The sequence below is a fragment of the Oxalobacteraceae bacterium OTU3CAMAD1 genome, from assembly GCA_024123915.1.
Lineage (GTDB): Bacteria > Pseudomonadota > Gammaproteobacteria > Burkholderiales > Burkholderiaceae_D > Rugamonas.
Genome location: CP099650.1, coordinates 2,419,861 through 2,535,203 on the forward strand (window position 1 = coordinate 2,419,861; position 115,343 = coordinate 2,535,203).

Genomic DNA, 115,343 nt, shown 5'->3' on the forward strand with positions numbered 1-115,343 from the left:
GCGAGTTTTATATCGAGAGCGCCGACAAGCTGTATGGCGTGCTGCGCACCCAGGTCGATGTGATCCTGCCAAGCGGCGTGGCGGTGCTCAACGCCGCCGACGAGCAGGTGGTGGACATGGCCCGCCTGTGCGACGGCGAAGTGATTTTCTACGGCGTCGACGAGCACCTGGCGGCCATCGCTGCCCATCGCCAGGACAGCGAGCGCGTGGTGTTCCAAAGGGCAGATTGCATCGTCATGGCCCAGGGCCTCGACGAGGTGGCGAGCCTGCCGCTGTCGCCGCTGGTGCCGCCGGAAGCCGTGCTGGCCGCGATCGCCGCCGGCTGGGCGCTGGGACTGACGCCGGATTTGATCGGCGCCGGCCTGCGCACCTTCGATGCGAATCCGAAGCGCACCCATCACTGATAACTTCACTGAAAGAACACGAAGATTTATGGAAGTTAAACGCACCCGTGCCCTCCGCGGCCCCAATCTCTGGAGCCACCACACGGCGGTCGAAGTCATCGTCTCCTGTCCGCCGGAGGAGCAGTCGATCGCGCTGCTGCCAGGCTTCGAGCAGCGCCTGCACGCGCGCTTCCCGGCCATCGGCGCGCTGCGCACGACCGGCCGCGCCGACGACGTGCCGCTGGCCCGCGTGCTGGAAGTGGCGACCCTGAGCCTGCAGGCGCAAGCCGGCTGCCCGGTCACCTTCAGCCGCACCAGCGCCACGCTGGACGAGGGCATCTACCAGACCGTCGTCGAATACACCGAGGAGGCGGTCGGCCGCCTGGCCGTGACCCTGGCCGAAAATCTGATCAATTCGGCCTTGGCCGACACCCCGTTCGACCTGACCGGCGCGCTGAACGAACTGCGCGACCTCGATGAGGACGTGCGCCTTGGCCCGAGCACCGGCGCCATCGTCAGCGCCGCCGTCGCCCGCGACATCCCGATCCGCCGCCTGACCGAGGGCAGCATGGTGATGTTCGGCTGGGGCTCGAAACAGCGCCGCATCCAGGCCGCCGAGATGGACAGCACCAGCGCCATCGGCGAAGCGATCGCGCAGGACAAGGAACTGACCAAGAAGCTGCTGCACGCGGCCGGCGTGCCGGTGCCCATCGGCCGCTCGGTCGAGGATATCGAGGACGCCTGGGCCGCCGCGCAGGAGATCGGCCTGCCGGTGGTGGTCAAGCCGAAGGACGGCAACCAGGGCAAGGGCGTCACCGTCAACGTGATGACCAAGGAACAGCTGGCGCAGGCCTTCAACACGGCGCGCGAATTCCGCGACGACATCATGGTCGAGCGCTATCTGCCGGGCCACGATTTCCGCCTGCTTGTCATCGGCAACAAGCTGATCGCCGCCGCGCGCCGCGATCCGCCGCAAGTGGTCGGCGACGGCACCCACACCGTGCGTGAGCTGGTCAACATCGTCAACGCCGATCCGCGCCGCGGCAGCGGCCATTCGACCTCGCTGACCAAGATCCGCTTCGACGACATCGCCCTGGCGCGCCTGGCGCTGCAAGACCTGGACGCCGACTCCGTGCCGGCCAAGGGCCAGCGCGTCATCCTGCGCAACAACGCCAACCTGTCGACCGGCGGCACCGCCACCGACGTCACCGACGACGTGCACCCGGAAGTGGCGGCGCGCGCGGTCGAGGCGGCGCAGATGATCGGCCTCGATATCTGCGGCGTCGACGTGGTGTGCGAAGGCGTGCTGCAACCGTTCGACAACCAGCGCGGCGGCGTGGTGGAAGTGAACGCCGCCCCCGGCCTGCGCATGCACATCGCGCCATCGTACGGCAAGGGCCGCGCGGTTGGCGAGGCGATCGTCAACACCATGTTCGCGCCCGGTGAGAACGGCCGCATTCCCGTGGTCGCCGTCACCGGCACCAACGGCAAGACCACCACCGTGCGCTTGATCGCTCACCTGCTCACGGCCAGCGGCCTGCGCACCGGCATGACCAACACCGACGGCGTCTATATCGAAGGCCGCCAGACCGACAGCGGCGATTGCAGCGGTCCGCGCAGCGCGCGCAACGTGCTGCTGCATCCGGATGTCGACGCGGCGGTATTCGAAACCGCGCGTGGCGGCGTGCTGCGCGAAGGCCTGGCCTTCGACCGTTGCCAGGTGGCCGTGGTCACCAATATCGGCAGCGGCGACCACCTCGGTTTGAACTACATCACCACGGTCGAAGACCTGGCGGTGCTCAAGCGCGTGATCGTGCAGAACGTCTCCGAAAGCGGCTTCGCTGTGCTCAACGCGGTCGATCCCATCGTTGCCGGCATGGCCGCAACCTGCCGTGGCAAGGTGATTTTCTTCGGCGCCGATCGCGGTCATCCGGTCATCGCCACCCACCGCGCTCAGGGCAGCCGCACCGTGTACGTCGAAGACGGCCATATCGTCGCGGCGGAGGGCAAGCAGTTGAACAAGATCGCGCTGTCGCAGGTGCCGATCACCCGCAACGGCGCCATCGGCTTCCAGGTCGAAAACGTGATGGCCTCCGTGGCCGCCGCGTGGGGCGTGGGCATCTGCTGGGACGCGATCCGTCTCGGCCTGAAAACCTTCGCCAACGATTCGGACAACGCGCCGGGGCGTTTCAACGTGTTCGATTACAAGGGCGCGACCGTGATCGCCGACTACGGCCACAATCCGGACGCCATCCTGGCGCTGGTGCAGGCGGTGGAAACCATGCCGGCCAAGCGCCGTGGCGTGGTGATCTCGGGCGCCGGCGACCGCCGCGACCAGGACATCACGCAGCAGACCGAGATCCTCGGCCGCGCCTTCGACGATGTGATCCTGTACGAGGACCAGTGCCAGCGCGGGCGGGTCGACGGTGAAGTGGTGGCCCTGCTGCGCTCCGGCCTGGCCGGCGCGCCGCGCACCTCGCACGTGCAGGAGATCTACGGCGAGTTCCTGGCCATCGACACGGCGCTGTCGCGCCTGGGCGAGGGCGACTTGTGCCTGATCCTGATCGACCAGGTGGAAGACGCGCTGGCGCACATCGCCAAGCGCATCGCGGAAGCTGGCTGATTCTAGAGTCACGTAGGGCGGATTAGCGAAGCGTAATCGGCCATGCATGCCAAGTGGCGGCACATGCATGGCCGATTACGGCGTTCCGCCTAATCCGCCCTACGTGGTTCATTGCTCCAAGCTATCAAATTCATAGTTATTTATAGCTATGAACTATCGGACTGCCTCGTTACAATAGGCCCATACTATCAACGAGGAGCCAAAGCATGAGCCAGCCACCTATCACCACGGCATCGGGCATCCCGGTGGCCGACAACCAGAACTCGGTCAGCGCCGGCGGGCGCGGCCCCTTGCTGCTGCAGGACTTCCACCTGATCGAGAAGCTGCAGCACTTCAACCGCGAGCGCATTCCAGAGCGCGTGGTCCACGCCAAGGGCTCGGGCGCCTACGGCACCTTCACCGTCACCCACGACATCACCAAATTCACCAAGGCCAAGCTGTTCTCGGCCATCGGCAAGCAAACCGAAACCTTCGTGCGCTTCTCCACCGTCGGCGGCGAGAGAGGGAGCGCCGACACCGAACGCGATCCGCGCGGCTTCGCCATGCGCTTCTACACGGAAGAGGGCAACTGGGACCTGGTCGGCAACAACACGCCGATGTTCTTCATCAAGGACGGCATCAAGTTCCCGGATTTCATCCACACGCAAAAGCGCGACCCGCAGACCAACCTGAAGTCGCCGACGATGATGTTCGACTTCTGGAGCAAAACCCCTGAAAGCCTGCACCAGGTGACGATGCTGTTCTCGGACCGTGGCACGCCGGACGGCTACCGCCACATGGACGGTTTTGGCAGCCACACCTTCAGCCTGATCAACGACGCCGGCCAGCGTGTGTACTGCAAATGGCACCTGAAGACCAGGCAAGGCATCAAGAACCTGCCGGCCGCCGAAGCGAGCCGTATCGCCGGTGAAGATCCGGACTACGCGCAGCGCGACCTGTTCGGCGCCATCGCCGCCGGCGACTTCCCGCAGTGGGAAGTGAAGCTGCAAGTGGCCACCGAGGCCGAACTGGCCGCGTGGGAAGCGCGCACCGGCTGGAATCCGTTCGACCTCACCAAAGTCTGGCCGCACAAGGACTTCCCGCTGATTCCCGTGGGCCTGTTCGAGTTGAACCGCAATCCGCTGAACTACCACGCGGAAGTGGAGCAGGCGGCGTTGTCGCCGTCGAACGTGGTGCCTGGCCTGGGCTACTCGCCGGACAAGATGCTGCAGGCGCGTTTGTTCGCCTACCACGACGCCCAGTTGTATCGCGTCGGCACCAACCACCAGCACCTGCCGGTGAACGCGCCGCGCTGCCCGGTGCACAACCAGCAGCGTGACGGCGCGATGGCCATCGCCAACGGCGGTACGGCGCAGAACTACCAGCCGGTCGAATCGAACGGCAGCAATCCGCAAGGCCTGGGCCACGGCGAACCGGCGCTGGCGCTGGACGGCGGCGCGGCGCGCTATGACGGTCGCGGCAAAGAGGACGATTACACGCAGGCCGGTAATCTCTTCCGCCTGCTGCCGGCGGAGGAGAAGCTCAATCTGTTCAACAACATCGCGGGGCCGTTGAGCCAGGTGAACGCCGAGATTATCGCCCGTCAGTTGGGTCACTTCGACAAGGCCGATCCGGCGTACGGTGCGGGCGTGCGCGCGGCGCTCAAGGCCAAGGGCGTGAACGCCGACTGACCGGGCGCGCCGGCCTTCAACCCGCACGGCCAACCTGGGGTCGTACCCCAAGGGGTACGACCCCGCCCGGCCCTGCGGGTTTGGCTGCGTGGCTGGTAAAATAGCGTCATCGGTATTCACTTATATTGGATCGACATGACCATCAAAATCAGCCAGAACTTCGACTCCGGCGCCATCGAGGTGCTGCGCGCCGACAGCGCCGCCACCATCGAATTGAATCTGCGCAAGGACTCGCACGCGGACATCCACCAGTGGTTCCACTTCCGCCTGCAGGGCGCGCGCGGCCAGCAGGTCACGATGCGCTTCCTCAACGCCGGCCAGGCGACCTACGCCAAGGGCTACGAGAACTACCAGGCCGTGGCCAGCTACGACAGCGAGAACTGGTTCCGCGTGCCGACCACCTTCGACGGCGCCGTCATGACGATCCGCCACACGCCGGACCTCGACAGCGTCTACTACGCCTACTTCGAGCCGTATTCGTTCGAGCGCCATCTGCGCCTGCTGGGCGAGGTCGCGGAGAATCCGTTGGCGCGCGTGCTCGATCTGGGCAGCACGGTCGACGGTCGCGACATGAACCTGGTCGTCATCGGCAAGCCGGAAGCGGAGAAGAAAATCTGGTTCATCGCGCGCCAGCATCCGGGTGAGTCGATGGCCGAATGGTTCATCGAGGGCCTGATCGATACGCTGCTCGACGACTCGAATCCGATCGCGCGCAAGCTGCTGCAGCGCTGCGTGTTCTACATCGTGCCGAATATGAATCCGGACGGCTCGGTGCGCGGCAACCTGCGCACCAACGCCGCCGGCGCCAACCTCAATCGCGAGTGGATGACGCCATCGGCCGAGCGCAGCCCGGAAGTCCTGTATGTGAAGCAGAAGATGCACGAGACGGGCATCGACATGTTCTTCGATATCCACGGCGACGAGGCGCTGCCGTACAACTTCGTGGCCGGTAACGAGATGCTGGAGAACTTCAGCGACGAGCGCCGCGTCAAGCAGCAGGCATTCATCGACCGCTACAAAAACGCCAGCCCGGACTTCCAGGACAAGGTCGGCTACGCGGCCAGCAAGTACAAGGAAGACATGCTGACGTTGGCGTCCAAGTATGTCGGGCACCACTTCGGCTGCCTGGCGCTGACGTTGGAGATGCCGTTCAAGGACAACGCCGATCTGCCGGATCCGCATGTGGGCTGGAACGGTTCGCGCAGCGCGGCGCTGGGCGCGGCGATCCTGCAGCCGATCCTGCTGTCGCTGGACGACTACTGATCGTGGGCGTCGAGATCGAACGCAAGTTCCTGGTGCGCGGCGACGCGTGGAAGACCCTCGGCGAGCCGGTGTTTTTTCGCCAGGGCTACCTGTCGTCGCACAAGGATCGGGTGGTGCGCGTGCGCATCGAGGGCGACCGGGCGGTAATGACGATCAAGGGCCGCAACGTCGGCGCCACGCGCGGCGAGTGGGAGTATGAGATCCCCATGGCGGACGCGGTCGAGCTGCTCGACGGTTTGTGCGAGCAGCCGCTGATCGAAAAATACCGCCGCCGCATCGACTTCGCCGGCAATGTGTGGGAGGTCGATGAGTTCCTTGGTGCCAATGCCGGGCTGGTGGTGGCCGAGATCGAATTGGGCTCGGAAGACCAGGTGTTCGACAAGCCGGACTGGGCGGCGGAGGAGGTCACGGCTGACCTGCGCTACCTTAATTCGAGCCTGATTAAACACCCGTTTTCGGCTTGGTAGCCGGCGGAATTTGGTCTAAGCTGGTGGGATGGACAGCGAAGTTTCAGCGCTCAAGGCGCACATCGATGCAATCGTGCCGACGTTAGCGACGAAGGCCGATATCGAGGTGTTGCGCGCTGAAATGCACAAGATGTCAGCCGAAGGTTACCGATGGATGGTCGCGTCGATGATCGGCATGTTCATCGGTTTCGGCGGTTTGTATTTTGCCGCCAACAGGTCGTTCGATGCGAGGCCGGCGGCGCAAGCGGCTACCCCAACAGTGGTGCAAGCGCAGCCTCAGCCGCCGGTTGTCATTTATCTCCCGCAGCCGCAAACACAACCGCAGCCCACAAAATAAAAAAAGCCCCGAAGGGCTTTTTTTATTAATGGAAATGCTCCGTGCCGCTGGGCGCGTCTTCCGGCATTTCGGCATGCGCCAATTCGCCGACCGGGTCGGCGAACAACGGCGCGCCGCAATCGTCGCAGAACTCGGCCACATAGCGCTCGGCGTGTTTCTTGACCTGCGTGATGCCGGCCGCGTTCAGGTGCGCGACGATCTCTTCCACCGGCGTCACCGGCTTCTGCACCACACCGCCCGGACCGCCTTGCAGCGGACCTTCCGGCGGCGTGCCTTCCTCGTCTTCCTGTCCGTACAACGGCCACACCACGCCGTAGATCACATCCGGCGTCGAGCGCTGCGTGAACGCCACGCGGTACTCGTCGATCTGGCCGTCGGCGTTTTCCTCGCCGAAGCCGGCGATGACCGCGCGCAACTCCGACGGTTCGACCGCCAGGGTATGCGTCAGATAGTGCACGGCGGCGCGGATCGACACCGGACGGATGAGCTTGTCCGCCTCGCGGCAAGCCATGTAGTAGGCCTCCGGCAGCAGCAGCTCGATGCCGCAGCCCGGCAGCAGACGGGTGACCGTCGGCGTGACCTGCTCGCGCCATTGCTCCAGCGCGGTGGCGCGCTCGTTGGCGAAGTTGCTTTGATTCGAAGGCATCTGCCAGCGGAACAGCGGGGCGCCGGCCGGTGCCACCACTGCCACCAGCAGGTAGCGCGTGTCGGCCAGGAACGGCGCCGTCTCCGGCACCTTGGTGTCGGCTTTGAGCACCGTGCCCTTGATGGCGGCCTGGGCCAGCTTGTGCACCTTGCCGTAGGTCTCGACATGGCTGCGCGGCAGCTGGTCGATCGAGAACAGGGTCGGCGACATTGCCATGCGCGTGCCGTCGGCCAGCAGGTGGGCGCTGAAATGCGCCGACAGGGTTTGCAGGATGTCGGCCGGAATCGCGCCCGAGGCGATCGAGAAGCGGGTCCACGCCAGGATGGGCGCGGCCACCAGCAGCACATCGTATTGCTTGGCCACGCCGTCGGCGGTGTCGATGGTGATGCTGCTCGATTCGCTGACCGCTTCGACGCCATCCATCAGCACGTCGTAGGCGTTCAAGTCTTCCTTGAACAGCGCGTTGAGCGTGGCGTCGATGGTGTCCTGGTGACCGGTCTTGAGGAGTTTCTGGAGCTGTGCATCGAGGTTGTGTTCCCACGACCGCTCTTCAAGCCGGCTGGCCGCCTGACCGACCGCCTGGGCGTAGGTGACGAGGCGCTGGCTTTCGACAGACAATTTATGGGATGAATCTTTAGATGGACGACGCATAGCGCAATAAGAGTCTTATAAAATTAGTGAAAAAAGCGGATCAGTCATGCAGATGATAACCCTTATGACACGTATTGTAGTTGATTCGCTCAGCTAACTCTTATTAGTTCGGGACAGGGTGGGGGAAATCAAGTGCGGGACCGGTCGCCGGCGATACGGATGGCAACGACCGCTGCGGTTCTGATAACATGTGCCCGGCCCGGTTCGTGGTCGATTCGTGGAGAAAGCATGTTTAAGCGCACCGTACTGATCATCTGCGTGCTCGCTGCGGCAACGGCAAGCGCCGCGCCCAAGTATATTAAATCCGATGATGGCGCGACCGCGCAGATTCGACATTTGATCGTCGCCGGACGCTGCCAGGAAGCCGTCGACGCGCTCAAGGTTGGCGTGAAAGCGAAACAGCGGGACGTGCTCCTGTTGGCCGGCACCATGTACGACGAGGGCTTGTGCTTGGCGTCCAACTGGGACAAGGCCGCGCGGCTGTACTTGCTTGCAGACGAGGCCGGCAACGGCTCGGGTATCCCGCGTCTGATCACCGGCTACGCCAAGGCCGGGCGCGACAACGGAATGGCGCTGTGGTGGCTCGCCAAGAGCAACGCCAGGAATTACTTTCCGCAGCAGTGCATTCCGCGCTCCGACCCCGACGCCGATCTGGACGGTTTCAATGGTGAGCTGGAACGCATGCCGGCCGCCCTGTTTCAAGGGTGCGTTTATCTTGTCGGTGTCGCCACCGAGGTGTTCACACACGCGCAATATCCACCGGCGGCCTTACGTTACCGGTTATGGGGAACGTACGTGATGAAGTTCAGCGCAGCGAACGCGACGATCAAGTGGCGGCAGGATGGGGTGAAAATGGATACTGGTAATCCACGCGGCGGGCTGGACATGCGCAATATGGACTATCTGCTCGCTTATCTCAAAGAGAAGGGGGAGTTCGCGCTTGCGCAATACAAGCGCCCCGATGGCCCCCTCGATCCCGGCTTGGTGGTCGAGAGAAGCTTCGTCTTCGAGGTCAGATGAGGATAGCGGGTGACCAGTGTTGGCCTGGGGCGGTTCCGGTGTCCCGGAAATCCGCCCCACGGGAAGGTTATGCGGCCGCCAGCGCGGCCACCTGTTCCGCCGTCATGGCGCCGTTGTAGATGCGGAAGTCGTCCACCTTGCCGTTGAAGTAGGGATCAGCCGGATACTGCGAGCGGCCGAGCCAGTTGCTCTCGGTGCTATCGAGGCGGAACGGGGCGCGCGTCATGGCGGTGTTGGTGCCGACCGCGCCGCCGTTGACGTACAAGGTGGCGGTCGAGCCCGACAACGTCACCGCCACATGCACCCACCGTCCCGTCGCCAGCGGCGTTGGCGTCGACACCGTCTGGCTGCCGTAGCCGCCGTTGTTGGAGATCGTGAACGACAAGCCGCCGCGTGCCGCGCGCGGCGTCAGGAACAGGTACTGCCGCATGCCGTTGCCGAAGTCGAACACCCGTTCCCAGTCGCGCGCCGCGTTCCAGTACACCTTGACGGCGATGGTGAAGTCGGCCAGGCCGGAGGCGATGCCGACCGGCAGGACGAGGTACTCGTCGACGCCGTTGAAGCTGAACGCCCCCACCCGGGTCAGCAGGGTCAGCGCCGTGTCCGCTTTTGCCTCGTTGGACGGCGCGCTTTCGCCGCTCGGCGTGGCCGCCGTGACCACATAATAATAGGCGCCGGGGGCCATGCCGCTGTCGGTGAACGTCAGCAGGTCGTTGATGCCGCTGGCCACGGTGGTGTAAGGTCCGCCGACCGTGGTGGCGCGCTTGACCGTGTAGCCGGTGGCGTAGGCCGAACCCCACCACGACAGCTCGACCTTGCCGCCGACCAGGCGCGCGGTCAGCCCGCTTGGCGCGGCGCCGGCGGCGATCGGATCGCGCGAGAAGGTCAAGGTGCCGAGGCCGAGCTGGTCGCCGTTGCCGCCATCGCCCTCGGGTCCGATCTTTTTCGTCATCATCGTGACGTAGGGCGCGGCCAAGCCGAGCCGGTTGACGTAGTGGTTGCGCACCATTTCCCACACCACCCGCGTGGCCGGCAGGCCGGCGGGGGAGATCCCCAGGCCGGTGCCATGCTTGTTGGTGTAGGGATCGAACGGCATGGCGGTGTAGTACAGGTCATTGTTGGCGTCGGCGAGGTTGGACTTGGCCACGTACTCGGCGCCGGCCAGGAAGCGGTTGTTGTCGTAGCCGTACAGGTCGTCGCCCTGGTTCCACGCCATCTCGCAAAAGACGCCGGCCAGGCCGATGCCCAGGGTGGTGTGGCCCTGGTCGCGCGCGCTTTCCTGCCATTGGCCCAGATAGCCCGGATGGATGAAGCGCACCGCCTGGTTGGAGGCGCCGTTGCCCGCGCCGGTCTTGTAGTAGCTGATGGCCTCGTCGTACAGGTCCTGGCGGTCGCACAGCACGCCGATGGCCAGGATAGAAGCCATATTGCATTGATCCCAGTTGGCCCAGTAGTTGGTGATGTCGGCGCCGTTGTGAACCGTCAGGAAATGGTGGTTCATCGGATAGAACACCGTCAGCATCATGTTCTGGAAGCGGGCCAGGTCGGCCGGCGCCCAGCCCTCGTAGGTGCGCATGATCTCGGCGGCGTTGGCGAACTGGTAGCCGTAGATGCCAGCCGCCAGGAAGCGGTCGGCATTGCCGGTGATGCTCGTCAGCGCGGCCGACCATTCGTTCAGGTACTGGATCGCCTTGTTGGCGTAGGCGACGTCGTTGGTGACTTTCCACCGTACCGCGATCTGATAGGCGCGGGCGGTGTCGATGTACAGCTGGGCGAAGTTCTGGCCGTCGCCGCCGCGCACCACGGTCGTCAGCGGACGCGGATTGTTGCCCAGATGCGAGCGGCCGGTGGTGAGCAGCTTGTTCCAGCCGTCGATCCAAGGTTGCGCGCCAGCGGCAACCTTGGCGCGCATGCGGTCGAAGTCGGCCTCGGTGTGCAGCAGGCCGGGATGCTTGAAGACGCGGGCGGCCTGGGTGCCGACAACCGTGCCGCCGGACAGCAGGCGGGGCGCGCCGGCGGCTGGTTCGGCGGTGTCGGCCGAGCCGCCGCCGCAACCGGCCAGCGCCAGGGGGCCAAGGGCGGCCAAGCTGAGCGAGCCTGCACAAAAAGTTCTACGTTCCAAGGCAATTTCCGGCTTCTTCGACATGTTTACCTTTCGGCTCAGTGAGCTTAAATGTTAAAAATCATCCATCGGGAAGCCGATTATGCGACAAGTAATTTCAATAGGGAAATGTTTTCAATTGTGCGGGACGAAAAAAAAACACCCTGCCGCCGAAGCGGACAGGGTGTTCTTGATGAACGCTAGTGTATGAAACTAGTTTAAGTGCTTGATTACGCAGCCAGCAATTGACGCAGCACGAATGGCAGAATACCGCCGTGCTTGTAGTAATCGACTTCGATTGGAGTGTCGATACGCAACAACACTTTGACTTCCTGGCTCGAACCGTCGGCGCGGTGGATGACCAGCGTTGCGAGCTGTTGCGGCTTGATCTCGCCTTCCAGGCCCTTCAGGTCGTAGGTTTCCTTGCCCGTGATGCCCAAGGATTCGACGCTGTCGGTGCCGATGAATTGCAGCGGCAGCACGCCCATGCCGACCAGGTTGGAGCGGTGGATACGTTCGAACGAACGCACGATCACGGCCTTCACGCCCAGCAGCTGGGTGCCTTTGGCCGCCCAGTCGCGCGACGAGCCGGTGCCGTACTCTTCGCCGCCGAACACCATGGTCGGGGTGCCTTCGGCGACATACTTCATCGCCGCGTCGTAGATCGACAGCTGTTCGCCCGATGGCTGGTGGATCGTGATGCCGCCTTCGACCGCCGAACCGTCCGCTTTTGGCGGGATCATCTTGTTCTTGATACGCACGTTGGCGAAGGTGCCGCGCATCATGATCTCGTGGTTGCCGCGACGCGAGCCGTAGGAGTTGAAGTCCGCCTTCAGCACGCCGTTGGCCAGCAGCCATTTACCCGCTGGACCGTCTTCCTTGATGGAGCCGGCAGGGGAGATGTGGTCGGTGGTGATCGAGTCGCCGAACACGCCCAGGGCGCGCGCGCCTTCGATGCCGGTGGCGACCGCCTTCGGGGTCATCTCGAAGCCTTCGAAGAACGGTGGCTCGGCGATGTAGGTCGACGCCGGCCAGTTGTACACCTGGCCTTCGGTGGTCGACACGTGCTCCCACAGCTTGCCCGGGTTGCCCTTGACGTCGGCGTAGTTGGTCTTGAACACTTTCGAGTTCATCGCGAACTTCATCAGCTTGGCGATCTCTTTCGAAGTCGGCCAGATGTCGCCCAGGTACACGTCCTTGCCGTTGGTGCCCTTGCCGACTGGCTGGGTCATCAGGTCGACGGTCATGTTGCCGGCGATGGCGTAGGCCACGACCAACGGTGGCGAGGCCAGGAAGTTCGAACGGATGTTCGGGTGGATCCGCGCTTCGAAGTTACGGTTACCGGACAGCACGGCCGACGCGACGATGTCGTTCGAGGTGATGGCGGCGTTCAGCTCCGGGGTCAGGTCGCCGGCGTTACCGATGCAGGTGGTGCAGCCGTAGGCGGTCACGCCGAAGCCCAGTTGCTCCAGGTATGGCAGCAGGCCGGCGGCGGTCAGGTACTCGGTGACCACGCGCGAGCCAGGGGCCAGCGACGACTTGATGTGCGGCGCGACCGTCAGGCCGGCTTCGACGGCCTTCTTGGCCAGCAGGCCGGCGGCCAGCAGCACGCTCGGGTTCGAGGTGTTGGTGCACGAGGTGATCGCGGCGATCAGCACGTCGCCGTTCTTCACGTCCACGCCGTTGGTGGTGGTGTAGGTCTTGGTCAGGTCTTCCGGCTTTTTGTTGAAGCCGTTTTCGGTGGTCGGTTTCGAGAACAGTTCGGTGAAGTTGTTTTTCACGTTGCCGATTTCGATACGGTCCTGTGGACGCTTAGGGCCGGCCAGCGATGGCGTGACGGTCGTCAGGTTCAGTTCTACCACGCGGGTGTAGTCGATGTCGCCGGCTTTCGATACGCCGTACATGCCCTGCGCCTTGAAGTAGGCGGCGAAGGCGTCGATTTCCGCCTTGGTGCGGCCGGTGCCTTCGAAGTATTCGATGGTGGCGTCGTCGACCGGGAAGAAGCCCATCGTCGCGCCGTATTCAGGCGCCATGTTGGCGATGGTGGCGCGGTCGGTGACCGACAGCGTCTCGGTGCCTTCGCCGAAGAACTCGACGAACTTGCCGACGACTTTTTCCTTGCGCAGCAGTTCGGTGATGGTCAGCACCAGATCGGTCGCGGTGCAGCCTTCGCGCAGCACGCCGGTCAGGTTGACGCCGATGACGTCCGGGGTCAGGAAGTAGACCGGCTGGCCCAGCATGCCGGCTTCCGCCTCGATGCCGCCCACGCCCCAGCCGACCACGCCGATGCCGTTGATCATGGTGGTGTGCGAGTCGGTGCCGACCAGCGAATCAGGGTAGTACACGCCGGCCGCGTCTTTGTGCACGCCGCGCGCCAGGTATTCCAGGTTGACCTGGTGGACGATGCCGAAGCCCGGCGGCACCACGCCGAAGGTGTCGAACGCTTGCATGCCCCATTTCATGAACTGGTAGCGCTCGTTGTTACGCGAGAATTCCAGCTTCATGTTCAGGTCCAGCGCGCCAGGCTCGCGGAAGTGGTCGATGGTGACCGAGTGGTCGACCACCAGGTCGACAGGGACCAGTGGTTCGATTTTCTTGGCGTTGATACCCATTTTGTAGGCGACGTTGCGCATCGCGGCCAGGTCGGCCAGCAGCGGCACGCCGGTGAAGTCCTGCAGCACCACGCGGGCGACGACGAACGGGATCTCGTCGGTGCGCTCGCCGGTCGGGCTCCAGTTGGCCAGCTGCTTGATGTGCTCTTCGGTGACTTTCTTACCGTCGCAGTTGCGCAGCACGGATTCCAGCACAACACGGATCGATACCGGCAGGCGGGAGATTTTGGCGCCCAGGCTCTTCTCCAGTGCAGGCAGCGAATAGAACTTCGCCTTCTTGCCCGAAATGTTGAAATCCTTAAGCGTGTTCAGAGTGTTGCGGGACATGACCTCTCCTTCAGTGGGTATCGTCTATTTGTTGAAGTACTACGTTGTGCAAGCGCCCGTGGCGGCGCGCCCGTTTTGGAACCGTGCGTGTTACTAGATGCGTGTTACTGGATCGTGGTCTTGACGCTGGTCGGCTCCGCGTCGGAGGTGACGACCGGCTTCAATTGCTCGGCGTTGCGGCATTCGTTGGCCAGCTGGCGGTTCAGTTTGGAATCGAGCAGCATGCCCTTGGCTGGAATGCCGATCCAGATCAGGCCGTACAATTTGTTTTCGAAGCGCTGGGCGCCGGTGGTCGTGCCCACGCGCGTCAGGCGGTGCAGGCGCTTCTTCCAGCGCAGCGCGATGTGCGCCTCGTCGGTGGTGTTGGCGTAGATCGTGATCTTGTTGCCCAGTTCGCAGTCGAATTCGGTAACGGCCGAATCGGTGACGACCGGCTCGTCGGCTTCCTCGTCGGGCGCCTTCGGCACGGCTTCTTCCACCGGCTTGGCGGCCTTTTTGGTGGATTTTTTCACGGTCTTCTTGACCGGGGTTTTGGTGGTTTCCGCTGCGGCGTGGGCGCCGGCGGCGAGGGACAGCGAGGCCAGCGCGAGGCTGCAGGCCATGAATAGTTTGGAGATCGACATCAGTTTGTTTCCAGTGGGTGGTCGGCGGGGTTCATCAGCGCGGCCACCGACTCGGGCAAGGTCAGCCCGGCCAGTTTGGCGCGCTGTAAAACGGTCCAATAATATCGGTAGCTGGCGCGGTCGTGCAAGCGCCCGTTCTGGGCGATCGGCCCCCACTGCACGGCCGCCGCCTCCAGCAGGATGGCGGCCGCCTCGTTGACTTCCGAGAGGCGCGGCGTGAAGGTCTTGATGATCGGCTTGATCTGGTTCGGGTGGATGCTCCACATGCGCGTGTAGCCGAATTCGGCGGCGGCGCGCTGGGCGTCGTTGGCGGCGACGGCCGTGTCCTTGATCTCGGTGGTGACGTTATGCGACGGCACCTTGCCGTGCGCGTGGCAGGCGGCCGAGATTTCCAGTTTGGCGCGCACCACCAGCGGGTGCGTGAACTGGCCCGGCGTGCGCATGGCCGCGCCGGGAATGGCGCCGTAGTGCGACGAAATGAAGTCCATGATGCCGAACGACAGGCACTGCACCTGTGGAATGGCGGCGATGTCGTAGGCCTGGCGCAGCGCGCCGTGGGTTTCGATCAGCACGTGGATCGGCAAATCTGTGCGGCCGGCCTTGGCGGCGTGCTGGTTGATCAGCGCGATGGCGGCTATCACTTCCTGCGCGCCGTTAACCTTCGGCAGCACCAGGTAGGCCAGGTGCTGGGCGGCGGCGCAGATGATCTCGACGTCCTGGGCGAAGAACGGGCTGCCGACATCGTGCACGCGGGCGCCGATGCGGTTGAATTTGTTGTCGTCGGAGCTCAGCAGCTCGGCCACCAGGCGCGCGTGGGCGGCCTCGTTGCCGGCGCTGGCGCCGTCCTCGCAGTCGAGCGTGATATCGAACAGCGGGCCAAGTTCTTGTTGCAGAGCGATCGATTTACGCATCAGCTTTTCGGAGCCGGCGTAGTGGTCGCAGGCCGGCAGCAGCAGCGGCTGGCGATTGCCCTGGAATAAAACCTCGGATGGGTGCATGCGGGTGTGGTCTGGAATGGCGGTTGGCTGAATGGCTGGTGCCTTGGGTAGGGCGGGTATGTCTGACAAGGGCGGAACAGACGCCGCGCTGCTCTCGGCAGCGCGGCGGGTGCGGCGGATCGGTGGTTTAACCGGTTCCACTTAATGCACGAAGAAGATTACGGCAGCAGGTGCTTGACGCCTTCGCGCTCTTCGGTCAGTTCTTTCAGGGTCAGGTTGATGCGCTCTTGCGAGAAGGCGTCGATTTCCAGGCCCTGGACGATTTTGTATTCGCCGTTTTCGGTGGTGACAGGGAAGCCGAACATGGTGCCTTCAGGGATGCCGTACGAACCATCCGAAGGAACGCCCATGGTGGTCCACTTGCCGTTGGTGCCCAGCATCCAGTCGTGCACGTGGTCGATGGCGGCGTTGGCGGCCGATGCGGCCGACGACAGGCCGCGCGCTTCGATGATGGCGGCGCCGCGCTTGCCGACGGTTGGCAGGAACACGTTGGCGTTCCATTCCTGGTCGTTGATCAGGTCCTTGACGGCCTTGCCGTTGACGGTGGCGAAACGGTAGTCGGCGTACATCGTTGGCGAGTGGTTGCCCCACACGGTCAGCTTCTCGATGTCTTTCACGGCGGTGCCGGTCTTGGCGGCCACTTGCGACAGGGCGCGGTTGTGGTCCAGGCGCAGCATGGCGGTGAAGTTCTTGGCCGGCAGCGACGGCGCCGATTTCATGGCGATGTAGGCGTTGGTGTTGGCAGGGTTGCCGACGACCAGCACTTTAACGTTGCGCGAAGCGACGGCGTCCAGCGCCTTGCCTTGCACGGTGAAGATCTGGGCGTTCGCTTCCAGCAGGTCTTTGCGTTCCATGCCCGGGCCGCGTGGACGGGCGCCGACCAGCACGGCGACGTCGACATCCTTGAAGGCGGTCATCGGGTCGGAGTGGGCGGTCATCTCGGTCAGCAGCGGGAAAGCGCAATCGTCGATTTCCATCATGACGCCCTTGAGGGCTTTCTGTGCCTTTTCGTCGGCGATTTCCAGCAGTTGCAGGATGACCGGCTGGTCTTTGCCGAGCATGTCGCCATTGGCGATGCGGAACAGCAGAGCGTAACCGATTTGACCGGCGGCGCCGGTGACAGCAACACGCATTGGGGTTTTAGCCATGATGAATCTCCAAAGTGGGAATGAAAGTGTTCTAGACCGCGTTCTTAAGTCCGGCCCGTGCCGGCCCGGGAAAACCTTAATGATACTGCAAATCCACAGCATATAAGCGCATGGCTGCGGAGTGTAGGCGTGTAACTAGCTTCTGTCAATCCTATCTTATGTCTTATATAAGACAGATAAGTTGTTGCCGGTTTTGCTGGACGGAAGTGGTCATTTGTGGTGAAATCTCGGTCTATGAATTCCGTCCCGCCCAATCCGAACAGCAGCAGCCCAGCCTCAAGTGCCGGTGGCGCAGCGGGATCGTCGGCGGGTTCGGCGACATCGTCGCCGGCCGCTTCCACGACAGGGGCGGCCGGTGCGCCAGGCCTGCCGGCCGGCAGTTCGCCGACATTCTCCCCACTTTACCAGCAAATCAAGGCGCTGATAACACAGAGCCTGCAATCGGGGGAATGGAAGCCGGGCGAGTTGATCCCCAGCGAGGTCGAGCTGGCCAACCGCTTCAAGGTCAGCCAGGGCACGGTGCGCAAGGCCATTGACGAGCTGGCCGCCGAGAACCTGGTCATGCGCAAGCAGGGCAAGGGCACCTTCGTCGCCACCCACCACGAGGCGCGCGCCCATTTCCGCTTCCTCAAGCTGCTGCCCGACGAGGGCGTCCCGCACTATCCTGAAAGTAAGTTCATCGAAGTCAAGCGCATGCGCGCCCCCGCCGACGTGGCGCGCCTGCTCGACCTGAAGTCCGGCGACGCCGTCATCTTCATCAAGCGGGTGCAATCGTTCGACAGCGTGCCCACCATCGTCGAGGAAATGTGGCTGCCCGGCGTGACGTTCAAGGGATTGACCGCCGAGCGGCTGGTCGAATACAAGGGCCCGATGTACGGGCTGTTCGAGTCCGAATTCGGCACCCGCATGATCCGGGCGACCGAAAAGATCCGCGCCGTGTGCGCCGACGCCGGCGTGGCCGCGCTGCTGCACATCGCCATCGACACGCCGCTGCTGGCGTCGGAGCGGGTGTCGTTCACCTATGGCGACAAGCCGGTGGAGTTGCGCCGGGGACAGTATCTGACTGAACGCCACCACTATCATAACGAACTCAACTGAGTGAATTGAACTGATTCAAACCGAACCCATCGGGTGGAGAAGGAGACCCTGGGGCGCGAAAAGCGTGTCAGGTAGCGTACAACAAACCGTGCGTCACACCACGGTAGCATTGTTGCGCTGATAATACGTTGAGCTGCGGAAAGCGGCCGCCGGACTGTGTTGCAAAACACTATTTTAGTTATATGTAACAATAGATATTGGTTATCGGCGCGGAAATCGGCGAAAATCGCGGTCTAACCAATTTTTGTTTAAGCCTGAGGAGGTCTTGTTATGTCAGAAGCCGTAAGGGAAGTCCCTAAAAAAGAACGGCGGGAATTCCGTAATATCCATGTTACAGAATTGCTCAACTATCGCCAGCCCCTGGCCGCCATCGTCTCCATCCTGCACCGCATCAGCGGCGCGTTGATGTGCTTGCTGCTGCCATTCACGCTGTATTTGTTGCAAGAAAGCCTGCGTTCCGAGATTTCCTTCGCGCACTATCAAGGCTTCATCACCTATCCGCTGGTCAAGCTGGTCATCCTGGCGCTGTGCTGGGGCTACTTCCACCACTTCTGCGCTGGCGTACGCCACCTGGTGATGGACACCCACATCGGCCTGGACAAGGATTCGGCGCGTAATTCGTCGGCCGCCGTGCTGGTCATCAGCCTGGTCCTGACCGCGCTGGTCGCCCTGAAACTGTTTGGAGTGTTCTGAAATGGCTAACAATAACATCGGACCGAAGCGCATGGTCGTGGGCGCGCACTACGGCATGAAAGACTGGCTGGCGCAGCGCGTGACCGCCGTCGTCATGGTGCTCTACACCGCCATCCTGCTGATCGCCTTCCTGACCGGCCAGAACTTCACCTATGAAGGCTGGGCCGCGTTGTTCGCCCAGCAATGGTTCAAATTGATTTCCGCCGTGACCCTGCTCGGCATGTTCTATCACGCCTGGGTCGGCATGCGCGACATCTGGATGGACTACGTTAAACACGTTGGCATCCGCCTGACCCTGCAAATGGCCACCGTACTGTGGTTGATCGCATGTGCCGTATGGTCGGTACAGATACTCTGGAGTGTGTAATCGTGGCAGCTATTAAAACTGGAATTCCAACCCGCCGCTTTGACGCGGTAATCGTCGGCGCCGGCGGCTCCGGCATGCGCGCATCGCTGCAACTGGCCGAAGCCGGCCTGAACGTCGCCGTGCTGTCCAAAGTCTTCCCGACCCGCTCGCACACCGTGGCGGCGCAGGGCGGCATCGGCGCCTCGCTGGGCAACATGGCCGAGGACAACTGGTTCTGGCACATGTTCGACACCGTCAAGGGCGGCGACTACCTGGGCGACCAGGACGCCATCGAATTCATGTGCCGCGAAGCACCGAAGGTCGTCTACGAGCTGGAACACTTCGGCATGCCGTTCGACCGCAATCCCGACGGCACCATCTACCAGCGTCCGTTCGGCGGCCACACCGCCAACTTCGGTGAAAAAGCCGTGCAGCGCGCCTGCGCCGCGGCCGACCGCACCGGCCACGCGCTGCTGCACACCCTGTACCAGCGCAACGTCCGCGCCCGCACCCACTTCTTCGTCGAATGGATGGCGCTCGACATCATCCGTGACGCCGAAGGCGACGTCGTCGGCGTGGTGGCACTGGAAATGGAAACCGGCGAAACGATGATCCTGGAAGCGAAGACCACCATCTTCGCCACCGGCGGCGCAGGCCGCATCTTCGCAGCTTCCACCAACGCCTTCATCAACACCGGCGACGGCATGGGCATGGCCGCACGCGCCGGCCTGCCGCTGCAGGACATGGAGTTCTGGCAGTTCCACCCGACCGGCGTGGCCGGCGCGGGCGTCCTCATCACCGAGGGTGTGCGCGGCGAGGGCGGTATCCTGATCAACTCCGAAGGCGAGCGTTTCATGGAGCGTTACGCTCCGACCTTGAAGGATCTGGCGCCGCGCGACTTCGTGTCGCGCTCGATGGACCAGGAGATCAAGGAAGGCCGCGGCTGCGGTCCGAACAAGGATCACGTCATGCTGGACCTGCGCCACATCGGCGCCGAGACCATCGCCAAGCGCCTGCCGTCGATTCTGGAAATCGGCCACAAGTTCGCCAACGTCGACGCGACCAAGGAACCGATTCCTGTCGTGCCGACCATCCACTACCAGATGGGCGGTATTCCAACCAACATCCACGGCCAGGTTGTCACCCCTAACGGCGACGGCACGCAGAAGATCGTCAACGGCCTGTACGCGATCGGCGAATGCGCCTGCGTCTCGGTGCACGGCGCCAACCGCCTGGGCACCAACTCGCTGCTCGACCTGGTGGTGTTCGGCCGCGCAGCCGGCAACCACGTGGTCGCGTCGAACCTGAAGCAGAAGGAAAACAAGCCGCTGCCGAAGGACGCCTCCGACTACGCGATGGACCGCCTGAACAAGCTGGAAACGTCGACCGGCGCGGAAAAAGTGCAGAGCGTCGCCAACGACATCCGCGCCACGATGCAGAAATACTGCGGCGTGTTCCGTACCGAAGAGATGATGACCCAGGGCGCCAAGGAAATCATGGTGCTCGACGAGCGCCGCAAGCACGTCTCGTTCAAGGACAAATCCAAGGTCTTCAACACCGCGCGCGTCGAAGCGCTCGAGCTGGACAACCTGATCGAAACGGCCAAGGCGACGATCACGTCGGCAGTGGCCCGCAAGGAATCGCGCGGCGCCCATGCCCACAACGATTTCCCGAACCGCGACGACGACAACTGGATGAAGCACACCCTGTGGTACTCGGAAGGCAACCGCCTGGATTACAAGGCGGTCGTGACCAAGCCATTGACGGTTGATACCTTCAAACCGAAACCACGTACTTTCTAAGGCTAGACCATGGCACGCACTCTCAAACTGAAAATTTACCGTTACGATCCGGACCAGGACGCCAAGCCGTACATGCAGGACGTGACGGTCGAGCTGAAAGACACCGACAAGATGCTGCTCGACGCCCTGCAGCGCATCAAGTCCGACGTCGACGATTCGCTGGCCCTGCGCCGCTCGTGCCGCGAAGGCGTGTGCGGTTCGGACGCGATGAACATCAACGGCAAGAACGGTCTGGCCTGCACCACCAACCTGAACGAGCTGACCGAGCCTATCGTGCTGCGTCCGTTGCCAGGCCTGCCGGTGATCCGCGACCTGATCGTCGACATGACCCAGTTCTTCAAGCAATACGATTCGATCAAGCCTTACCTGATCAACGACTCCATCCGTCCTGAAAAGGAACGCCTGCAGTCGCCGACCGAACGCGAAGAACTCGATGGCCTGTACGAGTGCATCCTGTGCGCGTGCTGCTCGACGTCTTGCCCGTCGTTCTGGTGGAATCCGGACAAGTTCGTCGGCCCGGCCGGCCTGCTGCAAGCCTACCGCTTCATCGCCGACTCGCGCGACGAAGCGACCGGCCAGCGCCTGGACAACCTGGAAGACCCGTACCGCCTGTTCCGCTGCCACTCGATCATGAATTGCGTCGATGTTTGCCCTAAGGGTTTGAACCCGAACAAGGCCATCGGCAAGATCAAAGAGTTGATGGTACGCCGGGCGATCTAAGCGCTATCGCGGGCGGCCTCAGCGCCGCCCGTTTCACGTGTCCGTTCCTGTTTAGTAGTGGCGCTCCAGCACGATTGGCGCGCGCAGTGTAAAGTAGTGACCCATGACTGAACCGAACCAATCTGCACATCAGTCGGACCCAGCCAATAGAGCGCGCCTGCGCTGGCGCTCACGCCGGGGTCTGCTGGAAAACGACATCATCCTCACGCGTTTTCTCGATGCGCATGAAACCGAATTGACCGACGAAGAAGTGGACGCGTTCACGCGGCTCCTCGATTTGTCGGACAATGCCCTGATGGATCTGGTACTGGCCCGTAAAGAGCCGGAAGGCGAAGTCGATCTGCCGCACGTGCATGCATTGCTGCAACGACTAAGACTGGCCTGAGACTAGCGAAGGCAACCAGAATTTTCGCGTTTTATTTACCTTCATCTCCCTAAAAAAGGAAGAGTCCATGAATATTTCTGACAACAAAGCCACCCTGTCGTTCTCCGATGGCAGCCCTGCGGTGGAATTCCCGATCTACAAAGGTACCGTCGGTCCCGACGTGATCGACATCCGCAAGCTGTACGCGGGCACCGGCAAGTTCACCTACGATCCAGGCTTCATGTCGACCGCCGCGTGCAACTCGACGATCACCTACATCGACGGCGACAAGGGCGAGCTGCTGTATCGCGGCTACCCGATCGAACAGCTGGCCGTGAACGCCGACTTCATGGAATCTTGCTACCTGCTGCTGAACGGCGAACTGCCGAACACCGTGCAGAAGGCCGAATTCGTTGAAACCGTGACCAAGCACACGATGGTTCACGAGCAGATGCAATTTTTCTTCCGCGGCTTCCGCCGCGACGCGCACCCGATGTCGGTGCTGGTCGGCACCGTCGGCGCGCTGGCGTCGTTCTACCACGACTCGCTCGACATCAACGACGCCAAGCAGCGTGAAATCTCGGCCATCCGCCTGATCGCCAAAATGCCGACCCTGGTCGCCATGGCGTACAAGTACTCGATGGGCCAGCCGTTCATGTATCCGCGCAACGACCTGTCGTACAGCGCCAACTTCATGCGCATGATGTTCGGCAACCCGTGCGAAGAATACAAAGTCAACGACGTGCTGGTGCGCGCCCTCGACCGTATCCTGATCCTGCACGCCGATCACGAGCAGAACGCATCGACCTCGACCGTCCGTCTGGCCGGTTCGTCGGGCGCCAACCCGTTCGCGTGTATCGCCGCCGGTATCGCCTGCCTGTGGGGCCCTGCCCACGGCGGCGCCAACGAAGCTGCGCTGACCATGCTGAAGGAAATCGGCTCGGTCGAGAACATTCCTGCGTTCATCGAGCAGGTTAAGGACAAGAACTCCGGCGTCAAGCTGATGGGCTTCGGTCACCGCGTGTACAAGAACTTCGACCCGCGCGCCAAGCTGATGCGCGAGACCTGCTATGAAGTGCTGGAAGAGCTGGGCCTGCAGGACGACCCGCTGTTCAAGCTGGCGATGGAACTGGAAAAGATCGCGCTGAACGACGAATACTTCGTCTCGCGCAAGCTGTATCCGAACGTCGACTTCTACTCGGGCATCGTGCAATCGGCGCTGGGCATTCCAGTGTCGCTGTTCACCGGTATCTTCGCCATGGCCCGCACCATCGGCTGGATCGCCCAGTGGAACGAAATGATCGCCGATCCAGAACAGAAAATCGGCCGTCCACGTCAATTGTTCGTCGGTTCGACCACCCGCGACGTCAAGCCGCTGGACCAGCGTTAATCTTCGCGTTTTGCAGCGAACAAAAAAACGGGCTTCGGCCCGTTTTTTTCGTCCGCATCACGGCGTGAAGATGGTTTCGATCGTTTTGTCGAACAGCTTGGCGATGGCGAAGGCCAGCGGCAGGCTGGGGTCGTAGCGCCCCGTTTCGATGGCGTTGACGGTTTGGCGCGAGACGGCCAACTGGTCGGCCAGGTAGGCCTGGCTCCATCCGCGTTCGGCGCGCAGTTCTCGGATCGTATTGTTCATCGCCACGTCTTCCAGCAGCGTAACAGGCCGATGACCAGCCAGGAAAAGCCCATCACGCCCCATACGTAGAACATGCTCAGGCGTGGATAGCCGGCGTTCTCCATGAAGCCGTAGGTGAAAGTCACTGCGGCCGTCAGCGCGGCCGCCAGCGCGAACGTCTCCAGCATGATGATGCGCTGGTACTCGTCCATCCGGCCCACGTGGCGCGCGATCGCCCAGATCATCAGCGCAAAGCCGATCATCGGACACATCAGGACGATGGTCTTGAGCGGGCCGGCTTCCATCGTCTGGCCATAGATGATCGAGGGGGCCAGCAGGGCGGCGTAGACGGCTATGCTGCCGAGCAGCTCGCGTATGTAGGCGGCTCCGGCCTTGCGCTCGGCTGCGGAAAACTTCGGTTCGGTTTGAGTACGCATCGCTTCCTCCATGTGTAAAGTATGCTTTACATCTTAGGGCGAGAGGAATTCGATGTCAAGCAAACTTTACATCGTGGATTACGCGGCGGTTAGGCGGGCTCTTGGAGCAACTGGCGGATGACGTCGACGCTGCCGTGGTCGAGTCGCAGGAATTGGACGCCGGTCTTGTAGCCCAACTCGGCGTCGGGGTCGCTGTAGACCACTTGCCCCATTGCCAGTACCTTATGGGCGCCGTCGCCCAGTTGCACCTGGAACGACACCGCGCAGTATTGCGCCAGCCGGATCTGACTGGCCGTCTGCAGGCTGACGCCGCCTTGCGACAGGTCCAGCGTGTGGGCCGGAAGGGTGGTTTCGTCCGTCATCGTCAGCGTGGCCGCATGACGGACTTGATGGCGGCGCGTGACTCGTGCTTTCTGACTCATGGCGCGTACCTCGAATAGTGTAATGTCAACAAGACTATCAGAACTGCGTCCTGGACAGCAAGTTCTTATCGGCAACTGTGCGTTGCGGGGTGAGATCTGTGCGGAATTCCCCGGAGTGGTTCTTATTTCAACCGGCGCCGGTCGGGCCGGACCACCAGCAGCCACCAGCACAGCACGCCCAACGTCAATTGCGGCAGGTTGAACAGGAACTTGCCGAGGGTAGCGTCGCGCCGCTGCGGCCATGCCGCGTCGGCGGTCTCGACAATGATATTGGTGTGATACAGGCACAGCCCCAGCAGGATCAGCGCGGCCACGCCCCACAACACTGGCAGGCTTGTGACGCGATGGCGCAGCACGGCGGCGACCGGGTAGGCCAGCACACACGCGAACACATACGCGAACACGTTGGGCATCAGGTTCGCCAGGTTGGCGTGCGGCAGCACGACTGGAACGGCGCAGATCGCCACGGCGAGCATGACGGCGATGACGGGGTGCGGATGTTCGGGCCAAGAGTCGAAGCGGCTGATCATGGACGAGGGCGTGAAGGAAAAGGGCTCCATTGTAGGGCAAATGAAGAGGGGTGGTGCCGCAACCGCCTCGGCCACTACGCTAAATGCGAAGCGCCTTTGCTCGGCGTGCCGGTTGAGTACCCGTACTTGTTTGGGTTTGCCAACGACGCTGGAGCCTGAAGGCGCATTTGCTTCCAGTTGAACCTACAGCGCCTTGTGGAGTCCAACCAGTACAGGGAGGGGCCATGGATACAATGCTCAAATCAATCGTTCGGAAGTGCGGAATCCCCGAGATGCTTCGTGTTAAGTGGGCTGCGTGGCGCGCAGCTATGCGATCGCATGGCTTACGTAAGCGCTCGGACTCAGCATCGGTGCTTCGCGGCCTGACTCCTGAGGAATCTGATCTGTTAATGGTTCGTATGCTGCAGGAGCTCTCATTGAGATATGACATCTACTTTGATGACGCCGAAATTCCAGGTCTCGCTGGCTCGCCGCAGCTGGATGAGCTTCTAGACAAGATCATTAGCCAAGATGCTGCGCTTCTGTTGCGCGACGAGGTCAGTCGGCTTCGATCAAAGGAGGTGGTGAGCTACCAGCGAGTTTAAGTATGCGCATGCTTTCGCTGGGCATTGTCAGGAAGACGCTGGTCGCGTTCGGGCAAGTCCGAGCCATATTTAGATTAATGATTCGGGGCTTTTTCTGGATAGTTTTGTTTGAGGAGCGACGCGAAACCGAGCGACTTAAAAACGACTTGTTGCGCGCCGAAGTTATGAGGTTAGATTTTGCTCTCGATGAGGACATTTTGCGGTTGATGGAATCATATGGGGCTTCTCGAACGGCGTTGAGACGGATGGTTAAGGAACTGGCGGTGGCGAACACGCGCAAACACGCGTCTGTCCAAACAGGACGCCTATGCGCTGTCGCGGGCGGTAAAACAGGTATGCGACGATCCGGGCGTCGGGCCGTGGCGGACCGACGCATGCAGATTTTAGCAGCTGATAGTAAGTATTCCAGGCGGATTGATGACGCTAAAGCGTAGCGGCAAAGTATGCTGCGCGAAACACATTTATTCTTCCTGATCCAAGAGCGCCTGGATTTCCGCGCGCTCTTTCTTGCTGACGTGGCCGCCGCGCAGGGCGGCCAGCACCAGCGCCTTGCCGGAGCCGGAGAACGCTTTCTGGATCAGGTCTTTGAGCAGGTTGGTCTGGATCGAGTCTTGCTCTTGTGCGGGGGCGTAGATGTGGGCGCGCTGGCTTTCGTCGCGCGTCAGCAGGCCTTTGGTGTGCATCACTTGCAGCAGGCGCAGCACAGTGGCGTAGTTCATGTCCGGCCGCGTTTCGAGCGCGGCGGCGTGCACCTGCTTGGCGGTGGCCGGGCCGAGCGCGAACAGCAGGCGCAACATCTCCAGCTCGGAGGCGGTCGGTTTGGGTGGGGCTACGGTGGTCATGGATGTAGAATAAAATATCTAGAACGTCTTGTCTAGTCTTGTTTGAGTGTGCGTACTTGCGTTTCGATGTCGGCGAACAGTGGGCGCGCCGCGCTGTCCGCGTGCAGGCAGGCGTCGCGCAGCTGATGAACGCGCGCCAACGCCGACGGGCTCCCCGCCGGGGCTTCGCAGCGCTCGGCGAGCTCTTCCAGCAGGAAGCCGAAGGCCCGAACTTCGAGTCGTTGCAGCGGCAGGGCTTCAGGCGACGCTGGATCGTAGAACGAGGCCGCGCCGAAGTCGCCCAGCAAGGTCCGGCCTCGTCCGCAATGCATGATGTTGTGGCCGTACAGGTCGCCGTGCATAATGCCGCGCTCATGCAGGCGGGCGGCGGCGGAGGCGATGCCGTGGGCGATTTCCAGCGTGGACGCGAGGTCGAAGCGCTTGCCAGCATCGTAGATGTCGCGCGTGCAGCTCTCCAAGCTTGGCGGGCCGGCTAGGTTAATGAATTCCGGATCGATCAGCGACATGACGAGACCATGCGCGCCATCCGGATGGCGCTCCAGGTGGCCTAGCACGGGGATCAGGTTCGGATGCGCGCCGGCGCCGATGCACGCGGCCATTTCGCACAGCGGCGAACCGTCGCTGGTCATTGCGCCTTTGAAGAGTTTGACGGCGACGTCTTCCGTCGCGCCGTCGTGCAAGTAGTCCGCGCGGTGGATCACGCCAGATGCGCCTTCGCCCAGCTTCTGTTTGAACGCCAGCTGTTCCCAGCCGATGGCGGCTGACGGCGTGCCTGTCATCGCCGATTCACGCTCCGCGCAAAACGGATTGCCGGCGTAAGCCAGCCAGGTCAAGCGGGGCAGGGCGGGCAGCCATGCGGGAAACTCAGTCAACCGGTTGGCGGCGATGCGCAGCAGTTCAAGCCGGTGCAGTTGCTCCATGGTGGCCGGCAGGGTACGCAGACGGTTCCCGGCCAGCATCAGCTTTTGCAGCGCCGGACGTTGTCCCAGCTCGGCGGGCAGTTCCTCGATCAGATTGTCGGTCAGCACCAGCCAGCGCAGTTGCGGCGGCAGCGATGCCGGCGGGACCTTACTTATGCGGTTGGCCTTGAAGCCGACCATCGTCAGCGCCGGACAAGCGCCCAGCACCGCCGGCAGTTCGGTGAACTGGTTGTCGGAACAGAAGATGATGCGCAGCTTGTGCAGGCGGGGCAGATCGTCCGGCAGCGACGAGAGCGCGTTGCCGGACAGGTCGAGGATTTCCAGCGAGTCAGCCAGATCGAAGATTTCGCGCGGGAATTCGGTGAGGCCGCCGCGCATTTGCAGGCGTTGAACGCCGGCCAGGGCGCCAGAGCGCAACTGCTCTAAGGTATGCATGTCAGGTGGCGGTGAAGGTCAATGTTGAAGTTTATCACTTCACCGCCGCCCGCCGAGGGTGGTTAGTCCCGGCTTACCACTTCATTTCGCCCTTGGCGACTTTGGAGCCGGTCTCGAGCGCAGCGTTCAGGCCGGCGTCCGGATACAGTTCCTTCATGCGGGCGATCAGCGCGGCCGAGTTGGCGGCTTTGGCCGTTTCGGCTTCGAAGCGGACCAGGTAGTCGCGGGTAAAGGCGACGCTGTCCGGTGTCAGCGGCGCGCCTACCTTGAAGTGGCCTGGCACAACAATCGCCGGTTTGAGCGAGGCGATGTGGTCCAGCGTGGCCAGCCAGTTCTTGCGCGACTCGGCGCTTTGGGTGTCGGCGGTCCACACGTGCAGGCCGTTGAACACGACCACGCCGCCGGCGATCGCCTTGATCGATGGAATCCAGACGTAGCTGCGGTCTGGCGTCGCGCCATTCAGGCCTTCGATCTTCAGCGTTTCGCCTTCCAGCGTGATGGTGTCGCCTTGCAGCGGCTGCGGCACGATGATGCTCTTGGGCGCGTTGTCTTTCAAAATAGGCGACCAGTAGGCGACTTTGGCGTCCTTTTTCTTTTCGATACCGGCGATGGTTTGCGGCGTGGCGACGATCTTGGCGTCCGGGAAGGCGGCGTGGATCACGTCCAGGCCGAAGTAGAAGTCCGGGTCGCTATGGCTGACGTAGACGGTGGTCAGGCGCTTGCCGCTGGCGCGGATCTTTTCGACCAGTTTGACGGCTTCGCCGCGCGAGAACTGGGCGTCGATCAGCACCGCGTCCTTGGCGCCGGTCACCAGCACCGACGCGACCGGGAAAATGGCGGCTTCGCCGGGATTGAAAACGTCGAGCTTCAGCGGCGCGGCGGCGGCGCCACCGACGGTTGCCGCCAAGGCTGCGGACATCAAAGTTTGCTGGATATTGAAGGTGCGCATGGTCGTCTTTCGTTGTGGTTAGAAGTGGACCCATCATAAATTTCTTTAACTGGCAGAAAAACAGGGTAATCTGCGCTTGTTAATTGCATAGATCGAACTAATATGGATCGCATCACCGCCGCCAAGGTATTCGTCGCCATCACCGAACGGGGCAGCATGATTGCCGCCGCCGACGTGCTGGACATGTCGCGCGCGATGGTCACGCGCTATCTGGCCGAGATGGAAGAATGGGCCGGCGCCCGGCTGCTGCACCGGAGCACGCGCCGGCTGAGTCTGACCGATGCCGGCGACGTCACCCTGGCGCGCTGCCGCAAGTTGCTTGAGCTGGCCGACGCGATGGAAGTGGCGGTCGACGAGGACGACACGCCAAAAGGGCTGCTGCGCATCACCTGCTCGCCGTCGCTGGCGCACGCCGAGCTGGCCAGCGCCGTGACGGCTTTCCTCAAACGCTATCCGCGTACCTCGGTTGATCTGCAGGGTGGCAACCGGGCGGTGAATCTGGTCGAGCAGCGCATCGACCTGGCATTGCGCATCACCAATGCGTTGGAGCCGAACCTGATCGCCCGGCAACTGGGGCATTGCGATTCGGTGGTGTGCGCGGCGCCGTCTTATCTGGCCGAGCGCGGCGCGCCGCAGCGGGTCGAGGATCTGGTGACCCACAACTGCCTGGCGTACACGTACTTCGGGCAGAGCCTGTGGCAGTTCACGCGCAAGGATGGGGAAGAGGTGACGGTGCCCGTTAGCGGCAACTTGTCGGCCAATGACGACCATATACTGTTAAAAGCGGCGGTGGAGGGCGCGGGCATCGCCTTGCAACCGCTGTATAGCGCCGGCCCGCTGATCGCTGAGGGTAGATTAGTGGCGTTGCTGCAGGACTACAAAACGCAGCAAATGGGAATTTACGGGATTTACACGTCGCGCCAGCACATGTCGCCGGCGCTGCGGGCGATGCTGGATTTCCTGCTCGATTGGTTCTCCCACACAAGCCTTGCTGGCGCGTAACTCTCGGGTTGGAAATATGTAAATATTGCCGGCGGCGCGGCTTGCCGTGCGACTTAGGTGAAAATTAATACTGACGGTATCGGTACATAAATGGTTGTTGCGATACAATACCGGTGCTATCCTGAATGACCGTTTTTTGAACCACTGAAGAACTTTAGCCCTTCCCCACAACTTGATGTGCAATCCGCTAACCGGTCAGGCCGTGTCGCGGAAGGTTAGACTAACCCGCTAATTCCTCGCGAAGCGCGAAGAAAGGTGAGCAGCAAATGCAACAATATACGTCCAACTCCTACCTGTTTGGTGGGAACGCTCCGTACGTCGAAGAACTGTACGAGGCGTATCTCAACAATCCAGGTTCCGTGCCAGATAACTGGCGCTCGTACTTCGATGCCATGCAGCACGTGCCGGCCGTCGATGGCACCAACAAGCCAGACGTCGCTCACGCCTCCGTCATCGCCTCCTTCGCGGAACGCGCCAAATCCGGTCCTATCCGTACCGTCGTGGCCTCGGCCGACGCCGAAATGGGCCGCAAGCGTGTTGCAGCTACGCAACTGATCGCCGCTTACCGCTATCTGGGTTCCCGCTGGGCCAATCTGGACCCGCTGCAACGCCAGGAACGTCCGGCCATCAACGAGCTGGAGCCTAGCTTCTACGGCTTCACCGATGCGGACATGGATACCGTCTTCAACATCAGCAACACCTATTTCGGCCCAGAGACCGCGACCCTGCGCGACCTGCTGAACTACCTGCGCGACACCTATACCCGTTCGATCGGCGCAGAGTATATGTACATCTCCGACCCAACCGAAAAGCGCTGGCTGCAAGAGCGCCTGGAGTCGATCCGTTCGACCCCGAATTTCACGGCGGAAAAGAAAAAGCACATCCTGGAGCGTCTGACCGCGGCCGAAGGCCTGGAACGCTACCTGCACACCAAGTACGTCGGCCAGAAGCGTTTCTCGCTCGAAGGCGGCGAGACCTTCATCGCGTCGATCGATGAGATCATCCAGCGCGCCGGCGAAAAAGGCGTGCAAGAGATCGTTATCGGCATGGCCCACCGTGGCCGTTTGAACGTGCTGGTCAACACCCTGGGCAAAGCGCCTAAGGAACTGTTCGAAGAATTCGAAGGCAAGCACGGCGACGACCTGCCGGCCGGCGACGTCAAATACCACCAAGGTTTCTCGTCCGACATCTCGACCCAAGGCGGTCCGGTTCACCTGTCGCTGGCGTTCAACCCGTCGCACCTGGAAATCGTCAACCCGGTCGTCGAAGGTTCGGTCAAGGCCCGCATGGATCGCCGTGGCGACCACCTGGGCAAGCAAGTGCTGCCAATCCTGGTCCACGGCGACGCCGCCTTCGCAGGCCAGGGCGTTGTCATGGAAACGCTGAATCTGGCGCAGACCCGTGGCTACGGCACGGGCGGCACGGTGCACATCGTCATCAACAACCAGATCGGTTTCACCACCTCCGACCCGCGCGACGCGCGTTCGACCATCTACTGCTCGGACGTCGTCAAGATGATCGAAGCGCCGGTGCTGCACGTGAACGCGGACGATCCTGAAGCCGTCGTTCTGGCTTCGCAGATCGCGATGGACTACCGTCTCGAGTTCCAGAAAGACATCGTTGTCGACATCATTTGCTACCGCAAACTGGGCCACAACGAGCAAGACACGCCAGCGCTGACCCAGCCGCTGATGTACAAGAAGATCGGCCAGCACCCAGGCACCCGCAAGCTGTACGCGGACAAGCTGGTTGCCCAGACCGTGATCCCAGCCGACGGCGGCGAACAGATGCAAGCCGCCTACCGCGATGCGATGGACGCCGGCAAGCACACCGTCGATCCGGTCATCTCGAATTTCAAGAACAAGTACGCCGTCGATTGGCTGCCGTTCCTGAACCGCAAGTGGACCGACTCGGCCGACACCGCCGTGCCGATGACCGAACTGAAACGCCTGGCCACCCGCATCACCACGGTGCCGGACGGCTTCAAAGTGCACTCGCTGGTCGAGAAAGTACTGGGCGACCGCGCCACCATGGGTCGCGGCGAACTGAACCTGGACTGGGGCATGGGCGAACACCTGGCCTACGCGTCGCTGGTCGCTTCGGGCTACGCAGTGCGCCTGACCGGTCAGGATGCCGGCCGCGGCACCTTCGTGCACCGCCACGCCGTGCTGCACGACCAGAACCGCGAGCGTTGGGACGCGGGCACCTATGTGCCGCTGCAAAACATCGCCGAAGGCCAGGCGCCGTTCACCGTCATCGACTCCGTGCTGTCCGAAGAAGCGGTACTGGGCTTCGAATACGGTTACTCGACCGCCGAGCCAAACACCTTGACGATCTGGGAAGCCCAGTTCGGCGACTTCGTCAACGGCGCGCAAGTGGTCATCGACCAGTTCATCAGCTCCGGCGAAGTGAAGTGGGGCCGCGCTTCGGGCCTGGTCATGATGCTGCCGCACGGTTACGAAGGCCAGGGTCCTGAGCACTCGTCCGCGCGTCCGGAGCGTTTCCTGCAGCTGTGCGCAGACAACAACATGCAAGTCGTGCAGCCGACCACCGCCGCGCAGATTTTCCACGTGCTGCGTCGCCAGATGGTGCGCCAGTTCCGCAAGCCGCTGGTCATCCTGACCCCGAAATCGCTGCTGCGTAACAAGGAAGCAGGCTCCTCGCTGAACGAACTGGCCAAGGGCGCCTTCCAGACCGTCATCGGCGAAGTCGACGAGAAAATCGATGCCAAGAAGGTCAAGCGCGTTGTCGCTTGCTCGGGCAAGGTCTACTACGATCTGGTCAACGCACGCAAAACGCGCGGCCAGACCGACACCGCCATCATCCGTGTCGAACAGCTGTATCCGTTCCCGCACAAGTCGTTCGCTGCCGAACTGAAGAAGTTCCCGAACCTGACCGAAGTGGTGTGGGCGCAGGACGAGCCGCAGAATCAGGGCCCATGGTTCCAGATTCAGCACAACATCTTCGAGAGCATGGACGCAGGTCAGCGCCTGGCATACGCCGGTCGCCCAGCGTCGGCATCGCCGGCCGTCGGTTACTACGACAAGCACTACGCCCAGCAAAAAGACCTGCTGGAAACGGCGTTCTCGAAGCTCAAAGGTTTCATCCTGACGAAGTAAGCGCTAAGGGGCCGCGCGCTGGGTGCGGCTTCTCCTTTCCTCACATAACTTACGGAGCGCCGCCTTGCTACGCGGGGCGGCGCCGCAATAACAAATATACGGAGTTTTACAATGGCACAAATCGAAGTCAAAGTTCCTCAATTGTCGGAATCGGTCGCTGAAGCAACCATGCTGACGTGGCATAAAAAAGTCGGCGACGCAGTCGCGCGCGACGAAAACCTGATCGATATCGAAACCGACAAGGTCGTTTTGGAACTGCCCGCGCCAGCAGCCGGCGTGCTGATCAAGATCATCAAGGGCGACGGTAGCACCGTTGTCGCCGACGAACTGATCGCCGTGATCGACACCGACGCCGCCGCAGCCGCCGCCGCTCCTGTCGCCGCCGCCGCACCTGCTCCAGCCGCAGCCGCTCCTGCAGCAGCGCCAGCCGCCGCGACCGGTGGCAGCAAGGGCGATGTCGCCATGCCAGCAGCCGCCAAGATCCTGTCCGAAAAAGGCCTGAGCGCTGGCGATGTCGCCGGTTCGGGCAAAGACGGCCGCGTGACCAAGGGCGACGCCCTGGCCGCTTCCGCTCCAGCCGCCACCCCGGCCGTGGCGCCACTGGCCGCCGCCGCCGCCAAGCCGGCCCTGCAACAGATCGCTTCGCCAAGCGTCGCCAGCCTGGGCGAGCGTCCGGAAGAGCGCGTGCCGATGAGCCGTCTGCGCGCCCGTATCGCCGAGCGTCTGCTGCAATCGCAATCGACCAACGCCATCCTGACCACGTTCAACGAAGTGAACATGGCTCCAGTCATGGAACTGCGCAACAAGTACAAAGACAAGTTCGAAAAAGAGCACGGCGTCAAGCTGGGCTTCATGTCGTTCTTCGTCAAGGCCGCCGTCGCAGCCCTGAAAAAGTACCCGATCATCAACGCTTCGGTTGACGGCAACGACATCATCTACCACGGCTACTTCGACATCGGTATCGCTGTCGGTTCGCCACGCGGCCTGGTGGTGCCTATCCTGCGCAATGCCGACCAAATGTCGATCGCTGAAATCGAAAAGAAAATCGGCGAATTCGGCGCCAAGGCCAAGGAAGGCAAGCTGACCCTGGACGACCTGACCGGCGGCACGTTCTCGATCTCGAACGGCGGCACCTTCGGCTCCATGCTGTCGACTCCGATCATCAACCCGCCACAATCGGCCATCCTGGGCGTGCACGCGACCAAGGACCGCGCTGTTGTCGAAAACGGCCAGATCGTAATCCGTCCGATGAACTACCTGGCGATGTCCTACGACCACCGCATCATCGACGGCCGCGAAGCCGTCCTGGGCCTGGTCGCCATGAAAGAAGCGCTGGAAGATCCTGCACGTCTGCTGCTGGACCTGTAATCGCTTGCCAGCGAACCCGGGCACACCGGGGTCGTACCCCGTACGGGGTACGACCCCATTCCCGGGTTTGCGGGTTTCAACTCTTAAAAGGGTGTTATGAGCGTTGCTGAAGAAATCAAGCGTTTGCACGAACTGCATCAGGCCGGCGCCCTGTCGGACGCGGAATTCGCGGCCGCCAAGGCGCGCCTGCTGGACAGCGAGCCCTACAAGCCGGGCGACAACATCGGCGAAGATATCACCCGCCTGCGCCGCTCGCGCACCGACCGCTGGCTGGGCGGCGTCTGCGGCGGCCTCGGCCGTGTCTCCGGCATCGAGCCGTGGATCTGGCGCCTGCTGTTCGTGATGTTCGTGCTGACCTTTGGTTTCGGCCTGGCGATCTACATTCTGTTATGGATTTTCGTTCCAGACGAAGAACTGATTGGAAAATAAAAAATGAGTAAACAATTTGACGTAGTAGTCATCGGCGCCGGTCCCGGCGGTTATATCGCCGCCATCCGCGCCGCACAACTGGGTTTCTCGGTTGCTTGCGTGGACGCATGGGAAAATGAAAAAGGCGGTCCCGCACCAGGCGGCACCTGCACCAACGTCGGTTGCATCCCGTCGAAAGCGCTGCTGCAATCGTCCGAGCACTTCGAGCACGCCGGCCACGCGTTCAAGGACCACGGCATCGATGTCTCCGGCCTGTCGCTGAACCTGCCACAAATGCTCAAGCGCAAAGACACCGTCGTCAAGCAAAACAACGACGGCATCCTGTTCCTGTTCAAGAAAAACAAGGTCACCTTCTTCCACGGCCGCGCCTCGTTCGCCGGCGCCGCCACCGCTGAAGGCTACCCGCTGACGATCTCGGCGCCTGCCAACGAGACCATCAACGCCAAGCAAGTCATTATCGCCACCGGTTCCAACGCGCGTGAACTGCCGGGCGCACCGTTCGACGAGCAACTGATCCTGTCGAACACTGGCGCGCTGGCGATCCAGGGCGTTCCTGCCAAGCTGGGCGTGATCGGCGCCGGCGTGATCGGCCTGGAAATGGGCTCCGTATGGCGCCGCCTGGGTTCGGAAGTGACCGTGCTCGAAGGCCTGCCAGTATTCCTGGGCGCGGTCGACGAGCAGATCGCCAAGGAAGCGGGCAAGCTGTTCGCCAAGCAAGGCCTGTCGATCAACCTCGGTTGCAAGATCGGCGCGATCACCAAGGGCGACAACAATGTCACCGTGGTGTACGAGAACGCCAAGGGCGAGTCCATCACCTCCGTGTTCGACAAGCTGATCATCTCGATCGGCCGCACCCCCAACACCAACGGCCTGGCCGCCGACAAAGTCGGCCTGTCGCTGGACGAGCGCGGTTTCGTGGCCGTCGACGACGACTGCAAAACCAACCTGCCGGGCGTATGGGCGATCGGCGACGTGGTGCGCGGCCCGATGCTGGCGCACAAGGCGGAAGAAGAGGGCGTTGCCGTTGCCGAGCGCATGGCCGGCCAGCATGGCCACACCAACTTCAACACCATTCCTTGGGTCATCTACACCTCGCCGGAAATCGCGTGGGTCGGTCAGACCGAGCAGCAACTGAAGGCGTCGGGCGTCGCTTACAAAGCCGGCACCTTCCCGTTCCTGGCGAACGGCCGCGCACGCGCGCTGGGCGACACCTCGGGCATGGTCAAGTTCCTGGCCGACGCGACCACCGACGAAATCCTCGGCGTGCACATCATCGGACCGATGGCCTCCGAGCTGATCTCGGAAGCGGTTGTGGCGATGGAGTTCAAGGCTTCGGCCGAAGACATCGCGCGCATCTGCCACGCGCACCCGTCGCTGTCGGAAGCGACCAAGGAAGCCGCTTTGGCAATCGATAAGCGTACCCTGAACTTCTAAGCAGTAGCTACAGGCGGACTGCGGGCGGACTGCGGTCCGCCCGTTTTTGTTTGCGCCGCCCACATAGAATCGAACACATGAACGTCGAAGAGTTTTATCAGCAAGCGCTGGAACAGCGCAATTTCAAGGCCGACGCAGCCCAGCGCCGCGCCGTCGATCGTCTGCAGTTATGCTACGACGAATGGGTGGCGTACAAGGGCCAGCGCTCGAGCACGTTCAAGCGCCTGATCAACCGTCCCGAGGTGCCGAAGGGCGTCTACATGTGGGGCGGGGTGGGGCGCGGCAAGTCGTTCCTGATGGATAGCTTCTATTCGGTGGTGCCGCTGGTGCGCAAGACGCGCCTGCACTTCCACGAGTTCATGCGCGGCGTGCACCGCCAGCTGGACGAGCTGACCGGCGTCGCCAATCCCCTCGACGAGGTGGCCAAGCGCATCGCCAAGAAATACCGTTTGATCTGCTTCGACGAATTCCACATCTCCGACGTGGCCGACGCCATGATCATGTACAACCTGTTGAAGGCGCTGTTCGACAACGGCGTGTCCTTCATCATGACGTCGAACTACGACCCGAAACTGCTATACCCAGACGGGCTGCACCGCGATCGCATCCTGCCGACCATCGAGATGCTGTACGAGAAGCTCGACGTGATGAACATCGACGCAGGCATCGACTATCGCGGCCGCGCACTGGAGCAGGTCGATTCCTACTACACGCCGATCAACGCCGAGACCGATCAGAAGTTGCGCGACGCTTACACCAGCATCGCCGAGACGGCCGACGAGGACCCGGTGGTGCGCATCGAGGCGCGCGAGATCCGCGCCTTGCGTCGCGCCGGCTCCATCATCTGGTTCGATTTCCACACCTTGTGCGGCGGGCCGCGTTCGCAGAACGATTATCTGGAAATCGCCAGCCGCTTCCATACCGTGATATTGTCCGGGATTCCGATGATGTCGGCGTCGATGTCGTCGGAGGCGCGCCGCTTCACGTGGCTGATCGATGTATTCTACGACCAGGGCGTGAAGTTGTTGATGTCGGCCGAGGTCGAGCCGGAAGAGCTGTACACGACCGGCACCCTGGCCAACGAATTTCACCGCACGGTGTCGCGCATTGTCGAGATGCAGTCGCGCGAGTACATGGATAAGGAACAGCGGGCCGCAGCCGGTTCGCTGGCCTGATGTAACAGGAAAGAATATGAGAGCAAGTTTGAAACCGTTGGGCGACATGATCGCCATCGCCGTGCTGGCCGCTGTTGCTGCCGTCGCTGCCCCGGCCGTCGCGCAGGAGGCGACGTCGGTGGCGCCGCCGTCGCATTCGGTCGAGGAGGCCGACGCCACCCTGGCCAAGGTGGCCAAGGACCGTGACGCCGTCAACGCCGAATACGCAGCGCGCGAGGCGGTGTGCAACGAAAAATTCTTCGTCAATAATTGCCTGGACAAGGCCAAGGAACAGCGCCGCGCCGCGCTGGCCAACCTGCGCGTGCTGGAAGTGGAAGCCGAACATTTCAAGCGCGCCGATTCGGTGGCGCGCCGCGATGCCGACCTGGCCGAGCGCGTGCGCAAGGACGAGGAAGAGCTTGCCCGGCGCGAGGCCTTGCCGCCCAAACCGGTCAAGGATGTGGAGAACTTGCCTGCGCCCGCACCGGCGAAAGGCCGGCGCGTCGCCGAGCGCGAGGCCGACCATGCCGCCAAAATGAAACGCGAGGCGGCCGCGACGGCGGCCGACGCCGACAAGCGCGCCGCCAACGTGGCCCGTTTCGAGCAGAAGAAGATCGACTCCGAGCGGCGTCAGGCGGAAGTCGCCAAGCGGGTGGCGGAAACCGAACGCAAGGTGGCCGCCAAGGTTGCGGACGCGAAGAAGAAAGCGGATGCGGCAGCGGCAGCCGCAGCGGCCGCCGCGAAGAAGCAGCAGTAAGGTTGCGCCGCCCCGGTTGGCCGGTGTTTCAACGGTTGACGGGCGGGGCGGGCGCCACCAATTTGATAATCGCCATCGTGCAATTGTCGCCTTTGCCCTGCGCGCGCTCGGCGGCCTTGCCGATCAACCGTTCGGCCGCTTGGCGCGGCGTGTTGCGCGCCACGGCCGCCGCCAGCTCCTGGTCGGTGAAACATTGCCACAACCCATCCGAGCACAGCAAAAAAGAATCCCCCGGGCGCAAGCCCTCATGCGTGCCCAACGTCACGAACGGCGCCTTGAAACCGTTCCCCAGCACATTGCTGAGCAGCTTGGAACTGCGATGTTTCTTCGCCGCTTCCAGCGGCACCTTGTCGTTCTGCACCAGATGCTCGATATACGCGCTGTCATTGCTGCGCGCCACGCTGGCCTCTCCGCTGAAGCGGTACACCCGCGTTTCGCCCACATGCGCCCAGACCGCCTGACCGGCCGGCGTCAGCACCAGCAGGGCGAGCGCGCTGTGCGGTTCGGCGCTGGCGGCGATCGGATTCATCTTGATGACTTGATGGGCCTCCAGCGCTATCGCGCCGAGCAACTCCTTCAGCCGCGGAATGCTGGGCACGTCGCCGACGCGGAACTCGTCGAACATATGCCTGCTGGTCAGCAGCGCCTGGTCCGAGCCGATGGGGCTGTGGTTGCCATCGGCGAGCACCGCCAGCACGTAGCCGGGCGCGTTTGGCGACGTCAGCAGGGCGACGCGGTCGTTTTGCTGCGGCCGGTTGCCGATGTGCTGGGCCGTGCCGGCTTCTATTTTATAGGCGCTCATATGGTTGACACTGTATCCTGAACGGCGGCTGAGCGGCGATATCGATCATTCTGTTGGCGGCGGGGCCGCCGTAGATTAAACTATGCACCGTGTCGCAGTTTGTTTGCAATACGTGTGTTGTTTCAGTGAAACTTTTTGTGTGAGTAGAGACCTAGAAATATGACTGATGTACAAGATATCCAGCGTCGTCTGATCGAACTCGACGTCGAACACCGCGATCTGGACGCGGTGATCGACATGCTCACCCTGGACGGACACCACGATCAACTGCAATTGCGTCGCCTGAAAAAGCGCAAGCTGCAACTGAAAGACCATATCACCCTGCTGAAAATGCAATTAGTGCCAGACGTGCCGGCGTAATTTCGCGGCCTTTCCGCCTCAACTAAGTATATTTTGACCGAACACCTTCCAACGCCTGCCGACACGCACGCGCCGGTCCCCGCCGACGCCACTCCCGCCGTAGTCGGCGCGACTCCAGACCTGCCCCCCGGCAAATACGATTCCGAGGTCGAGCGACTGTTCGGCGCCGGGGGACCGTTGGGTCCGGCTGTTGGCGACTTCAAGCCGCGCCGTTCGCAGACGGAGATGGCCAAGGCCGTCGCGGCCGCGATTTCCAGCCAGACCACCTTGATCGCCGAGGCCGGCACGGGAACGGGCAAGACCTTCGCGTATCTGGTGCCGGCGCTGCTGTGGGGCGGCAAGACCATCGTTTCGACCGGGACCAAAAACTTGCAGGACCAGCTGTTCCTGCGCGATATTCCGACCGTGCGCGCCGCCCTGCAGGCGCCGGTGTCGGTCGCGCTGCTCAAGGGCCGCTCGAACTACGTCTGCCATTACCACCTGGAACGCACCTTGCAGAACGGCCGCATGACCTCGCGCGACGACGTCGGCCACCTGCGCGAGATTTCGCGTTTCCTGAAAATGACCAGCTCCGGCGACAAGGCCGAGCTGGCGCGCGTGCCTGAAAACGCACTGATCTGGAACCTGGTGACCTCGACCCGCGACAATTGCATGGGCGCCGAGTGCCAGTATTACCAGGATTGTTTTGTCATGAAGGCGCGCAAGGAAGCGCAGCAGGCCGACGTGGTCGTGGTCAACCACCACCTGTTCTTCGCGGACGTGGCGCTTAAGGATTCCGGCATCGCCGAGCTGCTGCCGTCGGCCAATACCATCATCTTCGATGAGGCGCACCAGCTGCCGGACACGGCCACCTTGTTCTTCGGCGATACCTTTTCGACCTCGCAAATCCTGGAATTGTGCCGCGACGTGCTGGCCGAGGGCTTGTCGAACGCGCGCGACGGCGCCGATTGGGGCAAGGTCGTGACGGTGGTGGAGAAGGCCGCGCGCGACCTCAGGTTGACATTCCCGCAAGATATCGTGCGCCTGTCGCTGCCGCAAATCGCGCCATCGAGCGACTTTTTCCCAGCTTTGCAGACGCTGAAAGACGAGTTGGACGGCATGCTGGCCGTGCTCGAAACGCAAGCGGCCCGCGCCGAAACCCTGGAACAGTGCCGCCAGCGCGGCATCGAACTGGCGCAAAAATTGTCGTCTTGGAAATTCGATCCGAAGGCGCGCGTTGAAAAAGGCGAGGAGGCGGTGTTCTGGGTCGAGGCCTATGCCTCCTCTTTGCAGCTGCATAAAACGCCATTGTCGATCGCGCCGATCTTCAACGGCCAACGCGAAGGCGTGCCGCGCAGCTGGATTTTCACGTCGGCGACGTTGGCCGTGAAGAATGATTTCAGCCATTTTTCCGAACAAATGGGGCTGACGGACGAGCCGTCGAAGACTTGGCCGAGCCCGTTTAATTACGCAGAGCAGGGCCTTTTATATGTGCCGCAAGGTTTGCCGGACCCGAATTCCATCGGCTATACCGACGCGGTGCTGGATCTGGCGCTGCCGGTGATCGAGGCGGCGGGCGGAAAAACTTTCCTTTTGTGCACGACTTTGCGCGCCGTGAAGCGCGCCGCCGAGCGCCTGCGCGACGAATTCGAGAAGCGCGGCCTGCCGTATCCGCTGTTCATCCAGGGCGACAAAGGCCGTACCGAGTTGCTGGACCAGTTCCGCAAGGCGGGAAATGGCGTGCTGATCGGAAGCCAGAGTTTCTGGGAAGGTGTCGACGTGCGCGGCGACGCGCTGTCTTTGGTGATTATCGACAAGTTGCCGTTCGCGCCGCCGGACGATCCGGTGCTCGCCGCGCGCATCGAGGTGATGGAAAAGCAGGGCAAAAACGGCTTCATGCACCACACCTTGCCGGAAGCGATCATCAATCTGAAGCAGGGCGCCGGCCGCCTGATCCGCGACGAAGGCGATCGCGGCGTGCTGATGTTGTGCGATCCGCGCGTGATTTCCAAGCCCTACGGCAAGCGGATTTGGCAGAGTCTGCCGTCCTTCAAACGCACCCGCGAGCAAGCGGACGCCGTCGCGTTCTTCCAAAACAAGAATACCGAATAGTAACTTTCGGTATTTTTTCTCTTGCCCAACCGGGCGATCATATCGGTTTTCGTAGGGCGGATTAGCGCATCGCGCGTAATCGGCCAGGCGCCGTCGGCGGCTCATGGCCGATTACGCGCTGCGCGCTAATCCGCCCTACGAACATCCTCACGTTCTGATTTTTCCCCAAATCATGCCAAATATCGGCACGTTGCCGCCAATATTTGGCTTTTAAGGCGCTGTCGCCAGCGATTCGCCTCCCATCCAAGCCCATCTGACATGCCTGCCCGCCCAAAGCCTTGCATATCGCACCCGTTTGCGTTGGCGCAAAGTGGCGGATGAGTGGATTGTTAGAGTTGGTTAAGCGCTGTTCCCCTAAGGAGCAGGATCGGAGGAGGCCATGACTATCCGCCACGGCTGTTTTTTCAGCTATGCACACGGCCAGCATGCATACATGAGCAAGTTCAAAAACGATTTGATCGATGCTCTGAAATGTTATCTGGAACCCCACTTCGACAACGAAAACGAATTGTTTGTCGACAGTGAGCAACTCGGCGGAGGCGACGACCTGGACGAGAAGATTGCCAGGGCGATGTGTGAAAGCGTTTGCATGATTGTGATTTACACACCGAAGTATGAGGCCCATGCCTACACCCGGCGTGAGTTTGCAGCAATGCAACTAATTGAGAACGAGCGTAAGAAATGGTACACGCTGCCCAGCCACCTGATCATCCCGGTCATCATGACGCGGCATCCGCTGAGTTTGCCGCCGCAGATTTCGGGGCCGGGCATGTATGTCGATTTTTCGCGGTACACCTTGGCGAGCGGAGACTTGAAGACCAACCCGGATTTTCTACCCGATATAGAAAAGATCGTCCTGCGCATCGCCGAGCACTACCACTACCTGAAACACTGCACGCCGCCCGAGCATGACTGTGGTCGTTTTGTCATGCCCGACATTCCGCCGGAATGGCGCGCCATCCCTCCTCCCCACTTCCCTCGCTAAAGGTTCGTTATGGAAACCACATCATTGTCTTTGCCACCGCTCACAGCCAACGGCGAAGTGGTTACTTTCTATTCTTACAAGGGCGGGACGGGTCGCACGATGGCCTTGTCCAATCTGGCAGTATTGCTTGCAAGACAGCAAAACGCCACGACCCCGGTATTGATGATCGATTGGGACATGGAAGCGCCAGGCCTGCATCACTACTTCGAGCACGGCGAGGAGCGACCGGGCGTGCTGGAATTGTTCGAAGCTTGCCGGGAGCAACTACATAGGCGCCGCAAAGGCGCCGACGTGCTCGACGACGAGGAACTGGCGCACGAGGTGCTGGCGGCGGTCGGATGGGAGCAGTACGTCAGCCGGGTCGACCAGAGCAGCCAGCTGTATCTGATGCGCGCCGGCCGTTTCGACGACAGCTATGGCGAGCGGCTGGCCGCCATGCACTGGGACGAGTTGTTCGACCGTTGCCCGGCGCTGTTCCGTTGTTTCGCCGACAAGCTGGCGCGCCATTTCCGTTACGTGCTGGTCGATTCGCGCACCGGCCGCACGGATACCGCCGGCATCTGCACCACCTTGCTGCCGCGCAAACTGGTGGTGGTGTTCACGCCCAACCGCCAGAGCCTGGAAGGAGTGCAGGCGCTGGTCACCCGCGCCACCGCCTACCGGCGCAGCCATGAGGACGAGCAGCGTCCGCTGGTGGTCTACCCGCTGCCGTCGCGCATCGAAATGGGCGACAGCACGCAGCGGTCGCAGTGGCGGCGCGGCGACCCCCAACATAATATAGTGGGCTATCAGCCCATCTTCGAGCGGCTGATGCGCGAGTGCTACGGCATGCAGCACGTGTCGCTGGACAGCTACTTCGACGAAGTCCAGCTGCAACAGACCCGCACCTTCGCCTATGGCGAGCAACTGGCGGTGCGGATGGACCAGGGCGGCGACCGCTTTTCGCTGACGCGCACCTTCGAGGCCTTCCTCGACTGGCTCAGTCCCGGTTATTTCCCGTGGCAGTCCAGCCGCGAGATCCACCTGCTGTCGGCCATCGAGGAGGCGCGGCAGGCGCTGGGCGAGGGCGGCGCGCGCGCCCTGTCGCAACCGCTGGCGCGCGACCTGAACCTGCTGGGCGAGCTGTATCGCCGCGAAGGCAAGCTGCGCCAGGCGTTGGCCTGTCTCGAGGAAAGCCTGACCCTGCGACAGCGCGGCATGGGCGAGGACCATGTCGATACCTTGATTAGCAAAAGCAACCTGGCCGGTGTGCTGCGTCAGCAGGGGAGGCTGGACGAGGCGCAGTTCCTGGAGGAGTGCATCGTCGAGGCGCGCGAGCGCCTGCTGGGGGCGGAGCACCTCGACACGCTCGCCGCGCGCGCCAATCTGGCCGCCACCCTGGCCGAGCAGGGCAAAGGCGCCGAGGCGCTGGGCATCCAGGACGGCGTGCTGGACGCCTACCTGCGCATGCTTGGCTCCGAGCATTTGCTGACCTTGTCCTGCAAGGCGGCCCGGGCCGACCTGTTGTTCCAGCGCGGCGACATCGACCAGGCCCGGCGCGAGCAGGAGCAGGTGCTGGCCAAGCGCAAGCGCCTGCTGGGCGCCGAGCACGCCGATACCTTGCGCAGCAAGACCGCGCTGGCCTGCACCCTGCTGGCGCAGAACGAGCAGGAGGCCGCCCGCGTGCTGATCGACAAGGTGCTGCAGGCGCAGCTGCGCCGCCTGGGGCCGGACCACGCGGACACCCGCAGGACCATGGAATTGTTCGACCACGTGCAACCGGGCCGCTACGGCGCGCAGCCCGGTTCGCTGCCGGACGGCGGGCGGGACGACTTCGCGCCGGTGCGCGAATTGCACCAGGACGCGGCGATGGACGACTACGACGAGGCGCTGGGGCTGGCGCCGCATCCGCGGGCGGCCATGTCCGTCACCAACCCGCGCCCGCGTGCCAGCGACGACCTGCTGACGCTCGACGAGCAGCTCGCCAGCGGCCGGCCGGCGTCGCGTTAGCGTAAATTTATCTGGTTACGACCCGGTCCGGGCGCGCAGTCCGGGCGTTGCTTCAGGTAAAATCTCTGTATGAGAATCCTGATCAGTAATGACGACGGCTACTTGGCGCCGGGCATCAACGCCCTGGCCGACGCGCTGGCGCCGATCGCCGACATCGTCGTCGTGGCGCCGGACAGCAACCGTTCCGGCTCGTCCAATTCGCTGTCGCTGGACCGGCCGCTGTCGGTGCAGCGGGCCGCCAATGGTTTCTATTTTGTCAACGGCACGCCGACCGATTGCGTGCACGTGGCGCTCACCGGCGTGCTCGACTACCGGCCCGACCTGGTCGTCTCCGGCATTAACAACGGCCCCAACATGGGCGACGACACGCTGTATTCCGGCACCGTGGCGGCCGCCACCGAGGCCTATCTGTTCGGCATTCCCGCCATCGCCTTTTCCCAGGGCTCGTTCGGCTGGGAGCATATCGACGACGCCGCCCGTCACGCGCGCGACATCATCGAGCGCTATTATGAAACGCTGCCGCGCCCGTATCTGCTCAACGTCAACATTCCCAACCGGCCCTATGCGCAGCTGACCCAGGTGGTCGCCACGCGGCTGGGCAAGCGCCACCAGTCGGAACCGGTGATCCGCTCGCAAGATCCGCGCGGCAAGGAAATTTTCTGGATCGGTCCGCCCGGCGCGACCAGGGACGCCGGCGAGGGCACCGACTTTTTTGCCTGCGCCAACGGCCGCACCTCGATCACGCCGCTGCAGGTCGATCTGACCCATAAAACGCAACTCGCGGCACTGGAAAAGGGCCTGGCATGAGCGACAAACCCCGGACCTTTCCGCTGCCGCTGTCGTCGGTAGTGGACAAGGGCGCCAAAAAGACCACCATGTTCGCGCCGGTGGCCACGCCGCAGACGGCGACCCAGAACGCGGCGCGCCACGTGCCGCCGCAGCACGGTTATCCGGGGCCGCGTCCGGTGGCGGTGCCGTCCAAGGCCCACAGTTACGCGATGGAGCGGGCCCAGCCGGTAGTCGCCCCGGCCCCGCGCCAGAACCCGCTGGTGTCGGACGCGGTGCGCCGCGCGATGGTGCAGCGGGTGGCCAAGCAGGGCGTCAAGGACAACGTCGTGCTTGGCGCGCTCGAAAGCGTGCCGCGCCATATGTTCATGGAGGAGGCGCTGGCCTCCCAGGCCTACATCGACGCCTCGTTGCCGATCGGCCACCAGCAGACCATTTCCCAACCGTATATCGTCGCCCGCATGATCGAGGTGATGCGCAATGGCGGCCAGCTCAAACGGGTGCTCGAGATCGGTACCGGCTGCGGTTACCAGGCGGCGGTGTTGTCAAGAGTGGCGCAAGAGGTTTATTCTATCGAGCGCATCAAGCCTCTGCATGAGCTCGCCAAGAACAACTTGCGGCCCCTGCGTGTGCCGAATCTACGCTTGCATTACGGAGATGGTATGCTTGGCCTGCCGCAAGCGGCGCCGTTCGATGGCATTATCCTGGCTGCGGCCGGTTTGGAGGTGCCGCAGGCATTGCTCGAACAGCTCGCCATCGGTGGCCGGCTGGTGGCGCCGGTCGGCGCCCGCGCGCAGCGTCTGGAACTGATTACACGCATCGGCAAGAAGGAATGGACCAGCGAAACGCTGGAAGATTGCCATTTCGTCCCGTTGCGTCCGGGCACGGTGTGATCACGGTGTGATCGCGGTGCGATCGCGCTGTGACCGTTGAGCTGTCCGCATTGCGCCCGTACGCATCAAACTGAAATTTAAGATGAGAATGACAACTAAAAGTAATGTGCTCGTATTGAGCTTGGTGCTCGCTTTCCTGAGCGCCTGCAGCACCACCCCGAACCAGGCCCCGGTGATCGACCGTCCGGTGTCGAAACCGCCAGTGAAATCCGCCACGCCGAGCGAAACGGCGCAAGTGTCGCGCGACGAGCGCGGCCTGTACACGGTCAAAAAAGGCGATACCTTGATCCGCATCGCGCTCGAATATGGTCAGAACTACCGCGATCTGGTGACCTGGAACAATCTGGCCAACCCGAACGACATCAAGGTCGATCAGGTGCTGCGGGTGTTGCCGCCGGACGCGGCCGGTAACGGCAGTGGCGTCGAGACGGCCGCCGTCGTCATGCCGCCGACGGAGAAGACGCCGCCGCCGGCGCCGGTGGTCAAGAAGACCGGTCCGAAAGGCGAGAAGCGTCCTTACACCGACGCCACGCTGGCCGAATTGCAGCGCGCCGACAATGGCAAGGATGTCGCCGCCAGTGGCGCGGCGGCTCCGGCCACGCCGGCGGCACCTGCCGCGCCCGTGGTCCGTCCGCCGGCCGCGCCCGCTGCCCCCGCAGCCGCCGCTGGCGCCGCCGACGATGAGAAATTGAGCTGGATGTGGCCGTCCGAGGGCAAAGTCATCGCCACCTTCGACGAGGGCAAGAACAAGGGCGTCGACATCGCAGGCAAGGCCGGCCAGCATGTCGTGGCGGCCGGGGCCGGAAAAGTCATGTATGCCGGTAGCGGCATCCGTGGTTATGGTAATCTCGTTATTGTGAAGCACAGTAATAGCTTGTTGTCGGCCTACGCCCATAACCGCAGCATCGTGGTCAAGGAAGGCCAGAGCGTGACCAAGGGACAAATGATTGCCGAGATGGGCGATTCGGACGCCGACTCCGTCAAGCTGCACTTTGAAATCAGGCAGCAAGGCAAACCGGTGGACCCGTCCAAATTCCTGCCTAACCGCTAGCTGAGCCATGAAACATACGCCGCACGACCCAATGGATGACGACTCGGCCCCGGAAGATTTCCAGGACGAGTCCAACGATGATGTAGTCATCGACGCCATGGATGGTGCGGACGGCGCGGACGACGGCGAGCGCCTGCCCGAGGCGCCGGCGGTGCTGGAGGTCGACGAACTGAAAAAGGTCCTCGCGGCCGAGCTGTCGACCGACACCACCCAGCATTACTTGAACCAGATCGGCACCCGGCCGTTGTTGACGGCGCCGCAGGAAGTGCACTACGCCACCCTGGCCAAGGCCGGCGACTTCAGCGCCCGCCAGACCATGATCGAGCACAACCTGCGGCTGGTGGTGTCGATCGCCAAGCACTACATCAATCGCGGCGTCGTGCTGCTCGACATGATCGAAGAGGGCAACATCGGCCTGATGCGCGCCATCGACAAGTTCGAGCCCGAGCGCGGCTTCCGCTTCTCGACCTACGCCACCTGGTGGATACGCCAGAGCATCGAGCGCGCCATCATGAACCAGGCCCGCACGGTGCGCCTGCCGGTGCACATGGTGCGCGAACTGAATCAAATCCTGCGCGGCAAATACCATCTGGAAGCGCAGCACCACAACGGCAAGGACGCCACCGCCGAGGACATCGCCGAGCTGGTCGGCCGGCCGGTGGAGGAGGTGCAGGACATCCTGGCCTTGTCCGAGCACGCCACCTCGCTCGACGCCCCGCTCGACAACGATCCGCAGTCGTCGCTGATGGACATGCTGCCCGGCGACAGCGAAGACAGTCCCGACGCCCGCGCCGAGCACCACGAAATGACGGTGCTGATGCGCGACTGGCTGACCAAGCTGCCCGACAAGCAGCGCATCGTCATCATGCGCCGCTTCGGCCTGGACAACGACGATCCCGCCACGCTGGAAACCCTGGCCGAGGAAATGGGCGTCACCCGCGAGCGCGTGCGCCAGATCCAGCAGGAAGCGCTGGTCAAACTCAAACGGGCCATGGCCGCGCGCGGCGTGGTGCGCGATTCGCTGTTGTAGTCGTTTTCTTCCCCCCTACGCCTTCTGCTATCATACTGGCCCCGGCACGTGCCCTGGCACGTTCGGGCCGCCGGTCGCCCGTCCTTCTTTCTTTAAAATTAAATTTTATGCAAGATACTATCCTCGACATCAAATCGCTCGACATGGACGCCCGTGGCGTCGGCCATTTGCACAATGAAGACGGCTCGCAGGGCAAGGTGGTGTTTGTCGAGGGCGCGCTGCCGGGTGAGAAGGTCAGTTTTTACACCTTCAAAAAGAAGAAGAACTGGGAAATGGCGCGCATGACCGAACTGCACCACGAGTCGCCGATGCGGGTCGTGCCCAAGTGCAAGCATTTCGATTATTGCGGCGGTTGCTCGATGCAGCATCTGGAGCCGACCGCGCAGGTGGCCATCAAGCAGCGCGTGCTGGAGGACAACCTGCGCCACATCGGCAAGGTCAAGCCGCTGACGGTGATGCGGCCGATGTACGGCCCGACTTGGGGCTACCGCTACCGCGCGCGGCTGTCGGTGCGCCACGTGGTCAAGAAGGGCACGGTGCTGGTCGGCTTCCACGAGAAGAAATCGGTGTTCGTCGCCGATATCGACAGCTGCGAAATCCTGCCGCGCCACGTATCGGACCTGCTGCTGCCGCTGCGCGCGCTGATCGGCTCGTTGTCCCTGTACGACCAGGTGCCGCAGATCGAAGTGGCGATTGGCGAGGGCGTCACCGCGCTGGTGCTGCGCATCATGGCGCCGCTGACCAAGGACGACGAGATCAAGCTGAAAGCCTTCGCCGATCTGCACAACATCCAATTCTGGTTGCAGACCAAGGGGCCGGAGACGGCCGCGCCGTTCTATCCGCTGGACGACGATCTGCATTACCTGCTGCCGGAATTCGGCATCAAGATGCCGTTCAAGCCGGTCGATTTCACCCAGGTCAACCACTACATCAACCGCGTGTTGGTGGGCAAGGCGTTGCGCCTGCTGGAAGTGCAGCCGGAAGACCGCGTCGCCGATTTGTTCTGCGGCCTGGGCAACTTCACCTTGCCGCTGGCGACGCAGGCGCGCGAAGTGGTCGGCATCGAGGGCAGCACCACTTTGTCGGAGCGGGCGCTGGATAACGCCAAGGCCAATGGGCTGTCGGACAAGACCACGTTCTATACCCGTAATCTGTTCGAGGTGACGGCCGATGATTTGATCGCGCTCGGTAAATTCGACCGCATGTTGATCGATCCGCCGCGCGACGGCGCCATGGCGCTGAGCGAGGCGCTGGTGGCGTTGAGCCAGACGCGCGCGGACTTGCTGCCGAAGCGCATCGTGTATGTGTCGTGCAGCCCGTCGACGCTGGCGCGCGACGCCGGCATCCTGGTCAACGCCGGCTATGTGCTCGATAAGGCAGGCGTGGTCAACATGTTCCCGCACACGTCGCACGTGGAGTCGATGGCGGTATTCAATCTGGGCCCGAAGCCAGCGCCGGTGGGGTGAGCCGCTGCGCAACCCGGAAAGGCGGGGTCGTACCCTGCGGGTACGACCCCTGTATGCCGCCGTGCGGGTTAAAGGATGCGCCGCCACTCGCAATGTTTATTTTGTAATGTTATTGACTTTGCCGTAGCCGTTTGCAACACTGGACTGACCCACACAGTATCCGGAGTTGGCATGCGCCTTCTGTCCCGTCTTATCGGCATGGCTGCTTTCTGCAGCCTGCCGCTCGCCGTTTTCGCCCAAACCACCATCACCTCGTTCTCGCCCACCGGCACCGTCAAAGGCGTGCGCCAAGTGGTGGCGCGCTTTAGCGCGACCATGGTCCCGCTGGGCGACATGCGCCTGTCCGATCCCTTCACGGTCGACTGCCCCGAGAAGGGCAAGGGACGCTGGATCGACGGCCAAAACTGGAGCTACGATTTTGACAGGGACCTGCCGGCCGGCGTGGCCTGCCGCTTCACCGCCAAGAGCGGCGTCAAGGACTTGAGCGGCAAGCCGCTGTCCGGCGAGCGCGCCTTCGGCTTCGACACCGGCGGTCCCGCCATCGTCGAATCGCTGCCGTATGAAGGCAGCAACCGCATCGACGAACAGCAGATCTTCGTGCTCGCTCTCGACGCCCCGGCCAGCGACGCCACCATCGCCGCCAACGCCTGGTGCCGCGCCGACGGCGTGCACGAAAAAATCGGGGTGCGCATACTCGCCGGCGCCGAGCGCCAGAAGATCCTCGATCTGCGCAAGGACTTCGCCAACCGCTATCTGTCGCTGTACTTCAAGGCGCGCGGCGTGGTGTGGCGCGCCACGACGGAGGTGCGCAACAACCGGATAGAGAAGCTGCCGATCGTGGTGCTGCAATGCCAGCGGCCCTTGCCGGCCGAGGCCAACGTGGCGCTGGTGTGGGGCGCCGGCATCGCCGCCGACAGCGGCATCGTCACCGGCCAGGCGCAGACGCTGGCGTTCAAGACGCGGCCGGACTTCACCGCCAAACTGAGTTGCGAAAGACTGGCCGTCAAAGGCGGCTGCATCCCGTTCCTGCCGCTGCGCTTGCAGTTCTCTGCGCCGGTGCGCACGGCCGATGCGCTGGCCGTCAGGGTAACGGCGCCCGGCGGGAAAATCTTCAAGCCGAAACTGGAAACATACGACGCCAAGGCGGACGATGTCGATCACTTGACCATCCCGGGACCGTTCCCGGAGAACGCCAAATTGCTGCTGTCGCTGCCGCCCGCACTGAAGGACGACGCCGGCCGCCCGTTGATCAATCAACGGCGCTTCCCGATGGCGGTGCAGACCGCCGCGCAGCCGCCGCTGGTCAAGTTCCCGGCGCGCTTCGGCATCATCGAGGCCAAGGGCGACCGCCTGCTGCCTGTCACCGTGCGCAATATCGAGGCCAATGTGGCAGGTCTGAAAACCGCTATCGAAGGCGCGTCCCTGCGCGTCAACGACGCCGGCACGCAGGAGCAGCAGGACCAGCAGATCATCGCATGGCTCAAGCGCATGAGTTATAGCGGCAGCTGGCAGCCGAGCGAACTGGGTGGGGAGGCCTTGTACAAGCCGCTGCTGGCCGGCGGCGCTGGCGCCACGGCAGCGCAGCGCTTCACCATGCCCAAGCCGGGCGGCCAGAAAGCCTTCGAGGTGGTTGGAATCCCGTTGCGCAAGCCGGGATTCTACGTGGTGGAACTGGCCAGCCCGCGACTGGGCGCGGCGTTGTCCGCCAAGCGGGAGACGGCTTACGTCAGTTCGGCCGCGCTGGTGACTAATCTGGTGGCGCACTTCAAGCGCGGCGCGCAGTCGTCGCTGGTGTGGGTCACGTCGCTCGACAAGGGCAAGCCGGTGGCGCAGGCGCAGGTGTCGGTGCGCGATTGCGCCGGCAAGCAGGTGTGGCAGGGCGTCACCAACGGCGACGGCGTGGCGCGCATCCAGCAGGAATTGGCGGAGAGCGCGTGCGAGCCGCGCGGCGGCTTCTTTGTCAGCGCGCGCAGCGGCGGCGACATGACGTTCACCTTGTCCGATTGGGATCGCGGCATCGAGAACTGGCGCTTCAACCTGCCGACCGAGGGCGAAGGGGCCGACAACGTCATCGCCGCCACGGTATTCGACCGCACCTTGCTGCGCGCCGGCGAGACGGTGCACATGAAGCACTTCCTGCGCCGCCACGTGGAGCAGGGGATCGCGCTGGTCGGCGCGAAAGACGCGCCGCGCAAGCAGCGGCCCGCCTACGACACCAACCAGCTGACGGCCGAGGAGCGCAAGGCCCAACCGTCGAGTATTTTCCTGGTCCACGAGGGCAGCGAGCAGCGCTACGAATTGCCGATCGCCTGGAGCGCCAACGCCACCGCCGCCAACGACTGGGCGATTCCGGGCGACGCCAAGCAAGGCTGGTATCAGGTGATGCTGGGCGGCCGCGTGGCCGGGCGCTTCCGCGTCGAGCAGTTCCGCGTGCCGACCATGAAGGCCCTGTTGCAAGGGCCGCAGGCGCCGGCCGTGCAAGCGACTTCGGTGGACCTGGACGTGCAACTGAGCTACCTGTCCGGCGGCGGCGCGGGCGGCGCGCCGGTGCAACTGCGCACGGTGGTGCAGGACAAGCAGGTCGCATTCGAGGATTACGAGAACTTCACCTTCAGCAGTGGCGACGTCAAGCTCGGTGTCGAGCGCCAGTCGGGTGGGTTCGACGAGGACGAGGGTGTGTTCGATGAAGGAGGCGAGGGCGCCACCGAAGGGGCAGCCACCGGCTTCAAGACGCGCAACCTGACCCTGGACAAGGCCGGGGGCACCCGCGTGAAGCTCGACCAACTGCCCGCCGCCACGGTTCCACACGAACTGATGGCGGAGATGTCCTATCAGGACGCCAACGGCGAAACGCTGTCGGCGGCCACGCGCATACCCCTGTGGCCGTCGAATTACGTGATCGGCATCCAGCCCGATGGCTGGGTGATGAGCAAGGACGCGCTCAAGTTCCAGGTGGTGGTGCTGGACTTGCAAGGCAAGCCGGTGGCCGACGCGCCGGTGTCGGTCGATTTCTTCCAGCGGAATTCGTACGCCCACCGCAGGCGCTTGATCGGCGGCTTCTACGCCTACGAGAACAGCAGCGAAGTCAAAGCCATGGGCGCCGCCTGCGAAGGCAAGACCGACGCCAAGGGATTATTGATCTGCCAGGTCAAGGCGCCGGCTTCGGGCAACCTGATTCTGCGCGCGCAAACCCGCGACGGTGGACAGCACGTGGCCATGACCAACCGCGAAATGTGGGTGGCCGACGGCGACGACTGGTGGTTCAGCGCCACCGACAACGACCGCATCGACCTGCTGCCGGAGAAAAAACGCTACGAGCCGGGCGACACCGCCAGCTTCCAGGTGCGCATGCCGTTCCGCGAGGCGACCGCGCTGGTGACGGTGGAGCGCGAAGGTGTCATCGATACTTACGTGCGGCCGCTGACCGCGAGCGAGCCGGTGTTCACGATCCCCGTGAAAAAGGCCTACGCGCCCAACGTCTACGTGTCGGCGCTGGTGGTGCGCGGCCGCGTGGCAAGCGTGCAGCCGACCGCGCTGGTCGACCTGGGCAAACCGGCCTACAAGCTGGGGATCGCGCCGCTGCGCGTGGGCTGGTCGGCCAATGAGCTGAAGGTGCAGGTCACGTCCGATAAGCAGGTCTACAAGGTGCGCGACAAGGCAGGCGTTAAAGTGAAGGTGACGCGCGCCGATGGTTCGGCGCCGCCGGCCGGTGCCGAGGTGGCGCTGGCGGCGGTCGATGTCGGCCTGCTGGAGCTGATGCCCAATACCAGTTGGGATCTGCTGGAGACGATGATGCAGCAGCGTAGTTTGCAGGTGCAGACCGCGACCGCGCAGATGCAGGTTGTCGGCAAGCGCCACTTCGGCCGCAAGGCCGTGCCGCACGGCGGTGGCGGCGGCAAGGGTGGTGGCCGCGAACTGTTCGACACGCTGCTGTTCTGGAAGGCGCGCGTGACGCTCGACGCCAACGGAGAGGCTTCGGTGCAGGTGCCGATCAACGATTCGCTGACGGCTTTCCGCATCGTCGCCATCGCCAACGCGCAGGCGGATTTGTTCGGCACCGGCCGCACGGAGGTGCGCAGCTCGCAGGATCTGATCCTGCTATCGGGCCTGTCGTCGGTGGTGCGCGAGGGCGACCGCTTCCGCGCCGGCTTCACCCTGCGTAATACGACCGACGCCGCCGTCAAAGTCACGCTGGGGGCGAGCGCCGCCGGCAAGGCGCTGGCGCAGCAGCAGGTGGCGCTGGAGGCGGGGGAGGCGCGTGAAGTCGGCTGGGATTATCAGGTGCCATTGGGCGCGCAATCGCTGGCGTGGGATGTTAGCGCCAGTATCGCCGGTTCAGCTGATGCGCCGGCTTCGCGCGACCGCTTGAAGGTTAAGCAGAAAGTCGTGGCGGCGGTGCCGCTGCGAACCACGCAGGCGACCTTGCTCCAGCTGGAACGCAAGCAGAGCATCCCGGTCAAGCTGCCGGACGACGCCTTGCCGGGCCGTGGCGGCGTGCAGACGCAATTCGCGACCACCCTGGGCGGCGATATGCCGGGCGTGCGCGATTACATGAGCGCTTATCCTTATCGTTGCTTCGAGCAGGTGACCTCGCGCGCGATCGCGCTGCACGACCCGTCCATGTGGCAGTCGGCGGTCGACACGCTGCCTGCGCATCTGGATGCGAATGGCCTGGTCAAGTATTTCGCCGGCATGCAGTCGGGCAGCGACAGCCTGACAGCTTATGTGCTCTCCGCCTCCGACGATGCCGGCTACGACATCCCGCCGGAACTGAAGGCGCGCATGGAGTCCGGCCTGCTGGCCTTCGTGCAGGGCAAGGTGACGTTGTATTCGGCCCTGCCGACGGCCGATCTGGCGGTGCGCAAGATCGCCGCGCTGGAGGCGCTGTCGCGCTCCAACGGCATCAATGCCAGCGAGCTCGAATCGTTCACCGTCGCGCCGAATCTGTGGCCCACGTCGGCCGTCATCGACTGGTATCTGATCCTGCGCCGGTCCGACAAGCTGCCGCAACGCGCCCAGCGGCTGGCCAGCGCGGAGCAGATTTTACGTTCGCGCCTGAACCTCCAGGGCACGACGATGGGCTTCTCGACCGAACGCACAGACGACTGGTGGTGGCTGATGGCGTCCGCCGACAGCAACGCCAACCGGCTGTTGCTGGCGATGGCCGACAATCCGGCCTGGCGCGACGACATGGGCCGATTGGCGCGCGGTGCGCTGGGGCGTCAACGCGCCGGACGCTGGGGCACGACCGTGGCCAACGCCTGGGGCGTGCTGGCGCTGGACCGCTTCGCGCAGAAGTTCGAGAGCCAGAAGGTGACCGGCACTGCCAGCGCGACGTTGGGACAGGCCAGCAAGAGCATCGCCTTCGGCGGCGACGCCAGCGGCGGCAAGGCCATGTTGCCATGGCCTCGCGGCGGCAGCGGCAAGCTGGAACTCGATCATGCCGGCGCCGGCAAGCCGTGGGTGACCTTGCAGACCGTGGCGGCCGTGCCGCTCAAGGCGCCGCTGTCGAGCGGCTACAAGATCGCCAAGACCATCACGCCCGTCGAGCAGGCGGTCAAGGGCGAATGGTCGCGCGGCGATGTCTATCGGGTGCGCCTCGATCTGGAGGCGCAATCGGATATGACCTGGGTGGTGGTGGACGATCCCATCCCGGCCAGCGCCACGGTGCTTGGCTCTGGACTGGGCCGCGATTCGGCGTTGCTGGACGCGGGCAACCGCCGCACCGGCTGGGTCGAGCCGGCGTTCGAGGAGCGCACGTTCGAGGGCTTCCACTCGTTCTATCAGTTCGTACCGAAGGGGAAGTGGAGCGTGGAGTACACGGTGCGGCTGAATAATGCGGGCCAGTTCAACCTGCCGCCGACGCGCGTCGAAGCGATGTACAGCCCTGAGATGTTCGGCGAGTCGCCGAACGCGCCGTTGAGGGTGAAATGAGATTGAGCCTGGCCTTCGCGCTGGCGCTGGCCGGCGCCGCGCATGCCGCCGGTCCGGTGGAGGCGGCGACGCAGGACGTGCCGACGCCGGAGCAGGTGCGCGCCGGCTACCGCTCGTCCGAGGCGGCGCTGCTGGACCGCCATGGCGAGCCGGTACAGTCGCTGCGCGTCGACATGGCGGTGCGCCGGCTGCCATGGGTGGAGTTGAAGGATATCTCCCCCGCGCTGCCAGGCGCCATTTTGCAGGCGGAGGACCAGCGCTTCTATCAACACGATGGCGTCGACTGGAGCGCCGCCGCCAAGGCGGCCTGGGATAACCTGTTCCGCAGCCGGCCGCGCGGCGCGTCCACCATCACCATGCAGTTGGCCGCTTTGCTGCATCCGGATCTACGGCCGAGCGCCAAGGGCCGCAGCTGGGGCCAGAAGTGGGACCAGATCAAGGCCGCGCGCCAGCTCGACGCCACCTGGAGCAAGCAGCAGATCATCGAAGCGTATCTGAACCTGGTGTCGTATCGCGGCGAACTGCAAGGCGTCGGCGCGGCGTCGCGCATCTTGTTTGGCAAGGCGCCGTCGGGCCTGAACCAGTCCGAGTCGGTGATACTCGCCAGCCTGCTGCGCGGGCCGTCGGCATCGCCCAAGATCGTCTCGCAGCGCGCCTGCGCGCTGGGGCGCGAGCTGAGGATGCCCGCGACCTGCAGCGATATCGAGCTGCGTATCCTGGTCGCGTTGGGGCGCCCGCAGTTGGCGGTCGATCTGCCACCGGCGCCGCAGGTCGCGCAGCAGTTGCTGACCGGTGGCGGGCAGTCGATCCGCAGCACGCTCGATGGGGAGCTGCAGCGGTATGCGCAGACCGTCCTGCGCCAGCAGTTGATGTCCCTGCAAGGGCGTAACGTCCACGATGGCGCGGTGGTGGTGCTCGACAACGCCAGCGGCGACATCCTGGCCTACGTTGGCAATGCCGGCGACGGCGAGGTCGATGGCGTGGCGGCGCTGCGGCAGGCTGGATCGACGCTGAAACCGTTTTTGTACGAGCTGGCGATCGAGCGCAAGCTGATCACCGCCGCCTCGCTGATGGACGACACGGCGATCGATATCTCCACGCCCTCCGGCCTGTATGTCCCGCAGAATTACGACAAGGATTTCAAGGGCTATGTCAGCGTGCGCACCAGCCTTGCCAGTTCGTTGAACGTGCCGGCGGTGCGCACTTTGGTGATGACGGGATTGGAGCGCTTTCACGAGCGGCTGCGCGACGTAGGCCTGAGCAGTTTGACGCAGTCGGCGGATTTCTACGGCTATTCGCTGGCGCTGGGTTCCGCCGAGGTGTCGTTGCTGGACTTGAGCAACGCCTACCGCGTGCTGGCCAATGGCGGCATGGCGGGGCCGGTGCGGCTGTCGTTGACCGGTGCGCCGATGCAGGCGCCGCGCCGCGTGCTCGATGAGCGCGCCAGTTTCGTCGTCGGCGATATTCTGGCCGACCGGGGTGCGCGCAGCCTGACCTTCGGCTTGAAGAACGAACTGGCCACCACCTTCTGGAGCGCGGTCAAAACCGGAACCAGCAAGGATATGCGCGACAACTGGTGTGTGGGTTACACAGACCGCTACACGGTCGGGGTTTGGGTCGGCAATTTCGACGGCCAGCCGATGTGGGATGTCTCAGGGGTGACGGGGGCGGCGCCGGTGTGGCGCGATGTGGTCGATTATTTGCATCGCGGCCGGCCGGGCGGCGCGCCCAAAGCACCGCCCGGCGTGGCGCGCCAGCAGATCGTGTATCAGCCTGCGCTGGAGACGGCGCGCGGTGAATGGTTCTTGGCCGGGACGGAAAGCCCGGTCGTCGCGCTGGTAGGCGACGCCGGACGGGCGCCGAAGATACTTTACCCGGCCGATACGGGGATTATCGCGCTCGATCCGGATATCCCGAGGCGTATCGAGCGGGTGTTTTTCCATGCGCAGGGCGGGCGAGGGCTGAAATGGCGGCTTGACGGCAAGCCGCTGGGCGGTGCGGATGCGGATTACGCGTGGCATCCGGTGGCCGGACAGCACGAGCTGGCGCTGGTGGACGAGGAGGACAAAGTCGTCGCCAGTAACCGCTTCCAAGTTCGTGGCAACACCGAGCCAACCCTATCCCCTCGATAACGATATGCCCGCCGCACGCCCAAGGGGTCGTACCCCGTACGGGGTACGGCCCCGCCTGGCCCTGCGGGTTTGCCGTTGCCGCCAAGACCGACAACAAAAAGCCGGCGCTAGGCCGGCTTTTTGGATGCTACTGACTTGCGATCTTATTCGCGGCTACCGCCGGCGATACCCAGCAGCGACAACAGGCTGGTGAAGATGTTGTACACGTCGAGGTACAAACGCAGCGTGGCGCTGATGTAGTTGGTCTCGCCGCCGTTGACGATCTGCTGCACGTCATACAGGATGTACGCGGAGAAGATCGCGATCGCCACCACCGAGATGACGATGCCCAGTGCCGGGATGTTCAGGAAGATGTTGGCAAGCGAAGCCAAAATCAGCACGATGACACCGGCGAACAGCCACGTGGCCATGCCCGAGAAGTCACGCTTGGAGACCGTGGCGATCGATGCCAGCACCGCGAACACCGACGCCGTACCACCGAAGGCCGCCATGATCAGGAAGCCACCGTTTTCGAAGCCCAGGATGCGCGACAGCAGGGGCGTCAACATCAGACCCATGAAGAACGTGAAGCCCAGCAGCAGGGCCACGCCCACGCCGGAATCCTTGTTCTTTTCAATCGCCCAGATGAAACCGAAGGCGCCGGCCAGGAACACCAGTGCCATCAAACCGCCGCCCAGCGGCAGGTGCAGGGACACGCCCAGCGCCGCGCCAAACACGGTCGGGATCATCGACAACGCGAGCAGCCAGTACGTATTGCGCAGCACGTTGTGCTGTACGGCACGGCGACTGCCAGCCGACAGATCGTAAGTTTTTTCCATATTAATCATAGTGCCTCCCTCAAAGTGATTCGGTTTACCGCTTGTTAAAAGCATAGCACGTACTAGCCAAAATACCCAAAAACATGTACCAAAAGCACTTAATCCGGGCTTAAACACGAGTATCCGCGTCGAAACCGGGATTTTTCGCCCCGAAACGGGGCATGCGCTTGCCTGCTTACATCCTTATCTGGTGCCCTTGCTCGGAATATGGGGTGTTCTATGGTAAAATCAAAGGTTGATTGAGCTATCAATTTTGTTTTAAACCTTTCTTTTTATTGGAGTTTTTCAAATGGCAATCGAACGCACCCTGTCGATCATCAAACCAGACGCAGTTGCAAAAAACGTTATCGGCCAAATCTACAGCCGTTTCGAAGGCGCTGGCCTGAAGATCGTTGCTGCTCAAATGAAGCAGCTGTCGCGTGAAGAGGCTGAAGGTTTCTACGCTGCGCACAAAGAGCGCGGCTTCTTCAAGGACCTGGTCGACTTCATGGTCTCGGGCCCAGTCATGATCCAGGCACTGGAAGGCGAAAACGCCGTCCTGAAAAACCGCGAACTGATGGGCGCTACCGATCCTAAGAAGGCAGAAAAAGGCACCATCCGTGCTGACTTCGCCGATTCGATCGACGCTAACGCCGTTCACGGTTCCGACGCTGTCGAAGCCGCTGCAGTTGAAATTGCCTACTTCTTCGGCAAGTAATTCGTTGTAGTACCCCGTTTCCGCCTCCGCGCGGAAACGGAGTTTTTTTAGAACTGTTTTGAAATTTGCAATGGGTACAACCTTGAACGCACCTCTGACCAACTTGCTGGACTTCGATCCCGCGCAGCTCATCGCTTATTGCGCCGAGTTGGGGGAGAAGCCGTTCCGCGCCAAGCAACTGCAACGCTGGATCCATCAATTCGGCGCGTCGGACTTCGACGCCATGACCGATCTGGCCAAGTCGCTGCGCGACAAACTGAAAACCCGCGCCCACGTCACGGCGCCCGCCATCATCAGCGACCACACGTCCACCGACGGCACGCGCAAATGGCTGGTCGACGTCGGCAACGGCAACGCGGTCGAAACCGTGTTCATCCCGGAAGAAAACCGTGGCACGCTGTGCATTTCCACCCAGGCCGGCTGCGCCGTCAACTGCCGCTTCTGCTCGACGGGCAAGCAGGGTTTCAGCCGCAACCTGAGCGTCGGCGAGATCATCGGCCAGCTGTGGATGGCCGAGTTCGAACTGCGCCGCACCAAGGGCATCGAGCCGGGTCCGAAGGGCGAGCGCCAGATCACCAACGTCGTCATGATGGGCATGGGCGAGCCGCTGCTGAACTTCGAGCCGACCGCCACCGCCCTCAAGCTGATGCTCGATGATAACGCCTACGGCCTGTCGCGCCGCCGCGTGACCCTGTCGACGTCCGGCGTGGTGCCGATGATGGACAAGCTGTCGCAGGAAGTGCCGGTGGCGCTGGCGGTGTCGCTGCACGCGTCCAACGACGAGCTGCGCAGCAGCCTGATCCCGCTGAACAAAAAGTACCCGCTCAAGGAACTGATGGCCGCCTGCAAGCGCTATCTGGAGTTCGCCCCACGCGACTTCATTACCTTCGAGTACTGCATGCTCGACGGCGTCAACGACAGCGACGAGAACGCCCGCGAACTGATCGCGCTGGTGCAGGACCGCCAGTTCGGCGTCAACTGCAAATTCAACCTGATTCCGTTCAATCCGTTCCCGGAATCCGGCCTGCTGCGCTCGAAGAACCCGCGCATCAAGGCGTTCGCCCAGATCCTGGTCGACGCCGGCATCGTCACCACCATCCGCAAGACGCGCGGCGACGATATCGACGCCGCCTGCGGCCAGTTGGCCGGCGAAGTCCAGGACCGCACCAAGGTGGCGCAGCGGATGGAAAAGATGGCCGAGTACCAGCAAAAGTTCGGCGCCAATTTCGGCAAGATCGTGGAGATCACTTCCTGATGACGCTCCTGGCGCAGCGTAGCCGGCGGCTCGTCGCGCTCGGGTTGATTCCGGCGCTGGCGGGGACGTTGGCCGGTTGCGCCTCGGGGCCGGAACGCGGCAACAGCGGCCAGGCCGAGCTGACCACCGCGTCCGACCAGACCGGCGTCCAGCGCAAGGTCGAGATCCGCATGCAGCTGGCGGTCGGCTATTACGAGCAGGGCCAGTACACGTTCGCGCTTGACGAGGTCAAGATGGCGCTGGTGGCCGATCCGCAGTACGCCGACGGCTACGGCATGCGCGGCCTGATTTATCAGGCCATGGGGGAGAACGGCCTGGCCGAGGATAACTTTGTCCGCGCGCGCAAACTCGCGCCGGGCAATCCGGATCTGGCCAACAATTATGGTTCTTTCCTGTGCCAGAACGGCCGGGTGGCGGAGGCGATGCCGCTGTTTGACACCGCGCTGGGCAACCGCATCTATCGTTCGCCGGCGTCGGCCGCGAACAACGCCGGGTCCTGCGCGCTGAAGACCAAGGATTACGCCAGCGCGGAGCGTTATCTGCTGCAAGCCTTGCAGTTGACGCCCGACCTGCCGGCCACCAACGCCAATCTGGCGCGGGTATATTTTGAAAAGCGCGATTATGTGCGCGCCAATTTCTTCATAACCCGTCTGAACAAGGTGGCAAAGATGGAGAGCCTGACGGCCGATGTGCTGTGGCTCGGGATTAAGGTGCAGCATAAGGTGGGCGATAAGGGGGCTGAAGCTGCTTGGGCGACGCAATTGCGCCGCCACCACCCCGGCTCGACCGAATATGCTGCTTATCAACGTGGGGCGTTTGATGAGTGAGACAGGGATACCAATGAATTCAGAGTGGGCAGAACCGCCGAAAAAAGACCAGGGCAGCACCAGCCTGGCCACGCCCGGAGCACAACTGGCCGCCCAGCGCGAAGCGATGGGCATGTCGGTGGAACAGATCGCCGACCAGCTCAAGCTGGCGCCGCGCCAGGTCGTCGCGCTGGAAGCGGGCGATTACGCCTCCTTGCCAAATATGGCGGTGGTGCGTGGTTTCGTCCGCGCCTACGCCAAGGTGGTCAAGCTGGACCCGACGCCGCTGGTGGCGATGATCGCGGTGATCTCCCCGACCAGTCCCGAGGCCGCGCCACCGCGCACGCAACGGGCCGCCGAGTTTTCGGAGTCGCGCTTCCCGCTGATGACCGACCGTTCGTCCGGCCGTGGCGGCTGGATGGTGGGCGCCGTCGTGGTGGCCGCCGCGTTGATCGGCGGCGGCGTGTACGCCTACCAGAGCGGTTTGATTTCGACCTCGATGTTCGAGCGCGCCAGCGGTGACCCCGCCGCCAGCGCCGTGACCGAGCTGCCCAAGCCGATCGATTCGACCATGCCGCTGGAGACGACCCTGGTCAAGCCGGGCCAGGAAACGACGACGCTGCAGTCGCCGAATGTGCCGCTGATTTCGGTGCCGCCGCCAGGCGCGTCGACCAATCCTGCCGACGCTGCGAGCGCGCCGGCAGGCGCCCCCGCACCAGCCGCCGCGACGACGACCACCGCGCCAGCGACCGGCGCGCCGGCCGCGCAGGTGCTGCCGCCCGCCGCCTCTCCGGCAGCGGCGACCGGCACGCAGCTGGTGCTGGAAGTGACGGCCGATTCGTGGGTGGAGATTCGCCGTCCCGGCACCAAGCCGCTGATTTCGCGCCTGGTCAAGGCGGGCAGCACCGAGACCTTCGATATCAAGGATCCGGCGCTGCTGATCGTCGGTAAACCTGACGGGGTGAAGGCTACTTTGGGCGGCGCGCCACTGGCGCTGCCACCGGTCGCCGGGGGCACGATCTCCCGCGTGAATATCAAGTAAGCGTATTAAGTAAATAATTAAACAAGTTAAACCAGTCAGCACGAGCAAACAGCCATGTCATCTACGCAAACAGCTATTCCTTCGGGACCGTCGAATCGCCGCGCCAGCCGCAGCGTGCTGGTCGCGCACGGCCAGCGCAAGATCTGGGTCGGCGGCGACGCGCCCGTGGTGGTGCAGTCGATGACCAACACCGACACCGCCAACGCGATCGAGACGGCGATCCAGATCCGCGACCTGGCGCGCGCCGGCTCGGAGCTGGTGCGCCTGACGGTGGACCGTCCGGAGGCCGCCGAGGCGGTGCCGTACATCCGCGAACAGCTGGACAAGATGGACGTCGACGTGCCGCTGGTGGGCGATTTCCACTACAACGGCCATACGCTGCTGAACGATTATCCCGAGTGCGCCAAGGCGCTGTCGAAGTACCGCATCAACCCGGGCAACGTGGGCAAGGGCGCCAAGCGCGATACGCAGTTCGCGCAGATGATCGAAGTGGCCGCGCGCTACGACAAGCCGGTGCGCATCGGCGTCAACTGGGGCAGCCTGGATCAGGCGCTGCTGGCGCGCATCATGGACGAAAACGCCGGCCGCGCCGAGCCGTGGAGCGCGCAGGCGGTGATGTACGAGGCGCTGATCACCTCCGCCATCGAGAACGCCGTGCGCGCCGAGGAACTGGGCCTGGGCCGCGACAAGATCATCCTGTCGTGTAAAGTCTCGGGCGTGCAGGATTTGATCGCCGTCTACCGCGAGCTGGCCAAGCGCTGCGACTATCCGCTGCACCTGGGCCTGACCGAGGCCGGCATGGGCAGCAAGGGCATCGTCGCCTCGACGGCGGCGCTGTCGGTGCTGCTGCAAGAGGGCATCGGCGACACCATCCGCATCTCGCTGACGCCGGAGCCGGGCGGCGACCGCACCAAGGAAGTGGTGGTCGGCCAGGAGATTTTGCAGACGATGGGCCTGCGCAAATTCACGCCGATGGTGATCGCGTGCCCGGGTTGCGGCCGCACCACCTCGACCACGTTCCAGGAATTGGCCGACAACATCCAGACCTATCTGCGCGACTCGATGCCGGAGTGGAAAAAGACTTATCCGGGCGTGGAGGCGATGAACGTGGCCGTCATGGGCTGCATCGTCAACGGCCCTGGCGAATCGAAACACGCCAACATCGGCATCAGTTTGCCGGGCACCGGCGAATCGCCGGCCGCGCCGGTGTTTGTCGACGGCGCCAAGTTCGCGACCCTGCGCGGTGAGCGCATCGTCGAGGAATTCCAGGAAATCGTACTGAATTACGTGAAGAATAACTACGGCAAGCAGCCGGCCGCAGTGTAAATCAAAGCATAAGAAGAGTTGAAATGTCCGAAAACAAAAAAGCCGAAAAAATCACCGCTGTAAAAGGCATGAACGATATCCTGCCGACCGATTCGCATCTGTGGCAGCTGTTTGAAAACACCGCGCAATCGGTCGTGCAAAGCTACGGCTTCCAGCAGATCCGCACGCCGATCGTCGAAGACACCGCGCTGTTCAAGCGCGCCATCGGCGCCGTGACCGATATCGTCGAAAAAGAAATGTACTCGTTCACCGATTCGATGAACGGCGACGAGCTGACCCTGCGTCCCGAAGGCACGGCTGGCGCGGTGCGCGCGGTGATCGAACATAACCTGGTCTACGAAGGCCCCAAGCGCCTGTGGTACACCGGCCCGATGTTCCGCCACGAGCGTCCGCAGCGCGGCCGCTATCGCCAGTTCTACCAGTTCGGCTGCGAGGCCGTCGGCTTCAACGGCCCGGACGTGGACGCGGAACTGATCATGATGTGCCGCCGCCTGTGGGATGACCTGGGCCTGGAAAACATCCGCCTCGAACTGAACTCGATCGGCGACGCCGAAGAGCGCGCGCGCCACCGCGTCGACCTGATCGCGTACCTGGAAAAGCACGAGGACATCCTCGACGCCGAAGCCAAGCGCCGCCTGCACAGCAACCCGCTGCGCATCCTGGACACCAAGAATCCGGCGATGCAGGAGATGGTCAACGGCGCGCCCAAGCTGATGGAATACCTGGGCGAGGAATCGCTGGCCCACTTCAACGGCGTGCGCAAGATCCTCGACCATAACAACATCCCGTACGTGATCAACAACCGCCTGGTGCGCGGCCTCGATTACTACAACCGCACCGTGTTCGAATGGGTCACCGACGCACTGGGCTCGCAGGGCACCGTGTGCGCCGGCGGCCGTTACGATCCGCTGATCGCGTCGTTCGGCGGCAAGCCGACACCCGCCGTCGGTTTCGCCATGGGCATCGAGCGCCTGCTGGAACTGATGAAGGAAGCCGGCGAGCCGGAACAGCCTAACCAGTGCGACGTCTATTTGGTGCACCAGGGCGAGGCCGCGCAGCTGCAAGCCTTCGTGCTGGGCGAGCGTATCCGCGACGCCGGCCTGGATGTGGTCATGCACGCCTCGACCGCCAACGGTCCCGGCAGTTTCAAGACGCAGATGAAGAAGGCCGACGGCAGCGGCGCCTCGTTCGCCGTCATCATCGGCGAGGACGAAGTGGCCAACCACACCGCCACCGTCAAGGCGATGCGCGCGGAGGAGGGCGACATGCAGCAATCGACGGTGCCGTTCGACGACGTCGTCGACTTCCTGGTCGACCAGATCACCGGCAGCGGCGATCACCATCATCACGTGCACGACGAGCATTGCAATCACTAAGTGCTTGCACCTTTAAACCGACTTTATTCAACCCTCTAGCAGACGAACTGACATGGCATACGATCTCGAAGAACAAGAACAACTCGCTACCCTTAAAGCCTGGTGGGAAAAATACGGCAACCTGACGTCGTGGGTGCTGATCGCCTGCCTGGCCGCCTATTCCGGCTGGGCGGGTTGGAACTACTACCAGCGCAACCAATCGACGCAGGCCTCGGCGCTGTACGAGGAACTGCAAACGGCCGTGCAAGCCAAGGACAACGCCAAGGTGTTGCGCGCCGCTGGCGACATGGAATCGAAATTCGGGAGCACCACGTACGCGCCGATGGCCGCGCTGGTGGCCGCCAAGAGCAGCTTCGACGCCAACGACGTCAAGTCGGCCAAGGCACAGCTGCAGTGGGCGATCGACCATGGCGGCGCCGAGTTCAAGGCCATCGCCAAGGTGCGCCTGGCCGGCATCCTGCTGGACGAAAAAGCCTATGACGAGGCGCTGAAGGCGCTGTCGGGCGACGTGCCCGCGCAATTCGCCGGCGCCGTCGCCGACCGCAAGGGCGACATCCTGGCCGCGCAGAACAAGATCGCAGAAGCCCGTGCCGCCTACCAGGCAGCGCTGGACGCGACCGACAAGAAGAACCCGGGCCGCCAGCTGATCCAGCTGAAGTTCGAAGCCATCGGCGGCACCGTGCCGGCCGAAGCCAAAGACGCCAAAAGCCCCGCCTAAATAACGTCATGCCGCAAGGGCGCCACGGCGCCCGCTCAGCTCTCCAGATCAAGGTTAAAAAATGCGTATTACCGAAAAAGTTATTGCTGCAAGTGTGTTCGCGATGTTGGCCGGTTGTTCCTTGTTTGGCTCGAAAGATACCAAGAACCAGCCGGCGCCGCTGGTGGAGCTCAAGGGCGGCATGGTGCCCAAGACCGTTTGGAAGTACTCGATGAACAAGGCCGGCACCGCCGTCTTCACGCCGGCAGTCGTCGGCGAGAGCGTCTACGTGGCAGACGGAGATGGCGTGCTGGCGCGCCTGAACGCGGCCACCGGCAAGGAAGCCTGGCGCATCAAGACCGGCGTCGACCTGACCGCCGGCGTGGGCAGCGACGGTGAAACCATCGTCGTCGGCGGCAAAAAAGGCGTGATCCTGGCCTATGACGCCAACGGCAAGGAACTGTGGAAGGGCCAGGCCACCAGCGAAGTGCTGTCCTCCCCGGTGGTGGGCGGCGGCGTGGTGGTGGTGCGCAGCGTCGATAACCTGATTACCGCGTACGACGCCAAGACCGGCGTCAAAAAATGGAGCGTGGCGCGCACCACGCCGGCCCTGACCCTGCGCAACGCGCCGGGGATGGTGATCAGCGGTCCTAACGTGTATGTCGCCCAGCCGGGCGGCAAGCTGCTGGTGCTGGCCCTGGCCGGCGGCCTGCAGCGCTTCGAACTGGTGGTGGGCGAGCCGCGCGGCGCGACCGAACTGGAACGCGTGACCGACATCGCCGGCACCCCGGTGATCTTCGAAAAAGATGTATGCGCCGTGTCGTACCAGGGCCGCGTGGCCTGCTTCGACGCCACCAACGGCGCGCCGCACTGGAGCAAGCCGACTTCGTCCGACGTGGGCGTGGCGGTGGACCAGCGTTTTGTATTCGTCTCCGACGACAAAGGCGAAGTTGCAGCCTATAGCCGCGAAAGCGGCGGCAACGCCTGGAAGAACGACAAGCTGTCGTATCGCCGCCTGTCGACCCCCGTGTCGTTCGGCCGCGCTGTGGCCGTCGGCGACTACCAGGGTTACGTCCACTTCCTGTCGCGGGAAGATGGTTCGTACATAGGTCGTGCCGCGACCGACGGAAGCCCGATCCAATCGGACCCCGTCATCGCCGGCTCGAATTTGATTTTTCAAACCCAATCAGGGACAGTGACCGCTCTCGCGGTCGAGTAATACAATGAAGCCGGTAATCGCACTAGTGGGTCGACCCAATGTAGGGAAATCGACCTTGTTTAATCGTCTGACCCGCTCGCGCGATGCGCTGGTGGCGGACTTGCCTGGGTTGACGCGAGATCGTCACTATGGCGAGGGCCGCGTCGGCGAACGTCCCTTCCTCGTCATCGACACGGGCGGCTTCGAGCCGGTCGCCAAGGAAGGCATCATGCATCAGATGGCCAAGCAGACCAAGCAGGCCGTGGCCGAAGCCGACATCGTCGTCTTCCTGGTCGACGGCCGCCAGGGTCTGACGCCGCATGACAAAACCATCACCGACTTCCTGCGTAAAAGCGGCCGTCCGGTCATGCTCGTCGTGAACAAGTCCGAGGGCATGCGCTACACCGCCGTCGTCGCCGACTTCTACGAGCTGGGACTGGGCGAGCCGTACTCGATCTCGTCGGCCCACGGCGACGGCGTCGCCGATCTGGTGGAGGAGGCGCTGAACCTGGCCTTCGCCCAGCGTCCGGAAGACCCGGAGGAGCTCGACAAGGCCGACCACGGCATCAAGATCGCGCTGGTGGGCCGCCCGAACGTGGGCAAGTCGACCCTGATCAACACCCTGGTCGGCGAAGAGCGCGTCATCGCTTTCGACATGCCAGGCACCACCCGCGACTCGATCGAGATTCCGTTCGAGCGCGAAGGCAAGCAGTACACCTTGATCGACACGGCCGGTATCCGCCGCCGCGGCAAGGTGTTCGAGGCGATCGAGAAGTTCTCGGTCGTTAAAACGCTGCAGTCGATCTCCGAGGCCAACGTGGTCGTGCTGATGCTCGACGCCCAGCAGGACATCTCCGAGCAGGACGCCCACATCGCCGGCTTCGTGCTGGAGACGGGCCGCGCGCTGGTGATCGCCGTCAACAAGTGGGACGGCCTGCGCACCGACGAGCGCGACGAGATCAAGATCGACATCGACCGCAAGCTCGACTTCCTGTCGTTCGCAAAGATGCACTTCATCTCGGCCTTGAAATCGCAGGGCATCGGTCCATTGATGAAGTCGGTCGACGCGGCCTACGCCGCCGCCACCGCCAACCTGTCGACGCCGAAGCTGACCCGCGCCCTGATCGAGGCGGTTGAAAAGCAGGAGCCGCGCCGCAAGGGTTCGATCCGTCCGAAGCTGCGCTACGCGCACCAGGGCGGCATGAATCCACCGGTGATCGTTATTCACGGCAACGCCTTGGACGCCGTCGGCGAGCCTTACAAGCGTTATCTGGAAAAACATTTCCGCGACACGTTCCAGCTGGTCGGCACGCCGTTGCGCATCGAACTGCGCACCGGTAAAAACCCGTTCTCCAAGACGCCGGCGAAGTAAAAAAACAAACCCTCACCGCCAGGCGGGGTCGTACCCCGTACGGGGTACGACCCCAGGTTGGCAGTGCGGGTTGAATAAGAAAAAAATAAGAGAATTTTGGCTTTTTTGTACGGGACTCCCCTGCAAAAATTGTCAAAACAGGTTACAGTGGCTCAGAAGCACCATTCCCGGCGTGGCGAGCGGTGTTTCAGCGGAAATCATTTGACTTTCGCTGGGCCACGTACTTGAAATTAAGCGTTTCGCCTCCAATTCCAACACAACAACATAAAATGGAGCTGTTATGAGCAACAAAGGGCAACTGTTACAAGACCCATTCCTCAATGCCTTGCGCAAAGAGCATGTTCCTGTCTCGATCTATCTGGTCAACGGCATCAAGCTGCAGGGCCATATTGAATCGTTCGATCAGTACGTCGTACTGCTGCGCAATACCGTTACCCAGATGGTCTATAAACACGCCATCTCCACGGTAGTGCCGGCACGCGCCGTCAATCTCAACATTGAATCCGAAGCGGAATAAGCGCTTGCATCTCGGCTTCTTTCCAACTTGCCTGACCGTCTTATGCGCGCAGCTCTAGTCGGTATCGATTTCGGTCAGGGCGACTTTGCCGCCAGCGTCGAGGAACTGCAACTGCTGGCCCGTTCAGCAGGCGCGGAGCCTGTCACGACGATCACGGCAAAGCGTTCTTCTCCTGACGCGGCGTATTTCGTCGGCAGCGGCAAGGCCGACGAGATCGGTCTTGCCGTGCTCGATCACGCCATCGAAATCGTCATCTTCAACCACGCGCTGTCGCCGGCCCAGCAACGCAACCTGGAAAAGCGCCTGCAGATCCGGGTGCTCGACCGTACCAGCCTGATTCTCGACATTTTCGCCCAGCGCGCCGCCTCCCACGAGGGCAAGCTGCAGGTGGAACTGGCGCAGCTGCAGCATCTGGCCACGCGCCTGATACGCGGCTGGACCCACCTTGAACGGCAAAAGGGCGGTATCGGCTTGCGCGGTCCCGGTGAGACACAGCTTGAAACCGACCGCCGGTTGATCGGCGAGCGGGTCAAGGCCTTGCGCGCGCGCCTCGGCAAGCTGCGCAAGCAGCACGAGACGCAGCGCCGCTCGCGTGGGCGCAGCCAGACGTTTTCGGTGTCGCTGGTCGGCTATACCAATGCCGGCAAGTCGACGTTGTTCAACGCGGTGACCAAGGCCGGCGTCTACGTCGCCGACCAGTTGTTCGCCACGTTGGACACGACCTCGCGCCGCGTCTACATGGGGCAGGAAGTGGGCAACGTGGTGTTCTCGGACACGGTCGGTTTCGTGCGCGAGCTGCCGCACCAGCTGGTGGCGGCGTTCCGCGCCACCCTGGAAGAGACCATCCACGCCGATTTGCTGCTGCACGTCGTCGACGCCTCGTCGCCGGTGCGCATGGAGCAGATCGAGCAGGTCAACCTGGTGCTCAAGGAGATCGGCGCCGATCATATTCCGCAGATTCTGGTGTGGAACAAGATCGATGCGGCCGGCCTGGAGCCGTCTGTGGAAAGGGATGAATATGCTAAAATTTCCCGCGTTTTCCTCAGCGCGCGCACCGGCCAGGGCGTCGATCTGCTGCGCGAGGCGGTGGTCGAATGGGCCAAGGCGGCGCCCGGCGCCAGATTGAACCAGGCCTACCCGACGGGCGAAACAGAAGAATTCGAAGAAGCGGATCAAGCGGACGACGAGGAGGCAGCCGATGGCGACGCCGACCCGGTCTCCGACTCGGAAGCAGATAGTAGTCCCACCCCTAATCACGTTGGATCACACTGATGCGTGTCTCCTCAATTATGAAACGTCTTGGCCTCAAGCCGTCGCTGAACGATCCCCGCTGGGGCTCGGACAAGAAGGACGGCGAGCCGCAAGCGAACGAAGGCAAAAAGCCTGGCGAAGGACCTCCGGACATGGAGCAGTTGTGGCGCGATTTCAATCAGCGCCTCAATAGCTTCTTCGGCCAGAAAAAAGGTCCCGATGGTCCTAACAACGGCGGCCCCGCCGGTCCAAGCGGACCGCGTCCCGATTCGGCCGGCATGCGTGCCACCGCCGGCGCGGTCGGCGTGGTGGCCTTGCTGATCTGGCTCGCCAGCGGTTCCTTCATCGTGCAGGAGGGCCAGACCGGTATCGTCTACACCTTCGGTAAAGTGAGCCACACCACCGGTTCCGGTTTCAACTGGCGCTGGCCATACCCGTTCCAGCGCGACGAGACGGTCAAGGTCTCGCAGATGCGCATGATCGAAGTGGGTTATCGCGGCAACGTGAAGAACAAGCAGACCGGCGAATCGCTGATGCTGACCGACGACGAGAACATCATCGACATGCAGTTCGCGGTGCAGTTCAAGCTGAAGGATCCGGTCGCGTGGCTGATGAACAACCGCGACGAGGAGGAGACGGTGCGCCAGGTGGCCGAGACCTCGATCCGCGAAATCGTCGGCAAGAACAAGATGGACTACGTGCTGTACGAAGGCCGCGACAAGGTCGCCTTCGAGACGCAGCAGCTGATGCAGCTGATCCTCGACCGCTACGCCTCCGGCGTGCTGATTTCGAACGTCACTCTGCAGGCGGTGCAGCCGCCGGAGCAGGTGCAGGGCGCCTTCGACGACGCCGTCAAGGCCGGCCAGGATCTGGAACGCCAGAAGAACGAAGGCCAGGCCTACGCCAACGACGTCATTCCGAAAGCGCGCGGCTACGCTTCGCGTCTGTTGCAGGAGGCCGAAGCCTATCGTTCGATGGTCACCGAGAACGCCACCGGTAACGCGGCGCGCTTCAAGCAGGTGCTGACCGAGTACCAGAAGGCGCCGGGCGTGACCCGCGACCGTATGTATCTGGAAACCATGCAGCAAATTTATTCGAGCGCCAGCAAGGTGATGGTCGACGCCAAGAGCGGCAGCAATCTGCTGTATCTGCCGCTCGACAAGTTGATCGCCCAGGCGGCGGCCACCGACGCCACGGCGGCTGCGGCCAAGGCTGCGACGCCACCGGCGACGGCGACGTTGCCGTCGGAAGTCATGCCATCGGTTGAAGTAACCCGCCAGCGCGATTCGCGCTCGCGAGATTCCGGACGTGACCGGGAGGGTCGTTAATGAATCGCATAGCTAGTTCCCTCATTGCTGTTTTCGTCGTATTGCTGTTGCTGTCGTCGATGGTGTTCGTCGTCGACCAGCGCCGCTACGCGATCGTTTTCGCGCTGGGCCAGATCAAGGAAGTGATCCGCGAGCCGGGGCTGCACTTCAAACTGCCGCCGCCGTTCCAGAACGTGCTGTATCTGGACAACCGCATCCTGACCATCGAATCGGCCGACGCCGAGCGCTTCATCACCGCCGAGAAGATGAACATTTTGGTCGACAGCTTCGTCAAGTGGCGCATCGGCCGCAACGAAGGCCAGGCCAAGCTGTATTACGTCACCTTCGGCGGCGACGAGACCCGCGCGCGCGACCGCATGTCGGTCATCGTCAAGGCCGCGCTGAACGAGGAAATCACCAAGCACACCGTGAGCGAAGTCATTTCGGGCAAGCGCGGGCAGGTGATGGAGGCGATCCGCACCAAGGTGGTCCAGGAAGCCGCGCAGATCGGCGTCGAGATCATCGACGTGCGCCTGAAGCGCGTCGAATACGTCGAGCAGATCAACAACTCGGTGTACGAGCGTATGAAGGCCGAGCGCCTGCGCGTGGCCAACGAGCTGCGTTCGACCGGCGCCGCCGAGTCGGAGAAGATCCGCGCAGACGCCGACCGTCAGCGCGCAGTGATCCTGGCCGAGGCTTATCGCGAAGCGGAAACGATGCGCGGTGAAGGCGACGCCAAGGCGTCGGCCATCTACGCCGAGGCGTTCGGCCGCAATCCGGAGTTCTACAAGTTCTATCGCAGCCTGGAAGCCTACCGCGCCACGTTCAAAAACCATGGCGACGTGATGGTGATGGATTCGAGCTCGGACTACTTCAAGTACTTCAAGAGCTCGGGCACCGGCGGCGCGCCGTCGGCACCGGCGGCGCCGAAGAAGTAAAACCCGGCAAACCTAAGCGAGACGCCCGCGTCGCCGCTTAAGGGTCGTACCCCAAGGGGTACGACCCTGCATGGCAGTGCGGGTTAAGCCGGCAATCAGCCTCCGCAGCGCCAATTTTTCCCTCCCCCCACGCATTTTCGCGTAAAATATCAGGTTCGGTCCGCCGCTTTTGTGGCAGCGCCACGTTCGCCGCATTATTCGTTTTTTAATTTTTCCGTATCCAGTTTCCCATGCCGAATTGGCTTTTGCCCGAGAATATCGCCGACGTTTTGCCGTCGGAAGCCCGCAAGATTGAAGAACTGCGTCGTCTGATGCTGGATAACTTCCGTCTATACGGTTACGAACTGGTGATGCCGCCGCTGCTCGAATACGTCGAATCGCTGCTCGCCGGCGCCGGCAAGGACACCGATCTGCGCACCTTCAAGCTGGTCGACCAGATCTCCGGCCGCATGCTGGGCATCCGCGCCGACATGACGACGCAGGTGGCGCGCATCGACGCCCACCTGTTGAATCGCGACTCGGTCACGCGTCTGTGCTATGTCGGCAGCGTGCTGCATACCCGTCCTTCGGGCCTGCACACCACCCGCGAGCCGCTGCAGATCGGCGCCGAGATATACGGCCACGCCGGCCTGGAAGCGGACGCCGAGATCCTCGAACTGTCGCTCGCTTCCCTGGCGCTGGCCGGTTTCAACGAGGTGCGGCTGGACCTGGCCCACGCCGGCGTGCTGCGCGTGATCCTCGACGGCGACGCCAACGCGGCCAAGGATGAAGCGGCGCTGTACGCGCTGCTGCGCTCCAAGGACGTGCCGGGCCTGCAGGCGATCACCGCCAGCTACGCGCCGCAGGTGCGCGAGGCCTTGCTGGCGTTGCCGAACCTGTACGGCGACATCGAAGTATTGAAGAAGGCGCGCGAGACGCTGCCCGACCTGCCGGGCATGTCCAAGGCGCTGGCCGAACTGGCCGCGCTGGCCGCGTCCGCGTTGGGCCGCGCCGAAGTGGCGATCGACCTGGCCGACCTGCGCGGCTACCAGTACGAAAGCGGCGCGATGTTCGCGCTGTATGTGCCAGGCTTGCCGAACGCGGTGGCGCGCGGCGGCCGTTACGATCACGTAGGCGAAGCCTTTGGCCGGGCGCGTCCCGCCACCGGCTTCTCGCTCGACCTGCGCGAGCTGGCGCGCCTGTTGCCAACGGCGGAACGCAAGCAGTCGATCCGCGCTCCATGGGGCAACGCGCCTGAATTGAAGGAAAAAATCGCCGAGCTGCGCAAGTCCGGCGAAGTCGTGATCCAAAGTATGCCGGGTCACAGCAGCGAGCTGGACGAGTTCGAGTGCGACCGCGCTCTGGTACTCGACGATAGTGGTAGCAACTGGATTCTTAAAAACTTAGGTTAGTGTGATGTCAAAGAAAAACGCAAAGAACGTCGTCGTCATCGGTACCCAGTGGGGCGATGAGGGCAAGGGCAAGATCGTCGACTGGTTGACCGATCATGCACAAGGTGTGGTCCGCTTCCAGGGCGGCCACAATGCCGGCCATACGCTGGTCATCGGCGGCGTCAAGACCGCGCTGCAGCTGATCCCGTCGGGCATCATGCGTCCGGGCGTGGCCTGCTACATCGGTAACGGTGTGGTGGTGTCGGTGCCGGACGTGCTGCGCGAAATCGACAAGCTGGAAAAAGTCGGCGTCGAAGTCGCGTCGCGTCTGAAAGTGTCGGACGCCGCGCCCGTGATCCTGCCTTACCACGCCGCGCTGGACCTGGCCCGTGAAGCCGCCCGTGGCGAAGCCAAGATCGGCACCACCGGCAAGGGCATCGGCCCGGCCTACGAAGACAAGGTGGCGCGCCGCGCCATCCGCGTCGCCGACCTGCTGAATGAAAAGCGTTTCGCCGAAAAGCTGGCCGAGAACCTCGACTACCACAACTTCGTGCTGGAGCACTACCTCAAGGCCCCGCGCATCGAATACCAGAAAACCCTGGACGACGCGCTGGCCTACGTGCCGCGCCTGCGCCCGATGGTGACCGACGTTTCGAGCGCGCTGTACGCCGCGCACAAGGCCGGCGCCAACCTGCTGTTCGAAGGCGCGCAAGGCTCGCTGCTGGACGTCGACCACGGCACCTATCCGTTCGTCACCTCGTCGAACTGCGTGGCCGGTAACGCCGCCGCCGGCGCCGGCGTCGGTCCGAACATGCTGCACTACATCATGGGCATCACCAAGGCCTACACCACCCGCGTCGGTTCCGGCCCGTTCCCTTCGGAGCTGCCGACCGATGCAGGCGTTGGCCACCACCTGGCGCAAGTGGGCCACGAGTTCGGCACCGTCACGGGCCGCGCACGCCGCTGCGGCTGGTTCGACGCCGCGCTGCTGCGCCGCTCGGTCCAGATCAACGGCGTCACCGGCATGTGCCTGACCAAGCTCGATGTGCTGGACGGCCTGGAAACGCTCAAGCTGTGCACCGGCTACACCATCGACGGCGTGGCCGTCGACATCTTCCCGTCGGGCGCCGAGGAAGCCGCGCGCTGCGTGCCGGTCTACGAAGAGATGCCGGGTTGGACCGAAAGCACCGTCGGCGCGAAATCGCTGGCCGCGCTGCCGGCCACCGCCCGCGCCTACATCAAACGTATCGAAGAGTTGGTCGGCGTGCCGGTCGACATGGTATCGACCGGTCCGGATCGTGAAGAGACGATCGTTCTGCGTCATCCGTTCGAATAATAAGGAATCAATATGAGCGATCCGCAATCGAACGAAAAACACCTGTGGGTGTCCTGGGACGAGTACCACCGCCTGATCGAGCGCCTGGCGCTGAAGGTCCATGAATCGGGCTGGAAGTTCGACATGGTCCTGTGCCTGGCGCGCGGCGGCGTGCGTCCCGGCGACGTCTTCTCGCGCATCTTCGACGTGCCGCTGGCGATCCTGTCGACCAGCAGCTACCGCGAAGAAGCGGGCACCGTGCGCGGTGACCTGGACATCGCCAAGTACATGACGATGACCAAGGGTCCGTTGAGCGGCAAGATCCTGCTGGTCGACGACCTGGCCGATTCCGGCGTCACCCTGATCAAGGTCATGAAGCATTTGAAGGACAACTTCGAAGGCGTCACCGATGTGAAATCGGCCGTGATCTGGACCAAGGGCAGCTCGGCCTTCAAGCCGGACTACCAGATGGAGGAACTGCCGCATAATCCGTGGATCCACCAGCCGTTCGAGGACTACGACGGTCTGCGTCCGCATCAACTGGCGGCATGGATCAAAAAAGGCGAAGCGGCTCAATAAGCTGTTCGACCAAGGGAGCTTCGGCTCCCTTTTTTATTCAATAAAAAAAACATATGACCCAAGACTTCTTCCAGACCTTCATTTTGCTGGTTCTCGTGACCGACCCTTTCGGCAACGTGCCGCTGTTCGCCAGCGTGCTCAATCCGGTGCCGCCGGCGCGCCGTTCGCGCATCGTCGTTCGCGAATGCGCGATCGCCTTTGTGCTGCTGTTGATCTTCATGTTCTTCGGCCGTCACTTCCTGGCGGCGCTGCATCTGTCGGAAGTGGCGCTGCGCATCGGCGGCGCGGTAATTCTGCTGCTGATTTCGATCCGCATGATCTTCCCGCATCCGGACGGCGTGTTGGGCCGCACGGACGGCGGTGAGCCGTTCATCGTGCCGCTGGCGATACCGGCGCTGGCCGGCCCGTCGGCCTTGGCCACGGTGTTGCTGTTCTCGAGTGAGAGCACCGGCGAGGTGATGGTGCACGTCGCCGCGCTGGCGGCGGTGGCGGTGGTGTGGCTGCTGGTGTTCCTCAGCGCCGAGAAGCTGCAGAAGGTGCTTGGCCCGCAGGTGATGACGGCGTTCGAACGCCTGATGGGACTTATCCTGACGGCGATGTCGGTCGAGATGCTCCTGAGCGGTATCCGGGAATTCGTCAAGACCCTGTAAATCCTACATCTGCCGGAAGTGGTGCAGGTAGCTGCGGCTGACCGGCAGCACCTCCCCACGTCCGCGCAGCTTCAGCTCCGCCGTCTCATTGACGCCCCGGACCACTTCGGCGACGTGCGCCAGGTTGACGATTACCGAGCGGTGCGTCTGCACGAAGCGCTCGGGATCGAGTTGTTCGGCCAGTTCGCGGATGCTCTTGCGGATCAGCGCCTCGCCTTCCTCCCACACCACCAGCGTGTACTTGTCCTCAGCCTTTGCATAACAAACCTGTTCGACCGGAATCAGCCTCACGCTCGTCCCCACCGACGCCTTGATCCATTGCAGCCAGCGCCGCGCTTCGACGCGCTGCCCGAGGCGTCCGGCCAACTGGTCCAGCATTGCATCCAGCGCCGCGCCTCCCGGCAGCGGGCCATCGAGCTGCCGGCGCAATCGCTGTACCGTATCGCTCAGTCGCGCCGGATCGATCGGCTTGACCAGATAGTCGACCGCGCCGTGCTCGAAGGCTTGCAAGGCGTACTGCTCATACGCAGTGACAAACACCAGATGCGCGCGCCGGCCCAGTGCGCGCGCCGCCTCGATGCCGCTCATGCCCGGCATGTGGATGTCCAAAAATACCACCTGCGGCTGATGTAGTTCGAACAGTTCCACCGCCTCGGTGCCGTTGCGGGCGTCGTCCAGCACGCGCAACTCGGGCCACAGCGTGGCAAGGTGGCTGCGCAGGCGTTCGCGCAGCAGCGGCTCGTCATCGGCGATCAGGGCGGTCGGTTGATTCATTGTCTTTCTCCAGGCTGAAAGTGCAGCTCGACTCGCATGCCATGCGGCGTTTCCTCATGCAGATCGAGGCGCGCGTTGGCGCCGTAAAAGCCATGCAGGCGGCTGCGCAGGTTGGACAAGCCGGTGCCCGGCTGCGCCGTCTCCGACATGCCGACGCCGCTGTCGGCGACCCATAGCACCACCTGGCCGGCCGCGTTGTCGTAACGCCCGCCGACGTCGATATGGCCGCCGGAAGGAGAGGGATCGATCCCATGGCGGACGGCGTTTTCGACCAGGGTCAATAAGGCCATCGCGGGAAAGCGCATCGACTCCAACGCCGGCAGCGTGGCGACCGAAAACCGCAGCCGGTCGGGCATCCGCATGTGCATCAGCTCCAGATACGCGCGCACCAGTTGCAGCTCGGCGCCCAGGGTGGCGTCGGCGTCGCCCAGTCGCGGCATGGCCGCGCGCAGGTAGGCGATCAGGTGGCGCAGCACCGGCCCGGCGTTGGGCGAACCGGCGGCCACCAGCGCCTCGACGTTGGCCAGGGTGTTGAACAGGAAGTGCGGCTCGATTTGCGCCTGCAGCAGCCGCAGGCGGGCGTCGACCAGTTCACGCTCGAGCGTGTTCTTTTCGAGTTCGACCTGCAGGCGGTCGGCCCGCTCGCGTTCCCTGCGTTCGGCGCGCATCGCCACCAGCGAGAAGGTGACCCCGAAGAGCACCCCCAGTACCACCATCATGATGTAGCCCGACAGCGTTTTGATATCGCTCAGGTAGGAGATGAAGTGACGGCCTTCCTTGCCGATCGCGGTCATCAGCGCCGCCAGCGGCGCGGCCAGCACCACGGCCATCAGCCGCGCTTTGCCAGTCGAGAGCCAGCGTGGGCGCAAGCGGTCCGCCGCCGAGTAGGCGAACAACAGCACCGCGCCGATAAAGCCGATATGGCCGAACACGATGGCGTACGGCGTGCGGCTCAGTTTGTGCAGAAGCAGCGACAGCAGCAAGGTGAACACGGCGACCACGAGCGCCTGCCGCACGGTCGGCAAGAGGGTGGCTGGGCGGGGAAGGGGAGCGTTCTGCTTCATCGCCTAACGATAACCGCTCGCCGGTCGTCGTTCAAGCCCTAAAAACCGCCGCTGGTCGCATCGTTCGTGCCCGCGCGTTGGAGGGCGGTCGAAGGCCGGCTATCTTGATGGCTACATAACAGCCGGGGAGCACATCATGACGTCCGCACTTTCCATCGATTCCGCGCCATCGCGGCGGCGCACGGCCGACGCCTGGGCGGTGCTCGCGCTATCCGCCGCCGCGCGATTCTGGTTCGTCGCCACAGTGGCGGGGCAATTGGTATTCGCTGCGTATATCGCGTCGCTTTACGGCGGCGCCGCCGTCGACGGCAATTTGGACGGTTGGAACAAGGTCATGACGCATGGCTTCGTGCGCGCCGACCTGGCGGGAAATATCGTCACGGCCGTACACCTGCTGCTGGCTGCGGTGATCATGGTTGGCGGAACGCTGCAGCTCATACCGCGGCTGCGTGCGCGCGCTCCGTCCTTCCATCGGTGGAACGGGCGGGTCTACCTTGTCGGCGCCGTCGTGGCGGCGTTGAGCGGCTTGTACATGGTGTGGTTCCGGGGCGCCGTTGGCGACATGGTGCAGCACCTCGCCATCAGTCTGAACGCGGTGCTGGTCGTCGCGTGCGCCGGCATGGCGGCGCGGCGGGCGCTGTCGCGCGACTTCGCCGCGCACCGGCGCTGGGCGCTGCGCCTGTTCCTGTGCGTGAGCGGCGTGTGGTTCTTCCGCGTCGGGCTGATGTTCTGGCTTGCCGTGAACGGCGGCCCGGCCGGCTTCGATATCAACACCTTCACCGGGCCTTTTCTGAGCTTCCTGGCGTTCGCCCAATATTTGCTGCCGTTGGCCGTGCTTGAAATTTATCTGCGATGTGGCGCCGGCGGCGGGGCGGTCGCGCGTGGCGCCACCGCGCTGCTGCTGGTCGCGTTGACGGTGGCGATGGCGGTCGGCATCGCGGTCGCGACCATGGGGATGTGGTGGCCGAGGATGTGACGGGCGTTCACCCATCCTCCAGGGTGCTTGAATTGAAAAGTTGTGGAAAAGTCTTTACAGTGCGCGGCGAACGCGAGTAGACTTTTCAAAACACTAATGTAACCGGTTACATTCGCATCAAAGTAATCGGTTATATTTTTTAACGCAAATGTAACCGGTTACATTTCCTGAAAGCAGCAAGAATGGCGATAACGATCAAGGACGTGGCGCAAGAGGCTGGCGTGTCGGTGGCGTCGGTGTCGCGTGCGCTCAACGGTCACGCCAGCATCACCGACGACACCCGCAAACACATTCTGGCGGTGGTCAAACGGATGCGCTACATGCCGCACGTCGGCGCCCGCAGCCTGACCACCAGCTTCACCAACACCATCGGCGTGCTGCTGCCCGACCTGTACGGCGAGTTTTTCTCCGAGATCATTCGCGGCATCGACGTCGCCGCGCGCGCCCGTGGCCTGCACCTGATGGTATCGAGCCTGCACGGCGACGCCGACGAAGTGGCGTTGTCGATCCGCGCCATGCGCGGCCGCGTCGACGGCTTGCTGGTGATGTCACCCCATGTGGACGCGGCGCTGCTGTCCGATAACCTGCCCGAAGACCTGCCGATCGTTTTGATGAGCACCGCCGCCGGCGGCACGCAGTACGCGTCCATCTCGTTCGATAACTACAGCGGCGCCTACGCGATGGTGGCGCATCTGGTGGGGCAGGGCTACAGGCGGATCGCCTTCCTCGCCGGCCCGGCAGGTAACTTCGAGGCGCAGGAGCGGCTGCGCGGCTATCACGCGGCGTTGGCCGCGCTGGCGCCGCAGGCGGTCCCGCAAGTGTTTGAAGGCGACTTTTCGGAGGAGTCGGGGCAGCGCGTCGGCCAGGCGCTGGCGCTTGCGGCCGACCGCCCGGACGCGCTGTTCGCGGCCAATGACATGATGGCCATCGGCGCGTTGCTGGAGCTGCGCCAGCACGGCCTGGAGCTGCCGCGCGATATCGCGCTGGCCGGCTTCGATGATATTCGTATTGCGCGGTACGTCAGTCCGGCATTGACGACCGTTCGAGTCCCGATCGTCGATCTGGGTGTGCGGGCGTTGGAGCGCCTCCATGCCCAAATCGGGCAGCCCGGGAACACGCCCGTGACCGCGCACACGCTGGCCGCCGAGCTGGTGGTGCGCGCTTCGACGGGAGGTAGTCAGCACAGTTAGCAGTAGTTTCATGCCTTGGTAGTACACACAAAAAAAGTACACAAAAACAGGAGACAACCATGAACAACACCCTACGGCACACGCCGTCCCTACGCCTGTCCGCAATGGCCGCAGCACTGGCCGCAGCACTGCTGACAGCCATCCCGGCGCATGCGCAACTGAGTAGCGCCACCATCCAGGGCCAGGTTACCAGCGGCGCGGCGCCGTCGGCCGGCAGCCCCGTCACCGCCACCAACCAGTTGAATGGCTACGTCTACAACACCGTCACGCGCGCCGACGGCAGCTATGTGCTGACCGGCGTCGCGCCGGGCACCTACCAGATCAAGGTCGGCGATCAGAAGTCCGAACTGGTGACCGTCAGCGTCGGCCAGACCAGCCAGGTCAACCTGGCGCTGCAAGGCGGTGTGCAGCAAGTGGTGATCACCGGCTCCGCGTCGCGGCGCGATGTCGCCGGTTCCGAGGTCGGCACCTCCGTCTCGCGCGAACAAATCGAGAAGCTGCCGCAGGTCACCCGCAACTTCCTGTCCTTCGCCGATCTGGCGCCCGGTGTGCGCTTCAGCGTCGACAACAGCGGCAACGTCAAGCTGCAGTCCGGGTCGCAGAACCAGGACAACGTCAACGTCTTCATCGATGGCGTCAGCCAGAAGAACAACATCCTTCGCGGCGGTGTCTCCGGCCTTGATACGAGCCGCGGCAATCCGTTCCCGCAATCGGCGATCGCCGAGTACAAGGTGATCGCGCAAAACTACAAGGCGGAATTCGATCAGGTGTCGAGCGCCGCGATCACGGCCATCACCAAATCCGGCGGCAACGAGCTCCATGGCGACGCGTTCTGGGACCACACCGGCACCAATCTCACGGCCAAGGATCCGTTCCAGAAGGAGTCGGAAGAACGGGGTGTCGGTCGTCCGAAGTCGTCGCAAGATCAATACGGCATGACCTTGGGTGGCCCGATCAAGAAGGACGTCGCGCATTACTTCTTCGCCTACGAGGGCAAGAAGATCGACAGTCCGCGCCAGGTGATCGCGCAGCGCACCGATTTGCTGCCCAATGCCGGCATCGTCCCGTCTTTGCTGGCGCAGCAGGGGAATGCGGTATCGAAGTTCAAGGAGGATTTGTTTTTGCTGAAGGTCGACGCCCAGATCGCCAAGAACCAGCGCGTCGAAGCGACCGCGCGGATACGGCGCGAGACCGACATGATTCCAGAGGATGTGAAACTGAGCGTGGCCGAGAATGTTCTTAATCGCAGCAACGATGAGGACCGTCTGGACTTCAAGCACGAGTGGAGTAACGACGATTTCCTCAACGAGGCCCGTATCGGCTACGAGAAGTACAGCTGGAATCCGCATTCGAACGCGAACACGCCGTATATCAAGTATCAGGTCTCGCCGAGCAACACGGATATCAACGTCGTCGACGTGCTGGTTGTCGGCGGCTCGCCGAACAATCAGTTCCGCCAGCAGAGCGGCTTGTTGTTCCAGGACGATCTGACCTACACCGGCAAGAGCGGACACACGATGAAGGCTGGCTTCAAGATCAAGCACATCACCTATGATTTGTCCGGCACCGCGTTCGCCGTCGAGCGGCGCATCGAGCGGATCGACACTGTCACCGGCTTGCCAAGCCTGATCCGCTCCGAAGCCTCGGTGCCGCCGTACGGCGTCGAGTTCTCCAACAACCAGTACGGCATCTACTTCCAGGACGACTGGCAAGCCACCGAGAAGCTGCTGCTCAATCTGGGCATGCGCTACGACTACGAAGACAACATGCTTAACGACAGTTACGCGACGCCGGCCGACCGCGTCGCCCTGTTTGGAAAGCAGGACCCGCGCGATGGCGCGCCCGTCGGCCAGACATACGCGCAGTCGCTGGCCAAGGGCGGCGTCAATATCAATGACTACATCAGCACCGGCAACAGCCGCAAGGCGTTTAAAAAAGCCTTGGCGCCTCGCCTCGGACTCTCCTACGATATCAACGGCGACCGCGCATCGGTGCTGTTCGCCGGTTGGGGCAGGGCGTACGACCGCACCATCGCCAACCATGCGCTGGACGAGGCGCAGAAGAACGCGCAGGCAGGCGGGGAGATCTGGATGATCAAGAACGATCACAAGATGGCCTACACCGATATGTGGAGCTTCGGCCTGCGCCAGGCGCTGGGCGTATGGAACGGGGAGGCGGGTTATACCAATTCGCGCGCCCGCAACCAGTTCAACTGGTTCGGTGGCAACCGCGATCCGCAGGGTGGATGGGGCGGGGCCAGCCCGATCGATCCGATGTTCAATTCCGTGCCAGGTTACGGCACGCTGGTGCTGGGCGATTTCGTCTCGCAAGCAAAGACCGAGTCTGTCTATTTGAAAATGGACAAGCCTTATACCAAGGCTTCGACCTGGAGTCTGGGCGCGACCTATACTTACAGCAAGGCCGAGACCACCAACAAGGAGTGGACCAACGAGATCTTCAACTGGACCTATGGGCGCTTCGCCTCCGCATGGAATCCGTCGACAGACGTCGAGCGCCATCGCCTGGTGGTCGCTGGGGTGTCCGATGGCTGGCTGCCATGGGGCCTGATGTTGTCAGGGAAGGTGACGTTGGGGTCCGGCCTTCCTTACCGCATCACCGACTGCTCGACCGGTTTCAATCAATGCGTGTCTGCCAAAGGCGAAGGTGACCGGTTCCGCCAAGTGGATGTCGGCCTCTCTAAGGAAGTCGGGTTCCGCTTCGGCCGCGTCTCGTTGCGAGCCGACGTACTCAATCTGTTCAACAGCATTAACTACGGCGGCTACGATGGTTGGGGTGGTGGTCCGGGCAATCCGCAGAACCGTTTTGGTGGCGACAACCGCAACCTCGGCAAGCCGAATTCGATGGGCGGCCAGATGCGCACCTTGAAGTTCAGCGCGCGCTACGCGTTCTGAGGAGGCCTGGGTTCATGACCGTATTTTCCAAGCCTCGCGCCTTGCACACCGCCGCAAGCCTCGCGATCGCCGTTTCCGCCTTGTTCGCCGGCGCCGGCGTCGCGCAGGCGCGCGATGCCGCGCTGCCGCCGATGTTCGACGATCTGCAGCGCCGCACCTTCGACTTTTTCTGGGAAACCGCCAATCCGGCCAACGGCCTGGTGCCGGACCGGTATCCGACGCCGTCGTTCTCCAGCGTGGCGGCGGTCGGCTTCGGCTTGACCGCGTATCCGATTGGCGTCGAGCGTGGCTACGTCACGCGCCAGCAGGCGCGCGACCGCGTGCTGGCCACCTTGCGCTTCTTCCGCAACGCGCCTCAGGGAGGCGACAAGGGCACGTCCACCAGTGGTTACAAGGGTTTCTTCTATCATTTCCTGGATATGAAGACGGGCCTGCGGCACGACAAGGTGGAGCTCTCGACGGTCGACACGGCGCTATTCCTGGCCGGCGCGCTGTTCTGCCAATCTTACTTCGACGGCGACGATCCGGCCGAGAAGGAGATCCGCAAGCTAGCCGCAGAAATATATGAGCGGGTAGACTGGACCTGGGCGCAGGCGCGCAAGCCGTCGATCGCGCTGGGCTGGCATCCGGAATCCGGTTTTATCCCCTACGATTGGAAAGGCTACAACGAGGCGATGCTGGTCTACGTGCTGGCGCTTGGATCGCCCACCCATCCGGTGCAACCGGATGCCTGGAAAGCCTGGACCAGCACCTATGCGAACAGCCTGGAAGGCAAGGGCGACAAGGAGTACCTCGCTTATCCATCGCTGTTCATCCACCAGTACAGCCATGTGTGGATCGACTTTCGAGGTATCCGCGACGAGTATATGAGCAAACGCGGATACGACTATTTCGAGAACAGCCGCCGCGCCACCTATGCGCAGCAGGCTTACGCGATCGCCAATCCGCTGCGCTGCAAGGGCTACGGCGCCAACGTCTGGGGTATCACCGCCAGCGATGGTCCGGTGGACAAAACGCTCGACTACGGCGGCATCAAGCTTCCATTCCGCACTTACACGGCGCGCGGCATCGGCGGCTTGAAGCACTACGACGATTGCACGCTGGCGCCGACGGCGGCCGCGTCGTCGCTGCCGTTCGCGCCGGAGATCGTGGTGCCGGCGGTGCTGGAGATGAAGAAGCGCTACGGCGACTGGATTTATGGCCGCTACGGCTTCCTGGATGCCTTCAATCCAAGCTTCGACTACGATATCCCCGTCTCGCAAGGACAAACGATCAAGGGCAAGGGCTGGGTCGACAACGACTATCTCGGCATCGACCAGGGGCCGATCATCGCCATGACGGAAAACTATCGCAGCGATTTCGTGTGGCGCGTGATGCGCGGCCACCCGGTCATCCGGCGCGGCCTCGAACGCGCGGGCTTCACAGGCGGTTGGTTGAAACAGCCGGAGAAGGTCAAACCGGCGGCAGAGATGGCGCCCGCCCAATGACGCGAGGGTTGTCAACGTGCCGGGGCTTCGCACGCGCGATGCTGCTGATGCTGGCCTGCGGCCTGCTGGCATCATGCGCGCCGCGCAAAGAGCAGGGCGTGGTGCTGAAGTTTTGGGCCATGGGGCGCGAGGGCGAGGTGGTCACCGCGCTGATGCCGGAATTCGAACGCACCCACCCCGGCGTGCGCGTCGAAGTCCAGCAACTGCCGTGGACCGCCGCGCACGAAAAGCTGCTGACCGCATTCGCCGGCGACGTCATGCCCGACATTTTCCAGCTCGGGAACACCTGGGTGCCGGAGTTTGCCGTGCTGGGCGCGCTGCTGCCGCTCGATGCGCAGGTCGCCGCCTCGAAGCTGGTGACGCAGGCCGACTATTTTCCCGGCATCTGGGATACCAACATCGTTGACGGCAAGTTGTGGGGCGCGCCGTGGTATATCGACACCCGCGTGTTGTTCTATCGCCGCGATATGTTGGCGCTCGCCGGCTACGCCAAGCCGCCACAAACCTGGGCCGAGTGGATGAAGGCGATGAACGCCATCAAGCGCCGCGTGGGCCCGGACAACTACGCGATCCTGCTGCCGAGCGATGAATTCGAGCCCCTGCTGGCATTGGCGTTGCAGAACGACGAGCCTTTGCTGCGTGACGGCGGCCGCTATGGCAATTTCCGCAGCGCGGGTTTCCGCCGCAGCCTGCAGCTATACGCCGACATGTACGCGCAGAAGCTGGCGCCGATGAACCGCATCACCAACGTCTATCACGAATTCGGCATGGGCTACGTGTCCTTCTACATTTCCGGGCCCTGGAACATGGGCGAGTTCAAACGCCGTCTGCCCGCCGATCAGCAGGAGCACTGGATGACGGCCATCTTGCCCGGGCCTTCCGGTCCGGCGGCTTCCATCGCCGGCGGTTCCAGTCTGGTACTGTCGGCGTCCTCCAAGCATCCGCGCGAGGCGTGGCAGTTGATTGAGTACCTGTCCCGTACCGACACGGCCGCGCGCTTCCACGAATTGACGGGAGATTTGCCGCCGCGCCGCAGCAACTGGAGCGCGCCGCGTCTTGCCAACGATGTCTATGCCCAGGCATTCCGCCAGCAGTTCGAGCGTGTGAAGCCGGCGCCCAAGGTGCCCGAGTGGGAACGGATCGCCACCGAAATGCGGCTGGTCGCCGAGCGTGTAACGCACGGCGAGCTGACGGTAGACCAGGCGGTGGTGGCGCTGGACGCGAAGGCCGACCATATCCTGGAAAAGCGCCGCTGGATGCTGGCGCGGAAGGAGGGGCGATGAACTCGCGCCGCGCCGCTTGGTGCTTTGCCGGCCCCGCGCTGTTGGTGATCAGCGTGTTCTTCTTCCTGCCGGTGCTGGCCGCCCTGGTGATGAGCCTTACCGACTTCGATATCTACGCGTTGGCGAATCTGGACAATCTGCGTTTCGTAGGACTGCGCAACTACGCCGAGCTGCTGCAAACGCCGCTGTTCTGGCAGGCGCTGGGCAATACCCTGTACTTCGTCGTCGTTGGCGTGCCGCTGTCGATCGCTGCCTCGCTTGGCGCGGCGTTGCTGCTGAATTCCCGGCTAACCTGGTTCAAGGGTCTGTTCCGCACGGCTTTCTTCGCGCCGGTGGTGACGTCGCTGGTGGCGGTGGCGGTGATCTGGCGCTACCTGCTGCACACGCGCTACGGCATGATCAATCACGGCCTCGATCAACTGGGCATATCCCCGGTGGATTGGCTGAACGATCCCGATTGGGCGATGCCGGCGATTATCCTGTTCGCCGTCTGGAAGAACTTCGGCTACAACATGATCATCTTCCTCGCGGGCCTGCAAAGCATCCCGGATGATCTGTACGAGGCTGCGGGCTTGGACGGCGCCGGCGTATGGGGGCAGTTCCGCTTCATCACCTGGCCGATGCTCGGGCCGACGATGCTGATGGTGAGTATCCTGAGCATGTCCGCGTACTTCCAACTGTTCGCCGAACCGTACGTGATGACGCAGGGCGGGCCGGTGCAGAGCACCGTCAGCGTGCTGTATTTCATGTACGAGCAGGGTTTCAAATGGTGGAATCTGGGCGCGGCGTCGGCGGTGGCCTTCATTCTGTTCGCGATCATGTTCTGCGTCACCTTGCTGCAACTGCGCTTTGCCAAAGGAGCGGACGCATGACCGCCTTCTCCTGGAAACCGCGCGCGCTGGCGCTCAACGCTGTGATGCTTGTCGCCGGCGCGCTGACATTATTCCCGCTGCTATGGATGCTGTCGGTGTCGCTGATGGAGCCCGGCGAATCGAGTGCGTTCCCGCTGCCGCTGGTGCCGCGCGCCGCGACGCTGCACAACTACCGCGAGCTGTTCACGCATGCCGGCATCGGCCGGTATCTGCTCAATAGTTTGCTGCTGTCGTGCGCCGCGACGGCGTTGTCGCTGCTGTTCAACGTTAGCGCGGGATACGCCTTCGCCAAGCTGCAGTTCCGGGGACGTGACCGGATTTTCAAGGTCATGCTCGGCGCGCTGGTGATACCCAGCCAGGTGGCGATGCTGCCGCTGTTCCTGCTGCTGAAGTATCTCGGCTTGGTCAATACCTATGGTGCGGTGCTGGTGCCGGCGATGGCGGGCATTTTCGGCATCTTCCTTGTGCGGCAATACGCGCTGACGATACCGGATGCGCTGCTGGAGGCGGCGCGCATGGACGGCGCCAGCGAGTTCCGCATCTTCCGCGTCATCGTGCTGCCGCTGCTTACGCCGATCCTGGTCACCTTGGGTATCTTTACCTTCCTCGGCACGTGGAACGACTTTATGTGGCCGTTGATAGTGTTGACCGATAAAGACCTTTACACCTTGCCGGTGGCATTGGCATCGCTGTCGCGCGAGCACGTCCAGGATAACGAGTTGATGATGGCCGGCTCGGTGCTGACCATTTTGCCGGTGCTGCTGCTGTTCCTCGGCTTGCAGCGGTACTACATCCAGGGCCTGCTGGTGGGGAGCGTAAAAGGATGAGGCTCATACATATGCTGACTGCGGGCGTGGTCGCCGCGCTGATGTCGGCGGCTATCGCTGCGGAGCCAACTCGCGTGCTCGATGACTTTTCGTCCATCGACGCATGGCAGGCGCAGGCCTCGGATGGCGTGCAATCCGCCGCAAGCGCCGCCGATGGAGGCTTGCGGCTGGATTTCGATTTCGCGGGCAAAGGTGGTTACGCCTTCGTGCGCCGCGCGCTGCCGCTGGACCTGCCGGACAACTACGAGATTTCGTTCTACGTGCGCGCCGACGCTCCGGTGAATCATTTCGAGTTCAAACTCACCGACGCCAGTGGCGACAACGTCTGGTGGTTCCCGCAGCAGAACTACACATTTCCGAATGAGTGGCAACTGGTGCGTATCAAGAAGCGTCAGGTGCTGTTCGCGTGGGGACCGACGAAGGACCGCGTACTCAAACATGCGGACCGCATCGAGTTTGTCGTCAGCGCCGGCAGCGGAGGTGGCAAAGGTTCCATCTACCTTAAACAACTGACGATTCGTGCGCTGCCACCGGTACCGGATGCCTGGCCGAAGCCGGTCGCGCAGGCGTCGTCCCAACTGCCTGGCGGAGCAGCCGCGCTGGCGGTCGATGGCGATGCGGGTACGGCATGGGCAGGCAAGAACAGTAAGGGGAAAGTCCAGCGGCTGACCATCGATCTTGGCGCGGAGCGGGAGTTCGGTGGCCTTGTGCTGCACTGGCAGGGCCGCCGCTACGCGAGCAACTACGATATCGAACTGTCATCCGATGGCAGACAATGGCGGATGGCACGCCGTGTCGTCGCAGGCAATGGCGGCGACGATCCGTTACGCCTGGCGGAGTCCGAAGCGCGCTATATCCGGCTGGTGCTACGCGACGGGCCGTCGTCGGCCTACGCGCTGGCGGAAGTCGATCTGAAGAATTTGGCTTGGGGCGCGACACCGAACCAGTTTATCGAAGGTGTGGCGCGGGGCGCCCAGCGTGGATTGTATCCACGGGGCTTTTCCGGTCAGCAGTCTTACTGGACGCTGGTGGGCGTCGATGGCGGCGGCGATCACAGCGCGCTCATTTCCGAGGATGGCGCGTTGGAGTCGAAACAGGGCGGCTTTTCGGTTGAACCTTTCGTGCGCGACGGAGGTCGGCTAGTCACTTGGGACGATGTGAAAGTGAGCCAGAGTTTGCGGGAGGGGTATCTGCCGGTGCCAACGGTGGCGTGGCGCCATCGCGATTGGACGATGTCCGTCACCGCCGCCGCCGACGGCACGCCGGCTTCATCGCGATTGCTGGCGAAGTACGAGCTGAAAAACCTTGGCGCGACCGCGCGGCGCATGCAACTGGTTCTGGCGGTACGCCCGTTCCAGGTCAACGCGCCGCGCCAGTTCCTCAATACGCCGGGTGGTTTCAGCGCCATTCACGATCTGCGGTGGGATGGCAAGACGGTCACGGTCAACGGCGATGGCAAGATCTATCCTCTGCAAGCTCCCGCCGGCGTGGCGCTGTCGTCGTTCGACGGTGGCATGCTGCCCGGCGCCGATCGTGGACGATCCAGCCCGCGTAGCCTGCATGACGAAACAGGCATGGCTTCAGCGGCGATGACTTACGACGTAATGCTGCCGCCGTATGGCAGCGTTGTAATCGGCGCCGTGCTGCCGATGGCGGGCGGATCGGCGATGAGCGATATTTCTCCCTCCGGCCGGGACGCCGCCGCGTGGCTATCGGGCCGGCAGGATGCCGTAGCGGCGGAGTGGCGCGACAAGCTGAATCGGGTAACGCTGAAAGTGCCCGGGGCGGGCCAGCATATGGCCGATACATTGCGCTCGTCGCTGGCGCACATGCTCATGACGCGCGAGGGCGCATCGCTGCAACCCGGTACGCGCTCCTACCGGCGCTCCTGGGTACGCGATGGCGCGATGATGTCGGAGGCGCTGTTGCGACTTGGTCAGGCCGATATCGCGGCCGACTACCTGCGCTGGTACGCGCCGTACCAGTTCGACAACGGCAAGGTGCCGTGCTGCGTCGATCGCCGTGGCGCCGATCCGGTGCCGGAAAACGATAGCCACGGGCAGTTGATCTTCCTGGCGGCGGAACTGTATCGCTATACGCAGGACAAGACCTCGCTGGCCGACGCATGGCCGCGCATCGACGCCGCCGCGCGGTATATGGAGGCGTTGCGCCAGTCCGAGCGTGTCGAAGCAAACCGCACGCCGGAGCGCCGCGCTTTCTATGGTTTGATGCCGGCCTCGATCAGTCACGAGGGCTATTCGGAAAAGCCGATGCACTCATATTGGGATGACTTCTGGGCCATGCGCGGCTACAAGGACGCCGTCCATATCGCCGCGGCGCTTGGGAAGACCGATGACGAGCGGCGCCTGGCGGCGGCCCGTGACGAGTACCGGCGTGACCTCTATGCCTCGTTGGATGCCGCAACGGCGGTCCACGGCATTGACTACCTGCCCGGCGCGGCGGAACTGGGCGACTTCGATCCCACGTCGTCGACGATTGCGCTGACGCCCGGCGGCGAGCAGCAGTTCCTGCCACCGGCGATGCTGAAGGCCACCTACGACAAGTATTGGGATTTCTTCCTGGCCCGCCGCGACGGCCGCAAGGCGTGGGAGGACTACACGCCGTATGAGCTGCGCAATGTGAGCGCCTTCGTGCGCCTGGGCTGGCGGGAACGTGCGGCCCAATTGCTGGACTACTTCTACGCCGACCAGCGTCCCGCCAAGTGGAACCAGTGGGCCGAAGTCGTCGGCCGCGACATGCGCCAGCCACGATTCGTGGGCGACATGCCGCACGGCTGGATATCGTCCGACTATATCCGCGCGGCGCTCGACTCGTTCGCGTACGAACGCGAGGCGGATCGGGCACTGCTGCTGGCGGAAGGCGTGCCGTTGGATTGGCTGCGGGGAGAAGGCATCGGCCTTCACGGCTTGCGCACGCCGTATGGGCCGCTCAGCTACAAGTTGGCGGCCGGCGATGGTTCGCTGTCGCTGCAGGTGGAGGCGATGCGGCGCACTCCGCCCGGAGGCGTGGTCTTCACCTGGCCGTGGGATACGGAGCCCGGCGCGGCCACGCTGAACGGCAAGCCGGTGACATGGCAAAACCGGCATATCAGGATCGATAGCCTGCCGGCGGTACTGAAAATTAGTGGCGCACCGTTATAACTTCGAGATCACAAGGATCATCAAATGAGTAAATCCATCCAGTTTCCCAGCGACTTCCTGTGGGGTAGCGCGACGTCTGCGTATCAGATCGAAGGCTCGCCGCTGGCCGACGGCGCTGGCCCGAGCATCTGGCACCGCTTCTGCGCGGTGCCGGGTAATGTGCGCGATGGCGACAACGGCGACGTCGCCTGCGACCATTACAACCGCTACAAGGAAGATGTTGCCCTGATGGTGAAGCTGGGGTTGAAAGCCTATCGTTTCAGCGTGTCGTGGAGCCGCATCCTGCCGCAAGGGCGCGGCGCCGTGAATCAGGCGGGCCTGGATTTTTACAGCCGCCTGATCGACGAGCTGCTGGCCAACGGTATCGAGCCCATGCTCACGCTGTACCACTGGGATTTGCCCGCCGCGCTGGACGACCGGGGTGGCTGGCTCAATCCGGACATCGCCGACTGGTTCACCGACTATGCGCGGATACTGTTCCAGGCCTTCGATGGACGGGTCAAGTCGTGGGCGACGCTTAACGAACCCTGGGTGGTCACCGACGGCGGCTACATGCACGGCACCCTGGCGCCGGGACACCGCAGCGTGCACGAGGCGGCGCTGGCCAGCCATAACCTGATGCGCGCGCACGGTAGCGCCGTCAAGGCGTATCGGGAGGTGGGTCGGCATCAAATCGGCATCGTGGTCAATATCGAGCCTAAGTATCCCGCCAGCCAGTCGCAGGCCGATCTCGATGCCACCCGGCGCGCCGACGCCTACATGAACCGCCAGTACCTCGATCCGATCTTCCTGGGCGCCTATCCGCCGGAGCTCAAGCAGATGTTTGGCGAGGCTTGGCCGGATTGGCCCGCCGCCGACTTCGAGTTGATCGGCCAGAAGCTGGACTTCGTCGGCATTAACTACTACACCCGCAGCGTGGTGCGCGATGAGCCCTCCAACTGGCCGTTGAAAGTGGCGCCGGTCCGCCAGACCCAGGCGACCTACACGGAGACGGGATGGGAGGTGTTCCCGCAGGGGCTGACGGATACGCTGGTCAACTTCAAGCGCCTGTACGGCGATACGCCGCTGTATGTGATGGAAAACGGCTCGGCGTTCTACGATCCGCCGCAGGCCGAGGGAGGGCGGGTGCACGACCCGCTGCGCGTCGATTGCCTGCGCAAGAATATGGGCGCCATCAGCGCCGCGCTGGAAGCGGGCGTCGATCTGCGGGGCTACATGGTATGGTCGCTGTTGGACAATCTGGAGTGGTCGTTGGGCTTTTCCAAACGCTTCGGCATCATCCACGTTAATTTTGAAACACAGCAGCGCACGCTGAAAGACAGCGCCATGCTGTACGCCGATATCGTCGCCAGCAATGGCGCGTGTCTCAATCAAGTAGCCGGAAAAGCCTCATGAATAATCGTTTAGAAAACACCTTTGCGCGTGGCGCGCGGTTGCTCTCCAACGGCAGCTTCACCACATTGATCACCGGCGCCGGCATGGGTTTCAGCCGGGTCGGCGACATGGCCCTGTCGCGCTGGAGCGGAGACCGCGTCGAGGACGGCGAGGGCTCTTTTGTCTATCTGCGCGACACCGTCAGCGGCGAGGTCTGGTCGCTGGGCTTGCAGCCTGGCGGCCCGGGGGACGCGGTCAGGACCTCCGGCGGCGAGGCTGGCAGCTTCTGGATTGGCGTCTCGGCGCATGGCATCGCGGCGCATATGGAGATCGCCGTCGATCCCGCGCGGGACCTCGAACTGCGCAGCGTGGTGCTCAAAAATACCGGCTCCACCGAGCGCAATATCGAGGTGACCAGCTATCTGGAGGTGGTATTGAATCGACAAGCGGATGAAGCCTCTCATCCGGCTTTCTCCAAATTGTTCGTGCAGACCGAGCATGACGCCGCCACAGGCGCCTTGCTGGCGCGGCGCAGACCGCGCGGCGAGGGCGATGCGGCGCTGTGGATGGTGCATGCCGCCGCCGGTGGCGCCGCCGCCGGGTTTGAGACGGATCGCACGCGCTTTGTGGGACGCGGACGCGAGCTGCGCTCGCCGGCCGGCATGGACGGAGAACTCTCCGGCACGGCCGGGAATGTGCTCGATCCGGCATTCAGCCTGCGCCGCGCGGTGACGCTGGCGCCAGGCGCGCACGCCAGCGTGGCATTTATCCTGGGCGCGGCGGACAGTCGCGAGCACGCGCTCGCGTTAGCCGGAGGCCTGGACCCGGCGGATCGTGCGCCGATCAATGCCGCCCGCGCCGCCCAGCAGGCGCTCGAGCAGCGACTGGGTTTGAGCTCGGACGATGCGACTTATTTGCAGCGCTTGGCGGGTGCGATGCTGTATGGCGAGCCGGCGGTACGCGCACCGCGGCATACTGCGCGTGAGGTCGAAACTTCCGCCGATATCGCTTCCGTCCTTTCTTCCTACGCTCTTCCGGCCGGGCCGTTGGCCGTCCTGTGGGTCGATGGCGCCGACGATGCCAACGCCCGTTTGTTGCTGCGTGCTCGCGCTTACTGGGCCGTGCACGGCTTCAAGGTCGACCTTTTACTGCTGGATCGTGACGGCGCTTACAAGGATGTGGAAGGCGTCCATGTGCGCAAACCGGAAAAGTTCAAAAAGCAGGATCTCGCCTTGATCGAAATGACCGCGCTGTTGGTTGTCCGCGGCCGGATGCCGGTGCTGGATGTCGACGTCGGCGCCGCCGCCCAGCCGCCTGCCATGCGCACTGCGCAAGCGGATGGACCGGCGACGGTGCCCGGCCGCGCCGTGCTGCATCACTTTAATGGCTATGGCGGGTTTACCGATGCCGGCGACGAGTATGTGATCCGCATGGACTGGAGCGCAGCCGATGGGCTGCGCCGTCCGCCGCTGGCCTGGACCAACGCGATATCGAACGAGGGATTCGGCTTTTTGGTCAGTGAAAGTGGCGCGGGCTACACCTGGAGCCGCAACAGCCGCGTCCACCGGTTGACGCCATGGTCCAACGACCCGATACGCGATCCGCACGGCGAGGCGCTGTATCTGCGCGACGAGGACACTGGCCAGTACTGGTCACCGGTGCCCGGTCCGGCACCAGCGTGCGCTGGATACGAGGCGGCGCATGGTTTTGGCTACACGCGCTTCAATCATTTTAGCCATGGCCTGGAGCAGGATACGGTGATGTTCGTGCCGCGCCATGAGCCGGTCAAGATCGTGCGTGTGCGGGTGACCAATCGCGACGCGGTTGCGCGCCGCGTGTCGCTGTTCTCGTACCAGCGACTGGTGTTGGGAGGAACGCCGGCCGAGAGCAGCCGGTTCGTCATCACCGAGCTGGATGCCTCGGGAACGCTGCTGGCGACCAATCCACTCGCCGGCCAGTTCGCGGACGGTGTCACGTTTGCCGCCGCTTTGCCGGGTGATGGCGCGGCGGTGCATCACAGCGCTGATCGCGAAGCCTTCATCGGCCAACACGGCGACCTTGCCAAGCCTGTCGCGTTGGCTGACGCACAATTGAACGGCGCGACAGGCGCCGGCCTCGATCCCTGCGCGGCGTTCCAGACGACGCATGACCTGGCGCCGGGCGCCACGCTGGAATGGGTTGTGCTGCTGGGCGAAACGCAGGAGCGCGCGACGGCGCTGGAACTGGTGCGGCGCTACGCAGCCCCAGGAGCGGTTCAGCAGGCGCTCGAAGAAATCACCGCCTTCTGGCGCGACACCGTCGGCGCCGTGCAGGTGCGCACGCCGGTGGCCGCCATCGACTTGATGCAGAACGGCTGGCTGGCCTACCAGAACCTCAGCTGCCGCATCTGGGGACGCTCGGCGTTCTACCAATCCGGCGGCGCGTTGGGCTATCGCGACCAGTTGCAGGATTCCAGCGCGATGATTTACGCGCGTCCGGACTTGACGCGTCAGCAGATCCGCATCCACGCGGCGCACCAGTTTGTCGAAGGCGACGTGCTGCACTGGTGGCATACCGCGCCGCTGGAACGCGGGTTGCGCACGCGTTTCTCCGATGACCTGCTTTGGCTCCCATACGTTACCGCCTTCTATATCAAGACCACCGGCGACTGGAGCGTGCTCGATGAAGTCGAACCATTCCTGACGGCGCCGTTGCTGGAGGAGGGCGAGGACGAGGTTTATCTGAAACCGTCGTTGTCGGGCGAAAGCGCCGTCGTCTACGAGCATTGCTGCCGCGCGCTGGACCGCTCGCTGACCCAGGGCGCGCACGGCCTGCCGCTGATGGGCACCGGCGACTGGAACGACGGCATGAACCGCGTCGGCCGCGAAGGGCGCGGCGAAAGCGTATGGATGGGCTTTTTCCTGTCACGCATCATCAAGGATTTCCTGCCGATCTGCGAACGGCGTGGCGATACCGCACGCGTCGCCATTTACAGCGCATATCACGATCATCTGGACCATGCGCTGAACGATGGCGGCTGGGACGGAGAATGGTATCGCCGCGCTTATTACGACAACGGCGCCGTCATCGGTTCCAAGGACAGCGACGAATGCCAGATCGACGCGCTGGCGCAGGCGTGGGCCGTGATCTCCGAGGCGGCGCCACCGGCACGGGCGGCACAGGCGCTCGACGCGCTGGAGCAACGGCTGGTGTCCGAACAGGATGGCCTGATACGGCTGCTGACACCTGCTTTCGTCAACACGCCCAACGATCCGGGCTACATCAAGGGTTACGTGGCGGGCGTGCGGGAGAACGGTGGCCAGTACACCCATGCGGCATGCTGGGTGGTGCGCGCGATGGCCGAAGCGGGACGCCGCGACCGCGCCGCGCCGCTGCTGGAGATGCTCAGCCCAGTGACCCATGCGCGCGACATGGCGGCGGTGGCCGTTTATCAGGTCGAGCCGTATGTCATCGCGGCCGATGTTTACGGCGAGGCGCCGCATGTGGGGCGCGGCGGCTGGACCTGGTACACAGGATCGTCCGGCTGGATGTACCGGGTGGGGCTTGAGTCGGTGCTGGGATTCAGCATCGAAGGCGGCGACACCATTGTGATGGCGCCACGCATCCCGGACGACTGGCCGGAGTTCAGCATCCGCCATCAGTTGCCCGATGGCGGCGGCAGCTACGAGATCAAGGTACTCAATCCCGGGCGCAGCGCCAAGGACGTCGTATCGGTTACCCTTGACGGCACGGCGCTCGCGGCCGACGACGGCGTGGCGCGCATTCCGCTGCTGCGCGATGGCGCGGTCCATCGCGTTGAACTGGTGTTGGGTTGAGGGGAAACCATGGCAGGAGTAGACATTCGCGGCATACGCAAGGGGTTCGGCCAACAGCCCATCCTGCGCGGTATAGACCTGAGCATCGCCGACGGCGAGTTCGTGGTGTTCGTCGGGCCGTCGGGTTGCGGCAAATCGACCTTGCTGCGCACGATCTGCGGGTTGGAAACCGCCGACGAAGGCACGGTGAGTATCGGCGGTCGCGACATGACGCACGTGACGCCCGCCGCGCGGGGCATCGCGATGGTGTTCCAGAGCTATGCGCTGTATCCGCACATGACGGTATTCGACAACATGGGCTTCGCGCTGAAGATGGCGGGACTGTCGCGCGACGAGATAAGGACCAAGGTGGAGCAGGCGGCGGCCACGCTGCGTATCGAGCCGCTGTTACAGCGTAAGCCCAAGGAGCTGTCGGGCGGGCAGCGGCAGCGGGTGGCGATCGGGCGCGCGATCGTGCGTCAGCCGCAGGTGTTCCTGTTCGACGAGCCGCTGTCCAATCTCGACGCCTCGCTGCGGGTGCAGATGCGCATCGAGCTGAAAAACCTGCACCGCACCCTGGGCAGCACGATGATTTATGTGACCCACGACCAGGTGGAGGCGATGACCTTGGCCGACCGCATCGTCGTGCTGCGCGGTGGGCAGGTGGAGCAGGTGGGGGCGCCGCTGGATTTGTATCAGCGGCCGGCCAATATGTTCGTCGCCGGCTTTCTCGGTTCGCCGGCGATGAATTTCCTGACTGGCGTGGTGGAGCTGCTGGCAGGGCAGGCGATGGCGGTGCGGCTGGCCGGCGGCGCGCTGGTGCCGATCGGCGCACGCGATGGACTGGCGCCCGGATCGCCGGTGTCGCTCGGCGTGCGCGCCGAGCACATGGCGCTGGCGCCGCCGGATTCGGCAGGTGGCGGTGCCGCCGGCATTCCGGTCACGGTGCAGGCGGCGGAGTTGCTGGGCGACGCCAGCTACATTTACCTGACGCCCGACGGTGGCACGACCCAGCTGATTGCAAGGGTGGATGCCGACGCGCGGTGGCAGGCCGGGCAAACAGCGGTGATCCGCGTCGAGCAGGCCCGTTGGCACGTCTTCGATGATTCCGGACAGGCCGTCTATTAAATTCTATTGAATTCGCCTATGCGCGCCAACCGGCGCGCAGGTAGTCTCCCGTCTAAAGATCGCTTGACCGCGAGATTCTATCGGCCTATAGTTAGATGAATGTCTAATTAGATGAATGACTAATGAATGCCTCCAACAACGCCTTTAAAGCCATCGCCGACCCGGCGCGGCGCGAAATCCTGCGGCTGCTGCGGCAAGGCGAGATGACGGCCGGCGATCTGGCGGGGCATTTCGATATGAGCAAGCCTTCGATGTCCCACCATTTCGCGGTGCTCGCCGAGGCTGACCTGATCACCAGGCGGCGCGATGGCCAGACCATCTGGTACGGGCTCAATACCACGGTGCTGCAGGATGTGTTGGCGTGGGTGATGGATCTGACCGACACGGAAGCCAAACCCGTACAGAAAACAGAGCAAAAAGGGAGAAAAAAGTGAGAACGCGTTATCTCGTCGTCTGTCTGTTGTTGATCGCTGCCGCCTGCGCCGCGCTCGCGTACTGCTGGCCGCTGCTGCCCGAACAGGTGCCTGTGCACTGGAACATCGAAGGCCAGGTGGACGGCTATGCCGGGCGCGCCGTGATGTGGGCGCTCGGTCCCGGCGGCATGGCGTTGTTCACGGTGGTGGGATTGGCGTTACCGGCGCTGTCGCCAAAGCGCTTCGGCATGACGGAGTTCCTGCCGACCTATTATTACATCGCCGGCTTGGTGGTGTGTATGCTGGGCTATGTGTTCACGCTGGTGCTGATCGCCGGGACTGGCGGCGAGGTGTCGATGCAGCGCGCATTGCCGGCGGGGCTGTTCCTGCTGCTTATCCTCATGGGGAACCCTTTGGGCAAGGTCCGCCGCAATTTCTACGTCGGCATCCGCACGCCCTGGACGTTGGCCAGTGAGCGCGTGTGGTACGCCACGCACCGCATGGCGGCGCGGCTGATGGTCGCCAGCGGTTTGCTCGGCTTGCTGGCGCTGTGGATGCATGCGCCGGGGTGGGGCATCTTGCTACTGGGGCTGGCATGGACGCCGCTCGTGGTCCTCTACTCGCTGCTGCACTATAAGAAGCTGCAGAATAATCATCAACTCGAATCGCACTAACCGGAGGTTTGCCCATGCGCTGTAAATTCTTATTCGCTATGCTGGCGTTGTCCAGCGCCGCCCACGCGGGCAGCTATACCGAACGTTTGGTTACCCAGGCCGTCGCGGGCGGAACCTTGTATGGCACCGAGTTGATACCCGAGGGCGGCGCCAAGGTGCCGGTGGTGTTGCTGCATTCCGGTTCCGGGCCAACGGACCGCGACGGCAATAGCGAAGCGGCCTCGCTGCTCAATAATTCGCTGCGCATGCTGGCCGAATCGCTGGCGCAGCAAGGCATCGCGACGGTGCGATACGATAAGCGCGGTGTCGCTTCCAGCGCCGGTTTGGTCAAGGAGGAATCCGATCTGCGCCTCGATAGTTATGTCGATGACGCCGTGGTCTGGATGCGCCAGCTGCGCGCGGACAAGCGCTTCTCGCGCGTGGTGATGGCGGGGCACAGTGAAGGTGCGCTGATTGCGCTGGTGGCATGCCAGCGCGCCAAGGCGGATGCCTGCGTGTCGATCTCCGGCCCGGGCCATCCTTTGGCCGACATCCTGCGCGATCAGCTCAAACCCAAGCTTCCACCCGCGCTGGCAGGCGCGAACGAACGCATACTGGTCGCGCTGGAACAGGGCACGTCGGTGGAAGATCTGCCACCGGAGCTGATGATGTTGTACCGGCCGTCGGTGCAGCCTTATTTGATATCGTCCTTTAAGACCGACCCGCGCAAGGCGATCGCCGCGCTGAAAATGCCGGTGCTGATCGCGCAGGGGACGACCGACATCCAGGTCGCGGTGAAAGAGGCGCAGGCCCTGTCGGCGGCCGCGCCGTCGGCCAAGCTGATGGTCATCGACGGCATGAATCATGTACTGAAGATGGTGCCTGCCGATCCCGCTGCGCAAAGGGCGTCGTATAGCGATCCAAACCTGCCGCTGGCCCCGCAACTGAGCGAGGCCGTGGCGGCCTTCGTCAAACAGCGCTGACGGACCTTAACCCTCGCGCCGTTCGACCTTGCCGTCGGTGTGGCGCGCGAAGCGCGTGGGATCTTCGCCATGCACCGGGGCGCCATCGGGCCAGGGCCAGCCACCGAAGCCGGTTTGCCGGTAGTCCGCGTGGGCCTGGCGGATCTCCTGCTCATTGTTCATCACGAACGGACCCGATTGCACCACCGGTTCGCCGATCGGCCGTCCTTGCAGGATCAGGAACTGCGCCTTGCCGGCGGCGCCGTTCACCAGCTGTAAAGGCGCGTCGGTGCGCACATCGTTGACGCTGCGCGATGTCAGCGGCTGGCCGCCAAGGCTGGCGCCCTCGCCGTCGAAGTAGTACAAGGCCCGTTTGGTGTGGGCGCCGCGCGCGGGCGGCAGCGTCCATTGCGCGCCGGGTTCCATCGTCACCACCCAGATCGCGACGTCGCTGTCCTCGGCGGCGGCCCAGGAGTCCGGCGGCGGGGGCAGGGCTTCGGCGCCTCCCACGCGGCCGGCGACGCAGACCACCTCGGTGCGCGCGCCGTTGGCGTCTACCACGGTCTCCCTGGGAACGTCCTCCGACCACAGCATGGTGAAGTGCGGCTCGGCGAACTTGCTGCGGGCCGGCAGGTTAAGCCAGATCTGGAACAGTTCGAGCGGATTGTCGTCCTGCGTCTTCAGCAGCGGGAACATCTCCGAGTGGACGATGCCGCGTCCGGCCGTCAGCCACTGCACGTCGCCGGCGCCGAAGCGCGCGGCCGCGCCCAGCGAATCGGCGTGATCGATCAGGCCATGGCGCACGATGGTCACCGTCTCGAAGCCGCGATGCGGGTGGCCGGGAAACCCCGGCACCTGCTCGCCGTGGTACATATTCCAGCCGTCGATACTCTTGAAATCCTGCCCCAGGCTACGCCCCGCCAGCGATGCGGCCGGACCGAACTTGCCGTCGCCCTTGGGGTACTTGTCCACGTGGTGAACGCAAAACAGGAACGGGTCCATGGTGGCCCACGGGAAGCCCAGCGGGCCGCTGCTTAAAATCGGATTCGTCATAGCGGCCGGTCAGTTCGGGGTGGGTGGCGTGTCCGCGCCCGGCGCGCCGAACAGCTGCTGCTTGAGGCCATGCAGCTGGTCGCGCACCTGCGCGGCTTTTTCGAACTCCAGGTTCTTGGCGTGATCGAGCATGGCCTTCTCCAGGCGCTTGATCTCCTTGCTGATCTGCTTCTCGCTCATCGACTCGTACTTGGCCGCCTCCTGCGCCACCTGCAGGTTCTCGCGCGCGTCCTGCGGGCTGTAGACGCCGTCGATCATGTCCTTGATGGTCTTGCTCACGCCGCGCGGCACGATGCCGTTGGCGGCGTTGAAGGCGATCTGCTTGGCGCGCCTGCGTTCGGTCTCGCCGATGGCGCGTTCCATCGAATCGGTCATGCGGTCCGCGTACAGCAGCGCCACGCCGTTGAGGTTACGCGCGGCGCGGCCGATGGTCTGGATCAGCGAACGCTCGGAACGCAGGAAGCCTTCCTTGTCGGCGTCCAGGATCGCCACCAGCGACACCTCCGGTAAATCGAGGCCCTCGCGCAGCAGGTTGATCCCGACCAGCACGTCGAAGGTGCCGATGCGCAGGTCGCGCAGCAGTTCGACCCGTTCCACGGTCTCGATATCGCTGTGCAGGTAGCGCACCTTGATGCCATGGTCGCTCAGGAACTCGGTCAGCTGCTCGGACATGCGCTTGGTCAGCGTGGTCACCAGCACGCGCTCGTGCTTGGCGACGCGGTCGGTGATCTCGGACATCAGATCCTCCACCTGCGAACGGGCGGGGCGCACGATGATCAGCGGATCGACCAGGCCTGTCGGCCGCACCACCTGCTCGACCACCTGGTCGGCGTGCGAGTTCTCGTAATCGGCCGGCGTGGCGGAGACGAAAACCGTCTGCCGCATCTTCTGTTCGAATTCCTCGAATTTCAACGGTCGGTTGTCCAGCGCCGATGGCAGGCGGAAGCCGTAGTCCACCAGATTGGTCTTGCGCGAGCGGTCGCCGTTGTACATGGCGCTCAATTGCCCGATCAAGACGTGCGACTCGTCGAGGAACATCAACGCGTCCTTCGGCAGGTAGTCGACCAGGGTCGGTGGCGGTTCGCCGGGCATGGCGCCGCTCAGATGGCGCGAGTAGTTCTCGATGCCCTTGGTGAAGCCGATTTCGGCCATCATCTCCAGATCGAAGCGGGTGCGCTGTTCGATGCGCTGTTCCTCTATCAGCTTGTTCTCCTTGCGGAAGAACTCCAGGCGGTCGCGCAGTTCCAGCTTGATGCTCTCGACCGCGCGCAGCACGGTCGAACGCGGCGTGACATAGTGCGAGCCGGGATAGACGGTGAAGCGCGGGATCTTTTGCTTGACGCGGCCCGTCAGCGGATCGAACAGCTGGATCGATTCCAGCTCGTCGCCGAACAGATCGAGGCGCACCGCCAGCTCCGCATTCTCGGCCGGGAAGATGTCGAGCGTGTCGCCGCGCACGCGGAAGGTGCCGCGGCCGAAATCGACCTCGTTGCGCGTGTACTGCATCTGGATCAGGCGCGCGATGATGTCGCGCTGGGAGACGCGGTCCTTCTGGCGCAGGGTCAAAATCATCTGGTGGTATTCGGTGGGATTACCGATACCGTAGATGGCCGACACGGTGGCGACGATGATGACGTCGCGCCGCTCCATCAGCGACTTGGTGCACGACAGGCGCATTTGCTCGATGTGCTCATTGATGGACGAATCCTTTTCGATGAACAGGTCGCGTTGCGGCACGTAGGCTTCCGGCTGATAGTAATCGTAGTACGAGACGAAGTATTCGACCGCGTTCTCCGGGAAGAATTCGCGGAACTCCGAGTACAACTGCGCGGCCAGCGTTTTATTCGGTGCGAACACGATCGCCGGACGGCCCTTGCGGGCGATCACGTTGGCCATCGTGTAGGTCTTGCCGGAGCCGGTCACGCCGAGCAAGGTCTGGAAAAACAGGCCGTCGTCGATGCCTTCGCACAGCTTGTCGATCGCCGCCGGCTGGTCGCCGGCGGGCGGGAAGGGCTGGTGCAATTTGAACGGCGAATCCGGGAAGGTAACAACCGTTGCCGTGGGGGTATCTACTACTGGTAATTCAGCCATCGTGGTCCGACCTTTGTTAAAATAATGGCCTGCCAGCGGCCTGAAGTAGTTTTTGAGGGGCGCTGTCTACGTTCATCCGCTGCGAAACGCTTCCAATCGAATCCAATCTTATCATGACGAATCCTAGCTTGTTCAGCGCCATCGACATGGCACCACGCGACCCGATCCTGGGTATCACCGAAGCCTTCAACGCCGACCAAAACCCAGCCAAAATCAATCTGGGCGTCGGCGTTTATTATGACGACAACGGCAAAGTGCCTCTGCTGTCTTGCGTACAGAAAGCGGAAGAAATCCTGATCGCGACCCCGGCCCCGCGCACCTACCTGCCGATCGAAGGCCTGGCTGCCTATGACAAGGCGGTGCAAGAGTTGGTATTTGGCGCCGACAGCGCGGTAATTCAAGAGAAACGTGCGGTCACCGTGCAAGCCATCGGCGGCACCGGCGCGCTGAAAATCGGCGCCGACTTCCTCAAGCGCTTCGCGCCCGATTCGCAAGTCTACATCAGCGATCCAAGCTGGGAAAACCACCGCGCGCTGTTCGAAAGCGCCGGTTTCACCGTCAATAACTACGCCTACTACGATCCTGCCACCCACGGCGTCGATTTCGCCGGCATGCTGGCCGCGTTGAAGGCCATGCCGCGCGGCTCCATCGTGCTGCTGCACGCGTGCTGCCACAACCCGACCGGCGCCGATCTGACGTCGGCCCAGTGGAATGAGGTTATCGCGGCCGTCACCGGCGGCGGCCTGGTGCCGTTCCTCGACATGGCGTACCAGGGCTTCGGCGCCGGTATCGCCGAAGACGGCGCCGTGGTGCGCCGCTTCGCCGCCGCCGGCGGTCCGCTGCTGGTGTCGAACTCGTTCTCGAAATCGTTCTCGCTGTACGGCGAGCGCGTCGGCGCGTTGAGCGTGGTCGCCGCCAGCGGCGAAGAGGCGAGCCGTTTGATGTCGCAATTGAAGCGTGTCGTGCGCACCAATTACTCCAACCCGCCCGTGCACGGCGGCAAGGTCGTCGCCACGGTGCTGACCACGCCGGAACTGCGCCAGATGTGGGAAGACGAGCTGGCCGGCATGCGCGTGCGCATCAAGGAAATGCGCGAGGCCTTCGTCGAGAAGCTGAAGGCCAAGGCGCCAGCGCACGACTTCGCGTTCGTGCGCGACCAGGTCGGCATGTTCTCGTACTCGGGCCTGACCAAGGCGCAGGTCGATCAACTGCGCGAGCAGTCGATCTACGCGGTCGACACCGGCCGCATCTGTGTGGCGGCGTTGAATTCGCGCAATATCGACATCGTTATTGACGCCATCGCCAAAGTGCTCTAAACTCTTGCTTCTTCGGGTTGAGCAGTTGCTTGATCCGAATGGCAACACGGAATACCGAAATAAGTTGCGCTGATAGAAATCTTTCTTGATGGCGTGAACGAAACAGTATAAAATGTTGCCTCTAATCCCTGATAGCTCAGTTGGTAGAGCGACGGACTGTTAATCCGCAGGTCCCTGGTTCGAGTCCAGGTCGGGGAGCCAGAATTTTAAAGCCTCATGTGTACTTACAACGCTGAAAATCGTTGTAAAGTCACATGGGGTTTTTTCCATTGCGCGCCCGCATGTGTTCACATTCCACATTGTTTCTAAAATGTAATTCTTGATGTTCTCTTGTTATGGCGTATAGTTATCGAGTTAATACTAAGAAATTCTCGTTTAATCGGGATAACTATAACGGGGTGTGAAATGTCCAAAATGAAAGCTTTAGCCGTCGTCGCAGCCTTCACCGTTCTCAGCCCCGCAGCGTATGCGTCGGTCGAGTTGATCCACAACGGCGGCTTCGAGTCCGCCGGCGGCTTCAGCGGTGGTTTTGAAACCATCGGCTCCGGCCTTGATGGCTGGACCATCGGCGGCACGGTCGACTTGATCAACACCTATTGGACGCCGGCCTCCGGCAGCTACAGCCTGGACTTGAATGGCGGCGGCGCCGGATCGATCTCGCAGTCGTTCGCGACGGTGGTGGGGCAGACGTACAACGTCAGCTTCAGCCTGGCCGGCAACCCGGTCGGCGGCGGCGACAAGTTCTTCTACGCCAGCGTGAACACGCCGATCACCTATACGTTCGACATCGACGGCAAGACCACCGCCAACATGGGCTGGGTCAGGAGGAGCTTCAGTTTTGTCGCCACCTCGGATACCAGCACGTTGAGCTTTGTGGGCGATCCTTATCATAGCTACTACGGCGCCGCGCTGGACGACATCTCGGTCGTGGCGGCGGTGCCGGAGCCCGCCACCTACGGCATGATGCTGGTCGGGCTGGCGATGGTGGGCCGTCTGGCGCGTCGGCGAAAATAGTTGCTTATAGTTGCTTTTTGGGCTGGGCAAATCCAGGTTGAGCGGCTATAATTCTGGCCTCAATTCCCTGATAGCTCAGTTGGTAGAGCGACGGACTGTTAATCCGCAGGTCCCTGGTTCGAGTCCAGGTCGGGGAGCCAGAATACAAGCGGCCCAGCGAGAAATCGCTGGGCCGCTTTCGTTTGGATATTACCCACATATTACCCAAGTGGGTAATATTCCCTCTCTCCGTAGACACTCATTCGCGATTCAGATCCCCCCGTGTCACAACCGCTTCGGTGCCCGATGCGTCACGATGAAGTGCCAGACTGGTGAGAAAGCGCGTATTTCCATGGTGAATTATGGAGTATAGTAAATAATTCACGTTGCTTTTTGGGAAGGCTTTCTCTCCTGGATTTGCATTGGGTTCACTCATCCGTATCCTTCTTCGGACAGTGCGCCTTGCCGTGGATTAGCCTTTGCCTCGCACGAAGAGGCAATCGACCCAGACATCATTTCGAGCCGAATCTAGCAATGACCAACCGTTCTGCCAACGCAACGATCAAGGGTTACTTTTACCAGTTCGACCACACGGTGGTACAGGTCCTTTCCGCGACTTCCCCGACCTCGGCTATTACCGTCGAAGGCATCGAGGACGTCGATCTTGAAACGGGCGGTGAAAGCGTACTAACCCAGTGCAAATACTACGAGGCCACTGACTACAACCATTCCGTCATCAAGGATGCGGTGATTCACATGTTGCGGCATTTCAAGGGCGACGGTTGCCCTGTTACCAAAGGCTCCCGCTATCGTATCTACGGCCATTACAGCGCAGGACAGGAAAAGCTTCCCGCAGTTCTTGACATTGCGTTTATGAAGAAGCACCTGCTTACTTACACGTCCAAGGGCGTAACGCATGAGATGCACAACGAGCTTGCCGTTACCGATGAGGAGCTGGCACGCTTCCAAGCCCTTCTTGAAATTGACATTCGGGCTAAGTCCTACGACGACCAGCAGGATGAAGCGAAGCGGCTCCTGAAATCGCAGATTCCCGGCTGCCAGCAGGAGGATGCCGAGGCATTCTACTATCCGAACGCCATTAACGTGATTCAGTCCCTGGCTATCCAGGCTGATGCCAAAGACCGAAAGATCACGAAAGCCAAGTTCATTGAAGCAGTGAATCGCAAGGACCTCGTGTTCAGCGTCTGGTTGCGTAAAAAATTCGGTGACGAATACTATGCCCGTGCGGTCAAGAAGAAGCATTTCCGTTTTCCTTCGTCAACGAGAGTGCCCAAGTCGGTGCGCGTTTTCGCGTTGGATGCCACGTCGGAATTCGACCTGCCAAACCTGACACAGCTGCTCATCAAGATAGGAAACCGGTTCTCGCACGTCGAGAACGCACGCACTCCTGCCGACGACCGGTTCTGCCCATTTATCCTGCTATCTGGAATTTCGCCAGGAGAACTGGTCGCGCTGAAAGAGAACCTGCTTGCGCACGGCTTGGAACTGGCTGACGGCCATGCTTTCGACGGCGCGCAATTCTCGGCAGCACGGCTCGCACGCCCTCCGACCAAGGACAACCTGACGAAGTTCAAGTTCATCGGACTGCCTTCGCAGCTCGTACAAGTCGCGGCGGCAGTCAGCGGATCGACGATGGAAATATTCGACTTCTTCAAGACATCGGCGCTAGACGCGGCTACCGTGCCGACCGGCGTCCCCCACAACAAAATAAAAATCGATACGGTGTATTTTATTAACGGAGCCATCTAGTATGACAACCGAAAACAAGACCCATGCAGAAGTGATCGCAGTCTTCCCCGACAAAGTAAGGATCTCGGTTGAGGACATTGCTGCTTTCTCTGGCGGCGAACCCATCAAGGTGGGTTCCTATCTAAAGGTCACGGACAACGAAGACTGCGCCCTCATCGCGATCATCGAAAATTTCTGCATCGAAGTGACCGACCAGGACAAGCGACGCCACGTCATAGAGGCTCTGCCCTTGGGCATTATCCGCGACGGCAAGTTCATCCGTGGCGGTGATACGCTGACCATTCCCCCGACGGGGGTAGTGCCCGCGACGGAAGCCGATATCAAGAAGATCTTTGAAGAATCGGTTCACAAGAACAAGAAATTCACTTTCTGCACGCTGGCAGCTAATGCGGGCATCAGCATCCCGGTGGACGGAAACCGGTTCTTCAACAAGCACATTGCGGTCGTCGGCTCGACCGGCGCAGGCAAGTCACACACGATTTCAAGCATCGTCCAAACGGCAGTGGCCGCGAAGGACGGCGGGTACGCGCTCAACAATTCCCGCGTCGTAATTTTCGACATCCACTCCGAGTATCGGACAGCTTTCCCAAATGCTAACTTCCTGGATATCGGCAATCTCAATCTTCCATATTGGCTCCTGAACAGCGAGGAACTGGAAGAAATCCTGCTCGATACCGGGGAACGCGACAACTACAACCAGTCGTCTGTTTTCCGAAACCTCGTCACGGAAAATAAAAGGAAGCACAATCCAACGGCCGCATCCGTATTCTACGACAGCCCTTTGCAGTTCAAGATCAAGGAGGTCCTCAACGCGCTGTACAACATAAAGAGCGAGACCCTAAACGCGAAAAACGAGTCCCGCTATATGGTCAACGACGGCTCTTACACGCTACTTGCGGAAGGCAAGACCGATGCCACCCACGGGTTGCAGCTTTCTGCCTCAGAGCGACTCGAAAAGTATTTCGGGGCAAGGCTCGACTTTCACACCTCGAAGGCGCAGAGCATTACAAAGGGGGATTACGCCGATGGGACGCTGGACAAGTTCTTTACGCGCTTCGAGTCCAAGGTATCCCAAGACCGCTTGAGTTTCCTCTTCGGTTCTGCTGCCGACGCCGCGACACTTGAGGGCACGCTGCAAACCCTCCTCGGCTACGGCACGACCAAATCGAACGTCACCGTCATCGATCTGAGTGGCGTGCCATTTGAGGTACTGAGCATCACGGTATCGCTCATTTCCCGCATACTTTTCGAGTACGGCTATTACTACAAAATGCTGCGCAGCGGGGCTGGCGAAAAGATCAACAACGACGCTCCCATCCTCCTCGTATATGAGGAAGCTCACAAGTACGTTCCCAACAGCGAGCTCGCGAAGTACCGCGCGTCGAAAATGTCCATTGAACGGATCGCGAAGGAGGGGCGTAAGTACGGGGTTACGCTACTGCTTTCTAGCCAGCGTCCGTCCGAGATCTCGGAAACGATCTTCTCCCAGTGCAGCAATTTCCTAGCAATGCGCTTAACGAACCCGAGTGACCAAAGCTACGTCGCGCGTCTGCTCCCTGACACCCTTGGAAACCTCAGTGACAAGCTGCCGACGCTTGGGGCCGGGGAGGCCCTCCTGATTGGTGAATCCGTCGTCATGCCGTCACTCGTGAAAATCAACCTGTGCGCACCGGAGCCATCATCAAGCGATATCCCCTATTTTGAATTGTGGAAGAAAGAGTGGATGACTCCGGCCTTCGAGACCATCAAGAAAACTTGGCTGAAGGAGTAAGGCGGTTCGCACAGAATAGGTACCGCGCTGATGATGACTCGCCAAGGGCGTCCCTCTTTTTGAAATATCGAAGCAATACTCATGAATACACCCTATCCCGACCCAGAGCGACTCTGGAGCTTGCCGCCCCATAGTTTCAATGAGTGGCGGGCACAAAATGACCTGCCCCAGCTCTTTGAGTACTTACGAGGGCTGCTCCCGGGGTTCGGAGATTGGCTCGACTTGTTGCCGTTCGGCATGGATGTAGCCCTCCGGATAATTCCCACTGGAGATCTTTTTAAGGGTGAGAAGAACAAGGTTGTTTTCAGAAGGCCCTGCGACTTCCCGAATATCAGCGTGATCGAATGCAGAGAGGGCGACATGGATGCTGCCAGAGACTGGTGGCGTGAGCGTCACCGTGAGATTGAAATTCTTGGAGAAATTGAGCCGTATTTTAAATGGGCCAAGAGGACACTTGGGCGGAAGCGCTTCTTTACCTGGGACAAAGCAAACCAGCAGGTGACCGACGAGTTCCGCTACGGCAGCTGGTCGGGACTCAACGTTGAAGGCTGCGTTACGCAGGCCCACCTTTTTCGGGACTTCGTCGTTCTTAAACTCGGTCAGACAACGCTAAAGCGCTCTGTCGTCATTGGGTCGCGGAATCTCGATTTTTGTGACCTCGATTACTTAACGGTAGAGGAAGATTTCCATGGCTCATATTGGACGACCATCAGCTACAGCTCGCTGAGGGAAATCACCTTCTTAAATACTGAAATCGCATTCTTCACGTTCTACAAGTGTGCGCTTAACAAGTTCATCGCGAAGGGGGCGAAGCTTCAAGATTTCTACTTCGAAGAGACGGACGTACAAGCGCTACGCCTAAGCGATTCCTTTGTCTATCGCATGGGTTTCGTAGAGTCCGCTATGGCGCCCCTCATTCAAAACTGCGAATTGCGGGAATTGAAATTCTCGCCAAGAAAGGTCAGCTCGCCAGTGCAAGTCGCGACTACCTATCGACTGCTTCGAGCAGCATATCAAAGTAGCGGGCTTCGGCAGGAAGCCTCTGATTGTTACTACAGGGAGCGAGTCTTCGAACGGAAGTCGTATTTTCATCCTTACTATGCCGACACAAAGGCGTTTCGAGGCATACCGCACGGAGGACGGCTGACTGCGGTAATGGACTCGTATCGCAGGGGGCTTTACAACCAAGAAGACCTGCCTCGCGAGCTCTATAAGGCTGCCATTTCGAAGCTGAAGATGCACCTAATGCCTAAGTACCTCGCGCCACTGATGAGGTCTCGGCTCCGCTGGCTTGCGTCAGGATTCGAATGGTTGATTTGGGGGTACGGGGAACGCCCGTCAAGAATTGTTTTTGTTGCATTGGGAGTGATCATGTCGTATGCGGGCGTATACAGTGTGCTCAAATGGCCGAACGACAAGGGTATTGCTGTCCCCATGGACCTATGGGATAGCGCCTATTTCTCGATTGTGACGTTCACGACCCTTGGCTACGGGGACATATTGCCGAAAACGATCCTGCTAAAGTACCTAGCAGGGTCCGAAGCGCTGATTGGGGCGTTTACGATAGGACTGATCGTAGCCGGTTTCTCCAACCGTAGCAGATACTAGGAACGTCTTGCATTCTGAGGACGCATTTATCCCTCAAGAACTTGCATTGGATAGCGAATGAGTTAGGGGAGCTTAGATCATTAACGATGTGATGGTATTACAAGATGGGGAATATTCTTCGATACTCGCTGCGTCCCCTAGGGGAAAAGCTGATAGAATTCAAAGAAATATTCCCGATAACTTTCGTGAAGGGGCAGTATCCATGCGGGTTTCCGGCCTAAAGCGGGACGGACTGTTAATCCGCAGGTCCCTGGTTCGAGTCCAGGTCGGGGAGCCAGAATACAGCAAGATAAAAAAAGCCCAGCCTTCACCGGTTGGGCTTTTTGCGTTCAGGGCCTGTTTATTCCCGACACGTTGGCAGTCGGTGCTAGTGGTGAACGCGGCGGCGAGGAGGATAAAGTAACGGTACCTTCCGGTCTTCTGGTAGATATCGGCCATGATATCGAGCGAATTATTCGGGTTCGTTGAGCTCCGTCAGACGAGTAAGTGCTAGTGTAAGGACTTCGGTTGACAGTGCCGAAGTCTCGCGCGAAGATAATTCCATGGTCACTTCACCAGACAGGGACTTCGTCGATGCCAAGTTTGAGGCTGTAGAGAGCCGCATGGATGGGCGTGTCGCACGCATTGAGGCCGCGCTGGCCACCTCCACCGCGCTGGTCGATGAGCGGTCACGTCATGCCGATGGCAGGATGGAGCGGATGGAGACGGCACTATCTGAATTGAGATCGGAGACACGGTCCGCCATCTCGGGTTTAAAGACAACGATCATCGTCACGGCTATCAGTGCCGTTTTTGCCATCGTGTTTGGTGTTGCCGCGTTCAATGCGACCGTGCTGTCCAACATGGTGGCGTCATTTGAATCTGGGAAAAATACCTCGGCCGCGCAAGCCGAGGTTAAAAGGCAAGTCGAGGAAACGGCGGCTTTGCTGAAGAAAATGCGGGAGGATTTTGATTCCCGGCAGAGACCGGATTCTACGGCCAAGAATTAGTTAATGCAGCCCTGTCCCTGGGCACCGGTACGCCGACGTCCGGCTGCGCAATGCATCGGCTCGGTGGGGTAACGAACAGCGACCTTCGTGCCAATGTTGTAATGTTGGCACTCACTCCCTACGAACAGGTGCCGATATGAAAAATCCTTTCATGAGCATGTTCCTCAGTCAAGCCAACCGTGTTGCCAATCAAGTTGCCGGGTCCGCCAGGGCGCAGGCGACGGCGGCTGTCAAACGCGAAACCGCGAAGAATATGACCCAGATGAGCAAGGTCTGGACCGAGGCGCTCTTCCCGCTGGCCAAGGCGCCAAAGCGGAAGAAACGCGGCGCCGGCAAGTAGCGCCACCCGGCCCCGCCGCAATTCTCTAACCAAGCCACGTCGATGCGACGTGGCTTTTTACTTGCCGGCCCCATTCCAACCCCTGGCCGCCCCGTCCAGCACAGAGTTTTGCATTTCGGCACCGAAAACAGACGCAAATGTGTGAATCAGGTGGACGGGAATCTTGCACCTCGGTATTCTCAATATTATTGATTTTATTTCGGCCACAAAGGACGTTATGGTCACTACCGGTCAGACGGTCGAGAGCATGCGGCGGGTGCTTGAACTCGAGCGCGAGGTCGCGGTCTTGCGCGCCACCTTGGCCGCCATGCCGCCCTCGACGGCACAAAATCAGGAATGGAAAGATGAGGTCGCCCGCTTGCTGAGCGAGGTGGCCATATTTCGTTTGGCGCTGAACCATGAAGCAGCGCCGTCATCGATAAAAAGTAAATAGAGGTTGCCCCATGAGCGAAGAAAAGGATGTCGTGTACGGTACAGAAGATTTGTTGATGAGTTTGTGTAACTCGGTGGCCCGCGTGCTGAATGTCGCCACGCAAAGCAAAGTGAATTATTCCGGCATGGTGCAAAGGATCACCAAGACCGGCCTGAAGCCGGACATCGGTTGCTTCGTGATGTTCGACGGCGGCTTCACCGGCCTAGTGGTGCTCAACTTCGCCGCCGATACCGCGATGGAAATCTACGAGCGCTACATGCTGCACATGGGCATGCCGAAGTCCGAGCTGGCCAGTTCGCATACCTCCGACGAGGTGTCCAACATCATGGGCGAGCTGATGAACCAGATCGTCGGCGACTTCACCGGCAAGGTGCGGCGCGAGCTGCAGACCAACATCACGCAGAACCAGCCGAAGATGCTGGTGCTGACCAAGCAGGTGATGCTGAGCGTCGACACGCCGCTGGACCGTCCGGAAATGCGCCGCGTCACCTTCTACACCGAGAAGAACAACATCTTCTACCTGGAGCTGGCGATCGACCGTACCGAGTTCATCAAGCTGTATGACTTTGATTCGGCCGAGCACGATCCACAAACGCTGATCGACGACGCCTACAACAAGGACAACGCGTCGACACCGTCCCCGGTGGACGACCCCGACGACAACTCGGACCTGCTCAAATCGTTGGGCATGTAAGTAGCCGAGACCCAGGCGGGCGCCCGATACGGCCAGCTTGTGGGATTTTCAACACAGTTATCGTGTGTAGAAGATGTAAATGGTTGGTGTTTTTTCGACACCGTTGTTGCAGGGCCGCCGCAAGGCGGCCTTCTATTATTCAGTTTCATCATAGTAGCCGCCGAATTTCTAACAGTTAATTCGACTATCGATATATTCGTCTTGCAATACATGCTATCAATGGCTGAAAATACCGCCTTTCTGCATGTCGGTGCATTCTAGACATCAATCAAGATGCGGATTCGATCCCGTTCACGCCATACGGTGGAGTAGCGGGGCGGTCCAGTTTTGCCGAAAGCGGCCCGCAAGCGGCCCGCTTGCGCTGCAATGGTCACGCCAGATGACCGTGCGGTGTCACCGAAAGAGGGAACAGGAGACGCTGTTTTTTACTCTTTGCATTACATTTAAATCGGGAAATTGAATGATCAAATTGTCTAAGATGCACAAGCGCCTACTGGCGTTGAGCGCTGTTATGCCTATCGGTTCCGCTTTCGCGCAAGCCGCCGCGACCGATGCGCAACTGGAAACCGTTGTCGTGACGGCCCAGCGCCGCGCCGAGAACATCAAGGACGTGCCGGTGTCGGTCACCTTGCTCAAGGACGAGAAGCTGGACGTGCTGCTGTCCGGCGGCCAGGACATCCGCCTGCTGGCAGGCAAAGTGGCATCGCTGAACGTTGAATCGTCGAACGGCCGTACCTTCCCGCGCTTCTACGTTCGCGGCTACGGCAACACCGACTTCAGCACCTTCGCCTCGCAGCCGGTTTCGCTGGTGTATGACGACGTGGTGCAGGAAAACGGCATCCTCAAAGGCTTCCCGATGTTTGACATGGCCGGCGTGGAAGTGCTGCGCGGCCCGCAGGGCACCCTGTTCGGCCGCAACACCCCGGCCGGCGTGGTCAAGTTCGAATCGGCAAAGCCGAACCTGAAACAGGTCGAAGGCTACTACAGCCTGTCGTGGGCCTCGCACAACACCGTCAACCTCGAGGCGGCCGCCAACGTGCCGCTGTCGAGCGAGTGGGCGATGCGCGTATCGACCCTGCGCCAGCACCGCGACGACTTCGTCGACAACACCTTCACCGGCGCCAAGGATTCGCTGGAAGGCTACAACGAACACGCCGAGCGCGTGCAGTTCCTGTACAGCCCGAGCACCACTTTCAACGCCCTGTTCAACGTGCACGCGCGGTCGACCAGCGGCAGCGCGCGCCTGTTCCGCGCCAACATCATCAAGAAGGGCACCAACGACTTCGCCGATGGTTACAACTTCAACCAGATCGCCACCAACGGCCAGAACGGCCAGGAGCTGACCACCAACGGCGCCAACGCCCGCCTGACCTGGGACCTCGGCTCGGTCAAGCTGTTCTCGATCACCGGCTACGAAGGCGTGGATAACTACGCCAGTCGTGGCGACATCGACGGCGGCAACCCGGCAGGTCCTGGCTTCATCCCGTTCCAGGTCGAGACCCGTGGCGGCCTGACCGGCCTGAACCAGTACAGCCAGGAATTCCGCGTCGAATCGAAGAACGCGGGTCCGCTGAACTGGCAGACCGGCGTCTACTACTTCAAGGAAAGCGCCGACGGCTTCAGCGACAACTTCAACAGCACCAGCGGCGCGCAAACTTCGCACCTGGCCAGCCATCAGACCAACAAGGCGGCTGCCGTGTTCGGTTCGGTGACCTACGATCTGTCCAAGGACTTGATCCTGCGCGGCGGCCTGCGCTACACGCACGACGAGAAGGAATTCCGCACCGTCGAAGCCCAGAACGTGGTGCTGGCCGGCCCGCAGTCGATCGACGAGAGCAAGAGCAAAGCCAGCTGGGATATGAGCCTGACCTACAAGATCAGCCCGGACGTGAGCTCGTACGCCCGCGTGGCGACCGGCTTCCGCGCGCCGAGTATCGCTGCCGCCTCGGCATCGGTGCCAATCACCGTGGCCGACGCCGAAACCATCACTTCGTATGAAGCCGGCGTCAAGGCCGACCTGTTCAACCGCCGCGCGCGCGCTTCGTTCAGCGTCTACAACTACGAAGTGAAGAACCAGCAGCTGACCGTGGTCGGTGGTAACTCCAACGTCACCCGTCTTATCAACGCCGCCAAGACCGACGGTCGCGGCGTCGAAGCGGACTTCGAGGCGTTCATCACGCCGGCGTTCAAGGTCTCGGCTGGCGGTTCGTACAACTTCACCAAGATCAAGGACCCGAGCCTGTCCGTGGCCAAGTGCGGTTCGTGCACCGTGACCGATCCGCTCAACGCGGCCGGCCGCGTCGACATCAACGGCAACCCGCTGCCGCAGGCGCCGAAGTACATCCTGAACGCGACCGCGCGCTACAACTGGGCGCTGGAGAACGGCAACCTGTTCGTGCTGACCGACTGGTCGTATCGCAGCAAGATTAACTTCTTCCTGTACGAAGCCAAGGAATTCACCGGCAAGTCGATGGTTGAAGGCGGCCTGCGCGTGGGCTACAACTGGGATGGCGGCAAGTACGAAGTGGCCGCTTTCGCGCGCAACATCACCGACACCCAGCGCATCATCGGCGCCATCGACTTCAACAACCTGACCGGCATGGTGAACGAGCCGCGTCAGTTCGGTGTGCAGTTCAAGGGCGGTTTCTGATTTTTGCCCGCTAGCCTAGACAGCTAGAAATTGGCCGTATATAATGCGGCCTCTTTTCCCTGATAGCTCAGTTGGTAGAGCGACGGACTGTTAATCCGCAGGTCCCTGGTTCGAGTCCAGGTCGGGGAGCCAGAATTTAGTAGTATCCAAAAAGCCCAGCCTTTACAGGTTGGGCTTTTTGCTTTCCAGGGCGCGATGAACTATTTTTGCGGGGTGAACGGGAACTTCTGCTGGTTCACAAACCCATCCGGCATGTAGTCGCCCTGCACGCCATATTTTTCCGGGAAGCCCTTTTGACCCTTGATGGCGGTGCCGAACAAGTGATCCAGGAAGGCGTAGTGCGCCGCGTAGTTACGGTCGATGGCGACGTCGTCGGAAGAATGATGCCAGTGATGGAAATCCGGCGTGACGAGCACGTACTTCAATGGTCCCCACGGCAGATGCACATTCGCATGGTTGAACACCGCCTGGAAGCCGACGATGAGGATGTAGGCATCCATCACGCTTTTCTCAAAGCCAAGTACGTACAGCCCGCCCAGGACACCCACACGGGTGCAGATCAGTTCGAGCATATGCTGGCGCGAACCGGCCAGCCAATCCATGGTCTTGGCCGAATGATGTACCGCATGGAACCGCCACAGGAATGGCACCTCGTGATAGCTGCGGTGGAACCAGTATTGAACCAGGTCGGCCACCAGGATGCATAGCAGCAGCTGTGGAATGAATGGAATGGCTTGAACCGCGTCATGCACGCTATCGTTCAGCATCCAGCCGAACAGCCCGTGGATGGCGAAGTTCACCGTTAGCAACGCTAGTCCGACGATGAAGTGGTTGAAGGCAAAG

General features: G+C 62.5%; 94 protein-coding genes and 3 tRNA genes (2 of these 97 only partly in view). 77 read left to right on the plus strand and 20 right to left on the minus strand.

Annotation, left to right across the window (positions count from 1 at the left end; genetic code table 11):
• The 6 genes from cphA (NHH88_10385) to NHH88_10410 all read left to right on the plus strand — a co-directional run.
• Window positions 1-404, plus strand: the final stretch of a protein-coding gene (gene cphA, locus NHH88_10385) for a cyanophycin synthetase (protein ID USX16158.1). 1,762 nt of this gene lie to the left of the window's left edge; 404 of the gene's 2,166 nt are visible here — the last part of the coding sequence; its start codon lies off the left edge, out of view; its stop codon occupies window positions 402-404.
• A gap of 28 nt (window positions 405-432) precedes the next feature.
• The gene (cphA, locus tag NHH88_10390) at window positions 433-3,006 is read left to right on the plus strand and encodes a cyanophycin synthetase (protein USX16159.1); all 2,574 of its coding nucleotides are present in this window, start codon (window positions 433-435) and stop codon (window positions 3,004-3,006) included.
• A 206-nt stretch (window positions 3,007-3,212) separates the two neighbouring features.
• Window positions 3,213-4,676 (plus strand): catalase, encoded by a 1,464-nt coding sequence (locus tag NHH88_10395; protein USX16160.1) that lies wholly within the window; start codon window positions 3,213-3,215, stop codon window positions 4,674-4,676.
• A gap of 135 nt (window positions 4,677-4,811) precedes the next feature.
• Window positions 4,812-5,939, plus strand: coding sequence for a M14-type cytosolic carboxypeptidase (locus NHH88_10400; protein ID USX16161.1), 1,128 nt, complete (start codon window positions 4,812-4,814; stop codon window positions 5,937-5,939).
• 2 nt (window positions 5,940-5,941) lie between these two features.
• Window positions 5,942-6,406: a CYTH domain-containing protein gene (locus tag NHH88_10405; protein USX16162.1), complete on the plus strand. Its 465-nt coding sequence runs from the start codon at window positions 5,942-5,944 to the stop codon at window positions 6,404-6,406.
• A gap of 28 nt (window positions 6,407-6,434) precedes the next feature.
• Window positions 6,435-6,743 (plus strand): hypothetical protein, encoded by a 309-nt coding sequence (locus NHH88_10410; protein ID USX16163.1) that lies wholly within the window; start codon window positions 6,435-6,437, stop codon window positions 6,741-6,743.
• A 25-nt stretch (window positions 6,744-6,768) separates the two neighbouring features.
• Here the strand turns inward: NHH88_10410 and NHH88_10415 are convergent, their stop codons facing one another.
• Window positions 6,769-8,040 (minus strand): DUF2863 family protein, encoded by a 1,272-nt coding sequence (locus NHH88_10415; protein USX16164.1) that lies wholly within the window; start codon window positions 8,038-8,040, stop codon window positions 6,769-6,771.
• A 228-nt stretch (window positions 8,041-8,268) separates the two neighbouring features.
• Between NHH88_10415 and NHH88_10420 the strand changes: the two genes are divergently transcribed.
• Window positions 8,269-9,060, plus strand: coding sequence for a hypothetical protein (locus NHH88_10420; protein USX16165.1), 792 nt, complete (start codon window positions 8,269-8,271; stop codon window positions 9,058-9,060).
• A 67-nt stretch (window positions 9,061-9,127) separates the two neighbouring features.
• On the opposite strand, the gene NHH88_10425 is transcribed toward NHH88_10420, so the two are convergent.
• From NHH88_10425 to NHH88_10445, 5 genes are all read right to left on the minus strand, one after another.
• A complete protein-coding gene (locus NHH88_10425) occupies window positions 9,128-11,182 on the minus strand; it encodes an alginate lyase family protein (protein USX16166.1) in 2,055 nt (684 codons plus the stop codon).
• A gap of 209 nt (window positions 11,183-11,391) precedes the next feature.
• Complete coding sequence (gene acnA / locus NHH88_10430) at window positions 11,392-14,100, minus strand: aconitate hydratase AcnA (GenBank protein ID USX16167.1); 2,709 nt, start codon at window positions 14,098-14,100, stop codon at window positions 11,392-11,394.
• A 104-nt stretch (window positions 14,101-14,204) separates the two neighbouring features.
• Window positions 14,205-14,723 (minus strand): hypothetical protein, encoded by a 519-nt coding sequence (locus NHH88_10435; GenBank protein ID USX16168.1) that lies wholly within the window; start codon window positions 14,721-14,723, stop codon window positions 14,205-14,207.
• The gene (locus tag NHH88_10440) at window positions 14,723-15,721 is read right to left on the minus strand and encodes an aldolase/citrate lyase family protein (protein ID USX16169.1); all 999 of its coding nucleotides are present in this window, start codon (window positions 15,719-15,721) and stop codon (window positions 14,723-14,725) included. The genes NHH88_10435 and NHH88_10440 overlap by 1 nt, the downstream gene beginning before the upstream one ends.
• Before the next feature lie 158 nt (window positions 15,722-15,879).
• Window positions 15,880-16,869 (minus strand): malate dehydrogenase, encoded by a 990-nt coding sequence (locus NHH88_10445; protein ID USX16170.1) that lies wholly within the window; start codon window positions 16,867-16,869, stop codon window positions 15,880-15,882.
• A gap of 234 nt (window positions 16,870-17,103) precedes the next feature.
• Between NHH88_10445 and NHH88_10450 the strand changes: the two genes are divergently transcribed.
• The 7 genes from NHH88_10450 to gltA all read left to right on the plus strand — a co-directional run bounded on the left by NHH88_10450 (window position 17,104) and on the right by gltA (window position 23,282).
• Window positions 17,104-17,967 carry a GntR family transcriptional regulator gene (locus NHH88_10450; GenBank protein ID USX16171.1) on the plus strand — a complete coding sequence of 288 codons (864 nt, stop codon included), beginning with the start codon at window positions 17,104-17,106 and terminating at the stop codon, window positions 17,965-17,967.
• Window positions 17,968-18,237: 270 nt separating this feature from the next.
• Window positions 18,238-18,660, plus strand: a complete 423-nt coding sequence (sdhC, locus tag NHH88_10455; protein ID USX16172.1) for a succinate dehydrogenase, cytochrome b556 subunit — start codon at window positions 18,238-18,240, stop codon at window positions 18,658-18,660.
• Between the two features lies 1 nt (window position 18,661).
• Window positions 18,662-19,027, plus strand: coding sequence for a succinate dehydrogenase, hydrophobic membrane anchor protein (gene sdhD, locus NHH88_10460; GenBank protein USX16173.1), 366 nt, complete (start codon window positions 18,662-18,664; stop codon window positions 19,025-19,027).
• A 2-nt stretch (window positions 19,028-19,029) separates the two neighbouring features.
• The gene (sdhA, locus tag NHH88_10465; protein ID USX16174.1) at window positions 19,030-20,808 is read left to right on the plus strand and encodes a succinate dehydrogenase flavoprotein subunit; all 1,779 of its coding nucleotides are present in this window, start codon (window positions 19,030-19,032) and stop codon (window positions 20,806-20,808) included.
• 9 nt (window positions 20,809-20,817) lie between these two features.
• Window positions 20,818-21,528, plus strand: coding sequence for a succinate dehydrogenase iron-sulfur subunit (locus tag NHH88_10470; GenBank protein ID USX16175.1), 711 nt, complete (start codon window positions 20,818-20,820; stop codon window positions 21,526-21,528).
• 103 nt (window positions 21,529-21,631) lie between these two features.
• Window positions 21,632-21,913: a succinate dehydrogenase assembly factor 2 gene (locus NHH88_10475; protein USX16176.1), complete on the plus strand. Its 282-nt coding sequence runs from the start codon at window positions 21,632-21,634 to the stop codon at window positions 21,911-21,913.
• Window positions 21,914-21,980: 67 nt separating this feature from the next.
• Window positions 21,981-23,282 (plus strand): citrate synthase, encoded by a 1,302-nt coding sequence (gene gltA / locus NHH88_10480; protein ID USX16177.1) that lies wholly within the window; start codon window positions 21,981-21,983, stop codon window positions 23,280-23,282.
• A 57-nt stretch (window positions 23,283-23,339) separates the two neighbouring features.
• On the opposite strand, the gene NHH88_10485 is transcribed toward gltA, so the two are convergent.
• From NHH88_10485 to NHH88_10500, 4 genes are all read right to left on the minus strand, one after another.
• A complete protein-coding gene (locus tag NHH88_10485; protein ID USX16178.1) occupies window positions 23,340-23,528 on the minus strand; it encodes a helix-turn-helix transcriptional regulator in 189 nt (62 codons plus the stop codon).
• Complete coding sequence (locus NHH88_10490) at window positions 23,525-23,944, minus strand: hypothetical protein (protein USX16179.1); 420 nt, start codon at window positions 23,942-23,944, stop codon at window positions 23,525-23,527. Before NHH88_10490 ends, NHH88_10485 begins: the two co-directional genes overlap by 4 nt.
• Before the next feature lie 89 nt (window positions 23,945-24,033).
• Window positions 24,034-24,366: a PilZ domain-containing protein gene (locus NHH88_10495; GenBank protein USX16180.1), complete on the minus strand. Its 333-nt coding sequence runs from the start codon at window positions 24,364-24,366 to the stop codon at window positions 24,034-24,036.
• Window positions 24,367-24,488: 122 nt separating this feature from the next.
• A complete protein-coding gene (locus tag NHH88_10500) occupies window positions 24,489-24,926 on the minus strand; it encodes a hypothetical protein (GenBank protein ID USX16181.1) in 438 nt (145 codons plus the stop codon).
• Between the two features lie 194 nt (window positions 24,927-25,120).
• Here NHH88_10500 and NHH88_10505 point away from each other — a divergent pair, with 194 nt between their 5' ends.
• Window positions 25,121-25,480: a hypothetical protein gene (locus NHH88_10505; GenBank protein ID USX16182.1), complete on the plus strand. Its 360-nt coding sequence runs from the start codon at window positions 25,121-25,123 to the stop codon at window positions 25,478-25,480.
• Between the two features lie 461 nt (window positions 25,481-25,941).
• Here NHH88_10505 and NHH88_10510 read toward each other — a convergent pair whose 3' ends face one another.
• From NHH88_10510 to NHH88_10520, 3 genes are all read right to left on the minus strand, one after another.
• Window positions 25,942-26,322 carry a BlaI/MecI/CopY family transcriptional regulator gene (locus NHH88_10510; GenBank protein USX16183.1) on the minus strand — a complete coding sequence of 127 codons (381 nt, stop codon included), beginning with the start codon at window positions 26,320-26,322 and terminating at the stop codon, window positions 25,942-25,944.
• A gap of 32 nt (window positions 26,323-26,354) precedes the next feature.
• Window positions 26,355-27,677, minus strand: coding sequence for a leucine-rich repeat-containing serine/threonine-protein kinase (locus NHH88_10515; protein ID USX16184.1), 1,323 nt, complete (start codon window positions 27,675-27,677; stop codon window positions 26,355-26,357).
• Window positions 27,678-27,750: 73 nt separating this feature from the next.
• The gene (locus NHH88_10520) at window positions 27,751-28,596 is read right to left on the minus strand and encodes an MBL fold metallo-hydrolase (GenBank protein USX17316.1); all 846 of its coding nucleotides are present in this window, start codon (window positions 28,594-28,596) and stop codon (window positions 27,751-27,753) included.
• 132 nt (window positions 28,597-28,728) lie between these two features.
• Here NHH88_10520 and NHH88_10525 point away from each other — a divergent pair, with 132 nt between their 5' ends.
• The 7 genes from NHH88_10525 to NHH88_10555 all read left to right on the plus strand — a co-directional run bounded on the left by NHH88_10525 (window position 28,729) and on the right by NHH88_10555 (window position 37,889).
• Window positions 28,729-29,628, plus strand: a complete 900-nt coding sequence (locus NHH88_10525) for a LysR family transcriptional regulator (protein ID USX16185.1) — start codon at window positions 28,729-28,731, stop codon at window positions 29,626-29,628.
• A 266-nt stretch (window positions 29,629-29,894) separates the two neighbouring features.
• Window positions 29,895-32,747: a 2-oxoglutarate dehydrogenase E1 component gene (locus NHH88_10530; protein ID USX16186.1), complete on the plus strand. Its 2,853-nt coding sequence runs from the start codon at window positions 29,895-29,897 to the stop codon at window positions 32,745-32,747.
• Between the two features lie 111 nt (window positions 32,748-32,858).
• A complete protein-coding gene (gene odhB, locus NHH88_10535; GenBank protein ID USX16187.1) occupies window positions 32,859-34,115 on the plus strand; it encodes a 2-oxoglutarate dehydrogenase complex dihydrolipoyllysine-residue succinyltransferase in 1,257 nt (418 codons plus the stop codon).
• 96 nt (window positions 34,116-34,211) lie between these two features.
• The gene (locus NHH88_10540; GenBank protein ID USX16188.1) at window positions 34,212-34,544 is read left to right on the plus strand and encodes a PspC domain-containing protein; all 333 of its coding nucleotides are present in this window, start codon (window positions 34,212-34,214) and stop codon (window positions 34,542-34,544) included.
• Window positions 34,545-34,547: 3 nt separating this feature from the next.
• Complete coding sequence (gene lpdA, locus NHH88_10545; protein ID USX16189.1) at window positions 34,548-35,978, plus strand: dihydrolipoyl dehydrogenase; 1,431 nt, start codon at window positions 34,548-34,550, stop codon at window positions 35,976-35,978.
• 77 nt (window positions 35,979-36,055) lie between these two features.
• Window positions 36,056-37,153, plus strand: coding sequence for a cell division protein ZapE (zapE, locus tag NHH88_10550; protein ID USX16190.1), 1,098 nt, complete (start codon window positions 36,056-36,058; stop codon window positions 37,151-37,153).
• Window positions 37,154-37,169: 16 nt separating this feature from the next.
• On the plus strand, window positions 37,170-37,889 hold the full coding sequence (locus NHH88_10555) for a hypothetical protein (GenBank protein USX16191.1): 720 nt from the start codon (window positions 37,170-37,172) through the stop codon (window positions 37,887-37,889).
• A 28-nt stretch (window positions 37,890-37,917) separates the two neighbouring features.
• Here the strand turns inward: NHH88_10555 and NHH88_10560 are convergent, their stop codons facing one another.
• A complete protein-coding gene (locus tag NHH88_10560) occupies window positions 37,918-38,691 on the minus strand; it encodes a protein phosphatase 2C domain-containing protein (GenBank protein ID USX16192.1) in 774 nt (257 codons plus the stop codon).
• Window positions 38,692-38,850: 159 nt separating this feature from the next.
• Between NHH88_10560 and NHH88_10565 the strand changes: the two genes are divergently transcribed.
• The 11 genes from NHH88_10565 to pbpC all read left to right on the plus strand — a co-directional run bounded on the left by NHH88_10565 (window position 38,851) and on the right by pbpC (window position 57,408).
• On the plus strand, window positions 38,851-39,051 hold the full coding sequence (locus NHH88_10565) for a DUF465 domain-containing protein (protein ID USX16193.1): 201 nt from the start codon (window positions 38,851-38,853) through the stop codon (window positions 39,049-39,051).
• A gap of 120 nt (window positions 39,052-39,171) precedes the next feature.
• Entirely contained in the window at window positions 39,172-41,142 is a 1,971-nt protein-coding gene (locus NHH88_10570; GenBank protein USX17317.1) for an ATP-dependent DNA helicase, read from the plus strand.
• A 379-nt stretch (window positions 41,143-41,521) separates the two neighbouring features.
• Window positions 41,522-42,127, plus strand: coding sequence for a toll/interleukin-1 receptor domain-containing protein (locus NHH88_10575; GenBank protein USX16194.1), 606 nt, complete (start codon window positions 41,522-41,524; stop codon window positions 42,125-42,127).
• A gap of 99 nt (window positions 42,128-42,226) precedes the next feature.
• Complete coding sequence (locus NHH88_10580) at window positions 42,227-44,116, plus strand: tetratricopeptide repeat protein (protein ID USX16195.1); 1,890 nt, start codon at window positions 42,227-42,229, stop codon at window positions 44,114-44,116.
• Window positions 44,117-44,185: 69 nt separating this feature from the next.
• The gene (gene surE, locus NHH88_10585) at window positions 44,186-44,923 is read left to right on the plus strand and encodes a 5'/3'-nucleotidase SurE (protein USX16196.1); all 738 of its coding nucleotides are present in this window, start codon (window positions 44,186-44,188) and stop codon (window positions 44,921-44,923) included.
• Window positions 44,920-45,795, plus strand: a complete 876-nt coding sequence (locus NHH88_10590) for a protein-L-isoaspartate(D-aspartate) O-methyltransferase (protein USX16197.1) — start codon at window positions 44,920-44,922, stop codon at window positions 45,793-45,795. Before surE ends, NHH88_10590 begins: the two co-directional genes overlap by 4 nt.
• A gap of 88 nt (window positions 45,796-45,883) precedes the next feature.
• On the plus strand, window positions 45,884-46,846 hold the full coding sequence (locus NHH88_10595) for a peptidoglycan DD-metalloendopeptidase family protein (GenBank protein USX16198.1): 963 nt from the start codon (window positions 45,884-45,886) through the stop codon (window positions 46,844-46,846).
• Between the two features lie 7 nt (window positions 46,847-46,853).
• Window positions 46,854-47,876, plus strand: a complete 1,023-nt coding sequence (gene rpoS / locus NHH88_10600) for an RNA polymerase sigma factor RpoS (protein ID USX16199.1) — start codon at window positions 46,854-46,856, stop codon at window positions 47,874-47,876.
• 107 nt (window positions 47,877-47,983) lie between these two features.
• Window positions 47,984-49,342 carry a 23S rRNA (uracil(1939)-C(5))-methyltransferase RlmD gene (rlmD, locus tag NHH88_10605; GenBank protein ID USX16200.1) on the plus strand — a complete coding sequence of 453 codons (1,359 nt, stop codon included), beginning with the start codon at window positions 47,984-47,986 and terminating at the stop codon, window positions 49,340-49,342.
• A 171-nt stretch (window positions 49,343-49,513) separates the two neighbouring features.
• Window positions 49,514-55,276, plus strand: coding sequence for an MG2 domain-containing protein (locus NHH88_10610; GenBank protein USX16201.1), 5,763 nt, complete (start codon window positions 49,514-49,516; stop codon window positions 55,274-55,276).
• Window positions 55,273-57,408 carry a penicillin-binding protein 1C gene (gene pbpC, locus NHH88_10615; protein ID USX16202.1) on the plus strand — a complete coding sequence of 712 codons (2,136 nt, stop codon included), beginning with the start codon at window positions 55,273-55,275 and terminating at the stop codon, window positions 57,406-57,408. The genes NHH88_10610 and pbpC overlap by 4 nt, the downstream gene beginning before the upstream one ends.
• 143 nt (window positions 57,409-57,551) lie before the next feature.
• Here the strand turns inward: pbpC and NHH88_10620 are convergent, their stop codons facing one another.
• Window positions 57,552-58,235: a Bax inhibitor-1/YccA family protein gene (locus NHH88_10620; GenBank protein USX16203.1), complete on the minus strand. Its 684-nt coding sequence runs from the start codon at window positions 58,233-58,235 to the stop codon at window positions 57,552-57,554.
• A gap of 280 nt (window positions 58,236-58,515) precedes the next feature.
• Between NHH88_10620 and ndk the strand changes: the two genes are divergently transcribed.
• The 17 genes from ndk (at window position 58,516) to NHH88_10705 (ending at window position 75,922) form a co-directional block, all read left to right on the plus strand.
• On the plus strand, window positions 58,516-58,923 hold the full coding sequence (ndk, locus tag NHH88_10625) for a nucleoside-diphosphate kinase (GenBank protein USX16204.1): 408 nt from the start codon (window positions 58,516-58,518) through the stop codon (window positions 58,921-58,923).
• A 70-nt stretch (window positions 58,924-58,993) separates the two neighbouring features.
• A complete protein-coding gene (rlmN, locus tag NHH88_10630; GenBank protein ID USX16205.1) occupies window positions 58,994-60,178 on the plus strand; it encodes a 23S rRNA (adenine(2503)-C(2))-methyltransferase RlmN in 1,185 nt (394 codons plus the stop codon).
• The gene (gene pilW / locus NHH88_10635; GenBank protein USX16206.1) at window positions 60,178-61,005 is read left to right on the plus strand and encodes a type IV pilus biogenesis/stability protein PilW; all 828 of its coding nucleotides are present in this window, start codon (window positions 60,178-60,180) and stop codon (window positions 61,003-61,005) included. The genes rlmN and pilW overlap by 1 nt, the downstream gene beginning before the upstream one ends.
• A 13-nt stretch (window positions 61,006-61,018) precedes the next feature.
• Window positions 61,019-62,026, plus strand: coding sequence for a DUF4115 domain-containing protein (locus tag NHH88_10640; protein USX16207.1), 1,008 nt, complete (start codon window positions 61,019-61,021; stop codon window positions 62,024-62,026).
• A 54-nt stretch (window positions 62,027-62,080) separates the two neighbouring features.
• The gene (gene ispG / locus NHH88_10645) at window positions 62,081-63,352 is read left to right on the plus strand and encodes a flavodoxin-dependent (E)-4-hydroxy-3-methylbut-2-enyl-diphosphate synthase (GenBank protein ID USX16208.1); all 1,272 of its coding nucleotides are present in this window, start codon (window positions 62,081-62,083) and stop codon (window positions 63,350-63,352) included.
• 23 nt (window positions 63,353-63,375) lie between these two features.
• The gene (gene hisS / locus NHH88_10650; GenBank protein USX16209.1) at window positions 63,376-64,728 is read left to right on the plus strand and encodes a histidine--tRNA ligase; all 1,353 of its coding nucleotides are present in this window, start codon (window positions 63,376-63,378) and stop codon (window positions 64,726-64,728) included.
• A 52-nt stretch (window positions 64,729-64,780) separates the two neighbouring features.
• Window positions 64,781-65,446 carry a tetratricopeptide repeat protein gene (locus NHH88_10655; protein USX16210.1) on the plus strand — a complete coding sequence of 222 codons (666 nt, stop codon included), beginning with the start codon at window positions 64,781-64,783 and terminating at the stop codon, window positions 65,444-65,446.
• A 61-nt stretch (window positions 65,447-65,507) separates the two neighbouring features.
• Complete coding sequence (gene bamB / locus NHH88_10660; protein ID USX16211.1) at window positions 65,508-66,644, plus strand: outer membrane protein assembly factor BamB; 1,137 nt, start codon at window positions 65,508-65,510, stop codon at window positions 66,642-66,644.
• 4 nt (window positions 66,645-66,648) lie between these two features.
• Window positions 66,649-67,995, plus strand: coding sequence for a ribosome biogenesis GTPase Der (der, locus tag NHH88_10665; protein USX16212.1), 1,347 nt, complete (start codon window positions 66,649-66,651; stop codon window positions 67,993-67,995).
• A 280-nt stretch (window positions 67,996-68,275) separates the two neighbouring features.
• Window positions 68,276-68,512, plus strand: coding sequence for an RNA chaperone Hfq (gene hfq / locus NHH88_10670; protein USX16213.1), 237 nt, complete (start codon window positions 68,276-68,278; stop codon window positions 68,510-68,512).
• Window positions 68,513-68,554: 42 nt separating this feature from the next.
• Window positions 68,555-69,784: a GTPase HflX gene (hflX, locus tag NHH88_10675; protein USX16214.1), complete on the plus strand. Its 1,230-nt coding sequence runs from the start codon at window positions 68,555-68,557 to the stop codon at window positions 69,782-69,784.
• Between the two features lie 17 nt (window positions 69,785-69,801).
• Window positions 69,802-71,091, plus strand: a complete 1,290-nt coding sequence (hflK, locus tag NHH88_10680; protein USX16215.1) for an FtsH protease activity modulator HflK — start codon at window positions 69,802-69,804, stop codon at window positions 71,089-71,091.
• Complete coding sequence (gene hflC, locus NHH88_10685; GenBank protein ID USX16216.1) at window positions 71,091-72,008, plus strand: protease modulator HflC; 918 nt, start codon at window positions 71,091-71,093, stop codon at window positions 72,006-72,008. Before hflK ends, hflC begins: the two co-directional genes overlap by 1 nt.
• 230 nt (window positions 72,009-72,238) lie before the next feature.
• Window positions 72,239-73,399, plus strand: a complete 1,161-nt coding sequence (locus NHH88_10690) for an ATP phosphoribosyltransferase regulatory subunit (protein ID USX16217.1) — start codon at window positions 72,239-72,241, stop codon at window positions 73,397-73,399.
• Between the two features lie 4 nt (window positions 73,400-73,403).
• Window positions 73,404-74,714, plus strand: a complete 1,311-nt coding sequence (locus NHH88_10695) for an adenylosuccinate synthase (protein ID USX16218.1) — start codon at window positions 73,404-73,406, stop codon at window positions 74,712-74,714.
• Window positions 74,715-74,726: 12 nt separating this feature from the next.
• Window positions 74,727-75,272 (plus strand): phosphoribosyltransferase, encoded by a 546-nt coding sequence (locus NHH88_10700; protein ID USX16219.1) that lies wholly within the window; start codon window positions 74,727-74,729, stop codon window positions 75,270-75,272.
• Window positions 75,273-75,325: 53 nt separating this feature from the next.
• Window positions 75,326-75,922 (plus strand): MarC family protein, encoded by a 597-nt coding sequence (locus NHH88_10705; protein ID USX16220.1) that lies wholly within the window; start codon window positions 75,326-75,328, stop codon window positions 75,920-75,922.
• A 3-nt stretch (window positions 75,923-75,925) separates the two neighbouring features.
• On the opposite strand, the gene NHH88_10710 is transcribed toward NHH88_10705, so the two are convergent.
• Window positions 75,926-76,696 carry a LytTR family DNA-binding domain-containing protein gene (locus NHH88_10710; protein ID USX16221.1) on the minus strand — a complete coding sequence of 257 codons (771 nt, stop codon included), beginning with the start codon at window positions 76,694-76,696 and terminating at the stop codon, window positions 75,926-75,928.
• Window positions 76,693-77,760: a histidine kinase gene (locus tag NHH88_10715; GenBank protein USX16222.1), complete on the minus strand. Its 1,068-nt coding sequence runs from the start codon at window positions 77,758-77,760 to the stop codon at window positions 76,693-76,695. Before NHH88_10715 ends, NHH88_10710 begins: the two co-directional genes overlap by 4 nt.
• 136 nt (window positions 77,761-77,896) lie before the next feature.
• Here NHH88_10715 and NHH88_10720 point away from each other — a divergent pair, with 136 nt between their 5' ends.
• From NHH88_10720 to NHH88_10785, 14 genes are all read left to right on the plus strand, one after another.
• Entirely contained in the window at window positions 77,897-78,736 is an 840-nt protein-coding gene (locus tag NHH88_10720) for a DUF2306 domain-containing protein (protein USX16223.1), read from the plus strand.
• A 182-nt stretch (window positions 78,737-78,918) separates the two neighbouring features.
• Window positions 78,919-79,926 (plus strand): LacI family transcriptional regulator, encoded by a 1,008-nt coding sequence (locus NHH88_10725; GenBank protein USX16224.1) that lies wholly within the window; start codon window positions 78,919-78,921, stop codon window positions 79,924-79,926.
• Between the two features lie 59 nt (window positions 79,927-79,985).
• A complete protein-coding gene (locus NHH88_10730; GenBank protein USX16225.1) occupies window positions 79,986-82,838 on the plus strand; it encodes a TonB-dependent receptor in 2,853 nt (950 codons plus the stop codon).
• 14 nt (window positions 82,839-82,852) lie between these two features.
• Complete coding sequence (locus tag NHH88_10735) at window positions 82,853-84,325, plus strand: hypothetical protein (GenBank protein ID USX16226.1); 1,473 nt, start codon at window positions 82,853-82,855, stop codon at window positions 84,323-84,325.
• 38 nt (window positions 84,326-84,363) lie between these two features.
• A complete protein-coding gene (locus NHH88_10740) occupies window positions 84,364-85,608 on the plus strand; it encodes a sugar ABC transporter substrate-binding protein (GenBank protein USX16227.1) in 1,245 nt (414 codons plus the stop codon).
• Window positions 85,605-86,480, plus strand: a complete 876-nt coding sequence (locus tag NHH88_10745) for a sugar ABC transporter permease (protein USX16228.1) — start codon at window positions 85,605-85,607, stop codon at window positions 86,478-86,480. The genes NHH88_10740 and NHH88_10745 overlap by 4 nt, the downstream gene beginning before the upstream one ends.
• Window positions 86,477-87,307 carry a carbohydrate ABC transporter permease gene (locus NHH88_10750; GenBank protein USX16229.1) on the plus strand — a complete coding sequence of 277 codons (831 nt, stop codon included), beginning with the start codon at window positions 86,477-86,479 and terminating at the stop codon, window positions 87,305-87,307. The genes NHH88_10745 and NHH88_10750 overlap by 4 nt, the downstream gene beginning before the upstream one ends.
• Window positions 87,304-90,468 (plus strand): discoidin domain-containing protein, encoded by a 3,165-nt coding sequence (locus tag NHH88_10755; protein ID USX16230.1) that lies wholly within the window; start codon window positions 87,304-87,306, stop codon window positions 90,466-90,468. The genes NHH88_10750 and NHH88_10755 overlap by 4 nt, the downstream gene beginning before the upstream one ends.
• Before the next feature lie 24 nt (window positions 90,469-90,492).
• Window positions 90,493-91,863: a GH1 family beta-glucosidase gene (locus tag NHH88_10760; GenBank protein ID USX16231.1), complete on the plus strand. Its 1,371-nt coding sequence runs from the start codon at window positions 90,493-90,495 to the stop codon at window positions 91,861-91,863.
• Window positions 91,860-95,657, plus strand: coding sequence for a hypothetical protein (locus NHH88_10765; GenBank protein USX16232.1), 3,798 nt, complete (start codon window positions 91,860-91,862; stop codon window positions 95,655-95,657). The genes NHH88_10760 and NHH88_10765 overlap by 4 nt, the downstream gene beginning before the upstream one ends.
• Before the next feature lie 9 nt (window positions 95,658-95,666).
• The gene (gene ugpC, locus NHH88_10770) at window positions 95,667-96,764 is read left to right on the plus strand and encodes a sn-glycerol-3-phosphate ABC transporter ATP-binding protein UgpC (GenBank protein ID USX16233.1); all 1,098 of its coding nucleotides are present in this window, start codon (window positions 95,667-95,669) and stop codon (window positions 96,762-96,764) included.
• 122 nt (window positions 96,765-96,886) lie between these two features.
• Window positions 96,887-97,198 carry an autorepressor SdpR family transcription factor gene (locus NHH88_10775; protein ID USX16234.1) on the plus strand — a complete coding sequence of 104 codons (312 nt, stop codon included), beginning with the start codon at window positions 96,887-96,889 and terminating at the stop codon, window positions 97,196-97,198.
• Complete coding sequence (locus tag NHH88_10780; GenBank protein USX16235.1) at window positions 97,195-97,851, plus strand: SdpI family protein; 657 nt, start codon at window positions 97,195-97,197, stop codon at window positions 97,849-97,851. Before NHH88_10775 ends, NHH88_10780 begins: the two co-directional genes overlap by 4 nt.
• Before the next feature lie 14 nt (window positions 97,852-97,865).
• Window positions 97,866-98,813, plus strand: a complete 948-nt coding sequence (locus tag NHH88_10785; protein USX16236.1) for a lysophospholipase — start codon at window positions 97,866-97,868, stop codon at window positions 98,811-98,813.
• A 6-nt stretch (window positions 98,814-98,819) separates the two neighbouring features.
• Here NHH88_10785 and NHH88_10790 read toward each other — a convergent pair whose 3' ends face one another.
• Together NHH88_10790 and uvrB are read right to left on the minus strand one after the other, a co-directional pair.
• The gene (locus tag NHH88_10790; GenBank protein USX16237.1) at window positions 98,820-99,845 is read right to left on the minus strand and encodes a pirin family protein; all 1,026 of its coding nucleotides are present in this window, start codon (window positions 99,843-99,845) and stop codon (window positions 98,820-98,822) included.
• 9 nt (window positions 99,846-99,854) lie between these two features.
• Window positions 99,855-101,936, minus strand: coding sequence for an excinuclease ABC subunit UvrB (uvrB, locus tag NHH88_10795; protein ID USX16238.1), 2,082 nt, complete (start codon window positions 101,934-101,936; stop codon window positions 99,855-99,857).
• Window positions 101,937-102,049: 113 nt separating this feature from the next.
• Here uvrB and NHH88_10800 point away from each other — a divergent pair, with 113 nt between their 5' ends.
• The 13 genes from NHH88_10800 (at window position 102,050) to NHH88_10860 (ending at window position 114,632) form a co-directional block, all read left to right on the plus strand.
• Complete coding sequence (locus NHH88_10800; protein USX16239.1) at window positions 102,050-103,252, plus strand: aspartate/tyrosine/aromatic aminotransferase; 1,203 nt, start codon at window positions 102,050-102,052, stop codon at window positions 103,250-103,252.
• Window positions 103,253-103,377: 125 nt separating this feature from the next.
• Window positions 103,378-103,453 (plus strand) — tRNA-Asn (locus NHH88_10805).
• A 213-nt stretch (window positions 103,454-103,666) separates the two neighbouring features.
• The gene (locus NHH88_10810) at window positions 103,667-104,266 is read left to right on the plus strand and encodes a choice-of-anchor C family protein (GenBank protein USX16240.1); all 600 of its coding nucleotides are present in this window, start codon (window positions 103,667-103,669) and stop codon (window positions 104,264-104,266) included.
• A gap of 64 nt (window positions 104,267-104,330) precedes the next feature.
• Window positions 104,331-104,406: transfer RNA gene (locus NHH88_10815), tRNA-Asn, on the plus strand.
• A 373-nt stretch (window positions 104,407-104,779) separates the two neighbouring features.
• Window positions 104,780-106,015: a hypothetical protein gene (locus tag NHH88_10820; GenBank protein USX16241.1), complete on the plus strand. Its 1,236-nt coding sequence runs from the start codon at window positions 104,780-104,782 to the stop codon at window positions 106,013-106,015.
• 1 nt (window position 106,016) lies between these two features.
• A complete protein-coding gene (locus NHH88_10825; GenBank protein ID USX16242.1) occupies window positions 106,017-107,786 on the plus strand; it encodes an ATP-binding protein in 1,770 nt (589 codons plus the stop codon).
• An 81-nt stretch (window positions 107,787-107,867) separates the two neighbouring features.
• Entirely contained in the window at window positions 107,868-109,394 is a 1,527-nt protein-coding gene (locus NHH88_10830; GenBank protein USX16243.1) for a potassium channel family protein, read from the plus strand.
• Window positions 109,395-109,936: 542 nt separating this feature from the next.
• A complete protein-coding gene (locus NHH88_10835) occupies window positions 109,937-110,383 on the plus strand; it encodes a hypothetical protein (GenBank protein ID USX16244.1) in 447 nt (148 codons plus the stop codon).
• Between the two features lie 136 nt (window positions 110,384-110,519).
• Window positions 110,520-110,723, plus strand: coding sequence for a hypothetical protein (locus tag NHH88_10840; protein USX16245.1), 204 nt, complete (start codon window positions 110,520-110,522; stop codon window positions 110,721-110,723).
• Between the two features lie 163 nt (window positions 110,724-110,886).
• Window positions 110,887-111,156, plus strand: a complete 270-nt coding sequence (locus NHH88_10845) for a hypothetical protein (GenBank protein USX16246.1) — start codon at window positions 110,887-110,889, stop codon at window positions 111,154-111,156.
• 10 nt (window positions 111,157-111,166) lie between these two features.
• Complete coding sequence (locus NHH88_10850; GenBank protein USX16247.1) at window positions 111,167-111,850, plus strand: DUF3334 family protein; 684 nt, start codon at window positions 111,167-111,169, stop codon at window positions 111,848-111,850.
• Between the two features lie 460 nt (window positions 111,851-112,310).
• Window positions 112,311-114,500, plus strand: a complete 2,190-nt coding sequence (locus NHH88_10855; protein ID USX16248.1) for a TonB-dependent receptor — start codon at window positions 112,311-112,313, stop codon at window positions 114,498-114,500.
• A 56-nt stretch (window positions 114,501-114,556) separates the two neighbouring features.
• Window positions 114,557-114,632: transfer RNA gene (locus NHH88_10860), tRNA-Asn, on the plus strand.
• 68 nt (window positions 114,633-114,700) lie between these two features.
• Here NHH88_10860 and NHH88_10865 read toward each other — a convergent pair.
• Window positions 114,701-115,343, minus strand: partial view of a sterol desaturase family protein gene (locus NHH88_10865; GenBank protein USX16249.1) — the 3' portion only. The gene runs 515 nt beyond the window's last position; 643 of the gene's 1,158 nt are visible here — the last part of the coding sequence; its start codon lies off the right edge, out of view; it ends in the stop codon at window positions 114,701-114,703.

Excerpts from the sequence above, each read along its gene's own strand:
- NHH88_10775 (USX16234.1), top strand. The coding sequence starts at position 96,887 with ATGAATGCCTCCAACAACGCCTTTAAAGCCATCGCCGACCCGGCGCGG.
- NHH88_10540 (USX16188.1), top strand. The coding sequence starts at position 34,212 with ATGAGCGTTGCTGAAGAAATCAAGCGTTTGCACGAACTGCATCAGGCC.
- pilW (USX16206.1), top strand. The coding sequence starts at position 60,178 with ATGACGCTCCTGGCGCAGCGTAGCCGGCGGCTCGTCGCGCTCGGGTTG.
- NHH88_10850 (USX16247.1), top strand. The coding sequence starts at position 111,167 with ATGAGCGAAGAAAAGGATGTCGTGTACGGTACAGAAGATTTGTTGATG.
- NHH88_10765 (USX16232.1), top strand. The coding sequence starts at position 91,860 with ATGAATAATCGTTTAGAAAACACCTTTGCGCGTGGCGCGCGGTTGCTC.
- NHH88_10690 (USX16217.1), top strand. The coding sequence starts at position 72,239 with ATGCCGAATTGGCTTTTGCCCGAGAATATCGCCGACGTTTTGCCGTCG.
- NHH88_10785 (USX16236.1), top strand. The coding sequence starts at position 97,866 with ATGCGCTGTAAATTCTTATTCGCTATGCTGGCGTTGTCCAGCGCCGCC.
- acnA (USX16167.1), bottom strand. The coding sequence starts at position 14,100 with ATGTCCCGCAACACTCTGAACACGCTTAAGGATTTCAACATTTCGGGC.
- NHH88_10420 (USX16165.1), top strand. The coding sequence starts at position 8,269 with ATGTTTAAGCGCACCGTACTGATCATCTGCGTGCTCGCTGCGGCAACG.
- hflX (USX16214.1), top strand. The coding sequence starts at position 68,555 with ATGCGCGCAGCTCTAGTCGGTATCGATTTCGGTCAGGGCGACTTTGCC.
- NHH88_10505 (USX16182.1), top strand. The coding sequence starts at position 25,121 with ATGGATACAATGCTCAAATCAATCGTTCGGAAGTGCGGAATCCCCGAG.
- NHH88_10485 (USX16178.1), bottom strand. The coding sequence starts at position 23,528 with ATGAACAATACGATCCGAGAACTGCGCGCCGAACGCGGATGGAGCCAG.
- NHH88_10820 (USX16241.1), top strand. The coding sequence starts at position 104,780 with ATGACCAACCGTTCTGCCAACGCAACGATCAAGGGTTACTTTTACCAG.
- NHH88_10755 (USX16230.1), top strand. The coding sequence starts at position 87,304 with ATGAGGCTCATACATATGCTGACTGCGGGCGTGGTCGCCGCGCTGATG.
- NHH88_10435 (USX16168.1), bottom strand. The coding sequence starts at position 14,723 with ATGTCGATCTCCAAACTATTCATGGCCTGCAGCCTCGCGCTGGCCTCG.
- NHH88_10470 (USX16175.1), top strand. The coding sequence starts at position 20,818 with ATGGCACGCACTCTCAAACTGAAAATTTACCGTTACGATCCGGACCAG.
- NHH88_10440 (USX16169.1), bottom strand. The coding sequence starts at position 15,721 with ATGCACCCATCCGAGGTTTTATTCCAGGGCAATCGCCAGCCGCTGCTG.
- hfq (USX16213.1), top strand. The coding sequence starts at position 68,276 with ATGAGCAACAAAGGGCAACTGTTACAAGACCCATTCCTCAATGCCTTG.
- lpdA (USX16189.1), top strand. The coding sequence starts at position 34,548 with ATGAGTAAACAATTTGACGTAGTAGTCATCGGCGCCGGTCCCGGCGGT.
- NHH88_10655 (USX16210.1), top strand. The coding sequence starts at position 64,781 with ATGGCATACGATCTCGAAGAACAAGAACAACTCGCTACCCTTAAAGCC.
- NHH88_10400 (USX16161.1), top strand. The coding sequence starts at position 4,812 with ATGACCATCAAAATCAGCCAGAACTTCGACTCCGGCGCCATCGAGGTG.
- NHH88_10495 (USX16180.1), bottom strand. The coding sequence starts at position 24,366 with ATGAGTCAGAAAGCACGAGTCACGCGCCGCCATCAAGTCCGTCATGCG.
- NHH88_10695 (USX16218.1), top strand. The coding sequence starts at position 73,404 with ATGTCAAAGAAAAACGCAAAGAACGTCGTCGTCATCGGTACCCAGTGG.
- NHH88_10555 (USX16191.1), top strand. The coding sequence starts at position 37,170 with ATGAGAGCAAGTTTGAAACCGTTGGGCGACATGATCGCCATCGCCGTG.
- NHH88_10560 (USX16192.1), bottom strand. The coding sequence starts at position 38,691 with ATGAGCGCCTATAAAATAGAAGCCGGCACGGCCCAGCACATCGGCAAC.
- sdhD (USX16173.1), top strand. The coding sequence starts at position 18,662 with ATGGCTAACAATAACATCGGACCGAAGCGCATGGTCGTGGGCGCGCAC.
- NHH88_10520 (USX17316.1), bottom strand. The coding sequence starts at position 28,596 with ATGTCCGCAGCCTTGGCGGCAACCGTCGGTGGCGCCGCCGCCGCGCCG.
- NHH88_10705 (USX16220.1), top strand. The coding sequence starts at position 75,326 with ATGACCCAAGACTTCTTCCAGACCTTCATTTTGCTGGTTCTCGTGACC.
- cphA (USX16159.1), top strand. The coding sequence starts at position 433 with ATGGAAGTTAAACGCACCCGTGCCCTCCGCGGCCCCAATCTCTGGAGC.
- bamB (USX16211.1), top strand. The coding sequence starts at position 65,508 with ATGCGTATTACCGAAAAAGTTATTGCTGCAAGTGTGTTCGCGATGTTG.
- NHH88_10395 (USX16160.1), top strand. The coding sequence starts at position 3,213 with ATGAGCCAGCCACCTATCACCACGGCATCGGGCATCCCGGTGGCCGAC.
- NHH88_10565 (USX16193.1), top strand. The coding sequence starts at position 38,851 with ATGACTGATGTACAAGATATCCAGCGTCGTCTGATCGAACTCGACGTC.
- NHH88_10730 (USX16225.1), top strand. The coding sequence starts at position 79,986 with ATGAACAACACCCTACGGCACACGCCGTCCCTACGCCTGTCCGCAATG.
- NHH88_10595 (USX16198.1), top strand. The coding sequence starts at position 45,884 with ATGACAACTAAAAGTAATGTGCTCGTATTGAGCTTGGTGCTCGCTTTC.
- NHH88_10750 (USX16229.1), top strand. The coding sequence starts at position 86,477 with ATGACCGCCTTCTCCTGGAAACCGCGCGCGCTGGCGCTCAACGCTGTG.
- surE (USX16196.1), top strand. The coding sequence starts at position 44,186 with ATGAGAATCCTGATCAGTAATGACGACGGCTACTTGGCGCCGGGCATC.
- NHH88_10855 (USX16248.1), top strand. The coding sequence starts at position 112,311 with ATGATCAAATTGTCTAAGATGCACAAGCGCCTACTGGCGTTGAGCGCT.
- rlmN (USX16205.1), top strand. The coding sequence starts at position 58,994 with ATGGGTACAACCTTGAACGCACCTCTGACCAACTTGCTGGACTTCGAT.
- NHH88_10715 (USX16222.1), bottom strand. The coding sequence starts at position 77,760 with ATGAAGCAGAACGCTCCCCTTCCCCGCCCAGCCACCCTCTTGCCGACC.
- NHH88_10445 (USX16170.1), bottom strand. The coding sequence starts at position 16,869 with ATGGCTAAAACCCCAATGCGTGTTGCTGTCACCGGCGCCGCCGGTCAA.
- NHH88_10825 (USX16242.1), top strand. The coding sequence starts at position 106,017 with ATGACAACCGAAAACAAGACCCATGCAGAAGTGATCGCAGTCTTCCCC.
- NHH88_10720 (USX16223.1), top strand. The coding sequence starts at position 77,897 with ATGACGTCCGCACTTTCCATCGATTCCGCGCCATCGCGGCGGCGCACG.
- ispG (USX16208.1), top strand. The coding sequence starts at position 62,081 with ATGTCATCTACGCAAACAGCTATTCCTTCGGGACCGTCGAATCGCCGC.
- NHH88_10740 (USX16227.1), top strand. The coding sequence starts at position 84,364 with ATGCTGCTGATGCTGGCCTGCGGCCTGCTGGCATCATGCGCGCCGCGC.
- NHH88_10745 (USX16228.1), top strand. The coding sequence starts at position 85,605 with ATGAACTCGCGCCGCGCCGCTTGGTGCTTTGCCGGCCCCGCGCTGTTG.
- NHH88_10830 (USX16243.1), top strand. The coding sequence starts at position 107,868 with ATGAATACACCCTATCCCGACCCAGAGCGACTCTGGAGCTTGCCGCCC.
- der (USX16212.1), top strand. The coding sequence starts at position 66,649 with ATGAAGCCGGTAATCGCACTAGTGGGTCGACCCAATGTAGGGAAATCG.
- NHH88_10590 (USX16197.1), top strand. The coding sequence starts at position 44,920 with ATGAGCGACAAACCCCGGACCTTTCCGCTGCCGCTGTCGTCGGTAGTG.
- NHH88_10515 (USX16184.1), bottom strand. The coding sequence starts at position 27,677 with ATGCATACCTTAGAGCAGTTGCGCTCTGGCGCCCTGGCCGGCGTTCAA.
- NHH88_10710 (USX16221.1), bottom strand. The coding sequence starts at position 76,696 with ATGAATCAACCGACCGCCCTGATCGCCGATGACGAGCCGCTGCTGCGC.
- ndk (USX16204.1), top strand. The coding sequence starts at position 58,516 with ATGGCAATCGAACGCACCCTGTCGATCATCAAACCAGACGCAGTTGCA.
- NHH88_10510 (USX16183.1), bottom strand. The coding sequence starts at position 26,322 with ATGACCACCGTAGCCCCACCCAAACCGACCGCCTCCGAGCTGGAGATG.
- NHH88_10415 (USX16164.1), bottom strand. The coding sequence starts at position 8,040 with ATGCGTCGTCCATCTAAAGATTCATCCCATAAATTGTCTGTCGAAAGC.
- NHH88_10620 (USX16203.1), bottom strand. The coding sequence starts at position 58,235 with ATGATTAATATGGAAAAAACTTACGATCTGTCGGCTGGCAGTCGCCGT.
- NHH88_10735 (USX16226.1), top strand. The coding sequence starts at position 82,853 with ATGACCGTATTTTCCAAGCCTCGCGCCTTGCACACCGCCGCAAGCCTC.
- uvrB (USX16238.1), bottom strand. The coding sequence starts at position 101,936 with ATGGCTGAATTACCAGTAGTAGATACCCCCACGGCAACGGTTGTTACC.
- pbpC (USX16202.1), top strand. The coding sequence starts at position 55,273 with ATGAGATTGAGCCTGGCCTTCGCGCTGGCGCTGGCCGGCGCCGCGCAT.
- NHH88_10490 (USX16179.1), bottom strand. The coding sequence starts at position 23,944 with ATGCGTACTCAAACCGAACCGAAGTTTTCCGCAGCCGAGCGCAAGGCC.
- NHH88_10790 (USX16237.1), bottom strand. The coding sequence starts at position 99,845 with ATGACGAATCCGATTTTAAGCAGCGGCCCGCTGGGCTTCCCGTGGGCC.
- NHH88_10525 (USX16185.1), top strand. The coding sequence starts at position 28,729 with ATGGATCGCATCACCGCCGCCAAGGTATTCGTCGCCATCACCGAACGG.
- NHH88_10450 (USX16171.1), top strand. The coding sequence starts at position 17,104 with ATGAATTCCGTCCCGCCCAATCCGAACAGCAGCAGCCCAGCCTCAAGT.
- ugpC (USX16233.1), top strand. The coding sequence starts at position 95,667 with ATGGCAGGAGTAGACATTCGCGGCATACGCAAGGGGTTCGGCCAACAG.
- NHH88_10725 (USX16224.1), top strand. The coding sequence starts at position 78,919 with ATGGCGATAACGATCAAGGACGTGGCGCAAGAGGCTGGCGTGTCGGTG.
- NHH88_10610 (USX16201.1), top strand. The coding sequence starts at position 49,514 with ATGCGCCTTCTGTCCCGTCTTATCGGCATGGCTGCTTTCTGCAGCCTG.
- zapE (USX16190.1), top strand. The coding sequence starts at position 36,056 with ATGAACGTCGAAGAGTTTTATCAGCAAGCGCTGGAACAGCGCAATTTC.
- NHH88_10475 (USX16176.1), top strand. The coding sequence starts at position 21,632 with ATGACTGAACCGAACCAATCTGCACATCAGTCGGACCCAGCCAATAGA.
- NHH88_10640 (USX16207.1), top strand. The coding sequence starts at position 61,019 with ATGAATTCAGAGTGGGCAGAACCGCCGAAAAAAGACCAGGGCAGCACC.
- NHH88_10840 (USX16245.1), top strand. The coding sequence starts at position 110,520 with ATGAAAAATCCTTTCATGAGCATGTTCCTCAGTCAAGCCAACCGTGTT.
- NHH88_10810 (USX16240.1), top strand. The coding sequence starts at position 103,667 with ATGAAAGCTTTAGCCGTCGTCGCAGCCTTCACCGTTCTCAGCCCCGCA.
- rpoS (USX16199.1), top strand. The coding sequence starts at position 46,854 with ATGAAACATACGCCGCACGACCCAATGGATGACGACTCGGCCCCGGAA.
- hisS (USX16209.1), top strand. The coding sequence starts at position 63,376 with ATGTCCGAAAACAAAAAAGCCGAAAAAATCACCGCTGTAAAAGGCATG.
- odhB (USX16187.1), top strand. The coding sequence starts at position 32,859 with ATGGCACAAATCGAAGTCAAAGTTCCTCAATTGTCGGAATCGGTCGCT.
- hflK (USX16215.1), top strand. The coding sequence starts at position 69,802 with ATGAAACGTCTTGGCCTCAAGCCGTCGCTGAACGATCCCCGCTGGGGC.
- NHH88_10500 (USX16181.1), bottom strand. The coding sequence starts at position 24,926 with ATGGAGCCCTTTTCCTTCACGCCCTCGTCCATGATCAGCCGCTTCGAC.
- NHH88_10835 (USX16244.1), top strand. The coding sequence starts at position 109,937 with ATGGTCACTTCACCAGACAGGGACTTCGTCGATGCCAAGTTTGAGGCT.
- hflC (USX16216.1), top strand. The coding sequence starts at position 71,091 with ATGAATCGCATAGCTAGTTCCCTCATTGCTGTTTTCGTCGTATTGCTG.
- NHH88_10410 (USX16163.1), top strand. The coding sequence starts at position 6,435 with ATGGACAGCGAAGTTTCAGCGCTCAAGGCGCACATCGATGCAATCGTG.
- NHH88_10760 (USX16231.1), top strand. The coding sequence starts at position 90,493 with ATGAGTAAATCCATCCAGTTTCCCAGCGACTTCCTGTGGGGTAGCGCG.
- rlmD (USX16200.1), top strand. The coding sequence starts at position 47,984 with ATGCAAGATACTATCCTCGACATCAAATCGCTCGACATGGACGCCCGT.
- NHH88_10700 (USX16219.1), top strand. The coding sequence starts at position 74,727 with ATGAGCGATCCGCAATCGAACGAAAAACACCTGTGGGTGTCCTGGGAC.
- NHH88_10800 (USX16239.1), top strand. The coding sequence starts at position 102,050 with ATGACGAATCCTAGCTTGTTCAGCGCCATCGACATGGCACCACGCGAC.
- NHH88_10575 (USX16194.1), top strand. The coding sequence starts at position 41,522 with ATGACTATCCGCCACGGCTGTTTTTTCAGCTATGCACACGGCCAGCAT.
- NHH88_10580 (USX16195.1), top strand. The coding sequence starts at position 42,227 with ATGGCCTTGTCCAATCTGGCAGTATTGCTTGCAAGACAGCAAAACGCC.
- sdhC (USX16172.1), top strand. The coding sequence starts at position 18,238 with ATGTCAGAAGCCGTAAGGGAAGTCCCTAAAAAAGAACGGCGGGAATTC.
- gltA (USX16177.1), top strand. The coding sequence starts at position 21,981 with ATGAATATTTCTGACAACAAAGCCACCCTGTCGTTCTCCGATGGCAGC.
- NHH88_10530 (USX16186.1), top strand. The coding sequence starts at position 29,895 with ATGCAACAATATACGTCCAACTCCTACCTGTTTGGTGGGAACGCTCCG.